This window comes from Trinickia dabaoshanensis (assembly GCF_002879885.1).
In the GTDB taxonomy this organism is placed as follows: domain Bacteria; phylum Pseudomonadota; class Gammaproteobacteria; order Burkholderiales; family Burkholderiaceae; genus Trinickia; species Trinickia dabaoshanensis.
The window spans coordinates 115,344-205,011 of the sequence record NZ_PNYA01000012.1 but is presented as its reverse complement, the minus strand read 5'-3'; the positions used below and the strand labels follow the sequence as shown (position 1 = coordinate 205,011).

Here is an 89,668-nt window from a genome sequence, read left to right as displayed (position 1 = left end):
GTGAACATCGTCTCGGTGTAGCCGTCCGCTCCGCGCATCGTTTCGCTCTCAGTGTTGGTCGATTCCTTCTTTCAACGTTTACCCCTCCCGCTCGGATGACGTCTGCGGGAGGTATTTCAACAGCCTGTTAGGAGGTACAGGGCGGGACGATGCGGACCCACCCCACTTTTGAGGACAGAGTTTTGAGGCAGAGGGCGCGTTTCGGTTGATTGCGGGAGCCAGTGCGTGGGCTGGTTTCGGCTGGCCAGCGATCTTGAGCGTTGCCGAGAGAACGAAGGTGGCATTCCCCGTTGACGAAATCTCGTTACACGGGCGTTACATGGCCGAGAAAACGCGAAAGGGGTTACAGTCAAATAGACTGTAACCCCTTGATTTCCTTGGTCGGAGCGAAAGGATTCGAACCTTCGACCCTCTGATCCCAAATCAGATGCGCTACCAGGCTGCGCTACGCTCCGACGAGTCAGGGATTCTAGCCTGCCCCGGACCGCGCAGTCAATCGCGGCACATCGCGGCACGTCATCTGCAACACATCACGGCGCGATCTCGCGCCCCAACTCTAGGAGACGACGACATGGATTTGATTCTTTGGCGCCACGCTGAAGCCGAGGACAGTGCTCAAAGCGACATGGGCCGCCAACTGACCTCACGCGGTCGCAAACAAGCGCAAGCGGTGGCGAAATGGCTACGCGCACGGCTGAGCCCGGACGCCCTAATCCTCGCCAGCCCGGCCGCCCGCACCGTGCAGACAGTCGAATCGCTAACCGACCAGTACCGCACGGTGGACAGCATCGGCCCTGGAGCCAGTCCCGACGCCGTGCTGGCCGCCGCGCGCTGGCCGGAAGGGATCGCACCCACCGTCGTCATCGTGGGACACCAGCCGACGCTCGGGCTCGTCGCATCTCAGCTCGTCGCGGGCGAGGCGGCCGAATGGACGATCAAGAAAGGCGGCCTGTGGTGGCTGTCGAGCCGCGATCGCCCCGAGGCGCGCCGCGACGGCCTCGTTCAAGTGGTCGTGCGAGCCGTGTTATCGCCCGACCTCGCCTAGCCATGATGAAAGCTGCGTGTCCAGCGCGCGACATGTCATCGCAACGACACGCGTTTGCCACGCAACCGTCATGCCCCATTACTACATTGGCAAGGACCCAGCATTCCTTTCATAGTCATTCGGAACCAGGACCCCCCATGCGAGATCTGCCGACGCCCACCCTGCCCCTCGCTTCGATTCCGCTCGATTCGCGCCGCCGCCTGCCGCGCGAAAAAGAAACCATCACACAAGAGCATCGTCTACAAGTGGCTTGGGCGCGTACCGATGAAGAGCTTCGCGAAGCGCAGCGCCTGCGCTACCGAGTGTTCGCCGAGGAAATGGGCGCGAGCGTCTCGGGACCGGCCGGCCTCGACGTCGACGCATTCGACGCCTACTGCGACCACCTGCTCGTGCGCGACCTCGAAACGCTGAAAGTCGTCGGCACCTACCGCGTGCTGCCGCCGCACCAAGCCGCCCGCATCGGGCGTCTGTACGCCGAAGGCGAATTCGACTTGTCGCGCCTTGCGCATTTGCGCTCCAAGATGGTCGAGGTGGGCCGCTCGTGCGTACACGCCGATTACCGTAGCGGCTCGGTCATCATGTCGCTTTGGGGCGGCCTTGGCACCTACATGCTGCAAAACGGCTACGAAACGATGCTCGGCTGCGCCAGCGTACCGATGGCCGACGGCGGCCATTTCGCCGCGAACCTGTACGAATCGCTGCGCGAGAACGCGCTGACGAGCCCCGAATACCGCGCGTTCCCGCACACGCCGCTACCGGTCGAGGAACTGCGCACCGGCGCGCGCGTCGCGCCGCCGCCGCTGGTCAAAGGCTACATGCGTCTCGGCGCGAAAATTTGCGGCGCCCCCGCCTGGGATCCCGATTTCAATTGCGCGGATTTCCTCACGCTGTTCCGGCTGTCGGATATCAACGCCCGCTACGCCCGCCATTTCCTAGGCTGAAGCGCGCCTCGCTCATTCAGCGTGTTGTGCGCGGCTGCCGTTCAAGCGGCGGCCGCCGCCGGCGTACTTACTCGTCCGTGTAAATGACGCGGTAGCGTATGCCGACCTTCTCCCACTCCGCCGCCTCTTGAATCAAGCTGTAATCGGTCAGCGGGTTACCGGCCACCCAAGCGTTCGGCAGGCGTACCTCGTACCCGCCGTTCGATTTCGCGACGCGAATCCCGGGCAGTCCGGCATCGGTACGGCGGCGGCAAAGCAGCGCCGCGAGCCGCAAACAAAACAGCAAGGGCCATTCGACTTCGCGCGTCTGCGCCAGCTTGCCGAGCTTGCCCGCATGGCCGAGCACGAGCACGGCGAGCCGCGCCTGATCGGTGCGCGAAAAGCCCGGCATATCGGCATTGCTCGCGATATAGGCGGAGTGCTTGTGATACGAGCTATGCGAGATCGACAGACCGATCTCATGCAGCGCGGCCGCCCACCCGAGGAACATGCGCCCCTCGATCAAGCGTTCGGCATCGGGCTCGCCGATCTGATCGTAAAAGCCCACGGCCAGATCGGCGATGCGCTCGGCCTGGGCACGATCGACGCCGTAGCGGCGCATGAACCCCTCGACCGTGACGGCGCGCATGTCCTCGTGTTGAGTGCGCCCCAGCAAGTCGTACAGCACGCCTAGGCGCAGCGCGCCGTCGGTCGTATCGACATAATCGATGCCGAGCTCTTCGAAGACCGCCAGCATGATCGACAAGCCCCCGGCGAGCACCGGCACGCGATCGGGTTTGAGCGCGATCAGTTTGAGCCGATTGACGTTCTCGGCCTTGATGAGGGCGCGCTTGAGCCGCTCGAGACCGCCGCGCGAGATGCCGTGCGAAACGCCAGGATCATTGAAGCCGTTCGCTTCGACGAGTTCCGCGAGCGCTCGCGCGGTACCCGAGGAGCCGATCGCTTGATCCCACCCGGCTTGCTTGTACTCGCGCGAGATGATCTGGATTTCACGCTTTGCCGCGAGTTCGGCCTGGCGCATCGTGTAATCGTCCACGTTGCCCGCCGGGAAAAACGCACGGCTATGGCTCACGCAGCCGATATACAAACTCTCCATGACGAGCGGCGTGTAGTGCTGACCGATGATGAATTCGGTCGAGCCCCCGCCAATGTCGACGACGAGCCGCTTGCCCGAAATCGCCGGCACCGAATGCGCCGCGCCCGCGTAGATCAGCCGCGCCTCTTCGCGCCCCGCGATCACTTCGATCGGAAAGCCGAGCGCGCTTTGCGCTTCGACGAGGAACTCGGGCGCGTTCTTCGCCACGCGCAGCGTATTCGTCGCGACGGCGCGCACATGATCCGGATGGAAATCGCGCAGCCGCTCGCCGAAGCGCTTCAGTGCATCCCACGCGCGCACCTGGGAAGCGCGATCGAGCATCTTGTCGGCGGAAAGGCCGGCGGCAAGACGCACGGGCTCGCGCAACGCATCGACCTGATAGATCTGCGCGCCGGCGGGCGTTTCCTCGATGCGGCCGACGATGAGCCGGAAGCTGTTCGAGCCGAGGTCGACCGATGCAAGAAGATGCGGGGTATTGGGCATTAGGAAAAAAGGCTCCCGTTCACGCGTACCATGGGGCCGGGGCGACTCGCCCGGCACGCGCGTCACTGTTCAAAGACGCCATTTTAAGCGCATAGTAATTCCCACCGGTGGACGATTGTGACCTCGTCCATGCGTCATCGCGCGGCGCCCCATGCGCACCGGAACGCGAGGCGGCTCGGCGCGCGTCTTGCATTCATCTTGCGTTCGATACGCATTGCACGAATGCGAATGGTCAAAGTCATACCAAATATCCGTAGAATGAGTGTCAGTATGACTTTTCATAGAAATGACATCGAACCATGAGAATGTCCGAGCGCCCGTTCATTCCCTCATCCGACCCCTCTCATCTATCGTTGCCGATGTCGCTTCGCTATCCCCTTCTGAATCGTGAGTTAGGCATCCTGGGTTTCAACGAGCGCGTCCTGGCGCAAGCGGCCGATCCGTCGGTACCGCTGCTCGAGCGGCTGCGCTTCATCTGTATCACGAGCAGCAATCTCGATGAGTTCTTCGAGATCCGCATGGCCGGTCTGCAAGAACAGATGCGTGACAATCCGGGCGCACTCGCGCCCGACGGTATGTCGCTGCAGCACGTCTACGACCTCGTCGTGGAGCGGACTCACAAGCTCGTGGACCGGCAATACGCGATGCTGCACGAGACGGTGCTGCCGGCGCTCGAGCAGGAGGGCATCTACTTCCATAGTTGGGACACTTGGACCGACGCGCAAACCGAGTGGGCGCGACGTTATTTCATCGACGAATTGCTGCCCGTGCTGACGCCGATCGGTCTCGACCCGGCCCACCCCTTCCCGCGCGTGCTCAACAAGAGCTTGAATTTCGTCGTCGAACTCGAAGGCAAGGACGCCTTCGGCCGGCAAGCGGTCATGGGGATCGTGCAGGCGCCGCGCGCGTTGCCGCGGCTCGTACGCATGCCGCAGGAGCTGTCGGGCTTTGCGTACGGGTTCGTGCTGCTCAGTTCGTTCATGCAGCGCTTCGTGCAGGAGCTTTTCCCGAACCTCGTGATTCGCAGTTGCAATCAATTTCGCATTACGCGCAACAGCGACCTATTCGTCGATGAGGACGAAATCACGAACCTGCGGGTCGCTCTGCAAGGCGAGTTGCCCGCGCGCCACCTGGGCAACGCCGTGCGCCTCGAAGTGTCGGCGGACACGCCCGCGCACCTCGTGCGCCGCCTACTCGACGAAAGCGGCTTGATCGAAAAGGACTGCTACCGGGTGGGCGGCTCGGTCAATCTCGTGCGGCTCATGCAATTGCCCGAGCTCGTCGATCGGCCCGATCTGAAGTTCGTGCCGCACGTCCCCACGACGCCGCCCGCGCTCGCGAACGCCGCCAATCTGTTCGAGACGATCGATCAAGGCGACGTACTGCTGCATCATCCGTACGAGAGCTTCCAGCCCGTGCTCGAGCTGCTGCTGCAAGCGGCGCAGGACCCGAACGTCGTCGCGATCAAGCAGACGATCTATCGCACCGGCACCGACTCGCCGCTGATGGATGCGCTGATGCAGGCGGCGCGCAACGGCAAGGAAGTGACGGTCGTCGTGGAGCTGCTGGCCCGCTTCGACGAGGAAACGAATATCAACTGGGCTTCGCAGTTGGAAGCCGTGGGCGCGCATGTCGTGTACGGCGTCGTCGGCCACAAGTGCCATGCGAAGATGATGTTGATCGTGCGCCGCACGACGCACAACGGCAAGTCCTCGCTCAAGCGCTATGCGCACTTGGGCACCGGCAACTACCATCCGCGCACCGCCCGCCTGTACTCCGACTTCGGCTTGATGACGGCCGATCAGCGTATCTGCGAAGACGTGCACCACGTGTTTCAACAGCTCACCGGAATCGGCGGGGAGCTCAAGCTGCACGATCTGTGGCAATCGCCGTTCACGCTGCACCCGAAGCTCGTCGACGCCATTCGCGCCGAAGCCGAGAATGCGCGAGCCGGAAAAAAAGCCCGCATCGTCGCGAAGATGAACGCCTTGCTCGAACCCACGGTCATCGCCGAGCTTTACGAAGCCTCGCAAGCCGGCGTCAAGATCGATCTCATCGTGCGCGGCGTATGCTCGCTGCAACCGGGCGTGGAAGGACTATCGGAGAACATTTCGGTACGCTCGATCGTCGGCCGTTTCCTCGAGCACCATCGAATCTTCTATTTCTTCTCGAACGGCGAGGAGCGCGTCTATCTGTCCAGCGCGGATTGGATGGATCGAAACTTCTTCCGCCGCGTCGAAGTCGCCTTCCCGGTCAAGGATCGGCGCTTGAAGCGGCGCGTCGTCGCGGAAGGGTTGTCGGCGTTCCTCGGCGATAACCAATCGGCCTGGGTCATGCAAAGCGACGGCCACTACCGGCGCAGCCGTCCCGGCAAAACGTCGCGCAACGCGCAAGCGAGCCTGCTCGTGAAATTCGGCTGTTGACCGGTGGCGCCCGTGGCGCCGGCCGCGCCTTGCTTCAGGCGTGGGCCGGCTGACGGCGCGTCGTACGCGCGGCGGGAAAGCGCACGCTGAACGTGCTGCCTTTTCCCTCTTCGCTTTTGACGTCGAGTGTTGCATCGTGCCGCTGCAGCACGTGCTTGACGATCGCAAGGCCGAGACCCGTTCCGCCCGTATCGCGCGAGCGGCTGCGATCGACGCGGTAAAAGCGTTCCGTCAATCGTGGAATATCGGCCGCGGGAATACCGAAGCCCGTGTCGGTGACCGAGAACACGGCCTCCTTGCCCACCTGCTTCCAGACGACGCTGATAGACCCGGCATCGGGCGTATAGCGGATCGCATTGGTCACGAGATTGCCGAGCGCGCTGAGCACCTCCGTCTCGGCGCCCGTGACCGTCAGTGCGTCGTCCGTAGTGAAATCGATACTGTGGCGCCCGCCGGATAGCGTGGCGGCATCGTCGCGGATGTGAGAAATCACGGCGCGCATATCGATCGCCTGATCGCTTGGCGGCTTCATGTTGCCTTCGAGCTTGGCGAGCACGAGCAAGTCGTCGACGATATTGCGCATGCGCGACGCTTGCTGATCCATCAACTCCAAGTAACGCTCGCGGTCGGCGCGCTCGAGCGGCAACTCGCGCATCGTTTCGAGAAAACCCGATAGCACCGTCAGCGGCGTCTTCAGCTCATGCGAGACGTTCGCCACGAAATCGCGCCGCATCGCATCGGTGCGCTCGAGTTCCGTGATATCCGCGGAGAGGACGAGCTTGCGATTCTCCCCGTAGGGGAACGCTTGAACGGAGAGGACGTTTTGCCGCTTCTCGCCCATGCCGCGCATGACGAGCATTTGCTCGTAGTGATGCGAGTTCAGATACCGGACGAAATCCGGATGCCGTACGAGATGCGTAATGTGCTGGCGCAAGTCGCGCTTCGCATCGAGCCCGAAGTGCTCTTCGGCGATCGCGTTGCACCATTCGATCTGGTCGTGATCGTCGAGCATCGCCACGCCGTTCGGCGACGCTTGAATCGCCTGGATGAAGCGCGAGTGCTGTTGTTCGACCTGACGCACCTGCGCATGCCAGCGCTTGGCCAGCTTGTGCAGGCGGTAATAGATTTCACCCCAGATGCCCGGCGCGCTCGGCACCTCGCCGTAGACCGGGGCATCGAGCAGGCGCCACAAGCGCTGGGTGTGATAGGTCGAAAAAAGACTCTGCGCGATGAGCGCCGCAAGCGCGAAAATCAACGCGGCGCGCACGCTCGTCACGGCGGCGATCGCCGCGCAGATGAGCGCGAGCAGCAGAAGCGATACGATCGAGCGCGCCCAAATGATATTCATGAAGTCAAGGTCAGCCGAGTAACGAGGAGGCGGCCACGCCGGGCGCCGCGCCCGCCCGTGGCGCCGGGCAGCGCCCTTCGCGCTTACGCGCTCTTGGCGAGACGGTACCCGCTGCCGCGCACCGTTTCGATCATAGCATCGCACCCCGCCGGCTTCAGTGCGGCACGCAAGCGCTTGATGTGCACGTCCACCGTGCGCTCCTCGACGAACACATGATCGCCCCACACCTGGTCGAGCAATTGCGTGCGGCTATGCACGCGCTCGGGGTGCGTCATGAAAAAGTGCAAGAGACGGAACTCGGTCGGTCCCAGATCGAGCTTGATCTCGCTGCCCGATCCATGCGCTGCGACGCGATGCGTGGCGGGATCGAGCTTCAGGCCGTTGATCGCCACGACGTCCTCGGTCAACTGCGGCGCACGCCGCCGCAGTACGGCCTTGATACGGGCCATCAACTCCTTCGGCGAGAACGGCTTCGTGACGTAATCGTCCGCGCCGATCTCGAGTCCGAGCACCTTGTCCTGCTCGTCGCCGCGCGCCGTCAGCATGATGATCGGGATGTGCTTCGTGCGCTCGTTGTTGCGCAGATCGCGCGCAAACGCGATCCCCGACTTGCCCGGCAACATCCAGTCCAGCAAAACGAGATCGGGCAGCACGTCGCTGATCAGCGCCTGTGCCTGCTCCGCGTTGTAGGCGCGGATCGGGCAGTGCCCCGCGTGCTGCAGGTTGACGGAAATCAGTTCGGAAATCGCGGGCTCATCTTCGATGATGAGAATGCTGCTCGGCATCGTCACCTACCTCTTGATACGTTCAAACGTTTAACTAAGGGCTTCACGCTCGAGGGCGTCGCGCGACTTGTGGCGCACGTCGGTCCCTTTCACGATGTAGATGATGAACTCGGCGATGTTCTTCGAATGATCGCCGATGCGTTCGATCGCCTTCGCGATGAACAGGAACTCGAGCCCCGCCGAAATCGTGCGCGGGTCTTCCATCATGTACGTGACGAGCTTGCGCACGAACGCGCGGAATTCCTCGTCGATCGCCTTGTCGTCGCGCACGATTTGCGCGGCGGCCACCGTATCGAGACGCGCGAACGCATCGAGTGCGCGGCGCAGAATCGACACCGCCATCTCGCCCGAAAGCTTGATCTCGGCGATGTTGACCGTGCGTGACGTGCCGTCTTCCATCAAACGTTTGACGCGCTTCGCAATTTTCTCTGCCTCGTCGCCCGCGCGCTCCAGATTGGTGATCGTCTTGGAGATCGCGAGCAGCAGACGCAGGTCGCGTGCGGCCGGCTGCCGGCGCGCGATGACGTTGCTGCACTCCTCGTCGATCTCGACTTCCATCCTGTTGACGACTTCTTCCGCGGCAATGACCTGATCGGCCACTTCGGCGTCGAAATCGTTCAGCGCCTGCATCGCGCGCGTGATCTGGGCCTCGACGAGACCGCCCATTTCCAACACCTTCGACGAGACGAGGTTGAGATCCGCGTCGAATTGGCTCGACAAATGCTTGTCCGACATCGCTGTCTCCTTAGTTCATCAGCCGAAGCGGCCGGTGATGTAATCCTCGGTTTCCTTGCGGACCGGCTTGATGAAGATTTTCTCGGTATCGCCGAATTCGATCAACTCGCCGAGATACATGTAGCCCGTATAGTCGGAACAGCGTGCCGCCTGCTGCATATTGTGCGTGACGATGACCACCGTGTAGTCGCTCTTCAGTTCGGCGATGAGCTCTTCCACGCGGCCCGTCGAGATCGGGTCGAGGGCCGAGCACGGCTCGTCGAGCAACAACACCTCGGGGCGAATCGCAATGCCGCGCGCGATGCAAAGCCGCTGCTGCTGGCCGCCCGAGAGGCTGTAACCGCTTTGGCTCAACTTATCCTTGACTTCGGTCCAGAGGGCCGCTTTCGTGAGCGCCCATTCCACGCGGTCGTCCATCTCCGAGCGCGACAACGATTCGAACATCTTCACGCCGAACGCGATGTTGTCGTAGATCGACATCGGAAACGGCGTAGGCTTTTGGAACACCATGCCGACGCGCGCGCGCAGCAGCGAGATATCGCGCTTGGTCGTGAGCAGGTTTTCGCCGTCCATCATGATGGCGCCTTCCGCGCGCTGCTCCGGATAGAGGGCGAACATCTTGTTGAAGGTGCGCAAGAGCGTCGACTTGCCGCAACCGGACGGACCGATGAACGCGGTCACCTTGCCTTCCGGGATGTTCAAGTTGATGTTCTTGAGCGCGTGGTACTTGCCGTAGAAGAAGTTCAGGTTCTTCACTTCGATCTTCGGCGTGGTGGGGGCCAGCGGACGATCGCTCGTAGCCGGCTCGAAACCGGCGGGCGCGGCGGGACGCTCGACTTGGGACAGGTGACTTTCAGCCATATTCATAAAACGCTCCGTGGCTTATTTCTTGCCGAACATCGCACGCGCGAGGATATTCAATCCGAGCACGCCGAGGGTAATCAGGAACACACCGGCCCACGCGAGCGATTGCCACTGCGGGAACGGACTCATTGCGAACTTGTAAATCGTGACGGGCAAATTCGCGAGCGGCTGGTTCATGTCGACCGAGAAGAACTGGTTCGACAAAGCCGTGAACAGCAGCGGCGCCGTTTCGCCCGCGATACGCGCGATGGCAAGCAACACACCCGTCACCACCCCGGCGATCGATGCCTTCAGCGTGATCGACAGCACCATCTTCCACTTCGGTACGCCGAGCGCGAAAGCCGCTTCGCGCAGCGCATTGGGGACGAGCTTGAGCATGTTCTCCGTCGTGCGGATCACGATCGGAATCTGCAACAGCGCAAGCGACACGACGCCGGCCCAGCCCGAAAAATGGCCCATCTTTTCGACGATGATCGCATAGACAAAAAGGCCCACGACGATCGACGGCGCCGACAGCAAAATGTCGTTGATGAAGCGCGTGACGCTGGCGAGCCAGCCCTTGTGGCCGTACTCGGCCAAGTAGACGCCGGCCAGCACGCCGATCGGCGTGCCGACGACCGTCGCCGCGCCCACCAGCATCAGCGTACCGACGATCGCGTTGGCGAGACCGCCGCCGTCGGTGTTCGGGGGCGGCGTCGATTGCGTGAACAGCGACGCCGATAGACCACCCACACCAAGGCTGAGCGTCGTATAAAGAATCCAGACGAGCCACAGCAGCCCGAATGCCATCGCGGCGAGCGACATCGTCAGCGCGATCGCGTTGACCACGCGACGCCGGCGCTGCAAGCGGTCGCGCGTCGCGGCGAACGCCTCGGGGCTCGCCGAACCGGGGATTTGCATCGAAGGACCGCTCATTTCGCCCCCTCCGCCCTTTCGAGGCGAAGCAGCATGATCTTCGAGATGGCGAGCACGATGAACGTGATCACGAACAGAATCAAACCGAGTTCCATCAACGCCGCGGTGTGCAGCCCGGGGCCCGCTTCGGCGAACTCGTTGGCGAGCGCCGAGGTAATGCTGTTGCCCGGCGAGAACAGCGAGATGTTGCTGAGCAAGTTGGTGTTGCCGATCACGAACGTCACGGCCATCGTCTCGCCGAGCGCGCGACCCAGGCCGAGCATGACACCGCCGATGACGCCGCTCTTCGTGAAGGGCAGCACGATCTTCCACATGACTTCCCACGTCGTGCAGCCGATGCCGTACGCCGATTCCTTGAGCAGGACGGGCGTAACTTCGAACACGTCGCGCATGACCGAGGCGATGTACGGGATGATCATGATCGCGAGGATCACGCCGGCGCACAGGATGCCGATGCCGATCGGCGGCCCTTGGAACAGCGCACCGATGATCGGCATGGACCCGAGAACGTTGCCGATCGGCTGCTCGAAGTAGGTGGCGAAGATCGGCGAAAACACGAGCAGGCCCCACATGCCGAATACGATCGACGGAATCGCGGCCAGCAGCTCGATGGCGATGCCGAGGGGCCGGCGCAGCCAGATCGGGGACAGCTCGGTGAGAAAGAGCGCGATGCCGAAGCTCACGGGCACCGCGATGATGAGTGCGATGAGGGACGTCGCCAGCGTGCCGTACACGGGCACGAGCGCGCCGTAGCTATCGTTGGGTGGATCCCAATCGCTAGCCCAAAGAAAGTGAAGCCCGAATTTTTGAATCGACGGCAGCGATTCGACCACCAGCGACACGATGATGCCGCCGAGCAGCAGCAAAGTAATGATCGCTGCGAGGCGCGCGAGATTGCCGAAGATCAGGTCGCCGAGTTGGCTCGGCGCGCGTTGCGCGTGTTCGGCGGGGGCCGTCGACATGAGTCGAGTGTCGGACATGTGAACCCGTTTACGAGTGCAGCGCCCGGGATGGGCGCAAGCGATGGCGATGCCCGGCAAGGCACTCGCCTTGCCGGGCCGTTGCTACCTACGGCGCTTATTCAGCAACCGACTTGCCCGAAGCATCCTTCACATTCGCTTTCCATTGCTTCTCGATTTCAGCCGTCACCGATGCCGGCAGTGGGATGTAATCGAGCGACGACACGGCGTCGGAACCGTTCTTGAAGCCCCAGCCGAAGAACTTCAGCGTTTCCGCGCCTTCCGCCGGCTTTTCTTGCGTCTTGTGCACGAGCACGAACGTCGCGCCGACGATCGGCCATGCGGTGGCGCCCGGCTCGTCCGTCAGGATCTGGTAGAACGACTTGCTCCACTCGGCACCCTTAGCGGCGGCCGCGAACGTCGCCGTATCCGGCGTCACGACCTTACCGTCGTGGTTCACCATCTTCGTGTAGACCATGTGGTTTTGCTTCACGTAGGCCCACTCGACATAACCGATCGCGCCCGGCAGACGTTGGATGAATGCGGCAACGCCGTCGTTACCCTTGCCGCCCGTACCCGTCGGCCAATTCACCGTCGTGCCTTCGCCGATCTTCGACTTCCACTCGGGGCTGACCTTCGAGAGGTAGTCCGACCAAATGAACGTCGTGCCCGAACCGTCGGCGCGGCGCACCACGGCGATAGCCGTGTCCGGCAGCTTCACGCCCGGGTTCAGCTTGGCGATGGCCGGGTCGTTCCACTTCGTGATCTTGTTCAGGTAAATGTTGGCCAGCACTTCGCCCGACAGCGTCAACTCGCCGGCCTTCACGCCAGGCAGGTTCACCGCCGGCACCACGCCGCCGACCACCGTCGGGAATTGGAAAAGACCTTGCTTCGCAAGTTCGTCGTCCTTCAGCGGCATGTCCGAGCCGGCGAAATCGACCGTCTTCGCTTCGATTTGCTTGATGCCGCCAGCGGAACCGATGCCTTGATAGTTCACCTTGCCGCCGCCCGACTTGACGTACGAGTCCGCCCATTTCGTGTAGAGCGGAGCGGCGAACGTGCTGCCCGCGCCGGTGATGTCAGCGGCTTGCGCGGAAACGGCGAAGAGCACGCCGGCCAGGCCAGCGAACGCGGTTTGCATCAATTTCATGAATTTAACCCCTAGTGGTGTGGTCGTGGAAAACGCGACACCGCGAAGATTAGGTCGTAACTGTGACAGTAATATGACTGTCGATGAAGGTAAAGTGACAGCATCCTTACCGAATGAAAGGATTCGTCATGAAATTAGCATTAAATGTGAGGAATTAGGGGAAGATAAGAGCACGGCGCCCCTCGCGCCGGTGAAACTAGCGTAGGAGAAAAGCGCCGCGGCTGCAGCGCTTTTCTGTACGAATCGATCAGGACGTGGCTTGTTCGACGACCCTGGCGATCTCTTGCGCATGGCGCACGGCTGCGTCATGTTGACTCGCTTCCACCATCACGCGCAGCACGGGCTCGGTGCCCGAGGCACGGATCAGCACCCGGCCGCTGCCGTCGAGCGCACGCTCGGCATCGGCCACGGCCTCCTTGATCGCGGCGCTGCTCTTCCAATCGGCGCCCGCGCGCATCCGCACGTTGATGAGCTTTTGCGGGAACAGCGTAACGCCTTCGAGCAGTTCGGCGAGCGTGCGGCCGCTGCGCTTGATCGCGGCGAGCACGAGCAACGCCGACACGATCCCGTCGCCCGTGGTATGCCGATCGAGCGACAAGATGTGGCCCGAACCTTCGGCGCCCAGTTGCCAGCCCCGCTCGCGCAATTGCTCGAGCACATAGCGATCGCCGACGGCCGCACGCACGAACGGGACACCCTCGCGGGCAAGCGCCACTTCGACGGCCATGTTCGTCATCAACGTGCCGACCGCGCCCGGCACCTTGCCATCGGTGGACATGCGATCTTTGACGAGCACATACAGCAGCTCGTCGCCGTTGAAAAGACGGCCCGACGAATCGACGATCTGCAAGCGGTCGGCGTCGCCGTCGAGCGCGATCCCGAGGTCGGCACGGTTCGCTCGCACCGAGCGGATCAGCGCATCGGGCGCCGTCGCACCCACGCCGTCGTTGATGTTGAAACCGTTCGGCGCGACGCCGATCGGCACGATATCGGCGCCCAATTCGTGGAATACGTGCGGCGCAATGTCATAGGCGGCGCCATGCGCGCAATCCACGACGAGCTTCAGCCCGTGCAAGTCGAATGCCGCGGGGAACGTGCTTTTACAGAATTCGATGTAGCGCCCCGCCGCGTCGTCGAGCCGGCGCGCCTTGCCCAGTTGCTCCGAGGCCGCGCAGGCCAGCGGCTGTTCGAGCTGCGCTTCGATCTGCAATTCGACTTCGTCCGGCAGCTTATTGCCGTCGGCGCTGAAGAACTTGATGCCGTTGTCGTAGTAGGGATTGTGCGAAGCGCTGATGACGACGCCCGCCGCCAGGCGCAGCGCGCGCGTTAGATACGCGACACCGGGCGTGGGCATGGGCCCTGCCAGCATGACATCCACACCGGCTGCAGAAAAACCCGATTCGAGCGCGGCTTCGAGCATATAACCCGAGACGCGCGTGTCCTTGCCGATCAAGACGGTCGGCCGCGAGCCGGCTTTCGACCACCGATCTGCCTGCGCCAATACCTTGCCGGCCGCATACCCGAGCCGGAGCACGAAATCAGGCGTGATCGGGCTCTCGCCGACTTTGCCCCGAATACCGTCCGTACCGAAATAACGACGTGCCATTGTCCACTTCCCCCGCTTTCAAACGTATTGAATGATTGGCCGCGCACTCGCGCGTCGCCCTACCGCGCGCGCTCTTGCGCCTCGCGCACGGCCGCCCAGACCTTGAGCGCATCGACGGTTTCGGCCACGTCGTGCACGCGCACGATCGCCGCGCCGCGCTCAACCGCGCACACGGCCGCCGCCACGCTGGCCGCCACGCGCTCGGCCGGCGCCGCGCGTCCCGTCACCGCGCCCAGCATGGACTTGCGCGACATGCCCGCCAGAATCGGAAACGGCGCCTGGCCGGCCGCGGGCCCGGGAGCCGTATCGCGCAGGCGGGCAAGCAGCGCGTAGTTGTGCTCGCGCGTCGCTTTACCGAACCCGAACCCCGGGTCGACGCTGATGCGCGCCCGAGCTATCCCGGCTTGCATCAACGCTTCGACTCGCGCCTGTAGGAACGCACGCACGTCGGCCACCACATCCACATAATCCATCTCGGCGCGCTGCATCGTCTGCGGCTCTCCGAGCATATGCATGACGCATAGGCCGCAACGGCTGTCGCGCACGGCCTCGAGCGCACCGGGACGGCGAAAGCCCCAGATATCGTTGATGAGATCGGCCCCGGCGGCGAGCGCCGCACGCATGACTTCGGGCTTGTAGGTATCGATCGAGAGCGGGACGCCGGCGCCTACGAGCGCTTCGACGACGGGGACGACGCGCTCGAGCTCTTGATCGAGCGGTACGGGCGGCGCGCCGGGCCGCGTCGATTCGCCGCCGATGTCGATGATATCGACGCCCTCGGCCAGCATTTTCTCGGCTTGCCGCACGGCGGCGTCGCGAACGATATAGCGCCCGCCGTCGGAAAAGGAATCGGGCGTCACGTTGAGGATGCCCATCACGAGCGGGCGTTCGAAGCGCAGTGTGAAGCGCCCGCACACGAGCGGTTCGGGCAGCGCATCACGCGGGAGATCTGAAGTGGACACGGGACGGAGAAAACAGAAACGGCGCGAAGAGGAGCGATCAGGCGATGCGATGCGCGACCCACGAAAACCGTCAACCAAAGGGACCAAAAGGACCAAAAGGAACGGGCCGGTGCGGAGCACGCACCGGCCCGTCATCTCTATTTGCGCAACGTCACGCCGGAGCGGTGGCGCTACCCGGCCGTACCTCCGCGCCGGAGCTGCCCCCGCCGCCCGACGACGCGTCGGTAGCCGGCGCGCTCTTGGGCGAGCGCGGCGGACGCCCTTCCATGATGTCGTTGATTTGGTCGGCGTCGATCGTCTCCCATTCCATCAACGCAGCGGTCATCGCCTCGACCTTATCGCGGTTTTCGTCGAGCAGACGCCGCGCCAAGTTGTACTGATCGTCGAGCAGGCGACGGATCTCGGCATCGACCTTTTGCTGAGTGGCTTCGGAGATCGTACGCGTGAACCCGCGGCCGAACGGCGACGCATCGTTCTCGTCGTCGACATAAACCATCGGCCCCAGGGCATCGGTCATACCGAAACGAGCCACCATCGCACGCGCCGTTTGCGTCGCTTTGTTGAAGTCGTCCGAGGCGCCCGTGCTCACGAGGTTCAGGAACAGCTCTTCGGCAACGCGGCCGCCGAACAAGATGGCCAGCCGATCGAGCAGATACTCCTTCGAGTACGTTTCGTTGTCGTGCTCGGGCAACTGCCAGGTCACGCCCAGTGCACGGCCGCGCGGGATGATCGTGACCTTGTGAACCGGATCGGCCTTCGGCAACAGCTTGGCGACCACTGCGTGCCCGGACTCGTGATAGGCCGTGGCGCGCTTCGCGTCTTCCCGGATGACGGCCGACTTGCGCTCCGGACCCATGAAGATCTTGTCCTTCGCGTCTTCGAAATCGAGCATTTCGACGATACGCTTACCGCGGCGGGCCGCGAACAGCGCCGCCTCGTTCACGAGGTTCGCCAAATCGGCGCCCGAGAAGCCCGGCGTGCCACGCGCGATGACCGACGCATCGACGTCGTTTGCGATCGGCACCTTGCGCAGGTGAACCTTCAGGATTTGCTCGCGGCCGCGGATGTCGGGCAGGCCGACATAGACTTGGCGGTCGAAGCGGCCCGGACGCAAGAGCGCCTTATCGAGCACGTCGGAACGGTTCGTGGCCGCAATGACGATCACACCCGAGTTGGCCTCGAAGCCGTCCATCTCGACGAGCATTTGGTTCAGCGTCTGCTCGCGTTCGTCGTTGCCACCGCCCATCCCCGCACCGCGATGACGGCCGACCGCGTCGATTTCGTCGATGAACACGATGCACGGGGCGTGCTTTTTCGCCTGCTCGAACATGTCGCGCACGCGCGCGGCGCCCACGCCGACGAACATTTCCACGAAGTCGGAGCCCGAGATGCTGAAGAACGGCACCTTCGCTTCGCCCGCGATGGCGCGTGCGAGCAACGTTTTACCGGTACCCGGGGGGCCGACGAGCAGCACGCCGCGTGGGATGCGCCCACCCAGCTTCTGAAACTTTTGCGGATCGCGCAGGAAATCGACGAGTTCGGAGACTTCCTCCTTCGCTTCGTCGCACCCGGCGACATCGGTGAAATTGATCGCGTTGTTGTTTTCGTCGATGAGGCGCGCGCGCGATTTACCGAACGAGAAGGCGCCGCCTTTGCCGCCCCCTTGCATCTGCCGCATCATGTAGAACCAGAACCCGATGATCAGTATCGTCGGTCCCAAGTAGTACAGCGCCGATACCAGTGCGCTCGGCTCCTCGTCAGCCTTGCCGCTCACTTGGACGCCGTACTTCATCAAATCGCCGACCATCCAGATGTCGCCCGGCGACACGATCTGATATTTTTGACCGTCCGCGGGAGTGACCGTCAGATTACGGCCCTGCACCACGACGTTCTTGATTTTGCCCAGCTTGGCGTCGTCCATGAACTGCGAGTACGAAACGCCTTCCTGGACTCGGGGCTTGTCGAACTGCTTGAACACCGTAAACAGTACCAGTGCGATCACCAACCACACTGCTACCTTCGAAAACATATTGTTGTTCAAAGCCCACTCCTTCCTCATAGACGGGTGCCTACATTTTCCTTGCGGCACCACGAAAGCATTCTAATCCAGTCGGCAAGCCCCTGCCATAACGTTTCGCTACCGTGAAAATAGCGTTTCGTGGCGGGCCATCGGCATTTTTTAGCGCAATGACCGGGGCCTTGGCCGACCGATCGGGCCCCTTACCCGGGCCGCTTCAAAAACTTGCCCAAGATGAACGTTTCGGCCGATTTGTCCCGCGACGCCTTGGGCTTGCGCGCGGCTACGGTCTTGAACTGACGCTTGAACTTCTCCACGATCTGGCTGTAGCCGCTGCCGTGAAAACATTTCACCAGCAAGGCGCCTTCCGGCTTCAAATGCGCCTGTGAGAATTCGAGTGCGAGATCGCAAATATGTTCGATCCGCGCCGCATCGGCCACGGCCACGCCGGACAGATTGGGCGCCATGTCGGAAATTACAAGGTCGACGCGCCGGTCGCCGACAACTTCTTCCAATTGCGCAAGCACACTGTCTTCCCGGAAGTCGCCTTGGATGAAATGCACGTCGGCGACCGGTTCCATCGGAAGAATATCGAGAGCGATGATCGTGCCGTCGATCCCGCCCTCGCGCTCGGCACCGCGCTTCGCGCCCTGTGCCAGCTTGTTGCGCACGTACTGGCTCCAGCTCCCGGGCGCCGAGCCGAGATCGACGATGACCTGCCCCGGCCGGATGAGCTTGTCTTGCTCGTCGATTTCCTTGAGCTTGTAAGCGGCGCGCGCGCGATAACCCTCACGCTGCGCAAGCTTGACGTAAGGATCGTTGATGTGATCGTGCAACCACGATTGATTGAAGCGGTTTTTTGCCATCGAAAAGGAATCTATTACTACGTCGGGCCGCACTTTTAGCGGATAATACGCGTTTTGCCGGCGCGCCGTCCGGTGTTGCCGGCCCGGAGCTTGGCCGCTCGGATCGATCGCGGTTCGGCCGCGGTTTGGCCGCATCGGCCACGCGTCCATGGCGCGGCCGTCCCTATTTTAGTCGAGTCGTTCTCCGTCCTATGCCTGCCCTCAAAGTCTCCCCTGCCCAGCGCGCCGACTTGCGCTCCCAAGCCCATGCGCTCAAACCGGTCGTCCTGATCGGGGCCGAAGGGCTGACCGACGCCGTGCTGGCCGAAATCAAGGTCCACCTCGCGGCACACGAGCTCATCAAGATTCGCGTGTTCGGCGACGAACGCGACGAGCGCATCGCCATTTACGACGCCATCTGCGACCAACTGGACGCCGCGCCGATCCAGCACATCGGTAAGCTGCTCGTGATCTGGAAACCGGAGGCGGACCAAGCACCGGCCCCCGCGCGCAAGAGCGGCGGCGCAAAGAGCCGAACCGCAATGCCCACCGCACGCGAAGCCGCGGCCGATACGGGCAAGCGCGGCGCCGCACCGCGCGTCGTCAAGGTCGTCAAGCAATCCCCCACCGACACGATCCGGCGTCCGAAGCCGCAAAAAGTACGCGTGCTCGGCAACGAGCGCGTGACCGCGGGCGGCTCCGTCAAGCGCGCGAAAAAGCGTCAAACGAGCGCGAAGCGCCAGCACCAAACGTCGAAGTAAGCCAAGCGCCGCCTATACGCGGCGCTCATGGGCGCTCAGGGGCCGGTCAAGCCGGCCTCGTTCCCGGCACAGGGGCGACGCCCGCCGGCAAGAGCCACATCAACGCTAGGCCGAGCAGCGTTTCGACGACGTAAAACAGCGTCGAAATACCATGCAGCATCCCGAAGCGCGCCGCGTACACCGAATTCGCAAGGTCGATCCCCGCCGCGCGCGCCTGCACTCGCAGGGCATCCATGAACGGCTGCAATCCGAAATAGCCGATCAGCACGCACAGCAGCATGCCGACGACGAGCCATCGCAGCTTGCGATAGTCGGAAGCACCGCGCCGCACCAACACGTTGCAGAGTGTTAGCGACAATATGCCGCATGCCACCCCGATGAACGCCTCGAACCGAAACAAACGCGCCGCGACATCGCCGGCTACCGAGCGTTCGAGCGTCGCAAACAGCGTGGGCGCGACGAGATAACCGATCGTCAGCGCGCTGCCCACCCAAATCAGGACGAGCAGCCGAAATACGCGATGGGGAACGGGAGACACGGGACGCGATCTCGACCGTTAGACGTACCGCACGGAGATGATTTCGTACTCGCGTACGCCACCGGGCGCTTGCACCGCGGCCACGTCGCCTTCGAACTTGCCGATCAACGCGCGCGCGATCGGCGAGCTGACGGAAATGAGGCCATGGTCGAGGTCGGCTTCGTCGTCGCCGACGATCTGATACGTCACCTTCTTACCCGAGTCGAGGTCTTCGAGTTCGACCGTCGCCGCGAAAACCACGCGGCCTTCCGCGTCGAGCGCGGACGGATCGATCACTTGCGCGGCGGCCAGCTTCGATTCGATTTCGGCAATGCGCCCTTCGATGAAGCCCTGTTTTTCCTTCGCGGCATCGTATTCGGCGTTTTCCGACAAATCGCCCTGCGCCCGCGCTTCGGCGATCGAATTGATGACGGACGGGCGCTCAACGGACTTCAAGCGCTGGAGTTCGTCGCGCAGTTGATCGGCGCCCCGCTTCGTCAAGGGAATCGTGCTCATAGACAGATCAGTAAACAAAAAACGGCAATAAAAAAGCACCGCGGTTAAGTGCATCCCGCCTTATGAACGACTTCGACAGGACGCCGCTTAACCGCGGCATGGTGGGGTTGTGATGCGACCCCAGCTTGGATGGTGTAATCGAACGATTAGTTTAGGCGAGCATGAAGCCCTTGTAAATCATAGACTTCCAAGTTCTTCAGGTAACGCAAGCCTTCGACGGCCGCGCGCGCGCCCGACATCGTCGTGTAGTAGGTCACCTTGTTCGCCTGCGCGCTCATGCGAATCGAACGCGAATCGGCGATCGCCGCGCGCGTTTCGTCGACCGTCGTGAACACGAGCGCGATCTCGCCGTTCTTGATCATATCGACGATGTGCGGACGGCCGTCCTTCACCTTGTTGACGACCTTCACCGGCACGCCGGCGGCGGCGATCGCGGCCGCGGTACCCTTCGTTGCGACGAGCGGGTACCCGAGCTCATGCAACATGGCTGCCACTTCGACGGCCTTCGCCTTGTCGGCGTCCATCACCGTCAACAGCACGGTGCCCGATTCGGGCAGGCGCGAACCGGCCGCGAGCTGCGACTTGAACAGCGCCTCGCCGAACGTTTGGCCCACGCCCATGACTTCGCCCGTGGAGCGCATTTCAGGCCCCAGCACCGGATCGACGCTCGGGAATTTCACGAACGGGAAGACCGCTTCCTTGACGCTGAAATACGGCGGCTCGACTTCCTTCGCAACCTTTTGCTCGCTCAGCGATTGACCGACCATCGCACGCGCCGCGATCTTCGCGAGCGGCAAACCCGTTGCCTTCGACACGTACGGCACCGTGCGCGATGCGCGCGGGTTCACTTCGAGCACGTAAATGATGTCGTCCACGTTGCCGCTTTCGCCGCGCACTTGCTGAATCGCGAATTGCACGTTCATCAGGCCGACGACGTTAAGGGCCTTCGCCATGGCCGCCGTCTGACGCTTGAGTTCCGCCACCGTCGATTTCGACAGCGAGTACGGCGGCAGCGAGCATGCCGAGTCGCCCGAGTGAACGCCGGCTTGCTCGATGTGCTCCATCACGCCGCCGATGAACACGTCCTTGCCGTCGGAGATGCAGTCGACGTCGCATTCGATCGCATCGTTCAAGAACCGATCGAGCAACACGGGGGAATCGTTCGACACCTTCACGGCCTCGCGCATATAGCGCTCGAGATCGCGCGGCTCATGCACGATTTCCATCGCGCGGCCGCCCAGCACGTACGAAGGACGCACGACGAGCGGGTAGCCGATTTCGTCGGCCAGCGCGAGAGCCTCGCTTTCCGCGCGGGCAGTCCGGTTCGGCGGCTGACGCAGACCGAGCTCTTGCAGCAGCTTTTGGAAGCGCTCGCGATCCTCGGCCGCATCGATCATGTCGGGCGACGTGCCGACGATGGGCACCCCGTTCGCTTCCAAATCGAGCGCCAGCTTCAGCGGCGTTTGGCCGCCGTATTGCACGATCACGCCGAGCGGCTTTTCCTTGTCGACGATTTCGAGCACGTCTTCGAGCGTCAGCGGCTCGAAATAGAGACGATCGGACGTATCGTAGTCGGTCGAGACGGTTTCGGGGTTGCAGTTGACCATGATCGTTTCATAGCCGTCCTCGCGCATCGCGAGCGCCGCATGCACGCAGCAGTAGTCGAACTCGATGCCCTGCCCGATCCGGTTCGGTCCACCGCCGAGCACCATGATCTTCTTGTTCGACGTAGGCTGCGCCTCGCACTCTTCCTCGTAAGTCGAGTACATGTAGGCCGTTTTCGTGGCGAATTCGGCCGCGCAGGTATCCACGCGCTTGTAGACTGGACGAACGTTCAACTCGATACGGCGGGCGCGCACCTCGGCCGCGCTCGCGGCGAGCAGCTTGGCCAGCCGGCGATCGGAAAAGCCGCTGCGCTTCAGGAACAAGAGTTCCTCGGTCGACAGGCTCGCGAGGGTGCGGCCGGCCAATTGCTTTTCCGTGTTCACGATCTCTTCGATCTGAGCGAGGAACCACGGATCGATCGCCGTCTCCTCGAACACTTCCTCGAGCGACATGCCGAGGCGGAACGCATCGCCGACGTACCAAATGCGCTCGGGGCCGGCTTCCCCGATCTCGCGCACGACTTCGTCGCGGTCGAGCGTCTTTTCATCGAGGCCGTCCACGCCGACTTCGAGACCGCGCAGTGCCTTTTGGAACGATTCCTTGAACGTACGGCCGATCGCCATCACTTCGCCGACCGACTTCATCTGCGTCGTCAGGCGCGAATCGGCTTCGCGGAATTTCTCGAACGCGAAGCGCGGAATCTTGGTGACGACGTAGTCGATCGTCGGCTCGAACGATGCCGGCGTTTGACCGCCCGTGATCTCGTTCTTGAGTTCGTCGAGCGTGTAGCCGCAAGCGAGCTTGGCCGCGACTTTGGCGATCGGAAAGCCCGTGGCTTTCGACGCGAGCGCCGACGAACGCGAGACGCGCGGGTTCATTTCGATGACGATGATGCGGCCGTCGCGCGGATTGATCGCGAACTGCACGTTCGAACCGCCCGTATCGACGCCGATCTCGCGCAGCACGGCGAGCGAAGCGTTACGCAGCAGCTGGTATTCCTTGTCCGTCAGCGTTTGCGCCGGCGCGACCGTGATCGAATCGCCCGTGTGGATACCCATCGGGTCCAAGTTTTCGATCGAGCAGACGATGATGCAGTTGTCGGCGCGATCGCGCACGACTTCCATCTCGTACTCTTTCCAGCCGAGCAGCGACTCTTCGATCAGCAGCTCGCGCGTGGGCGACAGATCGAGCCCGCGGCGGCAGATTTCCTCGAATTCTTGCCGGTTATAGGCGATGCCGCCGCCCGAGCCGCCCAGCGTGAACGACGGACGGATGACGACCGGGTAACCGGGGCCGCCCGTTTGCGCCGTGATGTCGGCGTGCACCTTGAGCGCTTCTTCCATCGAGTGCGCGGTGCCCGACTTCGCCGAGCCGAGCCCGATCTTCGTCATCGCGTCTTTGAACTTCTGGCGATCCTCGGCCTTGTCGATCGCCTCGGGCGACGCGCCGATCAGCTCGACGCCGTACTTGGTCAGCACGCCGTGGTGATGCAGATCGAGCGCGCAATTGAGCGCCGTTTGGCCGCCCATCGTCGGCAAGATCGCGTCGGGGCGCTCTTTCTCGATGATGCGCTCGACGACTTCCCACGTGATCGGCTCGATATAGGTGACGTCGGCCGTGTTCGGGTCGGTCATGATCGTCGCCGGATTGCTGTTGACGAGGATGACCTTGTAGCCCTCCTCACGCAGCGCCTTGCATGCTTGCGCGCCCGAGTAGTCGAACTCGCAGGCCTGGCCGATGATGATCGGACCCGCGCCGATGATGAGGATGCTTTTGATGTCTGTCCGCTTGGGCATAACGCTCTCGCTAATGTCTTTCGTCTTTCTGATGTCTTCGATGGGCGGGCGGCGGCGCGTCGCGCGCGCCGCGGCGCTTTGGAATCACGCGGCCGCGTTGCCGCGCTTGGCGTCCATCAGCGCCGTGAACCGATCGAACAGGTAGCCGATATCGTGCGGCCCCGGCGACGCTTCGGGGTGGCCCTGGAAGCAGAACGCCGGCTTGTCCGTCAGCTCGAAGCCTTGCAGCGTGCCGTCGAAAAGCGAGATGTGCGTGACGCGCGCGTTCGCGGGCAGCGTGCTCGCGTCGACGGCGAACCCGTGGTTTTGCGACGTGATGACGACGCGGCCGTCGGCCAGATCCTTGACCGGGTGATTCGCGCCGTGGTGACCCGTCTTCATCTTGACCGTCTTCGCGCCGACCGCGAGGCCCATGATCTGGTGCCCCAGGCAAATGCCGAACGTGGGAATACCGCGCTCGATGAATTCCTTGGTTGCCGCGATCGCGTAGTCGCAAGGCTCGGGATCGCCCGGGCCGTTCGAGAGGAATACGCCATCGGGATTGAGCGCGAGTGCTTCGGCCGCGCTCGCTTGGGCCGGCAGCACCGTGACATGGCAGCCGCGCTCGGCCAGCATGCGCAAGATGTTGTATTTGACGCCGTAGTCGAACGCGACGACGCGGTATTTCGGCGTGCGTTGCGCGCCGAAGCCCGAACCCAAACGCCACTCCGTCTGCGTCCACTCGTACGGCTTAGCCGTGCTGACGACTTTGGCGAGATCCATGCCCGCCAAGCCCGGGAACGAGCGAGCCAGTTCGACGGCCTTCGCTTCGTCCGTGCTGCCGGCCAGGATGCAACCGTTTTGCGCGCCCTTGTCGCGCAAGATGCGCGTGAGACGGCGCGTATCGATGCCGGCGATCGCCACGACGTTTTCGGCTTGCAAGTACTCGCCGAGCGTACGTTGCATGCGGAAGTTCGACGCGCGCGCAGGCAGATCGCGTACGATCAAGCCGGCCGCGTGGACCTTGGTCGACTCGACGTCCTCGGCATTCACGCCGACGTTGCCGATGTGGGGGTAGGTCAGCGTGACGATCTGGCGTGCGTAGCTCGGATCGGTCAGGATCTCTTGGTAACCGGTGATCGCGGTATTGAACACGACTTCGCCGATGGTATGACCAGCCGCGCCGATGGCATAGCCGCGAAAAATCGTGCCGTCGGCGAGTGCAAGCAGAGCGGGAGGAAAAGACGGCAACACGGGGAAGCTCCTTCAGGAACACCCTGGTGCCGACCTGTTTATCCGACCACGCGAACGTTCGTGGCAATCGTCGCGCTCGCTTTCGACTCGGCGAAAGCAGGCGGCGTGGCACGAACTCGCACGCTGCTGCGACGACTTGAACGAGGCTCGAGGCTTCGATCCGTTGACCGGACGGGCTCGGCGGCACTCGCTCGCGATGACGGCGCGCGGCGGATGAACGGGATGGAAGAGGTAGGCGCTAGGGTGCGGGTTGGATAGTGCAAACTTTTCGATTATAGCCGGAAATGCCCCTTCCCCACAATCGGAAGTCGCCTCGACGCGGAGGAAGATAGCCGCGTGCGCGGCTTGCCGACGGGCACGAAGACGATCCTACACCTGCCGATATGCGCCGCAACTCGGGCCGACCCGCGTGCTCCCGCCCCCCCTATCCTGCTCTCACCTCCGAATGAACCCACGAATGAAAACGCCGTCGCGGCTTGGGCGACGGCGTGATCGAGAAGCTACTGAAAAACTAGCATAAGCGCTCGTCTGTCGATCGGCCTGATGCCGATCGCCGCGGCGCTTACGATTTCGACTTCGACTTGCTCTCGCTCTTGTCGTGGGAATCCGCGACCTTCGATGTCTTTTGCGCGGGCTTCGACGCGGCGACGCTGTGCCGCGCCGGCTTGGCGCTATGCGCGGCCGTCTTGCCGATCGTCGCTCGAACGCGGCCCCTGCCTGCCTTCTCGCGACGCGAGGGCTTCGCTTCCGCTGCGCGGGCATCGACACGCTCGACCTTCGCACCATCGGGGATCGCCGTCGCGATCTTTTGCGGACCCGGCTCGGACGGCACCGCGGTGCCCACCGGCACGTGCAGCACGATGACCTGCCCCGGCATCGCCATCGAGCGATGGGTTCTGTTCCAAGCTCTGAGTTGGCCGATCGATACGTGATAACGCTCGGCGATCGCGGCCATCGTCTGCTTGCGGCGCACGCGGATCAGCATCTTGCGCGTGTCCGGGACGTCCGGTTCCATCGCGAGGACGGCGCTCTCGGCCACGTCGGCACTGATGTCCTCGTCATCGTCGTCGCCGCGCGGGACCACGAGCGTCGAACCGGGTTTGAGGCGCATCCCCGCCGGGATTTTGTTGACCGACATCAGCGTTTGCGGATCGACGCCGATTTTCTCGGCCAGCGCTTGCGGGCGCGTGCGCTCGGTCACCGTATACGTGGTCCAGGACGACAATTGCCCGGCGTAGGCCTTCAGATTGTGCTCGAACGCGCTCGCGTTATCGAACGGCAGCAGAATCTGCGGTTCGGTCGCCCCGACGATGACGGGCTTTTTGAACGAAGGATTGAGCGCACGGAACTCGTCCGGCGTCATGTTCGCGAGCTTGGCGGCCACTTCGACGTCGATATCGTGCGAAGTCGTCACCGTCACGAAATATGGGTGGTTCGGAATCGAGGGCAGGGTCAGGCCGTAAACTTGCGGATTCGTCACGATGTTCTTGACGGCCTGCAGTTTCGGCACATAGTTGCGCGTTTCGTTGGGCATGCGCAGGCTCTCGTAATCGGTCGGCAAGCCGGCCGCCTGATTACGGGCGATCGCCCGCTGCACATTGCCCTCGCCCCAGTTATAAGCAGCGAGCGCGAGATACCAATCGCCGAACATATCGTGCAGGCGCGAGAGATAGTCGAGCGCCGCGCCGGTGGACGCCATCACATCGCGCCGCTCGTCCAGCCACATGTTCTGCTTCAGGTTGTAGGTGCGCCCGGTACCGGGGACGAATTGCCACATGCCGGCCGCTTTCGCGACCGAGAGCGCCTGCGGGTTGTAGGCCGATTCGATGAACGGCAACAGCGCCAGCTCGGTCGGCATGTGCCGCGACTCGAGTTCCTCGACGATGTAGTAGAGGTACTTTTGCGAGCGCTCCGTCATGCGCTGGACGTAGTCGGGACGCTGCGCATACCAATTGGCCTGCATATCGACCAAGTCGTTGTGCAGGTCGGGCATTTGGAATCCGCGGCGGATACGCGCCCACAGGTCCGAGTCCGCTGTCGTCAACTGCTCGACGGAGCTCTTGTCGACGTCGATGGTTTGCTTGGCGGCGGTAACGCGCAGGGTATCGGTGGCGGTGCTCGGATTGGATGCGTCGGAGGCCGGAGGCGCCGTCGGTCCTTGACTTGCGCAGGCGGCAAGCGTCAAAACCAACAGTGCACTGAATATAAATCGCATGAACGTCTGCTCTTCCAAAGCTGGAAATTGCAGGCGATAGTACGAAAGCGCACCGGCTACGTCAACAGAAACTGATAAAAAAACCAGTCAAATCCATAACTTGCCGCATTTTTTCGAAGCATCGAACGAAATTTGCGCCGCGTGCAAAGCCTCTAACGAAAACGATTTTTCCATTCGCGCATCAGGGTAAAGGATGCGAGCCGATCCGGAACCGTTTCGTGTAATTGTTCGCCAAGGGCTTTGACGACCGCGGGATCGTCCGATCGAAGGAACGGATTGACGGCGCGCTCGTGTGCGATCGTCGTGGGAAGCGTAGGCACGTCCCGCGCGCGCATCGCCGCGGCCTCGTCATGCCATTGGCGCAACCGCGCGTTCTCCGGATCGCAAGCGAGCGCAAACCGAATGTTCGACAGCGTGTATTCGTGTGCACAATGCACCTGCGTTTCGCCCGGCAGCGCGGCCAAGGCGTCGAGCGACGCGAGCATTTGCGGCGGCGTGCCTTCGAACAGCCGCCCGCAGCCGCAGGCGAAAAGCGTATCGCCACAGAAAACGTGCGGTACGCCGGGCGCCTCGCCGGCCTCGAAATAAGCGATATGGCCGCGCGTGTGCCCCGGCACGTCGAGCACGTCCAATTCGAGATGCGGCGCGGAAATCGTCACGCGATCGCCGCCGGCCAGGGGATGCGTGACGACGGGAATGGCTTCCGCCGCGGGGCCGTAGACGGGGATAGGGGTATCGCCTATGAGCTCGGCTACACCGCCGACATGGTCGGCGTGATGGTGCGTGAGTAAAATAGCGGCGAGTCGCCAGCCCCGCTTAGCGAGATACGCCCTGACGGGGGCGGCTTCGCCCGGGTCGACGGCGACGGCATCGCGCCCGTCCGATACGAGCCAGATGTAGTTGTCCGCAAACGCCGGCACCGGCACGTATTCGAGCGTATTCATAGGCGACGCACCCACCACGATGTCAGATCGACCGATTATAGACTGGCCTGCTTGGACGGCTTCGCCGCCTGGGCGTTATGTACTCGACTGGGAACAGGCCCAGCTCGACAGCGTCGTGTCGAACGTGTTCGGCTACCACGCGCTGCAACTCGGCCTGCCGCAGCTCGACGCGCTGCGCGAGAACCGCATGCCCTCGCGCGCGCTCGTCCTCGACGCGGCGAGCGGGGCGAGCGCGCCGTTCACTTACCCGCCTCGCTGGCGGGAGAGCGCCGTAATCGGGCCCGGAGGCGTTGCCGGGCTCGACGACCGCTACGGCCCCGCCGCGCGCACGACGCTTTGGTGCGATTTACTCGATTTACCGTTCGAGGCGCAAAGCGTAGATTTGCTGGTCATGCCACACACGCTCGAATTCACGCGCGACCCGCACCGGCTGCTGCGCGAGGCCGAGCGCGTATTGATGCCGGAAGGTCAACTCGTCATCCTCGGGTTCAATTCGCTGAGCTTGTGGGGGGCGCGCCAGGCGTTCGGCAAAATGACCGGGCGCCCGTTCGTGCCGGCCGCACAAGACCTGATCGCCTTTACGCGGATCAAGGATTGGCTCAAGTTGCTCGGATTCGAGCTTGAACGCGGACGCTTCGGCTGCTATCGTCCGCCCCTCGCTCACGAAAACTGGCTAACGCGATTCGCCTTCATGGAGGAGGCCGGAGATCGATGGTGGCCCATTTTCGGCGCGGCTTACATGGTGACGGCGGTCAAGCGCGTGCGCGGCATGCGGCTCGTCGGCGCGATCAAAGCGAAGAAGCCCGTGTTGGCGCCGGGCCTTGCGCCCGCCGCGACGCACAAAACCCCTAACCCGAGAATATGACGTGACTGAAGCAACGCCCGAGTTCATCGAGATCTTTACCGACGGCGCCTGCAAGGGCAACCCGGGCCCCGGCGGCTGGGGCGCCCTCCTGCGTTACGGCACGCAGGAAAAAGAACTTTTCGGCGGAGAGGCGAATACGACGAACAACCGCATGGAAATCATGGCGGTGATCGCGGCGCTCGAGGCGTTGAAGCGGCCGTGCAAAGCCGTCGTCCATACCGACTCGCAATACGTGCAAAAAGGCATCAGCGAGTGGATTCACGGTTGGAAAAAGAAGAACTGGATGACGGCGGCCAAGACGCCCGTCAAGAACGCCGATCTTTGGAAGCGGCTGGACGAACTCGCGGCCCTGCACCAGATCGAATGGCGCTGGGTCAAGGGGCACGCCGGCCATCCCGAAAACGAACGCGCCGATGCGCTCGCCAACCGCGGCGTGAGCGCGCTGGCGGAAAGCTGAGCGTTCGCCGGGATTTGCCGGGGTTCGTTTGATTGGCGCGACGCATCGCTCGCCGCGCCGCTTTGCACTGCTTATAGACGAGATATACGAATATGCGTCAAATCGTTCTCGACACGGAAACCACAGGTCTTAACGCACGAACGGGCGACCGCATCATCGAAATCGGTTGCGTGGAACTCGTGAACCGGCGGCTCACGGGCAACAATCTGCACTTCTACATCAACCCCGAGCGCGACAGCGATCCCGGGGCACTCGCGGTGCACGGCTTGACGACCGAGTTTTTGAGCGACAAGCCGAAGTTCGCCGAGATTTCCGACGCGTTGCGCGATTACTTGCGCGATGCGGAACTCATCATTCACAACGCACCGTTCGACTTGGGCTTTCTCGAAGCCGAATTCGCCCTGCTCCGGTTACCGCCCTTTCGCGAACACTATGCGGGCGTGATCGATACGCTCGTGCAGGCGAAAGCGATGTTCCCGGGCAAGCGCAACTCGCTCGATGCGCTGTGCGACCGCTTCGGGATCAGCAACGCGCACCGGACGCTGCACGGCGCATTGCTCGACTCGGAACTACTGGCCGAGGTGTATCTGGCGATGACGCGCGGGCAGGAAAGCCTCGTCATCGACATGCTGGGCGAAGCCGCAACAACGGAAGCTGCCTCGGCGGCCGCGGGCAAAGCGATGTCGCTCGCGGGCCTGGCGCTGCCGGTGCTTGCCGCCGACGAGACGGAGCTACAAGCGCATGAGGCCGTGCTCAACGATCTGGATAAGGCGATGAAAGGCACGAGCATATGGCGTCGAGAACCGGCGCCCGAAACCGCCGCTGATGCGGCCGATGTGCAGGCCGCATAAAAAACGCTTTACTAGCGGAAAACGTTCTGACATAATTCGACTCTCTTCGGGTGGTTAGCTCAGCGGTAGAGCACTGCCTTCACACGGCAGGGGTCACTGGTTCGATCCCAGTACTACCCACCAGAATTTGCAAGCGATTGCAGGTAGAAAGGCTCGGCTCACGCCGGGCCTTTTTGCTTTGTGGACTTCCTGTGGACTTTTTCGGCGGCAGGGTTTTGGCGTTAAGCCCATGCGAACCGCGCCCGGAGCCCCCCCCACTCGCCGCCCTCCTCGCCGTCCCGCCCTGGGCCGTTCTGGCGCGTTTGTGAGGCACTGCATTACGGCAAATCCCGGCTCGATCGGGCGAAGATTCTGCGGAAGGCCGGCGCGGGTCGTCATCCTTTGCCTCTGACGCGCAGGGGCGCCCATCGGCAACCAACCGGGACGGCCCTCGCACCGGTCGCTTGGGTCGCTCGCAAATCGTTGCCAACCATCGGAAGGTGCCTTTGCTCAGTCGCAAACTAGCGCGCATGCGCAACAGGCTTGTAGGTGCACGGTGAAGGAACGCCCCCCCACAAATGCCAGACATCAACCCATTACCGTCAGTTATCCCTTGGACATCAACGTCCGCTTCCAACTGCCCAGCCGCCTTTCGTTCACGCGGGGCAATGCCGCTTGTTGAACTGTCGATATCGTCCATCTGAGTTATCCAAGAGCCAAATTTTTGATGGAACGCGGACGCGAAGTAGTCCGACCGAGGGATTGCAGTCCGCAGGCGTACATCGCTTCTGGCAAGTGGCCACTTTTAGCGAAGTGAGCAGCGGGCTCCGACTTCCTGGCTGTGCATCTAGAAATACGCCACAACGCTCGACCCTCGACTTGCAGATCTTCAACGACCGCTTCGCGGTCCACATCGTAGCTTCACTGGTGCGGTCATAACGATACTCGGCAGCGGCGACGCGGAGGCGGTAGAATCCACGTTCCCGAGATATACCGCGCCCAGAAAGACAGAACGAAAAATGACAAGTTCGAACCTTCCACCGAAAGCCAAGCCTGGATCTCAACAACCGACATCGGCAAACGGTAATTCTGCCGGCAAGCAGGCGCGAACGCGGCCGACCGCAAATCCGAATATCTTAACTAAGTACGTTAGCGGGAAACGAAAATCAAGCTATTGGGACCCACTCTATTCCGAGAGCTTCCGCGGCATAGATCGTGCGTTTGATTGGGATATCTCCAACGTTACCGGGATCTCGTATTCGGAATGTACGGCAGAGCGTTTATCGATCTTTGTAAATAAAAAGAAGCTGACGCGATGGTCGGCAAAAGGGTTCTCGTTTGAAAACTGTGATTTTCGCGGCAATTTTATATCTGTTGACTTATCTTTTAATAGTTGTCAATTTTTAGAGTGTGATTTGGGATCGGCCACATGGAAAGGCGTGAAATTTTCAAATTGCAAATTTTCACGTGTTTCGCTTTCACTGGCGACATTTGAGCAATGTCAGTTTATTGATTGCATTTGGTCAGAGATTGGTGTGTCCGGCACAGAAACGAAATTTTTCGATTCGATGATTTCGAATCCTTGGGAATTCGTTATGTCAGCATACACGAACATGGACGCCGGGGTTCTCCTGCAGAAAGGGCCGACTAGTCCCGCGCATCAGAGAATGCGACTGGAGGAAACAAAGGTCAAAATGGCGCGGGCTGTTTTATCGAATAACGAAAGAAATGCGGATGACAATGTCTATTATCAAGCGGTAAAAACTTATCTTACGCAATCCTTGATTTCTAGACGGGAAAGTGCAAAATTTGTTTTGAGGTCGAAAGACCATCCGCCGACGAAGGAGTCGAAAGCAAAGCCGCTTAAGAAGGTTTCTTCACTTTGGAAAGTGTTGCAAGCTTCGCTTGAGCTTTCTATTTTGAAAATTTCAGGTGCAGTAAACGAGTGGGGCTATAGCCTCGCGCGTCCTGCACTGGTAGGACTAATGATGATCGCGTTGTTTGCGGTCATCTACAAACAAGCTGGTGTAACATGTGATGCCCCCGATGTTATCGGGGCTTGCACTTGGAAACTTGCTTTTATGACGTCTTTTGACGTTTCATTGCTGGTTGGATATACAAAGCATGCAGCCGAAAAGACCCTTTGGATACCACAGGTTATTTACGGGATCAATGCTATATTTGGTCTATGGTGGTACGCAATCTTTGTGCCGACGGTGATTAACAGAATTAGTAGAGTACGCTAATGCCAATTTTAGCGCTTGCATTGTACGGGAGCCGCGCCCGCGACGATCAACAGCCAGATTCGGATGTTGATTTATTTGCTGTTACCGACGATGCCGAATACAGGATGGTAGTGCAGGCCAATATCAACATGGCGTGCTACCCTCGCGATTTAGCGATCCAACGTGCGAATTCTGGCGATCTTTTCATTTTGCACATTGCACTGGAAAGCAGGCCCTTATTTGATTCATCCGGCGAATTTGATTTTATTCGCGAAAGCTTCAACTATAAAAATAGTTACGAACAGGAAATCGATCTGGCTTCTGATCTTGCGTGGTTTTTATTGAAAAATGCAGAGAAATTTCGCGACTACATTTTTTTTAATAGGCGTGTCGCGTGGTGCGTGAGAACAATATTAATCGCAAGGTCGGCGGAACTTCGACGGCCGGTCTTTTCTGCGAAGCAGCTTGGGGAATTTTCTGGATCATCGGAAGCATTTTTATTGATTAGCGCCAAAAACAGCGATCAGTTTATTTCCGGTTACCTCGATCATCTAAGAGGATTTTTAGATCGTTTTGGATCTCCCAATCCGGTTCCCTCAGGAGAGCAGATTGACTGGGCAATGAGATTCTCCGCGAGTCGAAATGTAATGGGGTTGAAAACATTATCAAATATGCGAGGCTCTTCGTCGGGCGACGAGTATTAAGTTTTGGTTGGCTGAGTATCTTGCGGTGAGCGATCAGCCACGTCTCACAGTGATCGTCGAGGAAAGCGCGGATGGTTAGCAACTAGCCCGCGCGCCTGCTTTCGCGATCGCGCTGCTCGTGCCGTTCGGCGGCCACCGCAACGCTTAGCGTCACAATGGTGAATGGCCGAAACGCAGTGACTTCGAGCCGTCCATCCCCGCTGCGTGAGCGTCTCCTCGTGGCCGCACGGAGCCATAGGATGCTATCGCGCCGCTCGGGCGAGCCGGCGACGTGCGGGCGGCGCATATCGGCCCGTTGCGGGTCATTCGCCATTGCGTTCTCCACATCCTAAAGCAGCCGCACGATCTCTGCACTGCCAAGCGGCCGGGTGGTACGCACGCCGTGACCGCCACATCGAAGTGTTAGCATCAATGCACGTGAATCCAGTTCGAAGGCAGGACTTTATGCCAAGAGTCATCGGGGGGCGGCGCACAACGTATTTGTTGCTTAGTGGTATCAAGGTTCCGCGGAGTATCCGACTGGCCGATGGTCTCGAATTGCTCCCTTGGGGAGAACAGGTTGGCCCCCGCCCGCTTCTAGCGGGACTCAATCTCCTCGACAGGCATTTCGCCTTGTTGCAGTTGCCCTGGGTCGAATGTCAACTTCGCATCGCCGGCATGGGCAGAGCTGACGTAGCAACACGCGCTTGGAACTCTCTCTGGGACGTCTTATTGCTGAGCGCAATCTTCGGCGTGCCTGTCAATTGCGGGCTTCAGTCAACGGCAGCCGCAGCTCACTTCACCGAGCGAAGCCGCCTCAACGTTATCGACTATCGAATCTTAGCCCCTCTTGGGAAGGATTCTCGGGTTCTCAACGAAGCGGAGTGCATGTGGCTTGAAAGCAATTTCGGTAAAGCCCAATCGCTGCTTACTCAGCATGGGTTTCAAAACGCGGTGCACTGCCTCGCAACATATCACTGGCACTCTCTGCCGCGAGCGCAATTGGCTCTTCTCTGGGCAGGGATAGAAGGGCTGTTCGGAGTCGATTCGGAGATCGTTTTCCGCGTCAGTCTTTACACCGCGAAGTTCCTTGCGCCCGGAGACGTTGACCTACAGAAGACACTTTTTGCCGACGTCAAACGTCTCTACAATGTGCGTTCAAAGGCAGTGCATGGAGGTAAGCTAAAAGGTGATCAGCACGAAAGCGTCCTGGAGTCAGTTGAGCTGTTAAGGCGACTCATAGTTGCATGTATTGAGCGCGATTGTTTGCCGCCTGTAAGAGATTTGGTTCTGTAGGCCCTGCGATCAGTCATGCGACGTTCAACACGCAAGCAGAGGGACGGTGACGGCCGCTTTTGGCCGGTTTAAATCGGTGACGTTCGCCGGCGCGCAGAGCCCGCCCGTGCGTCGTGTCGGACCTCGCTCCTCTTTGCTCCGATCATCGCGAGCCGTGCCACACTACGCATGACGCCGATGCATAGGCGTGCAGAAGGAGAATTTCATGCAGCCGTCGATTGCCGAATTGATTGCTGGGCCTTGGGCCATCGTTCCCAACCGCCTTCAATTCGTCCGCGCCGCGCTTGAGGCTTCGGCTGCCGGGCACGGGCTCGACTCAACGCCCCATGCGCGAATCTACGGCGCCATCAGCGCAAGGAACTGCCGTCCGACCGGCAATGGCGCGATCGCCGTATTGCCGCTTTACGGCGTGTTGGCGCAAAGGACGGACGCGCGCGGCGAGGCACTCGGTTTCGTGAGCCTATGGCGCTTCACGCAAGCGTTCCGCGCCGCGCTCGCCGACGATTCGGTCGGCGGCATTCTGCTCGACATCGATTCGCCCGGGGGCAGCGTCTATGGCGTTGCTGAAGTGGCCGAAGAGATTTGCCGGGCACGTGAGCGCAAGCCCATATTTGCAATCGCTAATAGCCTCGCCGCTGCCGGGGCCTATTGGCTCGCGAGTGCGGCGAGTGAGGTGTACGTCACCAGCGGCGGGGAAGTTGGTTCGATCGGGATCGTCGCCGCACACCAGAACCTATCCCGGAGCTTAGAGCGCGCCGGCATCAGCACGACCTTGATCAAGGCCGGCAATTACAAAACCGAGAGCAGCCCGTTCGCACCGCTCAACGCGGATGCACGACAGCACATACAGTCGCGCGTGAACGAGTATCACCGCATGTTTGTCGACGCTGTAGCGAAACATCGCGGGGTCACAGCATCTATGGTCCACCAGGGATACGGCCAAGGCCGCGTGCTCGACGCGCAAACAGCGAAACACGAGGGAATGGTCGACGGGGTGACGACGCTTGACGAGGTCGTACGGCGCCTCGCGCAGCGCATCGGCCGGGACAAGACAATCAGGGTCCCATCGCGCGCCGCTACGTTGCAGGAACGTGCATGGGTGATTTCCGCGTTGAGCCGCCCGTCTTTGACCGGAGAATCGCGTAAGGCAACATACGACGCCACCGCGCGCCATCGCGAAATCGACCTGCTTGCTCTCTAATCGCGCAGGCAGTCGTGCATCCCGGTCAATAATCGCCAACTTCCTATTTGCCGCTCAGAGCACCATGTCGTCCAAACACGCAAAGATTGAAGCGCACGCAAGCCACCTACTAGACGCATTCATTGAACTTCGCCATCGATATGCACTGCTTGGGCCGATGCTCTTCGAGGAGGCTGTCCCGCGTCGCTGGGGCTCAGGGCGACGTGCGCACGGCTTTGCAATCCTAAGGCACACGTTGTTCCTGTCGTGCTGCCAGGATATTGCCAAGCTCACAATGGACAGTGATGGTCGGGCACCGAGTCTGCGTAATCTGATGGCCGAACTCGCAGACGACGACTTGAGAAGCGGTTGCCGGGAACAATTCGCGACGTGGAAGCTACCGCCAGTCGAGGAGGAAGCCGATCCTGCCATCGCGGCCGCGCTGCGACAGATCGAAACAGACGAGGAAAGAGAATTACGTCACCAGTTCGATACGTTGTACGACGAGGCAGTGGATCTGTGGCAACGCTTATCGGCGAGCGTCACGATGAACGGTTTCCGAACGATTCGCGACAAGGTGACGGCCCACACGGAGGTACGTCACGTCGCGGACAAATATGAACTAGTCGACATTGCGAAGCTGGGGATCAAATGGGGCGACCTGCTCGCGACGATACAGGCGATGCAGAGGCTTGTAGCGATTCTCGGAATGCTGATACGAAACGCGGGTTTCGCGTGGGACTCGCTAGACGTTCAATTGGCGCGCGCCAGTGCGGGCTTCTGGGAATAATTCGAGGCAACGTAAGCGCAACGCGACGGCGTTGTCGAGTTGATTCGGCCCACCCAGATTTGAAATCAGAAAGGGCAAGGCGTTAGCGCAAGTCGGCTTTGCCAAGCCGACCGAATTTGCCCTGCTCAACGAGCGCCAGTCAATGCTGTGCTCGCGTTCATGCGCAACACGCCGAGAGTGTCACGGCCGATCTTTCGCTCGCTTGTGCCAGCGCGTAGAAATGCCATGCTCGCGCAGCAGTTTTTGCAGACGCCAATTCTCGACAAACAGCACGATAATTAGCACCGTCGTCGAAACCGAAAAATACGACTCGCCGAGATAGTGGATAGCCGCCCAGGCGGCGCCGGCGAGAACAAGAGCCGTAAGCACGAGCAACCCGCGATCGATCAACCATGCTTTCATTGCGCGGCTCCAGCAGCACGAGCCCATGCACCGTATGAACGGCGATTGGGCATCGACACATCGACGATTTCGGGATGTTGCAGTAGTAGCGCTTGCATCGGCGCAATAAGCACCACGCTCCCGCCCAGCATCGCGCGGTGAATTTGTCCAATGGCGACCGGACCAACCTTGCAACCGAGCGTTTTGTCCGTCGCAACGATCAGGCTTCCGATCGCGCCGCCCACATAAAACGCCGCCGAGTATGCCGCCGCCGCGCCGAGAAAATCGGTCAGCGTGCCGGCGCCAATGAGTTCGCGAATGGTGACTTTCATGCCGAACGTCTTCACGAGGCCCAACAGTTGCCCAATCGTCGATGCCGCTTGCTGTTGCGTCGCGAATAGACCAGTGGGGACCGTCAGGCCGATGGCTTCCATGTTCTGTTTGAATGCCGGATAGAACCCGGCCGCGCAGGATTGGCCCATATGCTCTCTCAGATGATTTTTGTCGTTTGCGCTGTTCACGTTTGTCAACGCGGCGCGTGCGTGAGCATATCACTTTCCGGTGCGCGGAAAGTCGGGCATGCCCTCACGCCGCAAACCGTCCGAGCGAAGCATGTCCCGCGCACGTGCGTCACCGAAGGGGGTGTCGTTTTGACACCCCCTTTGCGCGGCCTTGCCGTACGAGACCCAGCGTCATTGATGTATGACGGGCAGGATGTTTCTTCTACGAGGAGATGGGCGTATATTTTCGCAACATGAATGACCTTTCCGTCTGCTATCGGCGTGTCATTGAAGCGCTTGTCTCGCAGCCCGTGCCGCTTGCGTATCGCGAATCGATCAATAGTCGCTAAGTGTCGATCGTGACCGCCTCCGGCGTTGCGGTCCCAACGTTAAGCCGCACGATGGCGATCGAGGCCGGCAAGCCGCGAGCAATCGACACGAACGTCAAAGCAAAATCGGGACGACGAAACCTGTGTGGCATTCCTTATCAGGAGGTCCGTATGCCTTCAATCGAGCCTATCCGGTGGGCGCATCCCGACACGGCGCCCGATGCGCTCAAGCCGCTGCTTGATCTCAGCAACGGCCGGGTCAAGAACGTGATCGTGCAACGCCGGTGCAATCCGCATTTCCCGCCAAGGCATCGTGAGCGATATGTCATGGCCGAGTATGTCCTTCGAAACGGCACCGGCATTTTTGTCGACGCTGAGAGCGGTCGCTTGCTGTACCCCAGCGGCTGGATTCTGGCGCGCGCTTAAAGCCGGCCGCCTCATCTCACGTTCAAGGAGTTGCTATGTCGATTCCCACCGTCACCTGGAACGATCCGTCCACAGCGGTTGCCGCATTGTCGTCACTGATCCACGACAACGGCGTCAACGACGTGCTGGTCGAGGTCGATCTGGACAGCTGCCATATCAGGGGGCCGAAATATCGCCAAGCCCGTTTCTGTCTGGATGACCAAGGCAATGCATGCTGGCTCGATGCGAACGGTCTGCCGTTGCACAACGCGGTCGTTTCCTGGGCGCTGGCTGCCCGCTTCGATGATGATAGGCCGCCTCAAATTTGAGGTGGTAGCCGGCCGGTTGATGCTCGCCGCAATTCTACCGGCTCAAAATTGAGCCGGTTATCCAAACCATCGTATTCATCGTGGAGAACGCATCATGGTTTCCGTCTTTGAGAGAAGCGCCGAACTGATTGGCCGGATCGCGAAGTCTGGACTGCTTCAGCAGGACGAAGATCAGCGCGACACGGATGCGGCGAAGATCGAACTGCGTCGTGCGTGGGCGTCCGAATTGGCAAGCCTCCCGACCCGGCGCCGGAGGGAACTGCCGGCACTCGCCCTAGCCGCAGAGAAAGCCCGAGTCGCAGAGTTGGAGGCGTGGCATGCGGCTAATCAAGCGCGCGAAGCCTACCAGGCGGCCATGCTTCGCTCGATGATGGCGCAGAGCGCGCTGGACGGCCGCGAAGCGCAACTCTCGTGGCTGCTCGAAGGCCATACCCATCCGACCGTGCCCGATCAAGACCCGGACAAAGACATGCCCGTGATCCTGGCGTATTTGCATAACGTTGACGATCAGGTGGCATTGATGCTCGAAACGCTGCGGCACGCTTGCCGCGCGACGCACGAGCGTTCCGAACGCGATGGCTGGGGACGTGAGCGCTTCGTCGACATTTACAACAGCGACGAGATCGCCACGACCCGGAACAAGCTGGAAGCGATTCGCGACGCTCTGCGCCTGTCGATGCATCGCGCCGATCTCGATCCGCCAAAGCAGCGCCAGGAAGCGGATGACTTGCTGCGCAGGGCCGAGCAGATCGCGATCCCGATCTTTCAAGGCAGTCCGGCGGAAGGCATCTTCCGTCGCGAACGTGAGCGGTTGTTCGGCGTGAAGAAGGTCGCTTGATTCATCGTCGCTCGCGTAGTGGTGCGGGCTCGGTTTGTCGAATCGTTCGAATGCCGGCAGCAGGTAATCGAGTGAAGGGGTGTCCTCGAAATCGAGGACACCCCTTCGCGAAGCGATTTAAAGGGGGCTGTCAGACATGGGGGCACGCGCTCGCTACGCTAACCGCCGTCGGAGATACTGACAAACGGTCTCCTCAATTTTGAGGAGACAGGCGACGCTGGCGTGTCGTCAACGAATCGAGCCGAGAAGCGGCGACCGAATGGCGACACTCGCCACTTAGGTCGGGGCGTCGTGTTGGCAGGGTTAGGCCCTCTGCGACGAGGGGTATGCTCAACTTTAAGCATACCCCTGAAATCGGCTCTTAGACGGGCTCACGGTCTGCAACCTACTAATCTCGTCGGAGTCCGTGCGAGCCCGCATTGGAGCCGTTTGCCCCACCGGGCGGGCCTTCTCGGGGGGATAGGCGGGGCAAAAGGCTACGGGGTTACCCGCCCAGACCGCGTGTAGGGTCAATTTTTTATTCAAGCGAAATTAGCGACCCCGTTTTGACCGGATAACGCGCAAGAACGCCAAAACACCGCTCAAAATTGAGCAGTGCATGCTCGCGGATCGACGCAAAGGGAGGACAACCATGCGTGGTAGAAAACCGATTCCCACTGCGTTGAAGCTGGTTCGTGGCAATCCCGGCGGCCGACCGCTCAATATCGACGCCGACGCGCCACCGCTTGAGGCGAACGTGATGCCGGCCTGGCTATCTGACGGCGCGCGCAAGCACTGGCCGACCATCGCTGAGCACTTGCGCGCGGCCGGCCTCCTAACCGCGCTCGATGCGACCGCATTGGGCCTATATTGCGAGGCGTTCTGTCGCTGGCGGGACGCCAACGAAAAGGTCGTCAAGCTCGGCGCGGTCGTCAAGAGCAAGCACGGCTATCCGATTCCGTCGCCGTATTTGCAAGTCGCAAACCAAGCCTACGCGCAACTTACGCGCATGCTCGCCGAGTTCGGTATGACGCCCTCGAGCCGATCACGTTGCGCGGTCACGAAACCGGCCGGTCCCAGCCCCTACACAAAGTTCGTGAAGAAGACATGACCGACGAGACCGTTACGCGTCATGGATGACTTCGACGTAAAACGCTTGCCTCGCTGCTTCGCGCTTGGCTCGGTGCAAAACGCAAAATTGGGTTTTGCACCTGGGACCGACACGGCGCACCATGTCGCGATGGCAGCCTTTTCATTTGTCAATTCACGCGACGTTCAGAACGTGACGTCGTCGTCCGGCATCGCGTCGCCGGCGAGTGCCGCTCCTTCGCGCAGTCCGCGTTGCTTGCCGACACTACGGGAGATCGACGTCGTGTCGCCGCTCGATGCCTGCCCAATTGCCTCGCGCCGCTTGCGCACGTGATAGGCGCTCAACACGCCGTGCGCGACCATATCGAGCGCCGTTTTCGCGTCGCCGTGCTTGTCGGTCCACACCTTCGGCGTGAGCGTGCCTGCCAATGCAACGCTGTCACCGTCGGCGAGAGCGAGAAGTGCGGCCTTCGCATTGTCGTCAAATGCGATCACGTTGACAAAGAGCGCGTCGCCATCGCCGCTCGCGGCACGCACCTTGGCCGTCACGAACGTCTTGCCGTTTTGCGCCGTGCGATTCTGCGCGCTGCCGCTTAGCTTCCCTGCGATCAATCCGTCAACCATTGAAGCCTCCTCGATGCGGTCGCCTGGCCGCTCACCTGGGTTTGAGCAGTGGGGACAGTGGAGATGAAACGCTGAATTGGTATTTCCCTATTGAAATCAGCCTTTTCAATAGGACAAACCCAAAATCGACTTTTATCCCCACTGTCCCCACTGTTCGGGCCCTGCGCGATGTATCCATCGGCATCACGAATCGCCCCATTTCGCGTGCTTGTAGGCGTTTCCGTCATAGTCCGACTCGACAGCCGGCTCCTTGAGCGACAATCCGATCCACCTCGTTTGCCCGTTCGATTCTCTATGGGTGTAACCGCGCTCGCCCAGTCTGCGCCCCATCACGATCTGACTCGCCGGCTTCGCCCCCGTCCGAATGCACCACGCCTTGAAGCTGGCGTACAACTCGCCCGAGGTCGTTTCGTAGGCGGATGGTTTCGTGCATTCGGCCAACCACATGCCCATGACATCCTGGTCGGTCTGATACGCGTGGGTTGCAGCGTCGACCACATCGGGCGTGTCGCCGAGCCCGTGCTGTTGCCATTCGAGGCACCCGGCCACCATCCACGCAACGACGTGTGCCGACTCGCGTTTGAGCGCGTCGAGCAAGTGCGGGTCGCGCTCGGCCGGCGAGAAGATCCGGTTGAACGGAATCAGCCTGACACGGCGCCACATGCCGTAGTCTGTGCCGCGGATGACCGGCTTGTGATTGCCGCTCATCCACAGCTTGAGTTGAGGGAGGAATTGCACGGGGGAGCAATGCAGCCTGCGCACGGCCATCGTGTCGCCGGCGACCAGCCCTTTGACGAGCGCCTCAGCAAGCGGCATATTTTCCGGCGTCTCGGCGCACAGGCCCAGGCGTGCCCCGATCAGGTCGGCCAGATCAGGCGTAGCGGCTCCGGCATGGCGCTTCGCGTCGGTGAGCGTCTCGGCAGGGATCGCCTTCGCGTAGTCGCCCATGACGTGCTTGAGCAGCAACATGAGGACGCCCTTGCCGTTGTTTCCGGCGCCGTGACAGAAGAGGAACGCGTGTTCCTGCGTTGAGCCGGTGAGCGTATAGCCAGCGAAGCGCTTCAGCCACCCGATCAGTTCCTTGTCGCTGTCGAAGATTTCATTGAGGAACGTCACCCAGCGCTTGGCCCGCGCCGCGTCGCCGACGCTATGCACCCCCAGGCTCTTCGTCACGTAGTCCTCTCGTGCGGCGGCGCGTGTCACGCCGGTGCGTAGGTCGATCACGTGCCGGGCCTTATCAAAGCCGACGAGATACGGATCCGCGTCGATCGCCTCCAGCGTTAGGCGTACCTGCTCAAAGTTCGACAGGAGCTTGACGGCCGCCTCGGTGGTGTATCGGGTGGCGCTCTTGCGCGACCATTTGGCGAAATGCTCGGCCGCCTTCAGAAAATCCGCAGTGCCGATAAAGCCAGCGCCCTCGCGATAAATCGCGGCTGGCAGACCGGCGGCGAGCGCGCACACTTGCGCGCCATCGTGATCCCATTGCCACGCCGTCCCGTCCCACACGAGCCAGGCATTTAGCCCAGCCACATACCTGAGATTGACGCCGTGCGCATCGAGCAGACGCTGCGCGTTGCCCAATTCGGTGAGCGGGCGCGTGTTCCTAGTGCCATCGCGCACATCGCACCCCGGCAGAGACGGCACGGCAAGCGGCATGGCTGGCGCTATGATCACGTCGCTGTCGGCGCGTGCGCGCTCGGGCGAGGCGTGACCATACCGAGCGCGTGGCCCTCCCTCGACCAGTGCCCGTAGGTCGCGCCAACGGTTGTCGGCGCACGAGTTGTGCTGGCACTTGAAGCCGAGCGCACCGTCCGGGCCGCGAAAGATTGCCGCCTCGCCGCTTACATGCTCGGGATTGAACGGGCAGGTCGCCAGCTTGAACCGCTCCCGCCCACCGTGCAGGTCGCGGGTATAGGCGATACCGAGCCGCGCGAGGAACGCTTCGAGGTCAAATGAGGCGCGGTCGTTCCACTCCCCCGACCTCATCCCCGATGCGATAGAGCGGCCGCCGTGATGACCGTTGATCGCCTGCTTGTGGAGCAGGCGCAGTTGCTCAGCGGTTACTATCCCGGCGCCGTGCGGGGGCACGGACTCTATGCTCGAAAGCCGCCACGGCGTAAGCGGCGCGTGGTCGCCCTTGTTCGCCAAACACCCGTACAGCTTCACGACGCGCGCGGCATTGAAGACCGATTGATCGACCGTTATCGCGTCGTCGTCGAAGCGCGCTGCCAGACCCGCCAGCGCACCCTTGACCAGATCGCGGCTTGCCTCGTCGTTCGGCAGGTCGAGCCCGTACAGCAAGTGCATGCCATTGCCGGACTCCGCCCGCACTGGCTGCGGCCAGCCTTGCGAGGACAAATACTCAAAGCAGGCCTGCGAGGTCACGCGCGCGGCCTTGAGTTGTTCGTCAGTCGCGGAGGTGTCCTTCGGGCGCACCGGATCGAAATCGAGTAAAAGCCAGCGGCGCCGCACCACGTCATGGTCGGACGTGGTCGTGCTCGCGAACCGTTCGACGCGGTTGCAGTAGCGGCCTAGCAACTGTGGGTCGATCCGGTTCAACGTCACGTAGCACGCCGCGCCCGCCCGGTTCAGACTCACGGCTGCGTCGGCAAGGTCGAGCCAATGCACGCCATCGAAATAGCCGGCGTCGGTGCGCTTCTTCCCTTTGTGAAAAGCGCGCAACTCGATCACGTCGGCGGGATCGAACATCGCGGCGAGCGCTTCGAGGATTGCGACTTTATCGGGCTGCGGATGCGAGAGTGGCGATCTCCCGTTCGGCTGAGCCTGCGTGACATGCGCAATGTTGAATGTTTTCATCACTTGTTCCACCAGATCCGCCGCCAGGCGTCGCGCGCCGCGTCGATCAGTGCGTCGTCAATATTGGTGTCGGTCATAACTCACCCGCGAGTCGACAGGCGGAACGGGAAGGCTGCGCGGTGTTTACCGAACAACCACGAGCGGCGCCCAGCACGGGCGAATTGACGCGGATCGGTTGTATGCTTCGCATTGGAGCGAGCCGCGTGATCGCTATCGGCGCGGGTCGCAGGAGAAACGGTTTTTTCACTCATGGGTTGCTCCCGACTTTAACGTTGGAGCAATCGAGACTGATAAACTAGCGATTGCTTCCGAACGTGCTTTTGCGTGCAAGCTCAGCTCGTTTGATGCGTCGGGCCGACCGTCTTCTCACACGGTCGGCTTTTCTTTTTCGAAACTCGTCAAACCTGTTCGTTGTGTAGATTTGCGATCGCTGCTATGCCGTACGCAGAGGTCCGGCCTGTATGGCAGGTCACGCTGTTTCAAGCTGCTTTTGCTGGGCGGTACGTGCCTCCATCTCGCGCCGCCAATCGGCGGCTGCTTCTTCGCTAATCAGGACGCGTCGGCCAACCTTCATCAGGCGAGGGCCTTGCCCGGCCGCAAGCAGCTTGTAGAAGTAGGCGCGCGAGATATTCCCGTGCGACTCGCAGAATTGTTCGATGCTGAATGCAGACGGTTTCGGAATCGTTTGCTTGTCCACTCTATCCACCTATGTCGAGGTGCATCTGTGTCGATGACCGACAACAGACGGCAGGTGGCTCGAATGTAAAAACCCGCCATGCGAGCGGGTTTATGAGCGGACTTAAGATTGCAGCAATTGCGCGTGCTTCCGGTCAACGGCCCATCGGAAGCCGGGTTTTAGGCGCGGGTTTTACGAGCTTAAACCCGCTCAATTGCGCTGCGACTTCCAGTCGTTAATGTCGATCCGGTACTCATCCCATTGCCGTCGCCAGGGCTCGAGGGATGAATGCTTCCGAAAAGCAGCAGTGATTGACGGTACAGACGCGCCGCGATGCTCGGCGAGCAATTTGGCAAGGTGAACTGGATCCCAAACGCTGGGGCGACCTCTGCCGCGTCGCCCTTGCTGCCTGCGTGCCGGCACTAACCACTGGGCGCCATCTCCGAGGTTCTTGTTCCATTGTTCCTCTGACCATCCGCCAAGGCCGTCGAAGGCCGCGGCCATGTCAGGGGTAGACAGGCCCACAAATGCGTAGCCCTTGCTTGCGGTAGCAATCCTCTGCGTCGTCGAGTCGGCCGCTTCGGCCAATCCCGGCATCGCGTTCGATGCGCTGGGCATCGCCCCGCTCGGGTTCGATTCGGCCAAAGCCTCGGTGTTGGCACGTGCGTCGGCTACCGGCTGCGAACGGTCGACACCGAAAAATTCATTGAACAAGTGAGTTGCGGTTTCCGTGCAGGTCCACGCCATGCCCCGAGCGGCGACAAAAGCATCGGCCTCGTCAATGCTGATCACCCAATTCGTTTCATCCGCGTTCGCGATCGGCAGAAGCGAGTTCCGGTCGCGCGGCACAAATTCACCGCTGTCAATTGCGGCACGAAATTCACGTTCCCAATCCGAAACAATCTTTTCGTCGTCTTGGTAGGGATCCCTGAAATCCCACAACGTGAAGAGAATGATTGCAAGCAACTGCACTCGCGTCAGAATGCCACGTTCGTGAACACGCCGTATCCATCTTTGCGGTCCGACGGTTTTGATCTCGACGATTTTTTCGGTGACGTTTTCGGGACCGCCGCCGACATGCCACCACTTCTGGCGCTTTGTTTCCTCGCCACGGAGCGCGTGCATTACCTGCTCGAACAGATCGGATTGTCGAGATGCCATGCTGCGCCCCCTTCACGCGGAGCCCTTGCGGAAGAGCCGCGCCGAACCGCCAAGGGACGCGGTCATTCGGGGATCAGCCTAGACGCGGCACGTTGCACTATGCCACAGGGGGCGATCGGACGTGCCTTCCCCCAGATGTCGCCATCTCATCCGCTAACGGACTCATCGGACGGGCGCGCCGGCGGTCGCAGCAACTTTGCGACGGCGAGCGCCTTGTGTGCCGGCGCAAGGTGCGCATAACGGATGGTCATCGTCAGATCGGCATGACCGAGCAGCTCGCGCACGGTGTTGAGGTCCACGCCGCTCATCACCAATCGTGACGCGAAGTGATGCCGCATGTCGTGCCACGTGAAGTCGGTCAACTTTGCCTGATCGAGCAGCTTGCCCCATGCCGTCTTGATTTCGGTCACGTGCGAGCCGTCGCGGCCCGGGAAAACGAACTCGCCTGTCGTTTGCTTGCGCCATTGTTTGAGCATCGCGAGGGCTTCGTCATTCAAAGGGATATGACGAAGCCGGCGGGACTTCGCCGTGGCGCCGCGAACAGTCAGGACTGCAAGGCCGAGGTCAACGGCGTCCCATCGAAGCTTGAACGTTTCGCCCTGCCGCAGCCCGGTGTTGAGCGACAGCAAGACCATCGGTTTCAGATGATCGACGTACACGCTCTCGTCGATTTCCGGCAACAATTCATACCGCCGCGCGGCACGCCACTTGTTCGCATTGGTCCGCGCGGCGCGCTCTCGGGTTTCCCGCGCATCGAGTGCGGCCCGCAGTCGATCTTCTTCATCATCCGAGAGCCATCGGACGCGGCCGTCCGGTTCCTTGAACTGTTTGACGGTGCCGAGCGGATGCACATCGACCAAGCCCCATTCAAGTGCCCGTGAGAACAGGCTGCCGAGTGCCGCAAGGTCGCGATTGATCGTCGCGGGCGCCTTACCCGCCTTTACACGCGCCGAGCGCCACTTCTCGATGATCCAGGCGTTGAATTCGACGAGTGGTCGCGCGAGTTCGTCGCAAAACGCCGCACGGATTCGCTTTTCCGTCGCGGTGGCCGTCTGCGAGTTCGTCGCGAGCCAGTCGCGGTAACGCTCCTCTAGGAAGTCCGCGAGCGTCATCGTTGCGCGCCGCTTTTGGCGCGCAGTCTCGGCCGGGTCTTCGCCGTTTGCGATGCGCCCGAGCAAAACGCGCGCGGCCTCGCGAGCGTCACTGACGGACGTGGCCGGAAACGATCGGTCAAGTGACTTCCGTGCCTGCTTGCCATCGACACCTCTGTAACGAATGCAGTAGGTGATGTTCCCGCCCGGCGTGACGCGCACGGCAAACCCGCGCAACTCGGTATCCTGGATATCGAAGGCGTGTTTCCGGGGCTCGGCCGTCCGAAGCAACTCACGCGATATTTTTGCGCGCATATTAGCTCCAGGTCGTGGACTTAGCGTGGACTTAACGCGCAGTGTACACCGGTGGACACGCGGAGACACGCCCCGGCTACATCATTGATTTTTATATTATTTATATTCATCTATGGATATACAAAGACAAGACTGCACGCCTTCACACGGCAGGGGTCACTGGTTCGATCCCAGTACTACCCACCAGATTCATGGGTATGTAGGAAGCCCGAAGAACAAAGGCCCTCTGGCGTTAGCCGAGGGCCTTTTTCTTTTTAGGAAGGAAAATGCGCAACGCCGTTAACGCGTCCTCCGTTACCCCCGCATGTCTTACGCGGCGATCCGTTCGCGCGGCGTCACTTCCCTTTTGATCTCCTCTCCACGTGCGGCAAACGCGGTCTTCAGATCGAATGCCTGCTGCAAGTTGAGCCAAGTTTCGGCGTCGCCACCGAAATACCGAGCCAGCCGCAATGCGGTATCGGGTGTGATGCCGCGCCGCTCCCGAACGATATCGTTGATGCGCGCCGGCGTCACATGCAGTGCGGTGGCCAAAGCATTCGCCGTCATGCCGAGCGGGACGAGATATTCCTCTCTCAAGATTTCGCCCGGATGGACCGGACGCATTCCGTTAGGAGACCGCGCCATGATGAATATGCCTCGGTGCTAGTCGACTAGGTCAACAGCCTCTAGGGCCGTCCGGTAATCGGAAATTCCATCTTGCCTATCGATAAACGGCAAGTCCGCGCGGTACCGAAACGATCCTCAAGATCGCATACCGCGCGGCTCAAACGATAGCGAGTTATGACCTCGCCCCGGGGAGTGACGGATGAAACTCAGACCGAGTCACCGTTGCACCGAACGAAAAGCGGCGAACCAATCAAACGCGCTCCGCCGATTCGCCACCCGGCACCATCACTCCACCAGCCCATCCGCCCCCGGCGCGCTTTCCCCCAACTCGGCCCCCGTCTCCGGATCGTGCGTCCGATCGGACTTCAACCGTCGCTTCATCTCGTCGAGCGTCGTACGCTCCTTCTCGCTCAGTTGCACGGCCGCGGAGCCGTCGCCGCCGTCAACGGGCACAGGGGGATCCTCGACCAGTTGCAACCCACGACCCTCGTTCCACGGTCCACGTTCAGGCGGCGCGCCGACCGACATCTTGAAGTACGCGTCGGCAAACTCCGGCTCCGGCGCCAATTTGCCCGGCGGGAAATTCGCCGTAATCGAATACAACGCCTTCTCGAACGACTTCTGATGCGAGACCTCGCGCGTCATCAAGAAGCCCAGTGCGTCGCGCACCCCCGGATCGTCGGACACATTGATCAAGCGCTCGTAAATGATCTTCGCGCGTGCCTCGGCCGCGATGTTCGAGCGCAAATCGGCGGTCGGCTCGCCGATGGTGTCGATATACGCCGCACTCCAAGGCACCCCGGCCGAATTCGTCAGCGGCGCGCCGGCGCCGTAAAGCACCTGAGTCACGTGACTATCGTTGCCCGCGCCGTTCAGCTTGCGATAGAGGTCGGCTTGCGCATCGACGGCCTCCGCCATCTCGCCCTTCGCGCCGCGATTGAGCATCGCCACGATCGAGCCGATGATCTCCAAGTGGCTCAACTCTTCGGTCGCAATATCCAACAGCATGTCCTTGCGCCCCGGGTCTTCCTCGGTGATCGCCTGCGTGAAATAGCGCATCGCCGCAGCCAACTCGCCTTGCGGTCCGCCGAATTGCTCCAGCAGTAGGTTCGCCAGCCCCGGATCCGTCCTGCCGACTCGAACCGTGTACTGCAACCGTTTGTTGTGCACGAACATGGGACCTCCTTTGTGGTCTTGGTTGAACGATCTGCCGCTCGGCTTCGTCCGCAACGACCATTCCCGCCACCGACCCGCACTCGCACCCCACCCCGGCCAGACCGCCTTGACTTTCTATCTTTAGATATATATCTTTAGATACATATTCACTGACACGGGGGATACTCCCATGCGACATCGCTTCCACGATTTTCAGCGTCATCTCGGGCTGATCGAACAGCACCATGCCCATGCGCGCGGCCACGGCCATCGCGGTCAGCACGACGACCGTAGGTTCTTGCATGACATCTGGCATGCGGTCGGGCGGCATCGCCATGGCCACGGCGGTGGGGCTTCGTTTTGGGGCGGCCGCGGCGAGCGCGGATTCGGCGACGACGACAGCTTTACGCGCGGCCGGAAATTCAGCGGCGAGGACTTGCAGTTGATGTTGCTCGTATTGATCGCCGAAACGCCTCGTCACGGGTACGAACTCATCAAAGCGCTCGAAACGCGTTCGAACGGGTTCTATGCGCCCAGTCCCGGCATGGTCTACCCTGCGCTGACGTACCTCGAGGAATTGGGGTTCGTGACCGTCCAGCAGGAAGGCAACCGCAAGCGCTACGAGATCGCGGACGCGGGCCGCGCGCATCTGGCGGCAAACAAGGATCAGGTCGACATGATTCTCGCCAAGCTGAGTTTCGTCGCGCATAAGATGGAGACGATGCGGCGCGCCTACGCAGCCGAAGACGACGATGACGGCGGCCGCGATGCCGGTTGGCATCCGAAGCTGCGCCAAGCGAAGTACGCGCTGAAGCTGGCCTTGCTCCGGCGCCTCGATGCGGACGCGAGCGAACAACAACGCGTCGCCGATATCTTGCTGCGCGCCGCGGCGGAAATCGAGGGTAAGCCGGCTGCCGGTCCGGCTCCCGAAGGCGCGAACCTGTAACGCTCAGGCTCGCTCGCGCGTCAACTTGGGATGGGGGCGGCTAACCCCCTCCCGCCACCGGCACATCGATAAGGATTTCCAATAACAATGTATGCCTTGCCTCAAAAGCGCGAGCAAAGTCTAATTTGGCTACTCGCGCTCGTTCAATTCACGCTCATCATGGATTTCATGGTGATGATGCCGCTCGGCCCCCAAATCATGACGGCCTTCGGCATCTCGCCGGCGAAATTCGCGGCCGCCGTCTCCGCTTACTCGTGGTGCTCCGGACTCTCGGCTTTGCTCGCCGCGACCTATATCGATCGGTTCGATCGACGCAAGCTGCTGCTCGCCGCCTATCTGCTGTTCGCGCTGTCGAACATCGCTTGCGCCTGCGCGACGAGCTATCCGCTGCTGCTCGCGAGCCGCGCGTTCGCGGGTCTGACGGGTGGCGTGCTCGGCGCCGGCGTGATGGCGATCGTGGCCGATATCGTCCCCGCTCAAAGACGCGGCAGCGCCACCGGCATCATCATGACCGGGTTTTCGATGGCCGCGATCGCCGGGGTACCGGCCGGCGTCATGCTGGGGGCCTACTTCCACTGGTCGGCGCCGTTTTGGCTGCTCGGCGTGCTAACCGTGACCATCGCATTCGTCACCTTGCGCATTTTGCCCCCGCTCGACGAGCACTTGACGAACGTACAGCCGACGCTGGCCGAAACGCTTCCCGCGCTCGCGCGCCTGCTGACCTATCCGCGCCACGTGCGGGCTTTCGCGTTGACGTTTGTGACCATGCTCGGGCACATGCTCGTGATCCCATTCATTTCGCCGATGCTAGTGTCGAATCACGGCATCGCGCCGAGCCGTATCTCCTGGCTTTACATGGCAGGCGGCGCGGCCACGTTCTTCACGTCGCGCGCGATCGGCAGACTCGCCGATCGAATCGGGCACCGCACCGTGTTCCGCATTTTCGGCGTGCTGGTGCTAGTGCCGATCCTCGCCCTCACCCATCTGCCCGATGTACCTTTTTCGATCATCGTGCCGGGGTTTGCGCTGCTCCTCATCATCTCTTCCGGACGCATCGTGCCGATGCAGGCGATCCTGACGACGGTGCCCGACGCACAACACCGCGGCGCGTTCTTGAGCGCCAACGGTGCGGTGCAATCGCTGGGAACGGGCTGTGGCGCGTGGCTTGGTGGGCTGATGCTCTCCACCGATGCGGCGGGCCACATCGTCGGCTACGGGGTCAACGGTTGGGTGTCGGTGACCCTGGCGTCATTGGCACTCGTCTGGGTGGGATACGTGCGCGGCGCCCCGGTGCCGGGCAATGCGTCCGTCGCGCCGACCATACCCGCCCCCGCCCCGGAACTCGCCGGCGAGGCTTGAGGCGGGTTTCCGTCCGGGCCGGGGAATAATGGAAAGACTGGGTCCCGCGCTACGCGGAACTCAGCCTACGACGAAGCGCCATTAAGCACTACGTCGCCCTTCGCCGGACGGCTGCTTGCTCCGTTCCTTCTCCCCGCGGGCAAGTACCGGCGCGAGCGCTTGTCCCGTATGGCTTTCGCGCACGCGCGAGAGCGTTTCGGGATCGGTGGCGGCGACGATGGTCCCGCCGCCCGCACCGCCCTCCGGCCCGAGATCGATGATCCAATCGGCTTCGGCGATCACATCGAGATCGTGCTCGATCACGATCACGCTATGCCCCGCGTTCACGAGCCGATGCATCACGCGAATCAAGCGAGCGACGTCGGCCATATGCAAGCCGACCGTCGGTTCGTCGAGCACGTAGAACGTATGCGGCGCCTTTTGTCCGCGCCGCGTCACGTCGTCCCTGACCTTCGCCAATTCGGTCACGAGCTTGATCCGCTGCGCCTCGCCGCCCGATAAAGTCGGCGACGGCTGACCGAGCGTCAAGTAGCCCAAGCCCACGTCTTTCATCAACTGCAGCGGATGCGCGATGCTCGGCATCGCCGCGAAGAACTCGACCGCTTCGTCGATCTCCATCGTCAGTACGTCGCCGATGTTCTTGCCGCGCCACGTCACCGCGAGCGTTTCGGGGTTGAAGCGCTGTCCGTGACAAACATCGCACGGCACCTTCACGTCGGGCAAGAAGCTCATGCCGATCGTGCGCACGCCCTGCCCTTCGCAGGCCGGGCAGCGCCCCTCTCCCGTGTTGAAAGAGAAACGCGAAGCGGCGTAGCCGCGCGCCCTCGCCTCGAGCGTATCGGCGAACAGTTTTCGGATCGTGTCCCAGACACCGATGTAAGTGGCCGGGCATGAGCGAGGCGTCTTGCCGATCGGCGTTTGATCGACTTCCAGCACGCGATCGATCGCTTCGAAGCCGGTGATCGACGCGCATCCCTGCCAGTTGTGCGTGACGTTCAAGGGCGCGCGCGTCGCACTCGCGTTCGCGTAGCGGCTCGGTTGCGCGCGCGGCTTCGCGGCTGCGCGTTCGCCTTCTTGCACGGCCTTGCGCGCGCGGCGCGTAGCCGGCGAGGACAAGACGGAACGGCCCACGGCATCGAGCAGGTTCGTCATCAAGACGTCGCGCGCCAGCGTGGACTTGCCCGAGCCCGAGACGCCGGTCACGGCGACGAGCCGCGCGAGCGGAATACGGGCGGTCACGTCGCGCAGGTTGTGCAACGAGGCGCCGTGCACGGTCAACCATTGCTCGGGCACCGCGGCGGTACCTGCCTTGCCCTCGTCGCGCACTTCGCGACGCGGTTGCAACGGATGCACGATCGGCCGCGCGAGGAATTGTCCCGTCAGCGAATCGGCGTGCGAGGCCAAGTCCTTCACACTGCCTTCGGCCACGAGCCGGCCACCGCGTTTGCCCGCGCCGGGACCGATATCGATGATGTGATCGGCTCGCCGGATCGTGTCCTCGTCGTGCTCGACGACCACGAGCGTGTTGCCCTTCTCTCCAAGCTGGTGCAGCGCATCGAGCAAGATGCGGTTATCGCGTGGATGCAGGCCGATGGTCGGTTCGTCGAGCACGTAGCACACGCCCTGCAAGTTGCTGCCGAGCTGCGCCGCGAGCCGGATACGCTGCGCTTCGCCGCCCGACAGGCTGGGCGCCGCGCGATCGAGACTCAGGTAGCCAAGCCCCACCTCTTCGAGAAAACGCAAACGGCTCGCGATTTCGCTGACGACGTCGCGCGCGATCTGCGCATCGCGGCCGGTGAGCGCGATCGCATCGATCCATGCGCGCGTGTCGGACACGGTCCAGCGTCCGACGTCGACGATCGAGCGATCGTCGAAGCGCACCGCGCGCGCCGCTTCGTTCAAGCGCGTGCCGCCGCAATCCGGGCACGGCGTATCGCCGACACCTTCGATCTCCTGCTCCTCCGAAGGCAGCGTCTGCTCCCGGCCGCGGCCGTCTTCGGCGCCCAACACGGTGTCGTCATAAGCCGCGCGCTGTTCACGCGTGAGCGCAAGCCCCGTCCCCACGCAGCTCGTGCACCAACCGTGCTTGCTGTTGTAGGAGAACATGCGCGGATCGAGTTCGGGGTAGCTCGTCGCGCACACGGGGCACGCACGCTTGACGGAAAGCACCTCCATCTCGCCGATGTCCACCGTCGAGCGTTTCGATGCCAACGCATCGGCCAGACCGTCGAGCGGCGCCAGCAGATGCACGACGCCCTTCCCGGCCTCGAGCGCGGCATCGAGGGCACGACGGAGTTCGGCTTCGTTATCGGCCGAGATCACGAGGTCGGCGACAGGCAGCTCGATCGTGTGCTCGCGGAAGCGCTCGAGCTTCGGCCATGGATCGACGGGCACGAATTCGCCGTCGACGCGCAAATGCGTGTGGCCACGTCCCTTCGCCCACTTCGCCAAATCGGTATAGACGCCCTTGCGGTTCACCACGAGCGGCGCGAAAAAGCCCACGTGCTCGCCCGCGTAGTCGCGCAGCAATTGCGCCGCGATCGATTCCGCGCTTTGCGGCTTCACGGGTGTGCCGTCATGCACGCAATGCTGAATGCCGAGCTTCACGTAGAGCAGCCGTAGGAAATGCCAGACTTCGGACGTCGTCGCGACAGTACTCTTGCGGCCGCCGCGCGATAGACGCTGCTCGATGGCCACGGTCGGAGGGATGCCGTAGACGGCATCCACCTCGGGGCGGCCCGCCGGCTGCACGATCGAGCGCGCGTACGCATTGAGCGATTCGAGGTAGCGTCGCTGGCCCTCGTGGAACAGGATGTCGAACGCGAGCGTGGACTTGCCCGAGCCCGATACTCCGGTCACGACGTTGAACTTGCCGTGCGGGATATCGACGTTCAAGCTCTTCAAGTTGTGCTCGCGCGCATTGACGATGCGCACGACGTCGTCGCCCTCGATCGCGCGGCGCGCGCGGGCCGCCGCAAGCGCCGATTGCAGCGGCACGCCGGCCGCATCGGCGTGCTGATCGCCGGCGCCCAAGGTCTCGTCGTATTGCTTGAGCGCAAGCCCCGTGTGCGAGGCTTCGCATGCCTTGATGTCGTCCGGCGTGCCGACTGCAACGACGAGTCCCCCTTCGTCGCCCCCTTCCGGGCCTAGATCGATGATCCAATCGGCCGCGCGAATGACATCAAGGTTGTGCTCGATGACGATCAACGAATGCCCGCGCGCAAGCAACTTGCCGAAGGCGCGCATGAGTTTGGCGATATCGTCGAAGTGCAGACCCGTGGTGGGCTCGTCGAACATGAACAAGCGCCCGCCCGGCGTCGTTTCCGCGCCGATCCTGCCGCTCGTCTCGGCGAGAAAGCCGGCGAGCTTGAGCCGCTGCGCCTCGCCGCCCGAGAGCGTCGGCACCGGCTGGCCGAGTTTGACGTACTCGAGCCCGACCTCGACGATCGGCTGCAGCACGCGCACGACATCGGGATCGGCCGCGAATAGGCTCACGGCCTCGCTCACGGTCAGCTCGAGCACGTCGGCGATCGACAATGCGCGCGCGTCCCGCTCGATCGTGACCTCGAGCACTTCGGCGCGATAGCGGCGGCCGTCGCAATCGGGGCACCGCAAATACACGTCGGACAGAAACTGCATCTCCACGTGTTCGAAGCCCGAGCCGCCGCAGGTCGGACAGCGTCCGTCGCCCGAGTTGAAGCTGAAGGTCCCGGCCGTGTAGCCGCGCTGCAAGGCGAGCGGCGCCTTGGCGAAGAGTTTGCGGATTTCGTCGAAGGCACCGACGTAGCTCGCGGGGTTCGAACGCGCCGTCTTTCCGATCGGCGATTGGTCGACGAATACGGCATCCGCGATCAACTGCACGCCCACCAAACCGCGGTGGGCACCCGGCGCTTCGGTCGCGCGCCCGAGATGGCGCGACAGCGCCGGATAGAGCACGTCCTGCACGAGCGTGGACTTGCCCGAGCCCGACACGCCCGTCACGCAAACGAGCCGCGCCAGCGGAATGTCCACCGTCACGTCGCGCAGATTGTGCTCGGTCGCACCTTCCAGCACGAGCCGCGGCGTGGCCGCATCGACGGGCCTGCGCGCCCATTGCGCCGCATCGGCCACGCGTTTGCGCGCACCGAGGTACTCGCCGGTCAACGTCGGCGCCGAGCGGATGTCGGCCGGCGTGCCGTCGAACACGATCGAACCGCCGCGCTCGCCGGGGCCCGGGCCCATGTCGATGAGACGATCGGCCGCCAGCATCACCGACGGATCATGTTCGACGACGACGAGCGTATTGCCCGCATCGCGCAGCCGCCGCATCGCTTCGACGATGCGATCGAGGTCGCGCGGGTGCAAGCCGATGCTCGGCTCGTCCAGCACGAACAGCGTCTTCGTAAGCGAGGTACCGAGCGCGGTCGTCAAATTGATTCGCTGCACTTCTCCGCCCGAGAGCGTGCGGCTTTGCCGATCGAGCGTCAGGTAGCCGAGCCCGACGTCGCACAGATAGCGCAGCCGCGTACGCACCTCGGCGACGAGCAGCTTGAGCGCGTCGTCGAGCAACGCGCTCGGCAACGTGAGCTCATCGAAGAAACGGCGTATCCGGCCGATCGGCAGCAACATGACGTCATGCACGGTCAGGCCCGGCAACGCTTCGAGCTGCGCGCGCGTGAAGCCGACGCCATGCGGCATGAAGCGCGCCGGCGGCGCCAGCACCGCGTCGGCGTTCGGTTTGGAGCCGAGACGCCAAAGCAGCGATTCGGTTTTCAGCCGCGCGCCGCCGCACGTCTCGCAAGGCGTATAGCTTCGATACTTCGACAAGAGCACACGGATATGCATCTTGTACGCTTTCGATTCGAGGTAGTTGAAGAAGCGGCGCACGCCGTACCACTCGCGCTGCCACTCTCCGTTCCAAGCCGGCGAGCCGTTGATGACCCAGTCGCGCTCTTCGTCGGTCAACTCGGACCAAGGGGTCGTCGTCCGAATACGCGCGCGCGCCGCATAGCGCATCAGATCGTCCTGGCACTCCTTCCAGGCCGGCGTTTGCATCGGCTTGATCGCCCCGCCCGCGAGCGTCTTGCGCACGTCGGGAATCACGAGACCGAGATCGACGCCGATCACGCGGCCGAAACCGCGGCACACGTCGCACGCGCCATAGGCTGAGTTGAACGAAAAGAGACCCGGCTGCGGATCGGCGTAGCGCAGATCGCTTTCCGGACAGTGCAAGCCGGTCGAGAAGCGCCAGATGCGCGGCGCGGCATCGGCCGCATCGGCGGCGGGCGCGTCGGCGTTCGCATCGCTTTCAGGTAACACGTAGACATTCACGCGCCCGGCGCCGCGCTTGAGCGATGCCTCGATGGCCTCGACCGCGCGCGCCTTGTCGGTCTTGCTGAGCCGGAACCGATCGGCCACGACGTCGAGCACTTTGCGCGCGCCGGCCGCCGTCGTCACTTCGCGTTCGGCCTGCACCCGCGTATAGCCGCTCGCCGAGAGCCACTGCCCGACCTCGTCGGCGCTCGTTTGCTCGGGCAACTCGACGGGGAACGTGACGACGAGCCGCTCGTCGCGCTCGGCTGTGCGCGCGACGAGCTCGGCGTAAATCGTCTCGGGCGTGTCGTGGCGCACGGGCTCGGCCGTGACCTTGTCGAAGAGCTGGGCAGCGCGCGCGTAGAGCAACTTCAAATGATCGTTGAGCTCCGTCATCGTCCCGACCGTCGAGCGCGAGCTGCGCACGGGGTTCGTTTGGTCGATGGCGATCGCCGGCGGCACGCCATCCACGCGGTCCACCTGCGGACGATCCATCCGATCGAGGAACTGCCGCGCATAGGCGCTGAACGTCTCGACATAGCGGCGCTGCCCTTCGGCATAGAGCGTGTCGAAAACCAGGCTCGATTTACCGGACCCGGACGGCCCCGTCACGACGGCCATCTCCCCTGTCCGCAGATCGAGATCGATATTTTTGAGATTGTGTTGACGAGCTCCGCGAATGCGGATGACGCCGGAAGTCATGGGACGTGTCCTTTCTACGCGCTATACGGAACGATGCACGCCGTCATTCGAGATAAGACAGCGCGCCAGGGGTGCCATGATAGTCCTGCGCGGCCGAATTGGCCGGCTCGCGCTTCGCCCGTCTAGCTTTGTTCGAGGAAAGCCCCGCCGATACGCGCCGGAGCCAAGATTGGTCGCGGCGGGGAGATAAATTAGTGACAGCCACTGACGGAAATACGGGGCGGGAGACCTACTCGCCTACTCGCGCGCGATGCTCGCGTTTGGCTCGATCACAGCGTCGAGGCGAGCGGTTTCCCGCGCAGCGCCTTCGCCACGCGCTCCTTGAGCACGGGCAGCAACTCCCGCTCGAACCAAGGATGGTGTTTGAACCAGCCTTGATTGCGCGGCGATGGATGGGGCAACGGCATACGCGACGGCCCATAGTCGCGCCACGCCGCAACCGTCTCGGTCAGACTCGCGCGCCGCTCATCGCCGAGAAATCGCCGTTGCGCATAGGCGCCGACGAGCAACGTCAACTCGATGCCGGGCATTTGCGCCAGCACGCGGTCGAGCCATAGTTCGGCGCATTCCCGCCGCGGCGGCAAGTCGCCCGACGCGCCGCGTCCCGGATAGCAATATCCCATCGGCACGAGTGCGATCGCGCTCGGATCGTAGAAGCGGTCAGGACCGATCCCCAGCCATTCGCGCAAGCGCTCGCCGCTCTTGTCGTCCCACGGGATTCCCGAGGCGTGCACGCGCGCACCGGGTGCCTGCCCGATGACGAGCACCCGGGCATCGCGCCCCACTTGCAAGACGGGCCTCGGCCCATGCGGCAAATGCGCTTCGCAAGCGCGGCACGCGCGGATTTCGGCGAGCAGCGATGGCAATGTGACGCGGGGCGAGGAGGACATCGACAAGACGGGACGAGAAGCAGTCGATATTTCAATGATGATGGGCGAGCTTACGCGCGAGGTAGGCGCGAAGCACGACCGCTTGATTGTGCTCGCGGTCGCGCGCGCCGAAAACTAGCGTGACGGGCCCGCGCTCGGCGGCGTCGAGAAGCGGCTGCCAGGACGCGGGATTAGCGTCGAGCTCGGCCCGGTAGCGCGTTTGAAATTCTTCCCAGCGCGCGGGATCGTGCCCGAACCAACGCCGCAACGCCGTGCTCGGCGCGACGTCGCGCAACCACGCCTCGATGCCCAGCGATTCCTTGCTGACGCCGCGCGGCCACATGCGGTCCACCAAAACGCGCGTCCCGCTATCGGACCCGGGCGGGTCGTACGCCCGGGCGATATCGATTCGACTCTGCTTCACAGACATTGTTGGCCCTCGCCCTAGCGCGGCGCGAACTCGAGTACCGCGGCGCGCGCTCAGACCTGACGCAGCGTCGCGTCGAGCGCATGCGCCGCGCTTCGATCGCCTTCCGTCGCGAGCGTCGCCCGAAAAACCGTTTGCCGATTGTGACCGACCGCGGCCGGCGAATCCCACAGCAACTCTACTTGCGAACGCCGTGCCCAACCGTGCGTGCGGGCCCCGGTCTCGCCGCCCTGCGTGCGGGCCGCCGGCGCATACGCGACTGGACGCTCGCGTTCGATCGCCGAGGCGGCGGGCCATTTGACGGAAAGCTCCCGTGCATCGTACTGCCCGAGCTTGCGGCTTTCCACCCAGACGACGACCGTGCGCGTCGCCGCATCGAGCGACACGGCATAGCGGCCGATCGCGAAGCGCCTCGCCGCGGCGTTGGTACGCCACAACGCGCGCGGACGGCAAATCCAAAGCACGGCTGCATACAGCGCGGGCGCGGCGACGAGCCAGCCGTTCGTTTCGGTAATCGCATTGACGGTTCGGCGGCCGCCGGCCGCCCAGACGAAAACGCCGATCGACCAGATCGCAAATAGCAGACACAAGAACGCGAACAGCCGCAAGGCCTGCCGCAGCCATTGCGGAAGCGGGTGAAACGGACGCTCCGCGCGCGCCCGCGCGCCGGGCAACACGATCAGCAAGAACAAAAAGACGCCGTTGATCGAGGCCCAAGGTGAGGAGGCCATGGCCGACAGCGATTCGCCGTAGCCCATCTGCGACATGGAATAGAGCCAACGCGCGAGCAAGACGAGACCGATGGCGCGCAGCGTGAACATCGTGCCGGCACCGGGTGCCGGATCCGTGCGCGTGGGGTTCGCTCTCGCCAAGACGCTCTCCTAAGGTCAATCGTTCTCGCCGCCCTTTTCGCGGCAGCAGCATTATAGGGACTTGAGCGCCGGCTTCCCACTTTCGGCGAACGCGCGAAACACGAATTCTTGCCGGAAAAACTTGCCACCGGACGATAAAAACGACACGCCCCGCGTGCCGCAAGGCAGGCGGGGCGTGTGCCGAGGTGAGCGGCGAGCCGCGTCGGGCGAGAAGCCCGACGCATGATCGCGACTTAACCGGCGGCGACTTCGCGCAGCACCGTGCGGCGCTTTTGACGCAGCAGGTTTTCGTACGACGCAAGGTAGTTCTGCGCCATGACCTTCGACGTGAAGCGCGCTTCGAAAGCCTTGCGCACCGTCTCGCGCGGTAGCGACGACAGACGCTTGACGGCGGCCACGGCCGACAGTTCGTCTTCCACGACGAAGCCCGACACGCCGTTTTCGATGACTTCAGGTACCGAACCGCGCTTGAACGCGATAACGGGCGTGCCGCAAGCCATCGCCTCGATCATGACGAGACCGAAGGGCTCCGGCCAATCGATCGGGAACAGCAGCGCATGGGCGCCGCCCAGGAACTCGGCCTTCTCCGATTCGCTGATTTCGCCGATGTATTCGACGTGCGGCAGCGCGAACAGCGGCTTGATCTGCTCTTCGTAGTAGGCGCGGTCGGCCTTGTCGAGCTTCGCGGCGATCTTGATCTTCATGCCGGCTTTTTCGGCGATGCGAATGGCCGTGTCCACGCGCTTCTCCGGCGAAATGCGGCCGAGGAACGCCAAGTAGCTCGGCTCGATATCCTTGCGCGGCGTCAGCAGGTTCTCGGGCAGGCCGTGATAGACCGTCGAGAGCCAGCTTGCCTGCGGCAGCGGCATACGCTGGTTGTCCGAGATCGACACCACGGGCACTTCGTTGAACGTATTGAAGATCGGCTGCAATTCAGGCAGATCGAGACGGCCGTGCAGCGTGGTCAGGTGCGGCACCGGCTGACGCGAGAACAGCGAGAACGGGTAATAGTCGATATGAAAGTGCAGCACGTCGAATTCGTCGGCGCGGCGACGCACTTCCTCGAGCAACAGCATGTGGGGAGCCATCGTGTCGCGGATCGAAGGATCGAGACGCAGGGCTTGCGGCCAGAACGCTTCGAGCTTCGCCGAGGTGATCGAATCGCCGCTCGCGAACAACGTCACGTCGTGGCCGAGTTCGACGAGGGCTTCCGTCAAATACGACACCACGCGCTCCGTTCCGCCGTAGAGCTTCGGAGGAACCGCTTCGTGCAAAGGAGCGATTTGAGCGATCCGCATAGTGATGAACTCCTAATAAAAATTCAGGCAAATGTATTGACGTTTTTTGGAAGCGAATCGCCCGCTTCAGCATCAGGCCGCAGCAACCCATCCCTCCGGGAACGGGTGCGATTCGCCCTTGGCCGCCGACGACACTGCTCGATCGATCTTGGGGCTACGCGCCACAGTCGTTAAACGTGCGGCTCGCCCAAACGTTGACGGCGCACGTCAAATTCTCCTAGGGCAAACCCGGATCGATTATCCGACCGGTTTCATGCTGCGCCGCAGGAGATTTCAAACTCTTTACGTTGTTACAAGCCGGATACATTTCGCCCGACACGGCAGGCCCCACGGCGCCTACAGTAGCCCGAAGCACCGAGCGCGGCGACCGTCCCGGCCGAGCCGCCGCACGAGTTCCGTGCACGGCGCCACGATTGATCGGCGCCTTGGCGACGCCAAGCGATCTGATCCAGCCCCCAAATGCGACAATCCCCGAGGCATTTGGACATAACCGGCTATTGTATCGGAAAATTACGGTTAGCTTCGATCGACCTTTCGTTCGAGACGCGCACCGAACTTGCTCCATGGAACCGGGACGATGCGCCGCCGCAAATCGGCGTTGTGCATATCCAACGCTCGTCGTGAAGCCCCGGGGAAGTTCCGCGGATGTTTACAATGGCGGCGTGCCGCGCTATCTCGTTATTACTCGAGATTGGCTGCCGGTACGCCACACGCAGACTATGCTTTTGATGACACTCGCTTCGCGTGCCTCGCACGAACCACAATTGGAACATTTGACCGTCGCCGAACGTAATGCGCGCAACGCCCGGCTCTCGAGCTATGCCGACCGTCCGCTCGCGTTCTTGCTCAGTTACATCCGGCGCCATCCCGTTTCCCACACGATCGTGCTGGCGAGCGTCTTCGCCGCCGTCATGTGCGCGCTCGCCTCGCAATACGCGATCAAGCATCTGATCGACGTGCTCGGCATGGGCCGCGACCACCCCGGCCCGCTCTGGGGCGCCTTCGCGATCCTCGTGGGCCTCATCGCGGCCGACAACTTGCTTTGGCGTATCGGCGGCTGGGTCGCCGCCCATGCGTTCGTCCACGTGACGGGCGACTTGCGGCGCGATTTGTTCCAGTACTTGACCGGCCACTCGCCGACCTACTTCTCCGAGCGGCAACCGGGCACCATCGCCAGCCGCATCACGGCGACGTCGAACGCGGTCTACACGTCCGAAAACACGATGGCGTGGAACGTCCTGCCGCCGTGCATCGCCGTGATCGGCGCGATCGTCATGATCGTGACGGTCAACCCCGTCATGGCGGGCAGTCTCTTGCTGTGCTCCGGTGTGCTCGCCGTGGTGCTGTTCAAGCTCGCCGGGCGCGGCTCGTCGCGGCACCACAATTTCGCCACGAAGGCCGCGGCCGTGGACGGCGAGCTGGTGGACGTCATCGGCAACATGGGCCTCGTGCGCGCCTTCGGTATGACGTTTCGCGAACAGCGGCGTTTCGGCGAAACGGTCAAGGCAGAGATGGATGCGCGCCAGCAGAGTCTGCTGTACTTGGAACGGCTGCGGCTGTTGCATGCGGTCATCACCGCGCTGTTGTCGGCCGGATTGCTCGGCTGGGCGCTCTGGCTATGGACGCAGGGCCGCGCAACCTCCGGCGACATCGTGCTCACGAGTTCGCTCGGCTTTACGATTCTGCACGGAACGCGCGATCTCGCCGTCGCCCTCGTCGACGTGACGCAGCACATCGCGCGGCTCGCCGAAGCCGTCAAGACGCTGCTGCAACCGCATGGGATGCCCGATCGCGAAGATGCCGTGCCGCTCGTCGCGCACGGCGGACGCGTCGACTTCGAGGGCGTGACGTTCGCCTACCCGCGCCGCAAACCCATCCTCGATCAGTTCGATCTGCACATCGAAGCCGGCCAGCGCGTGGGGCTCGTCGGCAAGTCGGGCGCGGGCAAATCGACCGTGCTCGCGCTGCTGCAACGCTTTTACGACACGCAAGGCGGCTCGATCCGGATCGACGGACAAGATATCGGCGCCATCACGCAAGACAGCCTGCGCCATACGATTGCGCTCGTCCCTCAGGACATCGCGCTCTTTCATCGGACTGTGTACGAGAACATCGCCTACGGCCGGCCCGAGGCCACGCGCGAAGAAGTGCATGCCGCCGCGCGTGAAGCGCGCTGCACGGATTTCATCGAGGCGATGCCCGACGGCTTCGACACGATCGTCGGCGACCGCGGCGTCAAGCTTTCGGGCGGCCAGCGCCAACGGATCGCCATCGCCCGCGCCATTTTGAAAAACGCCCCGATCCTGTTGCTCGACGAAGCCACCTCGGCGCTCGACAGCGCATCCGAAGAAGCGATCCAACAAGCACTCGACCGCCTCATGGTCGGGCGCACCGTGATCGCGATCGCGCACCGCTTGTCGACACTGCAACACTTCGACCGCATCATCGTCATGAGCGCGGGTAAAGTCATCGACGACGGCACGCCCGAAGCGCTGCGCAATCGTCCCGGCATCTATCGCGATCTGCTGACCAAACAGCACGGCAAAGCCCTGCTGCCGCACTCCGGCGGACGCAAGATCGACGAGCACGTCGCCTAAGCGGCACCCGCTCGAGCGACAAGGCCCGGTGCGCGATGCACCGGGCCTTGTCGTTTCCGGCTTACGCGGCCACGCGTTTGCGAGCCGTCTTCGCGCGCGCCGGCGCGCCCTTCCCGCCCGGCGGGCCCGCCGCCGGCCGCCGGCCGTGCTCGTGCGCCAGGTCGCGCAAGAACGTATCGCGCCAGACCGAGACATTGTTGCTGCGCAACTGGGCAATCATGTCGCGGTAGCGCGCACGCCGCTCCGCGAGCGGCATCGACAGCGCCTGAGCGAGCGCCTGCGCCATCCCGTCGATGTCGATCGGGTTGACGATGAGCGCACCCGTCAATTCGTCCGCGGCGCCGGCGAATCGCGACAGCACCAGCACGCCGGGATCGTCAGGGTCTTGCGCGGACACGTATTCCTTGGCGACGAGATTCATTCCGTCGCGCAACGGCGTGACGTACCCGACATGCGATTGCCGGAACAACGCCGCCAGCACCGAGCGCTCGTACTGCCGATGGATGTAGCGAATCGGCGTCCAGTCGAGTTCCGCGAAGCGGCCGTTGATACGCCCGAGTTCCGATTCGAGCCGCAGCCGGATGTCCTGGTAGGCATGCATGTCGGCCCGCGTGGGCGGCGCGATCTGGACGTACGACACGTTGTTGCGGTACGCCGGTACATGATCGAGCAAGCGCTCGAACGCTCGGAAACGCTCCACGAGCCCTTTCGAATAATCGAGCCGATCGACGCTCATGATCAGTTTTCGCTCATGCAGCGTCTGGCGCATCATGCGCACGGACTTGCCGCGCGCCCCGGCTTTGGCGAGTTGCGCGATTTCGTCGGGATACACGCCGATAGGATAGGCCGCCGCGCGAAGCGAGCGCCCAAAGGCGCGCACCCGCGCGGGCGAACCCGCAATGAACGTCGCGGCGTGCAGCCCGCCCTCGATCTCGCCGCCGGCTTCATGGACCACGTAGTCGCAAAACGCCCGGACGTCCGCCTGAGTTTGAAACCCGAGCAAATCGAACGAGCAGAGCGCCTCGACGAGCGCGCGATGCGGCGGCACCGCAAGCAGCACCTGGGCGGCCGGAAAGGGGATATGCAGGAAAAAGCCGATGCGATTCTCGACCCCGGCCGCGCGCAACGCCTGCGCGAACGGAATCAGGTGATAGTCGTGCACCCAGATCACGTCGTCGGGACGCAGCAGCGGCACGAGTTGCTGCGCGAGCCACGTGTTCACGCGCCAGTAGCCCTCGAAATCGTGGCCGTCGTACTGGATCATGTCGGCCCGATAGTGAAACGCGGGCCACAGCGTTGCATTCGAAAAGCCGCGGTAGTACTGATCGTAGTCGCGCCGCGCGAGCCCGATCGTGGCGAAGGTGACGGGGCCTTGCTCGACGAGTTGCAACTGCGGCTGCCCCGACGAGACCACCTCGCCGCTCCAGCCGAACCACATGCCGCCCGTTTCCTTGAGTGCGTCGTAGACGCCGACCGCCAGGCCGCCGGCGGCCGGGCCGCCCTCCGAGATCGGTGCGACCCGGTTCGAAACGATGATCAAACGACTCATGATGAACGCTGTGCGGCGGCGACGATATCGGCAAGCCAATCGACGAATGCGCCGACCGATTCCACACGCGAACGAGCCGACGTATCGCCCGCGCCGACTTTGATCGAGAGACCGCCGCGTTCGTTGACCACGGCGAACGCCTTTTCGTCGGTCAAATCGTCGCCGGCGAAAACCGGTGTGCGTCCGGCGAACGGCGGCTCGTCGAGGAAGGCCGACAGTGCGCGCCCTTTGTCGACGTTCTTCGGCTTGATTTCGAAAACCATCTTGCCGGGCTGCAACACATAGGCGTCGGGGTGCTCGTCGACGAGGCGTTGCGTCGCCTCGCGCGCAACCGTTTCGGCCAGCGGCGCATTGCGGTAATGCAGTGCGAGCGCGGCTCCCTTGATCTCGAGCAGCGTGCCCGGATGGGCGTTGACGAGTTCGGCCAACACGCGCTCCATGCGCAGCAAGCGCTCGTCGTTGAAACCGAGCCGGACCGTATCGCCGCTCGCGTCGCGCCGCTCCGCGCCGTGCAGACCCGCCACGGGCAAATCGGGCATGCCGAGGAAAGCATCGATGCTATCGATGCCTCGGCCGGAGACGACGGCCACCGCGCCGCGCGACAAGCGCCGCAACTGCGCGAGCGCATCGACCACGGTCGGCGGCACGACGACGCCGTCCGGCGTGGGAGCCAGCTCGACGAGCGTGCCGTCGAAATCGAAGAAGAACGCCGTCTCGCTCGGAGACAGAAAAGCCGGTAAAGATTGCATCAGCTTAATTCGCGTGACGGCCTCGCGCGGCTCATAGCCACGAAAAACCGGAAAAGTTTGCGCATCTTACCGCGCCTGCGTCGCCTTTTCGAGCAAGAACGCCTCGAAAACGCCGAGCCTCCGCTCGGTGACGCATCGTGGCTCCCTTCCCCGTATGTTGCCTGGTCCTGCGACATAATGCCTCGCCGTGGGCGGGTATTGGCGCGGTGAACGGTAACTGTTAGTTATTTGCGCTATAGTCGCTCGCTCGCAACCGCCTAGCCCGCGCTGCCCGCGAGGGCGAAGCCGCGGCGCCGCAGCCCCCTCTCGAGTCACGCATGCCGCCAAGAGTTCCGCGCGTCGAACCGACTTCCTTCGCTTGCCGTCCCGCTCAACCCGCACGGCCCGTTCGCGCGCGGGTATTGCGCGGCCTCGCCGGCCTTGCCTGCGCCGCGTTGCTTGCGGGCTGCTCGCACGACGAAGGCCATTGGCAATTGACCGACGTAACCGGGCACCTGCCCGATCTCGCATTCAAGCTCACGGAAGACACGGGCAAGAGCGTGACGGCAACGGCGTATCGTGGGGAGACGACGCTCGTCTACTTCGGATACACGCACTGTCCCGACGTCTGCCCGGAGACCATGGCCCGGCTGATGCAAGTCCTCGAGAAACTGCCGGCGGCCGACGCGCGCCAAGTACGCATTTTGTTCATTTCCGTGGATCCGGCCCGCGACACGCCGCAATCGCTGCACGCCTACGTGGCGGCGTTCGATGCGCAGCACATCCGGGGCCTGACCGGCACGGACGCGCAGGTCGAATCGCTCGCGAAGCGTTACCGCGTGGCCTACCAGATGGAAAAGCGCGATCCGAACGGCGGCTACGAGGTCACGCACAGTTCGGCCGTCTATATCTTCGATCGCGAAGGCCATGCCCGCTTGCTGGCCACGAGCGGCGATACGCCGGATGCGATCGCGCACGACCTGCAACGCATCATCGAGCAAGATGCATGAACCGGAAGTCGTCATGAACCTGCTTTATTGGCTCGATCCTTGGGAGCCCTCGCCGACGGTCGTGATCGCCGTGCTGGCGGCCGCGATCCTCTATGCGCGCGGCGCGCGGCATGCGCGCGTCTCGCTGCTGCGCCGGATATCGTTCTGGTTCGGGCTCACCGCGCTTTATATCGCCCTGCACACGCGGCTCGACTACTTCTTCGAGCATGAGTTCTTCATGCATCGTTTGCAGCACCTCGTGCTCCACCACTTGGGGCCGTTCTTCATCGCGTGGTCGTATCCGGGCGCCGCGCTGCGAGCCGGCATTCCGTTCAGTTGGCGCAGGCGTTTCATCGGACCGGCCGTGCGCACGCAGCCGATGCGCCTCATCCTGAACGTGGTTTTCAATCCGGTCGTCGCGGTGGTGCTGTTCGTCGGGCTGATCTATTTTTGGCTGCTCTCGCCGATCCACTTCAAGGCCATGCTCGACTGGCGGCTGTATCGCGTCATGAACTGGAGCATGGTCGTGGATGGCCTGCTGTTCTGGTGGCTCGTACTCGATCCGCGGCCGGCCCCGCCGGCGCGCTTGGCGCCGGGACGGCGCATCATGATCGTCGTCGCCGCGATTCCGCCGCAAATCGTCCTCGGTGCGCTGATCTTCTTCACCCCGCGCGAGCTCTATCCGATCTATTCGATCTGCGGCCGAGCCTTTACGTGGATCAGCCCGATTCGCGACCAGCAAATCGGCGGGCTATTGCTCTGGATTCCGGGATCGATGATGAGCGTGTTCGGCGCGCTGATCGCCTTGCGTCATTGGATGCGGTTGTCGGCGCGCGAGCGGCTGATCGAGGAGCGCCGCCGCGACGCGCCGGTCGCGACCCGGCCGCCGGCGCCCGTCCAAGCGCATTGAGCGTCAGACGGAACGCATCCAGACGTGGGGGATGCCGTCGTCGTCATGCACATCCGAAATCGGCTCGAAGCCGAAAGCGCCGTAAAACATCCGCAAATGCGCCTGAGCATGCAGTTTGATCGCCGTCTCGGGCCATTGCGCCACGATGCGCTCGAGCGCTTGGGCCAGCATCGCGCTGCCTAGACCGATGCGGCGAAATTCCGACGTGGTCAGGACGCGGCCGATGCGCACATCGGTGTCCGACGCGTCCGGCAGCAACACGCGCAGGTAGCCGGCCAGCTTCGCGGCCTTCGCCTCGCTTCCGGGCGAATAGGCGAACAGGTGCCAGGCGTCTTTGTCGAGACCGTCGACATCGTTGTAGACGCATTGCTGCTCGACGATGAACACGGCGTTGCGCGCCTCGAGCATGTCGTACGTCTCGTCGGCCGTGAGTTGAGCGAACGGCTTCCAGCGCCATTCGAGCGATTCGTGCATAGCGTGGGTGACATCGGCCATGGGCAAGTCCCGGAAAAATTGAGCCGGACGATTATCGCGCGACATCGGGGCGAGCGCCACGCATGCCGGCGGCCGCCGAGGCGCGTACGATGCGCAGGAACGAAGCGCCTGCGCCGAAACATCCGGCCGACCCTCCCGCTCGAGCCCAGTCCATGAAAGACGCGACAAGCGATACGCAAACCGAGACGATCCTGTTCGGTGCCTTCGATCGACATAACTTCGGCGATCTGCTGTTTCCGCACGTCTTGACGCGCATGCTGCCGGAGCGGCGTCTGAGCTTCGCGGGGTTGGCCGCGCGCGATCTACGCGCATTCGGCGGTCACCTCGTCGAAGCCATCGGGCAGCACGCGACGCCGCGCCGCGATCGACCACCGTTCGATCTCGTTCACGTCGGCGGCGAGTTATTGACGTGCGATGCGTGGGAGGCGGCAGTCATGCTGTCGCCCGAAGATCGCGTGCGTGCGGCCATCGACGCACAGCCCGCTTGGCTGCGCGCGCCTAGCGCATGGGCTCGCGCCGCGCTTGGCCGATCGACGCGCGCGCCATATGTTTTGTCCAAAGGCGATTTCCCGCGCGCCCGCCGGGTGCTGTTCAATGCCGTGGGCGGCACCGAACTCGCTCAGCGCGATGCCGCGATGCGGGCCGAGGTGATCGCTGCGCTCAAGCTCGCCGATGACGTCACGGTGCGCGATGCCATCACTCAACGCGCGCTCGAAGGCGAAGGTGTCGCAGCGCGATGCGTGCCCGATCCCGCGGTCATGACAGCGGAACTCTTCGGAGACATCGTGCGCGAGCACGCCGCATGCGAAGCCGTCGCATCGATCCGCGACGCGTGTCAGAACGGCTACATCGCCGTCCAGTTCAGCGCCGACTTCGGCGACGACCGCACGCTCGACGAACTCGCCCAGCAGATCGACACCGCGGCCGCCTCGCTGGGCGCGGGTGTCGCATTTTTTCGGGCGGGCACCGCGCCGTGGCATGACACGCTCGAGGTCTACGAACGGACTCGACAGCACATGCGCACACAGCCGGTCTGTCTGCTGAACTCGCCGAACGTCTGGGACATCTGCGCCGTCCTTGCCGGCAGCCGTGCTTACTGCGGAAGCAGCCTTCACGGCAGCATCGTCGCCGCCGCGTTCGCCGTGCCGCATGTGAACGTGCGTCATCCGGCGCGCACGTCGGCGAACAGCAAGCAAACGGCGTTCGCGAGTACCTGGGAGGATGGCGGCGCGCCCGGTGAAGTGGCCGTGGAGCAGATCGCTCAGGGTATCGGGGCCGCGCTGCGGATCGATCGCGCGCGGCTCGAACGCACCGCGCGAAGGCTCGTGGCCGAGTACCGGGCCGGGTTCGAGCGCGTCGTCGCGCTCACGGCCTGACGGGCATGCGCACGCTAACTCGGCGCATGCTTCGCCGCGTCGGCGATGACGGCGGCGAGACGCCGGGCCGCGTCGATCATCTGCGCGTGACCGAAGCCTCCGAAACCCAAGACCAAGCCAGGCCGCGCGGTACCGGGAGCGAACATCGGCGAGACCGCGCGGACCGACACCCCGGCATGGCGGGCCGCCTCGGCCACGCGGCGATCGTCGATCGCCGCGGCGAGCCACAGCACGAGATGCATACCCTGGTCGCCCGGCTCCACCCAGGCCAGGTCGTCAGGCAACAACGCGCCCAGCGTTTCGATGAGCTTCGAGCGGTAAGCTGCGTACACATTCCGGACCCGGCGGACGTGGCGCTCCAGGTGCCCTTCCGCCAAAAATGCCGCGAGCACGTATTGATCGGCGTTGGGCGGATGACGGTCCATCAGCACGCGGGCGCCGCAAAACGCGTCCACCAATGCATCGGGGACAATTGCATAGCCCAATCGCAGCGAGGGAAAAAGTATCTTGCTGAAGGTGCCCAGATAAACGACGCGCTCCGGCTCCAATCCTTGCAACGACGGAAACGGATAGCCTTGATATCGAAGCTCGCTGTCGTAGTCATCTTCGACGATCCAAGCGTCACGCGCACGCGCCCATTCGAGTAACGCACTGCGTCGCGCCATACTCATCGGCATACCCAGCGGATATTGGTGCGAGGGCGTGACGAACGCGGCTCTCGCATGCGGCGCCATTGCGATCGCCGCCCGCACGTCGATCCCTTCCGCGTCCACGGGAACGCGAATCGTCGTATCGCGATGGCCCGTGCTCTCGAGTACGGCGGTGACACCGCGGTAAGCCGGATTTTCCGCCCAGACTTGATCGTGGGGCGCAAGCAAGACCTGGCTCGCGAGAAAGAGCCCCTGCTGCGTACCGCTCGTCACGACGACCTGGCCCGGCTCGCAACGCACGGACCGCGACTTTCGGACGTAGTTCGCGATCGCTTCGCGCAGCGGCCAGGCACCAAGCGGGTCGCCGTACCCCGCCGGCGCACCGGGACCTTTCGCACGCAACCTGTTGCCGAGCTTGCGCCAAACGTCGCCCGGCGCCGTCACATCCATGGGGACCGACACGGCGAAGGGCACCGGAGCAAGCGGCGCGAATTCGCGAGCGATCCGCGCGTAAGTTGCCGCCGGTTCCGGAAGAGCGATTGCACGCTCGTCTTGTTCCGCGCCTCGCTGCGCGCTCGGTAGACGCGATCCATTGCGGCGCGCGGCGGGCTCTGACGGATGCGTGCCGGCGTCATACGGAGCCGGCAGCGCCAACGCGACGCAGGTTCCGGAGCTTGGGGTGGCCGTCAAAAATCCCTCGGCGGTCAACTGTTCGTAGGCGGCGAGCACGGTGCCGCGCGAAACTCCGAGCGTAGCGGCCAACAAACGCGTGGAGGGCAAGGCATCGCCCGCTCGAAGCTCCCCTTTCCGCACCGCCTCGCGCAACGCCTGCGTCAACTGCCGACTCAAATTGCCAGCCGCCGGGTTCAACGTTCCGATCGAGGCAATGTCGGCCACGCGTGCCGTCCTCGCCATGATTGTGGTCCATCAAAATCGATTCAAATTGGACCTACAGAATAAGCCAGTTCTCTTTCAGAATGGCAATGATCCGTTCGGAGCCATCGACGTTCCACACCGTTGCCTTATAGAGAAGCCCATGTACATCCCCGCCGATTTCAACGAGACTCGCATCGAGGCTTTGCACGCCAGCATCACCCAACATCCGTTCGGGATGCTGGTCACCCACGGCAAGAGCGGGCTCGACGCGAACCACATTCCGTTCGAACTCGATGCGCAGGCGGGCGAGTTCGGCGTGCTGCACGCGCACGTCGCACGGGCCAACCCGGTTTGGCGCGATGTCGCGAACGGCGACGAAGTGCTCGTCGTTTTTCGAGCGGGCGACGCCTACATTTCTCCGAACTGGTACCCGAGCAAACACGAGGCGCATCGGCAGGTGCCGACCTGGAATTACATCGTCGTGCACGCCTATGGGCGCATCGCCATTCGCGACGACGCAAAGTACGTTCGCGGCGTCGTCGCGCGGCTCACGCGCACGCACGAAGCCTCGCAATCACAACCGTGGAAGATGGGCGACGCGCCGAGCGACTATATCGACACGCTGCTGAACCAGATCGTCGGACTCGAAATCGAGATCACCCGCCTCGCCGGCAAAAGCAAGCTCGGTCAAAACAAAGACGTACGCGACATTCGAGGCGCGGGCGAAGCGCTGAAAGCCGGCGGGCAATTCGAGATTGGCGATGCGATGCTCGCCGAAGCCGCACGGAAACAAAAGTAGCCTGGTCGATTTCGCACGACTGGCCTGGTCGAACCCAAAAAAATTGAGCATGGCGAAAGGCGGCCAATCCGCAACAATCGAAGCCTCGCCTTTCATTCAAAGAGCCACTATGTCCGGCCACACACTGTTTTCCGCCAATCTACTGCTCGCCTACGCGGCGTATTTCGTCGGCACCGCAAGCCCGGGGCCGAGCAATCTCGCTATCATGTCCATCGCCGCGAACAACGGGCGCAAAGCGGCGCTCGCATTTGCCGCGGGCGTGATTTCAGGCTCGATGTTTTGGGCGAGCGTCGCCACCGTGGGCATCTCGGCGGCGCTGATTGCCTATTCGCATTTCATCGTTGCGATCAAGATCTTCGGTGGCGTCTATCTGCTATGGCTCGCTTTCAAATCGGGGCGCACGGCGCTGTCCTCCACGGCTGCGAGCACATCGAACGCCGATCGGCCCGCGACGCTGAAAGGGTTGTACGCGAAAGGCGTGCTGCTGCATTTGACGAATCCCAAAGCGGTCTTGGTCTGGGTGTCGATCGTCGCCCTCTCGTCGAATAGCGCCGGGTCCACGCATGGCGCCGTCATTCCCGGTTGCGCCATCATCGGCACGCTCGTATTCAGCGGATATGCGTTGCTGTTTTCCATCGACTCGGCGCGACGCATTTACAAGCGTACGCGTCGCGTGTTAGAAGGCTGCCTCGCCGTCGTTTTCGGAATCGCGGGTGCCCGATTGCTTGCGTGGTCCTCGACGTAGGCTGCGCCATTAAGCGCGAAACACGTGAACGATGTTTCTGATCCAAAGGGCGGCCTACCCGCCCTTACCCGCTACTCGCCCATGTACGCATCCACGTTTATCTTCAAGGCCGGCCAATACGACGATGAATTCCATCGCCTCGATGCGCAAATTGCCGAAGCCGCGCGCGCCATGCCCGGCTATTTAGGAGAAGAAACTTGGGAAAATGCGCAGACGGGACTGATCCAGAACGTCTACTACTGGGAGTCGGAGCAAGCATTGCTGCAACTGATCCAGCACCCTACGCATTTGGAGGCGAAGTCGAAGCAATCGCGTTGGCTCGACGGCTATCGTGTCGTTATTTCGAAGGTGCTTCGCGAATACGGCGACGGTGCTTTGGCGATGCAGGCCGCAACCGCCGCAAAATAAAAAACCCTGACGAGCCGACACTCGTCAGGGTTTTTATTTGGAGGCGCGAGCCGGAGTCGAACCGGCCTACACGGCTTTGCAGGCCGCTGCATAACCGCTTTGCTATCGCGCCGAAAACAGACTCACCGGATTATCGACGCCACGCGAATGCGTAACATTCCGGCCGACGGGTTCGACAAGCCCACTGTGACGGCTGCCAAACAAAAAGGGAAGCTTAGCTTCCCCTATACCTGGAGCGGGAGACGAGTCTCGAACTCGCGACCTCAACCTTGGCAAGGTTGCGCTCTACCAACTGAGCTACTCCCGCGTATCCTACCTACAACTGCACGGCACCTCAACGGATCATTCCGCATGCGATACCGTATCGAAACTGGAGCGGGAGACGAGTCTCGAACTCGCGACCTCAACCTTGGCAAGGTTGCGCTCTACCAACTGAGCTACTCCCGCAGTTTGCTTCCTCCGACTGACTCGCTAACTTGCGTTGCATCGGAGAAGCGAGATTATGTATAAACCGCTGAAACGTGTCAACACTTTTTGCATCGATCTCATCGGATCGATCCGTGGATGACGTCGGCAAGCGCGCGCGGCGCGCGTACGCGCTTGCCCTGGTTCAGAACCGCGTTTCGCGCGCCGCTCGCAAGAACGTGTCCAAGAGCGGCGTGCAGTCGAGCAACTCCTGACCGCCCGCGCGGTGGAATTCCGGATGCCACTGCACCCCCACCACGAACGGTGCGCGCCGGTAGCGAACGGCCTCGATGAGTCCATCGCTCGCGGAAACGGCCTCGATGTTCAGATCGCGGCCGAGCGTCCTCACGGCTTGGTGATGGATCGAATTGACGATGGCCTCGCGCCGGCCCGGAAACATGCTCGCGAGCGAGGAGCCATCGGGGAAACGCACCGCGTGCCGGTGCTGGTCGTAGAACTCGCTCACATGCACGCCGGCGGTCGGGACCTCGGTGGCGATGTCTTGATAGAGCGTGCCGCCGAACGCGACGTTGATCAATTGGCATCCCCGGCAGATGCCGAGCACGGGCTTGCCCGATTCGACGAACTCGTAGAGCAACTCGAGTTCGTACATGTCGCGCACCCGATCGCCGGGCCACTCGGGCCGCATGTCGCTGGCCGCGTAGGTTTGCGGCGACACGTCCGCGCCCCCTTGCAACAACAGGCCGTCCAGATGCTTCGCGTAGTCGCGCAAGCGAATGTTGCTCGGGTGCAGCATGCCCTGATGGCCGACCGTGGGAATCATGAACACCATGACGTCGCGCGACATGACCCAGTGCGCGACCGACTCCTCGAGGTACTGCAACGTCTTGCCGCGCAGTCCGCGCGCGCCGGGCTCGGGGTGGAAGATCCGCGCCGATACCCCGATGCGCAGCGTGCGTTGCGTAATGCGCTGCCCCGCCCGGTCGAAGAGTTGCCGCGCCCGGGCGGCAATGGTGCGGCCCAAAACCGACCACGCCGAATCGTTCTGACGCAAATACGCAGGCTGCGTTTGCGCGACGGAACTCGCAGGCGGCGGGCGAGGCGAATCGAAGTCGGGCGGCGCCCCGAAGCCGGGCGGCGGCGCACCCGGCACGGCTCGCTCCCGCGCGCTTTGCGCCGCGTGCTCCTGGGCGGCCGTTTCCGCGGCGGCTGTCGTTCTCGCCTGCGCGGCATCGCCCTCGAGCGTCGTCCCGGGCGGGGCCGCCGGTGCAACCGCGGACGCCGACTCGAGCGCATCGGTCGCGGCCCGCGCCGCCGCGCTCGGCGTATCGGTGGCATTGGACGTCGTCACGATGCCCGTCGCACCGGGCTCGCCCTGCCCCGCGGCCGGATCGAGCACGGGCAATGGAGGCACGGGGGGAGGCGAAGCGGCGGTTGGAGGTTCCGGCGGCGTGGCCGGAGACGAAGGCGAAGACGAGGAAGCGGATTCGGTGCCGGGTCGACCGGCGTTCGGCGGCGTTGTTTCGCTCATAACGATGGGCAGGCGCATCGGCGATGGAAGAATTGAATTCATTATCCGCCACTGAACCGGCCCGTCGCAAATCGCCTCGTTTTTGGCGCCGGACCGAAAAAGGGGGCAGCAGTTACAATCCGGGTTAGCCGTTGCCCCGCAACGCGCCATTCGTCCATCCACCCGCGTCGCGCTCGCGGTCAAGGCATTGCGTCGCGCGCCACTCCATCGGTTCGATTCGACATCCTATGGCTACCGAATTCGCCCCCTTCCCGCCGCTCGCCCGCCTCGCTTCGGATTTGGCGCAGGGGCGCACGACGAGCCGCGCCCTAGTCGAAACCGCGCTCGAGCGCATCGCCGATCCGGCCGGGCAAGGCGCGACGGTCTTTCTGGAGGTGGATGCGCAGCGCGCTCGCGCGAGCGCCGACGCATTCGACCGCTTGCGTGCCGCGGGCACGGTGCTTTCGCCTCTCGCGGGCATCCCGGTTTCGGTGAAGGACTTGTTCGACGTCGAAGGACAAGTGACGCGGGCCGGCTCACGGGCGCTTAACGAGGCCCCGCCCGCGACGGCCGACGCCCCGGCCGTCGCCCGCCTGCGGCGCGCGGGCGCCGTCATCGTGGGGCGCACGAACATGACGGAGTTCGCCTATTCGGGCCTTGGACTGAACCCGCACTACGGCACACCGCTCTCGCCCTACCGGCGCGGGCAGCCGGGCGAGGCGCGCATCGCGGGCGGTTCGTCCTCGGGCGCGGCGGCGTCGGTCGCCGACGGCATGGCCGCCGTCGCGCTCGGCAGCGATACAGGCGGATCGATCCGTATTCCGGCCGCGCTGTGCGGGCTCACGGGCTTCAAGCCGACCGCGAGCCGGGTGCCGAAACAAGGCGCGATTCCGCTGTCGACGACGCTCGACTCGTTCGGTCCCATCGGCGTGTCGGTTTCATGTTGCGCCCTCGTCGACCGCATTCTCGCGGGCCTGCCGCCGCACGTACCCGAGGCACGGCCGCTCGAAGGGTTGCGTCTGGGCGTCCTCACCCATTTCGTGACGGACGACATGGAGCCCGAAGTCGCTGCCGCGGTCGAAACCGCGATCAAGCATCTGGAAGCGGCGGGCGCCATTCTCTCCGATGTCCACTTCGCCCCGCTCGACGATCCGGCATGGGCCAAGCGGTTCGGGATTTCGTCGATGGAAGCCTTCGCGTGGCACCGGGCGCTCATGCAAACGCATGGCGATCGGTACGATCCGCGTGTGCTCGTACGAATCAAAAAGAGCGAAGCGGCGCTGGCGGCCGATTACATCGACGCGCTGGCTGAACGCGCGGCCCTGCTCGAGACGGCGCAGCGCACGCTTTGGCGGCGCTTCGACGCGATCGTCGCGCCGACGGTTCCGATCGTGCCGCCGCGCGTCGCCGACTGCGATGCCGACGACACGACTTACGCGGGCATCAACGCGCTCGTCTTGCGCAACCCGAGCCTCGTCAACATGCTCGATGGCTGCGCCGTATCGCTGCCCTGTCACGCACGCGGCGCAGCGCCCGTCGGACTGATGCTGGCGGCGGCGCCGTATGCGGACGACGCCCTGCTCGCCGCGGCGCTGGCCGTCGAGCGCGTGCTCGAATCGATTCGCTGATCGCGGGCATGGCCCGATTTAACGAACGTTTAAGCGAAAGTACCTAAAATTTACCGATTTCCTTTTTGGGGCGTGAGCCACTCATGAACGATATGTCTTCGCTGCGCCGCGAGCGCAGCCTGCTCGTGCTGCTCGGGTTCGTCTGTCTAGCCCTCGTCGGCGGCGCGCTTTATCTGCAGTTCGCGAAGCATGAAGACCCCTGTCCGCTATGCATCATCCAGCGTTATCTATTCCTGCTGATCGCGCTGTTCGCGTTCGCCGGCGCGGCACGCAAGGGCTGGCGCGGTATCGCTCTGTTCGAGACGTTGATCGCCATTACCGCCCTGGCCGGTGTCGCCGGCGCGGTCAAGCATCTGTACATTCAGTTGAACCCCGGCTTCAGCTGCGGGTTCGATGCGTTGCAACCGGTCGTCGATAGCTTGCCGCCGGCCCATTGGTTGCCGAGCGTCTTCAAGGTGAGCGGCCTGTGCGAAACGGTCTACCCGCCGATCCTCGGGATTTTGCTGCCCGGCTGGGCGCTCATCGCATTCGGTCTGATCTTCGTCTCGGTGGCGATGAGCCTATGGCAGCGGCGCGGGCGGCGCCGCCTCCGAGCGATCTGAACCGCTTCGAGCGTAGCCGGAACGCCCCGCGTCGACTTTCCTTCCCAGCACGAATCGCACGACCGTCATGGGCAGCGGCGAATAGCGTTCATCAGCGCCGAGCGATGTCTTCGCGGCGCGTCGGTGCTATCTTCGGTCATGCATGGATGGCGATCCACGTGCGCGGGCCTCTGGCGGGCCGTCGCGTAACGCGCGCCTGGTCCCACTTTCGAGGATTCGGCTATGAAGACGCATCCCATCCGCTTTTACTACCGCGGCGCCATCCGCGAGGTCTCGGGCGTTCCCGTCACGCGCACGGTGCTGCAGCACCTGCGTGACGATTTGCGCTGCACGGGCACCAAGGAGGGATGCGCCGAAGGCGACTGCGGCGCATGCACGGTCGTCGTCGGCGAGCTCGACGCGCAAGGCGAACTCGCGCTCAAGGCCGTCAACGCCTGCATTCGCTTTCTTCCCACGCTGGACGGATGCGCGCTATTCACTATCGAAGACTTGCGCGCGCGAGACGGCGCGATGCATCCCGTGCAGCAGGCACTCGTGGATTGCCACGGCTCGCAATGCGGCTTTTGTACGCCCGGGTTTGCGATGTCGATGTGGGCGCTCTACGAAAACTATCCCGCCGGTGCCGGATTACCCACGCGTGACGAAGTGGCCACGGCGCTATCGGGTAATCTGTGCCGGTGCACGGGCTATCGACCCATCGTCGACGCGGCTCAGCAGATGCTCGACGCCGATCGTCACGCGCGCGTTGCGCTCGATCGCGAGCCGGTCGTGCAAGCTTTGCGTCAAATGCGCCGGCCGCCGGACGAAACGTTCGTCTATACGAGCACCGACGTTCGCGGCGGCACCTTCGGCGAAAACCGTTTTTGGGCGCCCACCTCGCTCGAGCCATTCGCGCAATTGCGCACAGAGCATCCGAACGCGCTCGTGCTCGCGGGCAGCACGGACATCGGACTATGGGCCACGAAGCAATTGCGCGATCTCGGCGACCTGCTTTACGTCGGACGCGTGGCCGAACTCGCCTCGATCGAGCGCGACGCCGTCACGCTCACGATCGGCGCCGGCGTGACGCTCGAGGACGCATTCGCCGCGCTCGTCGTCGATTACCCGGAGCTGGCAGAACTCGGCAAACGGTTCGCCTCGCTGCCCGTGCGCAATGCCGGCACGCTCGGCGGCAACGTCGCCAACGGCTCGCCGATCGGCGACTCGATGCCGGCCCTGATCGCGCTCGATGCGCAAATCGTCCTGTGTCGCGGCCGCGAGACCCGCGTGATGCCGCTCGACGCGTTCTACCTCGGCTATCAAAAGACGGCGCTCGACGAGGGCGAATTCGTCGCCGCCGTCCGCATCCCGCGTCCCGCCACGACATTGCGGTTTCGCACCTACAAAGTCTCCAAGCGCTACGACCAGGATATTTCGGCCGTTTGCGCGGCGTTCGCGATCGACCTCGTCGACGGCACGATCGCCCGCGCCCGCATCGCTTACGGCGGCATGGCCGCGACCCCTAAACGCGCCACCATGGCCGAGGCCGCGCTCGCCGGCGGCCCATGGGACGAGCCGGCAGCGCAGCGCGCGATGCAAGCGCTCGCGCACGACTACCAACCGCTGTCGGACTTGCGTGCGTCGAGCCGCTACCGATCCACTGTCGCGCGCAACTTGCTCTGGCGCTTTTGGCTCGAGACTCGGGACGATGCGCCGCTCGCGCTCGCCCAAATCGACGCCTTCGCGTTCGATGCGGCGCAAGTCAAGGAGGCACCATGAAAGCCCCCACCGCGGCGGCGAACGCAGACGACGCGATCGGCGTGCCGGTGCCGCACGAATCGGCCGAGTTGCATGTCAGCGGAGAAGCGCGCTACACCGATGATTTGCCCGAACTCGCCGGCACCCTTTACGTCGCGCTGGGGCTGTCGCGGCATGCGCACGCGCACATCGTCGCGCTCGATCTGGCCGCCGTTCGCGAGGCGCCGGGCGTCGTGGCCGTGTTCACCGCGGCCGATATCCCCGGCGAAAACAATTGCGGGCCCGTTGTTCACGACGATCCGATCCTCGCCGACGGGCTCGTTCAATACCTAGGACAGCCCGTGTTCGCCGTCGTCGCGACGTCGTACGAACTCGCACGGCGCGCCGCCGCGCTCGCCAAACGCGACGACGTCGTACGCTATGAACCGCTCGAGCCGGTACTGACGATCAGCGAGGCTCGCGCACTGCACCACTATGTGTTGCCCCCGCAGCGCTTGACGCGGGGAGCGCCCGCCGCGCGCATCGCGCAAGCGCCGCATCGGATGAGCGGCGAATTCGAAGTCGGCGGCCAGGAGCAGTTTTATCTCGAAGGACAGGTCGCCTACGCGATCCCCACCGAGCGCAACGGTGTCCACGTCTATAGTTCGACGCAGCACCCGAGCGAGATGCAAGCCGTCGTCGCGCACATGCTCGGATGGCCGGCACACAACGTGGTGTGCGAATGCAGGCGGATGGGCGGCGGTTTCGGTGGAAAGGAATCGCAATCGGCCGTGTTCGCTTGCGTCGCGGCGCTGGCATCCACGCGCTTGTCGCGCCCCGTAAAACTGCGCGTGGACCGCGACGACGACTTCCTGATCACGGGCAAGCGCCACGACGCGCTCTACCGCTACGAAGCGGGCTTCGACGACGAAGGCCGCATTCTTGGCTTGCGCGTGGAGATCGCCCTGCGCGCCGGGTATTCGGCCGACTTGTCGGGCGCCGTCGCCACGCGCGCCGTATGCCACGTCGACAACGCCTATTTCCTGTCCGACGTCGAAATCGTCGCGCTTTCATGTAAGACGAATACGCAATCGAACACGGCGTTTCGAGGCTTCGGCGGCCCACAAGGCGCGCTCGCCACCGAAGTGATCATCGACGGCATTGCCCGCGCGCTCGGCCGCGACCCGCTCGACGTCAGGATGGTCAACTATTACGGGGCCGGCGAGCGCGACACGACGCCGTACGGCCAGCGCGTCGAAGACAATGTCCTTGCCGCGCTCACGGCGCAGCTTCTCGACTCCAGCCAATACCGCGCACGGCGCGACGCGCTGGCCGCCTATAACGCGGCGAGCCCGGTCTTGAAGCGCGGCATCGCGCTGACACCGGTCAAGTTCGGTATCTCGTTCAACGTCGAGTTCTTGAATCAAGCCGGCGCGCTCGTGCACGTCTATCGGGACGGCTCGGTGCTCGTCAATCATGGCGGCACCGAAATGGGCCAAGGGGTCAACACGAAGGTGGCCCAAGTCGTCGCGCACGTGTTCGGATTGCCGCTCGCGCAAGTACGCGTGAGTGCAACCGACACCTCCAAGGTGGCGAACACGTCCGCCACGGCAGCCTCGACCGGCAGCGATCTGAACGGCAAAGCGGCCGAAGCCGCCGCGCTGACGATTCGAGACCGGCTCGCCGAGCTGGCGGCGCGCACGCTCGGCGGCGAAGCGCAGCACGTGCGCTTCGAACACGGGCAGGTCCATGCGCGCAACGCTTCGATGCCGTTCGGCGCGCTGGTGAGCGCTGCTTATCTCGCGCGTGTGCAGCTGTGGTCGGACGGCTTTTACGCGACCCCGAAAATTCATTGGGACGCGAGTTCGATGACGGGCCGCCCGTTCTACTACTTCGCCTATGGCGCGGCCGTGGCCGAGGTGGTCGTCAATACGTTGACCGGGGAGTCCAAGCTCGTGCGCGCCGACTTGCTGCACGACGTCGGGCGCTCGATCAACCCGGCGATCGACCTCGGTCAGATCGAAGGCGGCTTTATTCAAGGCATGGGCTGGCTCACGACCGAAGCGCTCTTTTGGAATCGCGACGGGCGCTTGATGACGCACGCGCCATCGACTTACAAGATCCCGGCGGTCAGCGACACCCCGGCCGCCTTCGACGTGCGCCTGTTCGCCAATGACAACGCCGAGCCGACCATCTATCGCTCGAAGGCCGTCGGCGAGCCGCCGCTGTTGCTCGCGTTCTCGGTGTTCTTGGCATTGCGCGATGCGCTCGCCGCGACGGCGCCGGGCAGCCGGCGGGCGCCGCCGCTCGCCGCCCCGGCCACCCCCGAAGCGATGCTCTCGGCACTCGACGCGCTGTATGCGGAACGCGACGATGGCACGAACCGTGCAGCCTCTCCAAACGCAGGCCCCGGCGCCGGCGGCTCGCCCGCTGACACTTACACGACAGGCGCGACTTGAACGGAGCACGAAACACGCATGCAACCTTGGCTCACTGAATTGCAGCAATTGCTCACGCATGGCGATGCCGTCGTCCTCGTGACCGTCGCCCGCGTCGAGGGTTCGACGCCGCGCGAAGCGGGCGCGAAGATGATCGTCACGCGCGAGAGCGCTCGGCACACGATCGGCGGCGGCCATCTGGAATGGCGCGCGATCGAAATCGCCCGCGAGGTGCTGCGCGACGGCATGCGCGTGCCGCGCCTGCGCCGGCTCGAGCGGCTTTCGCTTGGGCCGAGCCTCGGCCAGTGCTGCGGCGGCGCCGTCGTGCTCGCCTTCGAGCGGCTCGACGTGGGCGATCTCGATTGGGTCGCCGCACTCGGCAAATCGATTCAAGCGGGCAAGGCCACGCAGCGCAGCGTATCATTCGGCCCCTTGCACGAACCCGTGCGGCTGGCTCCGTTGGATACCGGCATTCAAGCCCCCGAGTGCCTGCTGTGGGATGGTTCCGGTTTCGACGAAGGCAACGCGCTGCTGACCGAGACGATCGTCTCGCGCGACGTTCCCGTCGTCCTGTTCGGAGCGGGGCACGTCGCCACGGCCTTCGCCCGCGTGCTCGCGACGCTGCCATGCCGCGTGCGCTGGGTGGACGAGCGCGACGCTCAATTTCCGCCGAAGCAAGCGCTCGTCGATTGGAACAACGTGACGATCGATGCTCGGCAGACGCCCGAGCACGCTGTCGATGACGCTGCGCCGGGCACGGCATTCGTCGTCATGACGCACAACCATGCTCGCGATCTCGTCCTGGCCGAACGCATCTTGCGCCGCGGCGATTTTCTTTTTTTCGGCATGATCGGCTCGCGCACGAAGCGCCGGCAATTCGACGAGCGGCTGGCTGCTTTCGGTATCGATGGGGCGAGCCTCGCCCGCATGGTGTGCCCGATCGGTATCGAAGGCATCGACGACAAAGCCCCCGAAGTCATCGCGCTTTCCGCCGCCGCGCAGTTGCTGCAAGCCATCGAAGCCGCGCGTGCCGCGCCCCCGGCCGTGCCAGATCAACCGTTTTCCATGCTGCAACCGCTGACCGACCATGACACCGAACTTAGCTAAAAAAATTGCCGGCGCTCCGAAAGCCGAGTTGCATATTCATATCGAAGGCTCGCTCGAACCCGAGGTCATCTTCAACCTCGCCAAGCGCAACGGCGTGAAGCTTTCCTACGAATCGATCGAGGCGCTCAAGCGCGCCTACGAATTCACCGATTTGCAGTCCTTTCTCGACATCTATTACGCCGGCGCCAGCGTGCTGCTGACGGAAGAAGATTTTTATACGATGACGGCCGCTTACGTCGATCGGGCGCTCGCCGACAACGTCGTGCATACCGAGATCTTTTTCGATCCGCAAACGCATACCGAACGCGGCGTCGCGATCAGCACGGCCGTGGCCGGCATCGAACGCGCCTTGGCTGAAGGCGAGCAGCGCGGGCTCACGAGCAAGCTCATCCTGTGTTTCCTGCGGCACTTGTCGGAGGCCGACGCACTCGCCACGTACGAAGCCGCGCTGCCGCTGTTCGACACCTACGCGCATCGTTTGATCGGCGTCGGTCTCGATTCGTCCGAACGCGGCCATCCGCCTTCCAAATTCGAGCGCGTCTTCGCGAAGGCCCGGGCCCGGGGCCTGAAACTCGTCGCCCACGCCGGCGAGGAAGGTCCGCCCGCCTACATCCACGAAGCGCTCGACGTGCTCAAGGTCGACCGCGTCGATCACGGCGTGCGCAGTATCGAGGACCCCGCGCTCGTGGCGCGGCTGGCCGATTCGCGCGTCGCGCTGACCGTCTGCCCGCTGTCGAATATCAAATTGCGCGTGTTCGACGACATGAAGCAGCACACGCTCAAGCAGTTGTTGGCCCAAGGCGTGGCCGTCACCGTGAACTCGGACGATCCCGCTTACTTCGGCGGCTACGTCAACGCCAACTATTTCGCCACGGTCGAGGCGCTCGATCTGACCGAGCAGGAGGTCTACACGATCTTGCGCAACGGCTTCGAGGCTTCGTTCGTCTCGCCGATCGAGCGGCAGGCGCTGATCGACAAACTCGACGCTTATTGGAGGCAGCCGGACCCGGCGCCGAACTGATTTCCCGACGCGGACCGCGCTAACCCGGCCGCACCCACCGTGCAAGCCTTTCGTTGCGCATGCAACGAAGGTCTCGCTCGGCCGTGCGTCGCGTAGCCCGCACTTTTTTATCGCACTGAGAGACGTTCCATCATGAGTCAAAACGAACAGCGCACTGCCTACCGCGCCAAATTACTAACCTTCGTCGGCGATCCGGCCACGACGGCGGGCGGCGCATGTTTCGAGGAAGACGGCCTGCTCATCGTCGAAGGCGCTCGCGTGCTGGCCGCCGGCTCGTACGCATCGCTGGGCTCGCAGATCACGCCCGATACGGTCGTCGTCGAGCGGCCCGGCAAGCTGATCGTGCCCGGCTTCATCGACACGCACGTGCATTATCCGCAAACGGAAATGATCGCGTCGCCGGCGGCCGGCCTACTCCCGTGGCTCGATACCTATACGTTTCCGACCGAACGCGGCTTTGCCGATCCCGCTCATGCGTCGAACGTCGCCGAGTTCTTTCTCGATCAGTTGGTGTCGTGTGGAACGACGACCGCGCTCGTCTATTGCACGGTCCATAAGGGCTCGGCCGACGCCCTCTTTCAAGCGAGCGAAGCGCGCAACTTGCGCATGATCGCGGGCAAGGTGCTGATGGACCGCAACTGCCCCGAGTTTCTGCGCGATACCGCGCAATCGGGCTACGACGACAGCGCCGCGCTGATCGAGCGGTGGCACAAGCGCGGGCGCCAGCTCTATGCGCTGACGCCGCGCTTCGCGCCCACCTCGACGCCCGCGCAGCTCGAAGCGTGCGGCGCCCTGGCCCGCCTGCACCCCGACGTTTTCATTCAAAGCCACGTGTCGGAAAACACCGACGAAGTGAAATGGGTGGCCGAGCTATTCCCGGGCCACCGCAGCTACCTCGACGTCTACGAGCACTACGGCTTGCTGCGCCGGCGCGCGGTGTACGGCCATTGCATTTATCTGGACGACCGCGATCGCGCGCGCATGGCGGAAACCGGCGCCGTCGCGTCGCACTGCCCCACCTCGAACTTGTTCTTGGGTAGCGGATTATTCGATTTCGAAAAAGCGGGCGTATCGGGCATGCCGGTCGCGCTCGGCACGGACGTGGGCGGCGGCACCTCGTTCTCGATGCTGCAAACCATGAACGAAGCGCACAAGGTCGCGCGCATGACCGGGCATCATCTGACGGCGTCGCGCATGTTCTGGCTCGCCACCGCCGGCGCCGCGCAGGCGCTCGGCCTCGAGGAGACGATCGGCACGCTGCGCGCCGGATCGGAAGCCGACTTCATCGTCCTCGATCCCGAGGCCACGCCCCTGCTCGCGCGCCGCACCGCGCTCGCACAGTCGCCCGAAGAATGGTTGTTCGCGTTCGCGATGCTCGGCGACGATCGCGCCGTGCTCGAAACGTATGCGGCGGGCGAGCGCGTGCATCGACGCGCTTAGCCCTTCGCCCCGCCTTGCCGCGGCGCCGCTCGCATGGAGCCGCCGCGGCTTGCGGCTTTCACCCTACATGGTCGTGCATACTTCGTGCAGCGCGTTGAAGCGCCGCACCGGGTCCGCGACATAGGGATTGGTCTCGTCCCATGCGTACCCGGCGAGAATCGAGCTGATCATCCGGCGAATCTTGGGCGTCTGATTCTCGTAGAAGATGATGTCCTGCAACTCGCCCGTGTACCAGCGTTCCACGAACACCCGGAACGTATCGATGCCCTTGCGCAGCGGCGCATCGTACTCGGCCGCCCAATCCACGGTTTCCCCGTCGAATTGCTTGAGCAGCGTTTGCACGGCGAGATGCGCCGAGCGCAGCGCGATCGTCACACCGGACGAGAACACCGGATCGAGAAACTCGCCCGCATTGCCGAGCAGCGCATAGCCCGGGCCGTGCAGGCGCTCGACATTGGCCGAGTATCCGGCGATCCGGTTGACGGGCATGAGGAACGGCGCATCGCCGAGCAGACGCGCCACCGTGGGTTCGGCGCGCATCAACTCGCGCAGCTTCGCCTCGCGCTGGTCTTCGGGTACATCGAGAAACTCGGCATCGGCCACGCAGCCGACCGACGTGCGGCCGCCCGCGAGCGGAATCATCCAATACCAAACGTCGCGGCGCTCGGGGTGCACGGCCACGCAAATCTTGTCGCGGTCGGTGCTGCCCGCCGGCAACGCATCGCGCACGTGCGAGAAGAGCGCCGCGCGCGTGGGCATGCGGCTCGGCGTTTCGAGCCCGAGCAGCCGGGGCAGGACGCGGCCGAAACCGCTCGCATCGAACACGAAGCGCGAGGCGACGCGATAGACACGCCCTTGTTCGTCCGCCACTTCGAGCACCGGCGCAGCGCCGGTCTGCATCGCACGCACGGTATGGCCGAAGCGCACTTGCACGCCTTGATCGGCGGCGCGGCGGATCAACAGTTGGTCGAATACGGCGCGTTCCACTTGATAGGTCGTGCCCCACCCTTCCGAATGCTTGTCGCGGAAGTCGAACGACGAGGTCTTCTCGCCATGCACGAACGATGCGCCGTTCTTGTATTGAAAGCCCGCCTCGACGACCGCCTTGAGCATGCCGGCCTCTTCGAGATAAGCCATACTTTGCGGCAACAGGCTTTCGCCGATCGAGAAGCGCGGAAAATGCTGGCGCTCGAGCACCAGCACCGACCGCCCGGCTCGCGCCAGCAGTGCGGCCGCGACGGCTCCGGCCGGTCCTGCGCCGATGACGGCAACATCGATCTGCTCGACTTCCCCGTACTCTGTATTCATTGTTGTTTCATCCTGGTTATTGCTTACTTCAACGCTAAGCGGGCAGTGCCGCCGTTTCGATGCGCGGCTCAGCCGGTTCCGATTACAATTCGCGGCACTACAACGAGAACCATCCGCGGGGAAGCCGACATGTCATCGAACTCTTCATCCACTGCACGCCGTCATTCCACCTTCGTCCCGGAAACGGCGTTCGGCGTTTGGTTCCTGCGCACCCATACATGGGAGCACCACGTGTTGCGTGTGGCCATCGACGATCTGAAACGTCACATCGATGCCCCACTGCCTCGCGCGCCCGTCATCGTCGATGCCGGTTGCGGGCAAGGCATTTCGTTCAAACTACTGGCTCGCGCCTTCGAGCCCGGCCGCATCGTCGGCGTCGATTGCCATCGGCCCTCGCTCGCGCTGGCCGAACGAGCGGCACGGTACGTGGGCGGCGACATCGAGGTCCTGCACGGCGACTGCGCCGCGTTACCGCTACCCGATGCGAGCGCGGACATCGTCTTCTGCCATCAAACGTTCCATCACCTCGTCGAGCAAGAACGCGCGCTCGACTCGTTTTGGCGCGTGTTGAAACCGGGCGGTTTGCTCCTGTTCGCCGAATCGACGGACGCCTACATCAAGTCTTGGGTCATTCGTTGTTTGTTCCGTCACCCGATGCACGTGCAAAAGAGCGCGGACGGCTACCTCGACATGCTGCGCGCCAAGGGTTTCCTCTTCGACGAGCGCCACATCTCGCTGCCCTATCTCTGGTGGAGCCGCGCGAAAGACTTCGGCTTGCTCGAGCGGCTCGGCCTGCATCATCCGCAGCCGGGCAAACGTCGCGAAACGCTCGTCAACGTGGCCGCCCGCAAACCGCTGTGACACCGGGCCGGCACGAGCGGCGCAAAGCGCCATCGTGCCGTTCGCTCACGCGCTTACTTCTTCAGCGTGACGATATCGCCCTTGAGCGCAACGCCCGCGATCACCGCGCCGGCACCGCACACGAATTGCGTGGGGCTTTCGGTCAGTTGATCCTTGTAGTTGCTCTTGATGTTCACCACCGCGTTGCCGCCCATTTCGCGCGCGCGCTTTTGCAGCGCGATCACGGCCGACAAGAACACGTGGTCGCATGCGGCTTCGTCGGAGCGGCCAACGGCATTCGTCTTCTTGTTCGTCGCGGCTTCGCCCAGGGTCTTGAGCACGGCGGGGTGCTTCTGGCCGGCGAAGTACAGTCCGATGTCGGCATCGACCTTGCCCTCGGCCGACTCCAGCGCGGTGCTGACCGAATACGAATCGACCGAATTGCGGGCCATTGCGTGAGTCGCGGCGAACGACAAAGCGACGATGGCAGCCAGCTTGAGGTGACGTTTCATTGTGTTGGTTTCCTTTTGTTTTTGGATGAGGACCTGCGGTTTGCCGGGCCGAGCCCTGGGCCCGGCGCTATCACTTGGCGTCGAGCTTGACCAATTGGCCGTGCACCTTCAGCGCGGCCGCGCTCATGCTCGTCGCGCACGTGAATTCGGTGGCGGACGCGGTATGCATCTGATGGAAGCTCGTCTCGATATTGATGACGGCATTGGCGCCGGCATCCGTCGCGTCCTTGCGCAACGCGTCGAGCGCTTGCTTCAGTGCCTCGTTGCACGCCGTTGTTTCGTCGTCGGTCTTGCGCGCGATGCGGATCCCCTCGGTTTTCTCGCCCAAAGACGCGCTCACGGCCGGATGCGCCGCATCGCCGAAGTAGAACGCGACCTTGCTGTCCGCGCTCTGCGCGTCGAGCACGGGCTTCAACGGATAAGTGGTGGTGTGCGAACCGGCCAGGGCCGCTTGCGCGCCGAGCGCCGCTGCCGCCAATGCAATCAGATGCTTCAGTTTCATCGCGATACTCCTCGTTGTTGTCGCTTTAAAAATCGCTGAACCCCGTTAAAACCTCATACCCCTTCGACGGCGCCGAACATCAAGCTCGCACAGCTTCCGCCAAAGCCGAACGACACCGACATCGCCGTATTCAGCCGCGCCGCGCGCGTCGCTCGAACGATCGGCATCCCGGCCGCGCATGCATCGAGCGATTCGATTCCGGCGCTGGCCGCAATGAATCCACCCTTCATCATCAAGAGCGTGTAGATCGCCTCGTGTACCCCCGACGCGGCGAGCGGATGCCCCGTCAACGCTTTCGTCGACGAAAACGGCGGCATCCGTTCGCCGAATACCGCCGCCAATGCCTCGATCTCGTGCGCATCGCCGAGCGGCGTGGACGGTGCGTGCGTGTTGATGTAGGCGGGCTCCACGCCGGCTTCGTCGAGCGCCGCCCGGATCGCACGCGCGATGCCCACCGCCCCTGGGGCCACCATCGCATGCGCTTCGGTGGCTTGACCGAAGCCCGTCAATTCCGCATAGATCGAGGCGCCGCGCGCGCGTGCATGCGCGAGCGATTCGAGCACGAGCACGCCCGCGCCCGAGCCCAGCACGAAGCCGTCGCGCGCCACGTCGTATGGACGCGATGCGCGATGCGGCGTCTCGTTGAAACCGCGCGAGAGCGCGCCCATGGCGTCGAACATCAAGGCCGTGTTTTCGTGCGACTCCTCGCTGCCGCCGGCCAATACGATCTGCTGCCGCTCGCTTTGAATCAACTGCATCGCCTGGCCGATCGCCAGCGCCGACGTCGTGCAAGCCGACGACGGCGAATAACAGACGCCCTCGAGGCCGAACAGGTGCGCGACGTTGGCCGACACCGTGCTGCTCATCGATTGCGGTACGACGAACGGCGGCGCGCGGTCGATACCGCGCTCGGCGACGAGCGCCATCGCGGCGTCGTAGGTCGTCAGCGCGCCCGCCCCGGAGCCGATGACCGCCCCCGCTCCCGGCGAGCGCAGCGCCGAGGACGCGAGCCGCGCATCGTCGATCGCCATGCGCGCGGCATGGCAAGCGAACCGTGCCGTATCGCCCATGAAGCGCTCGAACTTGCGCGCGAACGGCGCCTCGCCGGCAACCGATGCGGCGCCGGCCACCTGGCTCGCGAAGCCGCGCTCGGCCCATGCCTGCATCCGCACGATGCCGCAGCGGCCCTCGCGCAACGCTTCGGCAACGACTGGGAGCGCATTGCCGAGACACGAGACGATCCCCATGCCGGTCACGACCACACGCTGGGTGTCTGGGCGCATCGGGCGGCTCATCGGCAACGCTTGAAAATCAGCGACGTGTTGATGCCGCCGAACGCGAAGTTGTTGCTCACGACATGCTCGGCATCGATCGCGCGACCTTCGTGCATGATGTAATCGAGCGTCGCACAGGTGGGATCGACCGTCGTCAGATTCAGCGTCGGCGCGAACCAATCGCGCTTCATCATTTCGATCGTCCACCAAGCCTCGAGCGCCCCGCAGGCACCGAGCGTATGGCCGACGTAACTCTTGAGCGAGCTGATCGGCATTGCCTCGCCGAAGACGGCTGCCGTGGCGACGCTTTCGGCCACGTCGCCGCGATCCGTCGAGGTACCGTGCGCGTTCACGTAGGCGATCGCCTCGGGCGGCAGCTTCGCGTCGTCGAGCGCCATTCGCATCGCGTGCGCCATCGTCGCCGCGGTGGGCTGAGTCATATGCGCGCCGTCGGAATTGCAGCCGAAGCCGACGACCTCGGCATGGATCGTCGCGCCGCGGGCGCGCGCATGCTCGTACTCCTCGAGCACGAGCGTAGCGGCGCCCTCGCCCACGACGAGTCCGTCGCGCGCGGCGTCGAACGGACGCGGCGTCAACTGCGGCGCGTCGTTGCGCGTGCTGGTGGCATACAGCGTGTCGAATACGGCGACGGCGGGGCCCGACAACTCCTCGGCACCGCCGGCGAGCATGAGCGTTTGCTTGCCCGTGGCAATGGCCTCGTAGGCATAGCCGATCGCTTGGCTACCCGAGGCGCAGGCGCATGAAGTGGGGATGATGCGGCCTTTCAAGTCCCAAAACAGACTCACGTTGACCGCGGCCGTGTGCGGCATCATCTGCACGTAGCTATTCGATGTGACGTCCTGCATCGAGCCTGTCTCGAGCATCGTGCCGAACGCGCGAATCGGCTGTACCGAGCCCGACGACGAGCCGTACGCCACCCCCATTCGCCCATCGGCGATGGAGGGGTCGCCCACGAGCCCCGCATCGCGCAACGCGAATTCGCTGGCCCGCACCGCGTACATCGACACGAGCCCCATCGATCGCGTCTTCTTGCGCGGATACTCGGGCGGCACTT

75 protein-coding genes and 5 tRNA genes (1 of these 80 running past the window's edge) are annotated in these 89,668 nt (G+C 63.2%); 34 read left to right on the top strand and 46 right to left on the bottom strand.

Annotation, left to right across the window (positions count from 1 at the left end; all coding sequences use genetic code 11):
* Nucleotides 1-378 precede the first annotated feature (378 nt).
* Nucleotides 379-455: transfer RNA gene (locus C0Z18_RS15330), tRNA-Pro, on the bottom strand.
* A 116-nt stretch (nucleotides 456-571) separates the two neighbouring features.
* Here C0Z18_RS15330 and C0Z18_RS15325 point away from each other — a divergent pair.
* Together C0Z18_RS15325 and C0Z18_RS15320 are read left to right on the top strand one after the other, a co-directional pair.
* Nucleotides 572-1,045: a SixA phosphatase family protein gene (locus C0Z18_RS15325; RefSeq protein ID WP_158244241.1), complete on the top strand. Its 474-nt coding sequence runs from the start codon at nucleotides 572-574 to the stop codon at nucleotides 1,043-1,045.
* A 137-nt stretch (nucleotides 1,046-1,182) separates the two neighbouring features.
* Nucleotides 1,183-1,986 carry a GNAT family N-acetyltransferase gene (locus C0Z18_RS15320; protein WP_102646253.1) on the top strand — a complete coding sequence of 268 codons (804 nt, stop codon included), beginning with the start codon at nucleotides 1,183-1,185 and terminating at the stop codon, nucleotides 1,984-1,986.
* A 67-nt stretch (nucleotides 1,987-2,053) separates the two neighbouring features.
* On the opposite strand, the gene ppx is transcribed toward C0Z18_RS15320, so the two are convergent.
* On the bottom strand, nucleotides 2,054-3,565 hold the full coding sequence (gene ppx / locus C0Z18_RS15315) for an exopolyphosphatase (protein ID WP_102646252.1): 1,512 nt from the start codon (nucleotides 3,563-3,565) through the stop codon (nucleotides 2,054-2,056).
* Between the two features lie 359 nt (nucleotides 3,566-3,924).
* Here ppx and ppk1 point away from each other — a divergent pair, with 359 nt between their 5' ends.
* Nucleotides 3,925-5,988 (top strand): polyphosphate kinase 1, encoded by a 2,064-nt coding sequence (ppk1, locus tag C0Z18_RS15310; protein WP_102646251.1) that lies wholly within the window; start codon nucleotides 3,925-3,927, stop codon nucleotides 5,986-5,988.
* A gap of 34 nt (nucleotides 5,989-6,022) precedes the next feature.
* Here ppk1 and phoR read toward each other — a convergent pair whose 3' ends face one another.
* The 11 genes from phoR to C0Z18_RS15250 all read right to left on the bottom strand — a co-directional run bounded on the left by phoR (nucleotide 6,023) and on the right by C0Z18_RS15250 (nucleotide 18,195).
* Nucleotides 6,023-7,336: a phosphate regulon sensor histidine kinase PhoR gene (gene phoR / locus C0Z18_RS15305; RefSeq protein ID WP_102646250.1), complete on the bottom strand. Its 1,314-nt coding sequence runs from the start codon at nucleotides 7,334-7,336 to the stop codon at nucleotides 6,023-6,025.
* 83 nt (nucleotides 7,337-7,419) lie between these two features.
* Nucleotides 7,420-8,121 (bottom strand): phosphate regulon transcriptional regulator PhoB, encoded by a 702-nt coding sequence (gene phoB, locus C0Z18_RS15300; RefSeq protein ID WP_102646249.1) that lies wholly within the window; start codon nucleotides 8,119-8,121, stop codon nucleotides 7,420-7,422.
* Nucleotides 8,122-8,151: 30 nt separating this feature from the next.
* On the bottom strand, nucleotides 8,152-8,856 hold the full coding sequence (phoU, locus tag C0Z18_RS15295; protein ID WP_102646248.1) for a phosphate signaling complex protein PhoU: 705 nt from the start codon (nucleotides 8,854-8,856) through the stop codon (nucleotides 8,152-8,154).
* An 18-nt stretch (nucleotides 8,857-8,874) separates the two neighbouring features.
* Entirely contained in the window at nucleotides 8,875-9,723 is an 849-nt protein-coding gene (pstB, locus tag C0Z18_RS15290) for a phosphate ABC transporter ATP-binding protein PstB (RefSeq protein ID WP_102646247.1), read from the bottom strand.
* Between the two features lie 15 nt (nucleotides 9,724-9,738).
* Nucleotides 9,739-10,635, bottom strand: coding sequence for a phosphate ABC transporter permease PstA (pstA, locus tag C0Z18_RS15285; protein WP_102646246.1), 897 nt, complete (start codon nucleotides 10,633-10,635; stop codon nucleotides 9,739-9,741).
* Nucleotides 10,632-11,615, bottom strand: a complete 984-nt coding sequence (gene pstC / locus C0Z18_RS15280) for a phosphate ABC transporter permease PstC (protein ID WP_102646245.1) — start codon at nucleotides 11,613-11,615, stop codon at nucleotides 10,632-10,634. Before pstC ends, pstA begins: the two co-directional genes overlap by 4 nt.
* A 97-nt stretch (nucleotides 11,616-11,712) precedes the next feature.
* Entirely contained in the window at nucleotides 11,713-12,744 is a 1,032-nt protein-coding gene (gene pstS / locus C0Z18_RS15275) for a phosphate ABC transporter substrate-binding protein PstS (protein WP_102646244.1), read from the bottom strand.
* Between the two features lie 247 nt (nucleotides 12,745-12,991).
* Nucleotides 12,992-14,350, bottom strand: coding sequence for a phosphoglucosamine mutase (gene glmM, locus C0Z18_RS15265; RefSeq protein WP_102646243.1), 1,359 nt, complete (start codon nucleotides 14,348-14,350; stop codon nucleotides 12,992-12,994).
* A 59-nt stretch (nucleotides 14,351-14,409) separates the two neighbouring features.
* Nucleotides 14,410-15,225 carry a dihydropteroate synthase gene (gene folP, locus C0Z18_RS15260; protein ID WP_102646275.1) on the bottom strand — a complete coding sequence of 272 codons (816 nt, stop codon included), beginning with the start codon at nucleotides 15,223-15,225 and terminating at the stop codon, nucleotides 14,410-14,412.
* A 238-nt stretch (nucleotides 15,226-15,463) separates the two neighbouring features.
* Nucleotides 15,464-17,353 carry an ATP-dependent zinc metalloprotease FtsH gene (gene ftsH / locus C0Z18_RS15255; RefSeq protein WP_102646274.1) on the bottom strand — a complete coding sequence of 630 codons (1,890 nt, stop codon included), beginning with the start codon at nucleotides 17,351-17,353 and terminating at the stop codon, nucleotides 15,464-15,466.
* A gap of 179 nt (nucleotides 17,354-17,532) precedes the next feature.
* On the bottom strand, nucleotides 17,533-18,195 hold the full coding sequence (locus C0Z18_RS15250) for an RlmE family RNA methyltransferase (RefSeq protein WP_102646273.1): 663 nt from the start codon (nucleotides 18,193-18,195) through the stop codon (nucleotides 17,533-17,535).
* A gap of 191 nt (nucleotides 18,196-18,386) precedes the next feature.
* Here C0Z18_RS15250 and C0Z18_RS15245 point away from each other — a divergent pair, with 191 nt between their 5' ends.
* Nucleotides 18,387-18,935 (top strand): YhbY family RNA-binding protein, encoded by a 549-nt coding sequence (locus tag C0Z18_RS15245; protein ID WP_102646242.1) that lies wholly within the window; start codon nucleotides 18,387-18,389, stop codon nucleotides 18,933-18,935.
* 46 nt (nucleotides 18,936-18,981) lie between these two features.
* On the opposite strand, the gene C0Z18_RS15240 is transcribed toward C0Z18_RS15245, so the two are convergent.
* The 6 genes from C0Z18_RS15240 to gloB all read right to left on the bottom strand — a co-directional run bounded on the left by C0Z18_RS15240 (nucleotide 18,982) and on the right by gloB (nucleotide 27,761).
* Nucleotides 18,982-19,473 (bottom strand): DUF4149 domain-containing protein, encoded by a 492-nt coding sequence (locus C0Z18_RS15240; RefSeq protein ID WP_102646241.1) that lies wholly within the window; start codon nucleotides 19,471-19,473, stop codon nucleotides 18,982-18,984.
* Nucleotides 19,474-19,491: 18 nt separating this feature from the next.
* On the bottom strand, nucleotides 19,492-19,968 hold the full coding sequence (gene greA, locus C0Z18_RS15235; protein ID WP_102646240.1) for a transcription elongation factor GreA: 477 nt from the start codon (nucleotides 19,966-19,968) through the stop codon (nucleotides 19,492-19,494).
* Nucleotides 19,969-20,114: 146 nt separating this feature from the next.
* On the bottom strand, nucleotides 20,115-23,369 hold the full coding sequence (gene carB, locus C0Z18_RS15230) for a carbamoyl-phosphate synthase large subunit (protein ID WP_102646239.1): 3,255 nt from the start codon (nucleotides 23,367-23,369) through the stop codon (nucleotides 20,115-20,117).
* An 84-nt stretch (nucleotides 23,370-23,453) separates the two neighbouring features.
* Nucleotides 23,454-24,602, bottom strand: a complete 1,149-nt coding sequence (carA, locus tag C0Z18_RS15225; protein WP_102646238.1) for a glutamine-hydrolyzing carbamoyl-phosphate synthase small subunit — start codon at nucleotides 24,600-24,602, stop codon at nucleotides 23,454-23,456.
* A gap of 562 nt (nucleotides 24,603-25,164) precedes the next feature.
* A complete protein-coding gene (locus C0Z18_RS15220; RefSeq protein ID WP_102646272.1) occupies nucleotides 25,165-26,817 on the bottom strand; it encodes a transglycosylase SLT domain-containing protein in 1,653 nt (550 codons plus the stop codon).
* Between the two features lie 152 nt (nucleotides 26,818-26,969).
* Nucleotides 26,970-27,761 carry a hydroxyacylglutathione hydrolase gene (gene gloB, locus C0Z18_RS15215; protein ID WP_102646237.1) on the bottom strand — a complete coding sequence of 264 codons (792 nt, stop codon included), beginning with the start codon at nucleotides 27,759-27,761 and terminating at the stop codon, nucleotides 26,970-26,972.
* 19 nt (nucleotides 27,762-27,780) lie between these two features.
* On the opposite strand from gloB, the gene C0Z18_RS15210 reads away from it, so the two are divergent.
* From C0Z18_RS15210 to C0Z18_RS15165, 9 genes are all read left to right on the top strand, one after another.
* Nucleotides 27,781-28,626: a class I SAM-dependent methyltransferase gene (locus tag C0Z18_RS15210; RefSeq protein ID WP_102646236.1), complete on the top strand. Its 846-nt coding sequence runs from the start codon at nucleotides 27,781-27,783 to the stop codon at nucleotides 28,624-28,626.
* Nucleotide 28,627: 1 nt separating this feature from the next.
* Nucleotides 28,628-29,083 (top strand): ribonuclease HI, encoded by a 456-nt coding sequence (gene rnhA, locus C0Z18_RS15205; protein WP_102646235.1) that lies wholly within the window; start codon nucleotides 28,628-28,630, stop codon nucleotides 29,081-29,083.
* A 92-nt stretch (nucleotides 29,084-29,175) separates the two neighbouring features.
* Nucleotides 29,176-29,934, top strand: coding sequence for a DNA polymerase III subunit epsilon (dnaQ, locus tag C0Z18_RS15200; protein WP_102646234.1), 759 nt, complete (start codon nucleotides 29,176-29,178; stop codon nucleotides 29,932-29,934).
* A gap of 48 nt (nucleotides 29,935-29,982) precedes the next feature.
* Nucleotides 29,983-30,057 (top strand) — tRNA-Val (locus C0Z18_RS15195).
* A gap of 875 nt (nucleotides 30,058-30,932) precedes the next feature.
* Nucleotides 30,933-32,159, top strand: a complete 1,227-nt coding sequence (gene halA / locus C0Z18_RS15190; RefSeq protein WP_102646233.1) for an anti-phage Hailong system effector protein HalA — start codon at nucleotides 30,933-30,935, stop codon at nucleotides 32,157-32,159.
* On the top strand, nucleotides 32,159-32,842 hold the full coding sequence (gene halB / locus C0Z18_RS15185; protein ID WP_102646232.1) for an anti-phage Hailong system nucleotidyltransferase HalB: 684 nt from the start codon (nucleotides 32,159-32,161) through the stop codon (nucleotides 32,840-32,842). The genes halA and halB overlap by 1 nt, the downstream gene beginning before the upstream one ends.
* A 612-nt stretch (nucleotides 32,843-33,454) precedes the next feature.
* Nucleotides 33,455-34,117: a HEPN domain-containing protein gene (locus tag C0Z18_RS15175; RefSeq protein ID WP_146014016.1), complete on the top strand. Its 663-nt coding sequence runs from the start codon at nucleotides 33,455-33,457 to the stop codon at nucleotides 34,115-34,117.
* Nucleotides 34,118-34,322: 205 nt separating this feature from the next.
* Entirely contained in the window at nucleotides 34,323-35,318 is a 996-nt protein-coding gene (locus C0Z18_RS15170; RefSeq protein WP_102646271.1) for a S49 family peptidase, read from the top strand.
* 64 nt (nucleotides 35,319-35,382) lie between these two features.
* Nucleotides 35,383-36,087 carry an AbiU2 domain-containing protein gene (locus C0Z18_RS15165; protein WP_102646229.1) on the top strand — a complete coding sequence of 235 codons (705 nt, stop codon included), beginning with the start codon at nucleotides 35,383-35,385 and terminating at the stop codon, nucleotides 36,085-36,087.
* Nucleotides 36,088-36,267: 180 nt separating this feature from the next.
* Here C0Z18_RS15165 and C0Z18_RS15160 read toward each other — a convergent pair whose 3' ends face one another.
* Together C0Z18_RS15160 and C0Z18_RS15155 are read right to left on the bottom strand one after the other, a co-directional pair.
* A complete protein-coding gene (locus C0Z18_RS15160; RefSeq protein WP_233217317.1) occupies nucleotides 36,268-36,477 on the bottom strand; it encodes a hypothetical protein in 210 nt (69 codons plus the stop codon).
* Between the two features lie 8 nt (nucleotides 36,478-36,485).
* On the bottom strand, nucleotides 36,486-36,950 hold the full coding sequence (locus C0Z18_RS15155) for a hypothetical protein (protein WP_102646227.1): 465 nt from the start codon (nucleotides 36,948-36,950) through the stop codon (nucleotides 36,486-36,488).
* A gap of 368 nt (nucleotides 36,951-37,318) precedes the next feature.
* Here C0Z18_RS15155 and C0Z18_RS15150 point away from each other — a divergent pair, with 368 nt between their 5' ends.
* From C0Z18_RS15150 to C0Z18_RS15135, 4 genes are all read left to right on the top strand, one after another.
* Nucleotides 37,319-37,723 (top strand): hypothetical protein, encoded by a 405-nt coding sequence (locus C0Z18_RS15150; protein WP_102646226.1) that lies wholly within the window; start codon nucleotides 37,319-37,321, stop codon nucleotides 37,721-37,723.
* 35 nt (nucleotides 37,724-37,758) lie between these two features.
* Nucleotides 37,759-38,031 carry a hypothetical protein gene (locus C0Z18_RS15145; protein WP_102646225.1) on the top strand — a complete coding sequence of 91 codons (273 nt, stop codon included), beginning with the start codon at nucleotides 37,759-37,761 and terminating at the stop codon, nucleotides 38,029-38,031.
* 94 nt (nucleotides 38,032-38,125) lie between these two features.
* Nucleotides 38,126-38,869: a hypothetical protein gene (locus C0Z18_RS15140; protein WP_102646224.1), complete on the top strand. Its 744-nt coding sequence runs from the start codon at nucleotides 38,126-38,128 to the stop codon at nucleotides 38,867-38,869.
* Between the two features lie 631 nt (nucleotides 38,870-39,500).
* A complete protein-coding gene (locus tag C0Z18_RS15135; protein WP_102646223.1) occupies nucleotides 39,501-39,959 on the top strand; it encodes a phage terminase small subunit P27 family in 459 nt (152 codons plus the stop codon).
* A gap of 164 nt (nucleotides 39,960-40,123) precedes the next feature.
* Here C0Z18_RS15135 and C0Z18_RS15130 read toward each other — a convergent pair whose 3' ends face one another.
* The 7 genes from C0Z18_RS15130 to C0Z18_RS15100 form a co-directional block, all read right to left on the bottom strand.
* On the bottom strand, nucleotides 40,124-40,561 hold the full coding sequence (locus C0Z18_RS15130) for a single-stranded DNA-binding protein (RefSeq protein WP_102646222.1): 438 nt from the start codon (nucleotides 40,559-40,561) through the stop codon (nucleotides 40,124-40,126).
* Nucleotides 40,562-40,744: 183 nt separating this feature from the next.
* On the bottom strand, nucleotides 40,745-43,378 hold the full coding sequence (locus tag C0Z18_RS15125) for a phage/plasmid primase, P4 family (RefSeq protein WP_146014015.1): 2,634 nt from the start codon (nucleotides 43,376-43,378) through the stop codon (nucleotides 40,745-40,747).
* A gap of 469 nt (nucleotides 43,379-43,847) precedes the next feature.
* Nucleotides 43,848-44,075 (bottom strand): hypothetical protein, encoded by a 228-nt coding sequence (locus tag C0Z18_RS15120; RefSeq protein WP_199189457.1) that lies wholly within the window; start codon nucleotides 44,073-44,075, stop codon nucleotides 43,848-43,850.
* 189 nt (nucleotides 44,076-44,264) lie between these two features.
* Nucleotides 44,265-45,215, bottom strand: a complete 951-nt coding sequence (locus tag C0Z18_RS15115) for a hypothetical protein (protein WP_146014014.1) — start codon at nucleotides 45,213-45,215, stop codon at nucleotides 44,265-44,267.
* Nucleotides 45,216-45,361: 146 nt separating this feature from the next.
* Nucleotides 45,362-46,621, bottom strand: a complete 1,260-nt coding sequence (locus tag C0Z18_RS15110; RefSeq protein WP_102646219.1) for a site-specific integrase — start codon at nucleotides 46,619-46,621, stop codon at nucleotides 45,362-45,364.
* 309 nt (nucleotides 46,622-46,930) lie between these two features.
* Nucleotides 46,931-47,245: a HigA family addiction module antitoxin gene (locus C0Z18_RS15105; protein ID WP_102646218.1), complete on the bottom strand. Its 315-nt coding sequence runs from the start codon at nucleotides 47,243-47,245 to the stop codon at nucleotides 46,931-46,933.
* Between the two features lie 267 nt (nucleotides 47,246-47,512).
* Nucleotides 47,513-48,403, bottom strand: a complete 891-nt coding sequence (locus C0Z18_RS15100) for a manganese catalase family protein (RefSeq protein WP_102646217.1) — start codon at nucleotides 48,401-48,403, stop codon at nucleotides 47,513-47,515.
* A gap of 169 nt (nucleotides 48,404-48,572) precedes the next feature.
* On the opposite strand from C0Z18_RS15100, the gene C0Z18_RS15095 reads away from it, so the two are divergent.
* Entirely contained in the window at nucleotides 48,573-49,328 is a 756-nt protein-coding gene (locus C0Z18_RS15095) for a PadR family transcriptional regulator (protein WP_102646216.1), read from the top strand.
* Nucleotides 49,329-49,415: 87 nt separating this feature from the next.
* Nucleotides 49,416-50,687 (top strand): MFS transporter, encoded by a 1,272-nt coding sequence (locus C0Z18_RS15090; protein WP_102646215.1) that lies wholly within the window; start codon nucleotides 49,416-49,418, stop codon nucleotides 50,685-50,687.
* 81 nt (nucleotides 50,688-50,768) lie between these two features.
* Here C0Z18_RS15090 and uvrA read toward each other — a convergent pair whose 3' ends face one another.
* From uvrA to C0Z18_RS15065, 5 genes are all read right to left on the bottom strand, one after another.
* Nucleotides 50,769-56,681 carry an excinuclease ABC subunit UvrA gene (gene uvrA, locus C0Z18_RS15085; protein ID WP_102646214.1) on the bottom strand — a complete coding sequence of 1,971 codons (5,913 nt, stop codon included), beginning with the start codon at nucleotides 56,679-56,681 and terminating at the stop codon, nucleotides 50,769-50,771.
* 269 nt (nucleotides 56,682-56,950) lie between these two features.
* Nucleotides 56,951-57,571 (bottom strand): uracil-DNA glycosylase family protein, encoded by a 621-nt coding sequence (locus C0Z18_RS15080; protein ID WP_102646213.1) that lies wholly within the window; start codon nucleotides 57,569-57,571, stop codon nucleotides 56,951-56,953.
* Between the two features lie 31 nt (nucleotides 57,572-57,602).
* Entirely contained in the window at nucleotides 57,603-57,980 is a 378-nt protein-coding gene (locus C0Z18_RS15075; RefSeq protein ID WP_102646212.1) for a DUF488 domain-containing protein, read from the bottom strand.
* A 50-nt stretch (nucleotides 57,981-58,030) separates the two neighbouring features.
* The gene (locus C0Z18_RS15070) at nucleotides 58,031-58,849 is read right to left on the bottom strand and encodes a hypothetical protein (protein ID WP_102646211.1); all 819 of its coding nucleotides are present in this window, start codon (nucleotides 58,847-58,849) and stop codon (nucleotides 58,031-58,033) included.
* 233 nt (nucleotides 58,850-59,082) lie between these two features.
* Complete coding sequence (locus C0Z18_RS15065; RefSeq protein ID WP_102646210.1) at nucleotides 59,083-60,147, bottom strand: glycosyltransferase family 4 protein; 1,065 nt, start codon at nucleotides 60,145-60,147, stop codon at nucleotides 59,083-59,085.
* A 728-nt stretch (nucleotides 60,148-60,875) separates the two neighbouring features.
* On the opposite strand from C0Z18_RS15065, the gene C0Z18_RS15060 reads away from it, so the two are divergent.
* Nucleotides 60,876-62,744 carry an ABC transporter ATP-binding protein gene (locus tag C0Z18_RS15060; protein WP_233217316.1) on the top strand — a complete coding sequence of 623 codons (1,869 nt, stop codon included), beginning with the start codon at nucleotides 60,876-60,878 and terminating at the stop codon, nucleotides 62,742-62,744.
* A 61-nt stretch (nucleotides 62,745-62,805) separates the two neighbouring features.
* Here C0Z18_RS15060 and otsA read toward each other — a convergent pair whose 3' ends face one another.
* The gene (gene otsA, locus C0Z18_RS15055; RefSeq protein WP_102646209.1) at nucleotides 62,806-64,293 is read right to left on the bottom strand and encodes an alpha,alpha-trehalose-phosphate synthase (UDP-forming); all 1,488 of its coding nucleotides are present in this window, start codon (nucleotides 64,291-64,293) and stop codon (nucleotides 62,806-62,808) included.
* Complete coding sequence (gene otsB / locus C0Z18_RS15050) at nucleotides 64,290-65,042, bottom strand: trehalose-phosphatase (RefSeq protein ID WP_102646208.1); 753 nt, start codon at nucleotides 65,040-65,042, stop codon at nucleotides 64,290-64,292. Before otsB ends, otsA begins: the two co-directional genes overlap by 4 nt.
* Before the next feature lie 317 nt (nucleotides 65,043-65,359).
* Between otsB and C0Z18_RS15045 the strand changes: the two genes are divergently transcribed.
* A complete protein-coding gene (locus C0Z18_RS15045) occupies nucleotides 65,360-66,031 on the top strand; it encodes an SCO family protein (protein WP_102646207.1) in 672 nt (223 codons plus the stop codon).
* A 13-nt stretch (nucleotides 66,032-66,044) separates the two neighbouring features.
* Nucleotides 66,045-66,920 carry a cytochrome c oxidase assembly protein gene (locus C0Z18_RS15040; protein WP_102646267.1) on the top strand — a complete coding sequence of 292 codons (876 nt, stop codon included), beginning with the start codon at nucleotides 66,045-66,047 and terminating at the stop codon, nucleotides 66,918-66,920.
* A gap of 3 nt (nucleotides 66,921-66,923) precedes the next feature.
* On the opposite strand, the gene C0Z18_RS15035 is transcribed toward C0Z18_RS15040, so the two are convergent.
* Nucleotides 66,924-67,415 (bottom strand): GNAT family N-acetyltransferase, encoded by a 492-nt coding sequence (locus C0Z18_RS15035; RefSeq protein ID WP_102646268.1) that lies wholly within the window; start codon nucleotides 67,413-67,415, stop codon nucleotides 66,924-66,926.
* A 152-nt stretch (nucleotides 67,416-67,567) separates the two neighbouring features.
* On the opposite strand from C0Z18_RS15035, the gene C0Z18_RS15030 reads away from it, so the two are divergent.
* Nucleotides 67,568-68,791, top strand: coding sequence for a polysaccharide pyruvyl transferase family protein (locus C0Z18_RS15030; RefSeq protein WP_102646266.1), 1,224 nt, complete (start codon nucleotides 67,568-67,570; stop codon nucleotides 68,789-68,791).
* 14 nt (nucleotides 68,792-68,805) lie between these two features.
* Here the strand turns inward: C0Z18_RS15030 and pdxR are convergent, their stop codons facing one another.
* Complete coding sequence (gene pdxR, locus C0Z18_RS15025) at nucleotides 68,806-70,356, bottom strand: MocR-like pyridoxine biosynthesis transcription factor PdxR (protein WP_102646206.1); 1,551 nt, start codon at nucleotides 70,354-70,356, stop codon at nucleotides 68,806-68,808.
* A 121-nt stretch (nucleotides 70,357-70,477) separates the two neighbouring features.
* Here pdxR and C0Z18_RS15020 point away from each other — a divergent pair, with 121 nt between their 5' ends.
* The 3 genes from C0Z18_RS15020 (at nucleotide 70,478) to C0Z18_RS15010 (ending at nucleotide 72,269) form a co-directional block, all read left to right on the top strand.
* Nucleotides 70,478-71,116: an FMN-binding negative transcriptional regulator gene (locus C0Z18_RS15020; protein WP_102646205.1), complete on the top strand. Its 639-nt coding sequence runs from the start codon at nucleotides 70,478-70,480 to the stop codon at nucleotides 71,114-71,116.
* A gap of 109 nt (nucleotides 71,117-71,225) precedes the next feature.
* A complete protein-coding gene (locus C0Z18_RS15015) occupies nucleotides 71,226-71,861 on the top strand; it encodes a LysE family translocator (RefSeq protein ID WP_102646204.1) in 636 nt (211 codons plus the stop codon).
* A gap of 81 nt (nucleotides 71,862-71,942) precedes the next feature.
* Nucleotides 71,943-72,269, top strand: a complete 327-nt coding sequence (locus C0Z18_RS15010; RefSeq protein ID WP_102646203.1) for an antibiotic biosynthesis monooxygenase family protein — start codon at nucleotides 71,943-71,945, stop codon at nucleotides 72,267-72,269.
* 38 nt (nucleotides 72,270-72,307) lie between these two features.
* On the opposite strand, the gene C0Z18_RS15005 is transcribed toward C0Z18_RS15010, so the two are convergent.
* The 4 genes from C0Z18_RS15005 to C0Z18_RS14990 form a co-directional block, all read right to left on the bottom strand.
* Nucleotides 72,308-72,381, bottom strand: a tRNA-Cys gene (locus tag C0Z18_RS15005).
* A gap of 119 nt (nucleotides 72,382-72,500) precedes the next feature.
* A tRNA-Gly gene (locus C0Z18_RS15000) sits at nucleotides 72,501-72,576 on the bottom strand.
* Between the two features lie 64 nt (nucleotides 72,577-72,640).
* A tRNA-Gly gene (locus tag C0Z18_RS14995) sits at nucleotides 72,641-72,716 on the bottom strand.
* A 163-nt stretch (nucleotides 72,717-72,879) separates the two neighbouring features.
* A complete protein-coding gene (locus tag C0Z18_RS14990; protein ID WP_102646265.1) occupies nucleotides 72,880-74,226 on the bottom strand; it encodes a gamma-glutamyl-gamma-aminobutyrate hydrolase family protein in 1,347 nt (448 codons plus the stop codon).
* A gap of 227 nt (nucleotides 74,227-74,453) precedes the next feature.
* On the opposite strand from C0Z18_RS14990, the gene C0Z18_RS14985 reads away from it, so the two are divergent.
* From C0Z18_RS14985 to guaD, 7 genes are all read left to right on the top strand, one after another.
* Entirely contained in the window at nucleotides 74,454-75,833 is a 1,380-nt protein-coding gene (locus C0Z18_RS14985; protein ID WP_102646202.1) for an amidase, read from the top strand.
* An 83-nt stretch (nucleotides 75,834-75,916) separates the two neighbouring features.
* Entirely contained in the window at nucleotides 75,917-76,435 is a 519-nt protein-coding gene (locus tag C0Z18_RS14980) for a disulfide bond formation protein B (RefSeq protein ID WP_102646201.1), read from the top strand.
* A 222-nt stretch (nucleotides 76,436-76,657) separates the two neighbouring features.
* Entirely contained in the window at nucleotides 76,658-78,193 is a 1,536-nt protein-coding gene (gene xdhA / locus C0Z18_RS14975; RefSeq protein ID WP_102646200.1) for a xanthine dehydrogenase small subunit, read from the top strand.
* A complete protein-coding gene (xdhB, locus tag C0Z18_RS14970; RefSeq protein WP_102646199.1) occupies nucleotides 78,190-80,610 on the top strand; it encodes a xanthine dehydrogenase molybdopterin binding subunit in 2,421 nt (806 codons plus the stop codon). Before xdhA ends, xdhB begins: the two co-directional genes overlap by 4 nt.
* A gap of 18 nt (nucleotides 80,611-80,628) precedes the next feature.
* Nucleotides 80,629-81,696 (top strand): xanthine dehydrogenase accessory protein XdhC, encoded by a 1,068-nt coding sequence (gene xdhC / locus C0Z18_RS14965; protein ID WP_102646198.1) that lies wholly within the window; start codon nucleotides 80,629-80,631, stop codon nucleotides 81,694-81,696.
* Nucleotides 81,677-82,717 (top strand): adenosine deaminase, encoded by a 1,041-nt coding sequence (locus C0Z18_RS14960; protein WP_102646197.1) that lies wholly within the window; start codon nucleotides 81,677-81,679, stop codon nucleotides 82,715-82,717. Before xdhC ends, C0Z18_RS14960 begins: the two co-directional genes overlap by 20 nt.
* Before the next feature lie 132 nt (nucleotides 82,718-82,849).
* Nucleotides 82,850-84,157, top strand: coding sequence for a guanine deaminase (gene guaD, locus C0Z18_RS14955; RefSeq protein ID WP_102646196.1), 1,308 nt, complete (start codon nucleotides 82,850-82,852; stop codon nucleotides 84,155-84,157).
* A 63-nt stretch (nucleotides 84,158-84,220) separates the two neighbouring features.
* On the opposite strand, the gene C0Z18_RS14950 is transcribed toward guaD, so the two are convergent.
* Entirely contained in the window at nucleotides 84,221-85,465 is a 1,245-nt protein-coding gene (locus tag C0Z18_RS14950; RefSeq protein ID WP_102646195.1) for an NAD(P)/FAD-dependent oxidoreductase, read from the bottom strand.
* A 129-nt stretch (nucleotides 85,466-85,594) separates the two neighbouring features.
* Between C0Z18_RS14950 and C0Z18_RS14945 the strand changes: the two genes are divergently transcribed.
* Nucleotides 85,595-86,326, top strand: a complete 732-nt coding sequence (locus tag C0Z18_RS14945; RefSeq protein ID WP_102646194.1) for a class I SAM-dependent methyltransferase — start codon at nucleotides 85,595-85,597, stop codon at nucleotides 86,324-86,326.
* A 53-nt stretch (nucleotides 86,327-86,379) separates the two neighbouring features.
* Here the strand turns inward: C0Z18_RS14945 and C0Z18_RS14940 are convergent, their stop codons facing one another.
* The 4 genes from C0Z18_RS14940 to C0Z18_RS14925 all read right to left on the bottom strand — a co-directional run.
* Nucleotides 86,380-86,817 (bottom strand): excinuclease ABC subunit A, encoded by a 438-nt coding sequence (locus tag C0Z18_RS14940; RefSeq protein ID WP_102646193.1) that lies wholly within the window; start codon nucleotides 86,815-86,817, stop codon nucleotides 86,380-86,382.
* Between the two features lie 70 nt (nucleotides 86,818-86,887).
* The gene (locus C0Z18_RS14935; RefSeq protein ID WP_102646192.1) at nucleotides 86,888-87,319 is read right to left on the bottom strand and encodes a heavy metal-binding domain-containing protein; all 432 of its coding nucleotides are present in this window, start codon (nucleotides 87,317-87,319) and stop codon (nucleotides 86,888-86,890) included.
* Nucleotides 87,320-87,372: 53 nt separating this feature from the next.
* Entirely contained in the window at nucleotides 87,373-88,602 is a 1,230-nt protein-coding gene (locus tag C0Z18_RS14930) for a beta-ketoacyl synthase N-terminal-like domain-containing protein (protein ID WP_199189456.1), read from the bottom strand.
* Between the two features lie 8 nt (nucleotides 88,603-88,610).
* Nucleotides 88,611-89,668, bottom strand: the 3' portion of a protein-coding gene (locus C0Z18_RS14925; RefSeq protein ID WP_102646190.1) for a beta-ketoacyl-ACP synthase. The gene runs 169 nt beyond the window's last position; 1,058 of the gene's 1,227 nt are visible here — the last part of the coding sequence; the start codon falls outside the window, past its right edge; its stop codon occupies nucleotides 88,611-88,613.

Coding starts and splice junctions, on each gene's coding strand:
- otsB (WP_102646208.1), bottom strand. CDS start 65,042: ATGCAATCTTTACCGGCTTTTCTGTCTCCGAGCGAGACGGCGTTCTTC.
- C0Z18_RS15125 (WP_146014015.1), bottom strand. CDS start 43,378: ATGAAAACATTCAACATTGCGCATGTCACGCAGGCTCAGCCGAACGGG.
- C0Z18_RS15080 (WP_102646213.1), bottom strand. CDS start 57,571: ATGTCCTCCTCGCCCCGCGTCACATTGCCATCGCTGCTCGCCGAAATC.
- C0Z18_RS15105 (WP_102646218.1), bottom strand. CDS start 47,245: ATGGCGCGGTCTCCTAACGGAATGCGTCCGGTCCATCCGGGCGAAATC.
- pstC (WP_102646245.1), bottom strand. CDS start 11,615: ATGTCCGACACTCGACTCATGTCGACGGCCCCCGCCGAACACGCGCAA.
- greA (WP_102646240.1), bottom strand. CDS start 19,968: ATGAGCACGATTCCCTTGACGAAGCGGGGCGCCGATCAACTGCGCGAC.
- phoB (WP_102646249.1), bottom strand. CDS start 8,121: ATGCCGAGCAGCATTCTCATCATCGAAGATGAGCCCGCGATTTCCGAA.
- C0Z18_RS15140 (WP_102646224.1), top strand. CDS start 38,126: ATGGTTTCCGTCTTTGAGAGAAGCGCCGAACTGATTGGCCGGATCGCG.
- C0Z18_RS15020 (WP_102646205.1), top strand. CDS start 70,478: ATGTACATCCCCGCCGATTTCAACGAGACTCGCATCGAGGCTTTGCAC.
- C0Z18_RS15060 (WP_233217316.1), top strand. CDS start 60,876: ATGACACTCGCTTCGCGTGCCTCGCACGAACCACAATTGGAACATTTG.
- pstB (WP_102646247.1), bottom strand. CDS start 9,723: ATGAATATGGCTGAAAGTCACCTGTCCCAAGTCGAGCGTCCCGCCGCG.
- C0Z18_RS15045 (WP_102646207.1), top strand. CDS start 65,360: ATGCCGCCAAGAGTTCCGCGCGTCGAACCGACTTCCTTCGCTTGCCGT.
- C0Z18_RS15015 (WP_102646204.1), top strand. CDS start 71,226: ATGTCCGGCCACACACTGTTTTCCGCCAATCTACTGCTCGCCTACGCG.
- C0Z18_RS15065 (WP_102646210.1), bottom strand. CDS start 60,147: ATGCGGATCGCTCAAATCGCTCCTTTGCACGAAGCGGTTCCTCCGAAG.
- xdhB (WP_102646199.1), top strand. CDS start 78,190: ATGAAAGCCCCCACCGCGGCGGCGAACGCAGACGACGCGATCGGCGTG.
- gloB (WP_102646237.1), bottom strand. CDS start 27,761: ATGAATACGCTCGAATACGTGCCGGTGCCGGCGTTTGCGGACAACTAC.
- C0Z18_RS15090 (WP_102646215.1), top strand. CDS start 49,416: ATGTATGCCTTGCCTCAAAAGCGCGAGCAAAGTCTAATTTGGCTACTC.
- C0Z18_RS15320 (WP_102646253.1), top strand. CDS start 1,183: ATGCGAGATCTGCCGACGCCCACCCTGCCCCTCGCTTCGATTCCGCTC.
- C0Z18_RS14935 (WP_102646192.1), bottom strand. CDS start 87,319: ATGAAACTGAAGCATCTGATTGCATTGGCGGCAGCGGCGCTCGGCGCG.
- ppx (WP_102646252.1), bottom strand. CDS start 3,565: ATGCCCAATACCCCGCATCTTCTTGCATCGGTCGACCTCGGCTCGAAC.
- C0Z18_RS15165 (WP_102646229.1), top strand. CDS start 35,383: ATGTCGTCCAAACACGCAAAGATTGAAGCGCACGCAAGCCACCTACTA.
- C0Z18_RS15130 (WP_102646222.1), bottom strand. CDS start 40,561: ATGGTTGACGGATTGATCGCAGGGAAGCTAAGCGGCAGCGCGCAGAAT.
- C0Z18_RS15110 (WP_102646219.1), bottom strand. CDS start 46,621: ATGCGCGCAAAAATATCGCGTGAGTTGCTTCGGACGGCCGAGCCCCGG.
- C0Z18_RS15155 (WP_102646227.1), bottom strand. CDS start 36,950: ATGGGCCAATCCTGCGCGGCCGGGTTCTATCCGGCATTCAAACAGAAC.
- C0Z18_RS15035 (WP_102646268.1), bottom strand. CDS start 67,415: ATGGCCGATGTCACCCACGCTATGCACGAATCGCTCGAATGGCGCTGG.
- ppk1 (WP_102646251.1), top strand. CDS start 3,925: ATGTCGCTTCGCTATCCCCTTCTGAATCGTGAGTTAGGCATCCTGGGT.
- C0Z18_RS15095 (WP_102646216.1), top strand. CDS start 48,573: ATGCGACATCGCTTCCACGATTTTCAGCGTCATCTCGGGCTGATCGAA.
- C0Z18_RS15075 (WP_102646212.1), bottom strand. CDS start 57,980: ATGTCTGTGAAGCAGAGTCGAATCGATATCGCCCGGGCGTACGACCCG.
- C0Z18_RS15010 (WP_102646203.1), top strand. CDS start 71,943: ATGTACGCATCCACGTTTATCTTCAAGGCCGGCCAATACGACGATGAA.
- phoR (WP_102646250.1), bottom strand. CDS start 7,336: ATGAATATCATTTGGGCGCGCTCGATCGTATCGCTTCTGCTGCTCGCG.
- C0Z18_RS15245 (WP_102646242.1), top strand. CDS start 18,387: ATGCCTGCCCTCAAAGTCTCCCCTGCCCAGCGCGCCGACTTGCGCTCC.
- glmM (WP_102646243.1), bottom strand. CDS start 14,350: ATGGCACGTCGTTATTTCGGTACGGACGGTATTCGGGGCAAAGTCGGC.
- C0Z18_RS15040 (WP_102646267.1), top strand. CDS start 66,045: ATGAACCTGCTTTATTGGCTCGATCCTTGGGAGCCCTCGCCGACGGTC.
- C0Z18_RS14960 (WP_102646197.1), top strand. CDS start 81,677: ATGACACCGAACTTAGCTAAAAAAATTGCCGGCGCTCCGAAAGCCGAG.
- C0Z18_RS14990 (WP_102646265.1), bottom strand. CDS start 74,226: ATGAGCGAAACAACGCCGCCGAACGCCGGTCGACCCGGCACCGAATCC.
- uvrA (WP_102646214.1), bottom strand. CDS start 56,681: ATGACTTCCGGCGTCATCCGCATTCGCGGAGCTCGTCAACACAATCTC.
- dnaQ (WP_102646234.1), top strand. CDS start 29,176: ATGCGTCAAATCGTTCTCGACACGGAAACCACAGGTCTTAACGCACGA.
- C0Z18_RS15100 (WP_102646217.1), bottom strand. CDS start 48,403: ATGTTCGTGCACAACAAACGGTTGCAGTACACGGTTCGAGTCGGCAGG.
- halB (WP_102646232.1), top strand. CDS start 32,159: ATGCCAATTTTAGCGCTTGCATTGTACGGGAGCCGCGCCCGCGACGAT.
- otsA (WP_102646209.1), bottom strand. CDS start 64,293: ATGAGTCGTTTGATCATCGTTTCGAACCGGGTCGCACCGATCTCGGAG.
- C0Z18_RS15220 (WP_102646272.1), bottom strand. CDS start 26,817: ATGCGATTTATATTCAGTGCACTGTTGGTTTTGACGCTTGCCGCCTGC.
- halA (WP_102646233.1), top strand. CDS start 30,933: ATGACAAGTTCGAACCTTCCACCGAAAGCCAAGCCTGGATCTCAACAA.
- C0Z18_RS14980 (WP_102646201.1), top strand. CDS start 75,917: ATGAACGATATGTCTTCGCTGCGCCGCGAGCGCAGCCTGCTCGTGCTG.
- C0Z18_RS15325 (WP_158244241.1), top strand. CDS start 572: ATGGATTTGATTCTTTGGCGCCACGCTGAAGCCGAGGACAGTGCTCAA.
- C0Z18_RS15210 (WP_102646236.1), top strand. CDS start 27,781: ATGTCAGATCGACCGATTATAGACTGGCCTGCTTGGACGGCTTCGCCG.
- phoU (WP_102646248.1), bottom strand. CDS start 8,856: ATGTCGGACAAGCATTTGTCGAGCCAATTCGACGCGGATCTCAACCTC.
- pstA (WP_102646246.1), bottom strand. CDS start 10,635: ATGAGCGGTCCTTCGATGCAAATCCCCGGTTCGGCGAGCCCCGAGGCG.
- C0Z18_RS14985 (WP_102646202.1), top strand. CDS start 74,454: ATGGCTACCGAATTCGCCCCCTTCCCGCCGCTCGCCCGCCTCGCTTCG.
- guaD (WP_102646196.1), top strand. CDS start 82,850: ATGAGTCAAAACGAACAGCGCACTGCCTACCGCGCCAAATTACTAACC.
- folP (WP_102646275.1), bottom strand. CDS start 15,225: ATGGGCATCCTCAACGTGACGCCCGATTCCTTTTCCGACGGCGGGCGC.
- pdxR (WP_102646206.1), bottom strand. CDS start 70,356: ATGGCGAGGACGGCACGCGTGGCCGACATTGCCTCGATCGGAACGTTG.
- C0Z18_RS15135 (WP_102646223.1), top strand. CDS start 39,501: ATGCGTGGTAGAAAACCGATTCCCACTGCGTTGAAGCTGGTTCGTGGC.
- C0Z18_RS15145 (WP_102646225.1), top strand. CDS start 37,759: ATGTCGATTCCCACCGTCACCTGGAACGATCCGTCCACAGCGGTTGCC.
- C0Z18_RS15170 (WP_102646271.1), top strand. CDS start 34,323: ATGCAGCCGTCGATTGCCGAATTGATTGCTGGGCCTTGGGCCATCGTT.
- carB (WP_102646239.1), bottom strand. CDS start 23,369: ATGCCCAAGCGGACAGACATCAAAAGCATCCTCATCATCGGCGCGGGT.
- C0Z18_RS15115 (WP_146014014.1), bottom strand. CDS start 45,215: ATGGCATCTCGACAATCCGATCTGTTCGAGCAGGTAATGCACGCGCTC.
- C0Z18_RS15250 (WP_102646273.1), bottom strand. CDS start 18,195: ATGGCAAAAAACCGCTTCAATCAATCGTGGTTGCACGATCACATCAAC.
- C0Z18_RS14945 (WP_102646194.1), top strand. CDS start 85,595: ATGTCATCGAACTCTTCATCCACTGCACGCCGTCATTCCACCTTCGTC.
- C0Z18_RS14950 (WP_102646195.1), bottom strand. CDS start 85,465: ATGAATACAGAGTACGGGGAAGTCGAGCAGATCGATGTTGCCGTCATC.
- xdhA (WP_102646200.1), top strand. CDS start 76,658: ATGAAGACGCATCCCATCCGCTTTTACTACCGCGGCGCCATCCGCGAG.
- C0Z18_RS14940 (WP_102646193.1), bottom strand. CDS start 86,817: ATGAAACGTCACCTCAAGCTGGCTGCCATCGTCGCTTTGTCGTTCGCC.
- C0Z18_RS14930 (WP_199189456.1), bottom strand. CDS start 88,602: ATGCGCCCAGACACCCAGCGTGTGGTCGTGACCGGCATGGGGATCGTC.
- xdhC (WP_102646198.1), top strand. CDS start 80,629: ATGCAACCTTGGCTCACTGAATTGCAGCAATTGCTCACGCATGGCGAT.
- pstS (WP_102646244.1), bottom strand. CDS start 12,744: ATGAAATTGATGCAAACCGCGTTCGCTGGCCTGGCCGGCGTGCTCTTC.
- C0Z18_RS15030 (WP_102646266.1), top strand. CDS start 67,568: ATGAAAGACGCGACAAGCGATACGCAAACCGAGACGATCCTGTTCGGT.